Source organism: Pseudomonas sp. GW821-FHT02A11 (genome assembly GCF_059421985.1).
Window position 1 is genome coordinate 315,123 of record NZ_JBWKWB010000002.1, and the last position, 115,343, is coordinate 430,465.

The following is a 115,343-nucleotide window of genomic DNA, read 5'->3' on the forward strand; positions in this document are numbered from 1 at the left end:
CCTGCAGCTCGGCGGGGAATCGCTCCAGATAGTCACGGATGGCGGGCAATTCCTCCTTGAGCGAGCTGAAATTCAGTTCGCCAAAGCGGGTATAGGTTTCAAAGAGTGGATGCGGCGTCGTCGGCGCGGACATGGCAGGCTGGGAAATTCATGGAAATGGGCGGCGATGATCCTACGGGGAGCGGTATTGTGCAATATCCGGGTCTGACAGTTATCGGATATTACAAATGTCTCTTCCTGTCGCCCGAGGGCTCTGGATCAGGCCTCTTGGCCATATCGGCCCTTGGCGTCTACAGGCTTTGCTCGGTCGATCATCAGAAACCTTTCATACATTTCCTGACATCATCGTCAATCAAATTTCCCGGTTTTATGCAGTCTTTTAAAGTCTTTTCGTCCTGAATAGCGTCGAAATCGGCTCTTTTACGACTCTGGCACTGCTTGTTCATTGCCTCGCCAAAGGCTGACGGGTCGCCTTTGAAGGACTCACACAGTGACGCGTTGGCGAGCTTCTGCGCCTGGATGATCATGGGTTGCGTTACAGGATTTGCAGCCAACGCGTTGGCGCTTGCGCAGGACAACAGGAACAGAATGGCCAGCGTGGGTTTCATTGTTCGTCCTTGATCGTGGTGTGGGAGCTTTTGACTACACGGAGCGGAATTTTACAAGGTTTCATTTTGATAAGCGCGGGAGAAACGAGAAGCCTGGTTGAGAAAAGGACGGGAGTCTGACTGGGCTAGGTGCCGGGGGACGTTGAGCGCTGAAGGTGAAGCAAGCAGCAATTTCCGGTTTCCGTGCTTTGAAAGCAGCACCCCTGTCGTTTTTACCTAAAAAAAATAAATGGTAACATCATGATTTATTGACGAAAAGCACACCAAGTCACTCAGGCACTGACGAACATCGAGCAAATTTATTTTTTATAACTGAACATAGGTCCTTTTATTTTTTTATGATGATCGTAGCTCGGACACCTCGGTTAGGAGATGCGCATAATCCAACCTGAGCTTATTATTCTCATTATTAATACGATCAAACTCTTCTCGATGGCCTAACATTTCCCCATGGTGATACTGCCAAAAGCGCTCAAGACGCTGATCGCTGCTTTCTGTGAGGTCGTTCAATCGATCGTTGAGTACGGCTATACGTTGGCTAGCATCTGCCGCTTCACGTTCGCGGCGCGTCTCCAGATAGTCAACCTGTTTCTGTAGTCCAGATATTCTGAGGTTAGCTGCGTCAGTCAGTGCATTTTTTTCTAATTCGTGCTCCTCTGAGATCTGCTTGAGTTTTGCACATTGTGCGGATAACGCATCGTTCGCTTTCTTCAATCCAGCTATTTGCTCAGCCGTTTTCGCGTCGGAAACATCGCGCTGTAGTGCATTCTGCTCCATCATTCTGGCCTTTTCTTCTAATTCCGAATGGGCCCGCCGAATGTCCACGTCCTTTTGCTGCGCGCTACGACGCACGAACTCTACTGCATGATCCCAGGCCTCCAGGAGCATCGTGCGGTAGGCGAGGGAGATGTCCGTTCCAATCAACTGCCGGTTCAGGGTTGGACCGTTCTTCTCCCAGTACCTACCGATCTGCCTGTGCGCGAGCGTGTCTTCAACGATGAGATTATGTCTATCCCTAACGTTCTCGATGACACCCTTCACTGTGAGATCGTCCCCACGAGCAAGGATTTCTTCAATTGCCTGATTGATCAATAGCTTGAGTCGTTCACGGGGACCTAATATGTCCATTTGCGAACCCTCTTCGGCGTAGGTTGCATTCCTGATTTAGCCGCTATGTGCGACTGCTTGCCGCCAGCGAAGGTTCATCTAACGCTCACATGAACCAGCCAGCTACCAAAATTTAGGATAGGCGAGCTACACTGATATTGGAAGGTTTCATGTTAGGAGAGGTGTCGTGAGATCCATTGACGCTGATCAGCCGGTACTATACGACGGTAGAGTCTGTGTTTATTGTGCATCGGTTCATGAAAATCAAGTGCAAATTTATGACTCCACTAACGCTATTTATTTAGTGGTAAAGGTTTCAGAGTTGCGTCCAGTTTTGACGAAGCAACCTGAAACCTCGAAAATAATGGAGGTCGCTCGTAGTCTCGAAGAGTTAGATGAAGAGGCTGTGGAGGCGGAGCGTAGATTTAAAACTATAGACTCTTTGCTCTCGCTAGAATGCAGCAAAAAGGAATCGATCCAAGCGATTTCAGAAGTAATGGGCATAAGCGTCTCTTATGCCTACAAACTGGTTGCCAACCATAGCGCCGAGGTGGGTCCGACTGCGTTCATCCGTGAAGTGCGAGGTCGAAAACGCGGTACTAAGATGGTGGATGCCAGACTTGAGTCCATCATCGCTGCCTCAATTGAGGAAAAGTGGAAACGTCCTTCGGCGAGCGTGATAAAAGTTTATAATGCTGTAAAAGAAAAATGTCATGCTGCGGGACTAAAGCCGCCAGCACGTAATACTGTAGCGAAACGAATCTTTAGTGGGAATCCTGCCGAGATTGAACGACTGAGACGAGGAAAGAAGGCATCTGATGATCGTCATAAAGGGCGGCCAACAAAAATAAAGGTCACCGAGCCTCTCCAGCTTTGGCAGATGGATCACACTGTAATAAATGTAATAATAGTCGACGAACATAAAAGAGCTCCGCTGTGTAGGCCTTGGGTTACATTAATTATTGATGTGTGCACTCGCGTAGTTATGGGATACTACCTTTCTATTCATGCGCCAAATAGCTTAAGTGTTGCCATGGCTATTTCGCACGCTGTGAATCCCAAGGATACCTGGCTGAATAAGCTGGAGTTAAGTGATGTGTCTTACCCGTATTATGGCAAGCCAGCTACAATTGGCCTGGATAACGCCAAAGAATTTAGATCTTTAAGTATAAGAGCGGCAGCGGTTCGTAATAATATAAAGTTGCGGTGGCGACCAGTTCGTACTCCTCACTATGGCGGGCATATAGAAAGGCTCAATGGTACTTTGGAAATGGGGCATGTCCGATATCTTCCTGGTGCTACTCTTTCGAATGTCGTGATGCGAGGGGATTATAATAGCGAATCCGAATCTACGATGACCTTTCCAGAGTTTGAAGAGTGGTTCGCCAGATCTATTAACATATACCATCTTACGAATCACAGGATTCTCGGCGTCAGCCCGCATGAGAAATGGATTAGTATGTTTAAGGATTCTTCAGGTCGGCTGCATCATCCCCCATTGATCGAGAACCCCGAAGAGTTTTTTCTCGACTTCTTGCCGCAGCAGTCACGTGTAATTAGCTCTGGTGGAGTGCAACTGCACAAAATCTTTTACTGGAGCAATAGCTTTAAAATGATGGTTAATGATGGTAAAAAATACGAGGTTAAGTACAATCCATTATCTCTCCGAAAAATATGGTTGAGAGATGAATATGGACGGTATATTGAGGCTCCATATTCGGACCTCTCGAAGCCAGACGTAACCCTGGAAGAGTTGCGCATTGTCAAAGCTTCGCCTGATTATAAAATAGGCACCAATGAAGATGAAATTTTCCGCATGGTCGCTGCCAATAGAGAGTTGGTTAGTAAGTCGGTTTCACAAACGAAACGAATGCGAAAGGCTCAGGAGTCTTTAAGATTGGCACGAAAAAACTTTACGGAGGAATCGGAAGACTATAATGACACTAGTAATGACAAAAGCTCTATTGATTACTCTGTGCCGGTTGTGAGAATTGAGCCCGAAGAGTAAATTTATAGGATTGCTCTAATGTACGATCACATTGTGGAATACCGACGTCCGTTAATGATTCTATCTGATCATGAGCGGAGGAGTGCTGCCATACAGGATGTGTGGGTTCCGAGTGAGCGCTGGAGTTTAGTCAAAAATGTAGCTCAGACCATTTTGGCAATGCCGCTGAAAACGCAGACTCTTAATTTACTCGTCTACGGTATTGGAGGCGTAGGAAAAACCTCGATGTTCGAACGCCTTATCCATCTGTTCGGTCAGCAGCCTGGGTCGTCCATACCTTGTATAGCCAGCATGACCCTCAAATCGGAAACAGGGCATAAGGCTTTCAGGCAGCAGGTGTTTGAGACCTTGACAGCAGGGATGTCGTTCAGTCCTGGTAATGATACCGATGCAGTAATGATTCGGGCTGCACGCGCGCAGAATATTCGTGCAATAGCCATAGATGAAATTAATAATATTACGCTTGCACCGAAAGCGGATGTACAGAAAAATTTGGCGCTTTTGAAAGGCCTTGGTGCCAAAGCAAGTAACATTTCCGTGTGGGGTTTCGGCGACGATAGGGCATTTCATGCACTTTCGTCCGATAAAACTTTAGCTCGACGTTTTGAAAAAATATTACTGCAGCCGTGGACCGAGACTGAAGGGTTTCGATCGTGGGTTTCAGGGATAGAAGCAACGTTACCGTTGAAAAAACCATCATCATTGACCAGTAAGAATGAAATCAAGTTCTTGCTCAAGCATACCGAAGGAATTACAGATTTCATCGTTAAGTTGATCAATAATGCTGCTATCTGGGCAATTGTTGAGGGTGTCGAGAAAGTGAATCTTGATATGCTTAAGCTCGCACATGCCGAAATGCCACCAGCGTCGCCATTGTGAAAAGATTACTGCCTGGAGAGTCTATCTCATCGTGGATCTTGCGTGTGAGGGCTAGTTACCCTGAAGAGATTAACAATCTTAAAGGGTTAGATATTTTGCTGAAAGAACGTTTTGATGAAATAAAGATCAACCAAAGCAGTGAATGTGAGTTCGATGCGAAAGTGCTTAGGTCTCATGTACAAGTCCCCGATCAGTCTGCCGAAGGATTAGCTAAAGATTTTTGGTTGATCAAACCTGTTTATAAGCGTTTGACGTTTTGCCCTATGTGTGTGCAGGAGGATTTGCGCGACTACCTAACATGCTATTGGAGGAGCACTTGGGAGCACGGCTGGTGTGTGATTTGTGATCTGCACCATGTGCGCTTAGTCGAGCTGCCGGATATTATGTATGGTTTTAACACAATTTCGCGCAGATTCGGAGATGCATTTGCATTTAGTGTGACTGCGCCACTAGAGGCGTATTGTGATTCCTATTCATTGTCGCCTAGCTCAGTGGTTCTTTTAGATAAAGGAAGGTTCACTTTAGATCGGCCCAATCATGCGGCACGGGTTCGCCAAGCTCTGTGTGGCTTAGCCTATATTCTGCAAACTTTTATTTCAGATGTTCTTGTAAGGGAAGGTGTTGAAGACGATCGACTAGTGTTAATACACGATTTTCTTAGGCTTGCAATGCGCCCAGTTTCTGCGCGCTGTATGGTAGAACCGCTTGCGTTTACAATCAATCGTACAATGGGGTTTAAACGCTATGGCTCTGCTAGATCGTTATTACCTTCGACTGAGAAAATGCTTTTTCAAACAGACAGTTATTACACCATCTGGATTAGAATAATCGCTATGGCGATAGTCGCCTATGCTATCCAGCTTCAGGGTTCTCAATCGTGGTGGAATTACCTTACTGCTTCGTGTAGACATTGTGGCCTTTCGATACCTTTAACACCTGAGCAGGTGCGTGAAAACCTCATCACTGGAAGCTATTGGGATACCCGCAATTGGTTTGCTCGGCGGCACGGTGAATTTAATGATTGGACGCGGGTATTCACACCACACAGGACCTAGGGCAGAACGTCTTGAGTGAAGTTTGGATATGCGCAGTCCCACGATCAGCTATTTACAGCGATTATATAAGGAACGATTTGTTGCAGAGGATGGTAATAGCTCGGGCTGTACGTGTATCTTGCGATCTCCAAAGGTGAAGGTAATGTCCAACCATTCATGGTAGCGCTCCCAGGAACGCCACCATGGAAAGTTTCTTAGCTTGCCACGCAATACAAGCATCTGGCATGGTCTTTGCGCCGGGTCTGCAGTTCGTAGACTTTGCTCTCCGTTCGAACAGCAATCCGTCCATACTCCCCATCGTTTTCTACTTCGCTATCGATGGAGAGCGCTTGTTCCATTCGCCACAGTGCTGACCCGTTCCACATCGGTGGTTCCATCATCATCACAGCTGTGATCATCATAGACGCCGCTGCGTCATCGAGCATGTGGACTAACTGGTCGGCATCAGAAATTAACAGCGTCCGTGTAAAGCTGAATTCGCTCTCCAAGGCGCGAAGAGTCAGCAAGAACCATGGGCTCTCTAGGTCTCGTTCCACCACAGCCCAGCGCTTGATCTTCAGGTCAAAGGGAAGGGATGGGATGAGCTCAGCGGCAGGTTGCGTGAAAAACATGATGGCGCCTCAATCAAATGAACACTATAGATTGTAGCGCTAAAGTGTTCACGAGGGCTTCATCGTTCGCTTTGCGAGCGAAAAAAATGGAGATCAAGCAAGCGTTCGGCCGAGCGCTCCGCCATAGACGTAAAGCATCCGCACTCACTCAGGAGGATTTTTCCGACATCAGCAGTAGGACATACCTCAGCACTCTTGAGAGGGGGGTTAAGTGTCCGACCCTCGAGAAGATCGTCGAACTGGCTTCTGTAATTGGCATCCATCCTTTAACGCTGGTGACCGAGGCCTTTTTGATCAGTGATCCGTCTCATAGCATGGAGACCCTTGTCGCATTGGTTCAGTCACAAGCCCGCCCCAATGCGGAAGATTAGGCGCAGCAGATTTCGGTTACTCAGCGTGCAGGCGCGATCGGATATGGTCGGGGTCTTCAGTCTCTTAGTTTGAAATCTCTAATCTTTAGCGATCCGACCAGGCTGGACAGTAAATGAGGGCAGCGTAACCTCGTTTGCGGCTTTGGGAGGTGAGGGCAGATCGCCACTAACTTGCCCTATGCCTTTGCGGCCTATGCATTGTTTAGTCTGTAAGCTGCAAATCCCATGGCGTTCGCTGAGCTTATCAATCAATGTCTGAATCGGGTTGTGACGTGGAGTCAAGCAGCATTGTTGCCCGGCTCTCGAGCAACGCACCGGCTTGAAAGTACCCCATTATTGTTCCAATGCTACGATGCTCAGTCATCGCCATGACTTCGCCGAGAGGTACGCCTTGCCGCCCGGCCTCGGTAACAAATCCTGAACGCAGGCTGTGCGCGGCCCAGTCGCCCTCTAGCTCTGCAAGCTTGGCGCGGCGCTGAACGATCCGGGCAATTTGATCACCTGAAAGAGCTTTATCGCTGACCTTGCCGCCTTTGATTAACCGTCTAAACAACGGTCCCGAGGCGGCAGGAGCCACTTGAAGCCAAGCTGATAGCGCACTTGCAGCCGGTCCTCGTAATGGTTTCTCGCGTCGTACGCCGCCGGTGTCAGTTTTGGTCGCTCCAAGCGAATAGACCCAGGTATCACCATCCAATTGCCGTACATCATTTACAGTCAGACGAACTAGCTCGGAGCGACGGCGACCTCCGCCGCTCCAAGCTAGGAGAAGGATGGCACGATCACGTATGCCCCGCACGCCGTCGGTGCAGGTGGCCAATAGCGCTTGCAGCGGCTCGAGCACTACCGCGGTCTTCTTGCGCACCTGCACGCCCTGACGACTTTGTGCCTTGCGCGCCTCACGTAGCAAGGTCCTAACGGCGACGGATTCACTGGGGCTAGGCCACTGATTGATCTGGTGCCATTTGCTCAGCACCGCCAGCCGGTGACTGACCGTGCTGAAGGCCAGCGCACCTGGTTTGCTTTTTACTTTGGCAGCGACCAATGCCGCATCAATCGAAGCCGGGAGGAGGTGGGACCACTCCCCATTGTCCAGTGGCCGCGCCAAGTGATCGAGAATGAACTGTACCGCCACGGTGTCGGGCAAGGGGCTGTCACCCAGAGCCCTGCCGTAGCGCAGTTGCAGCCAGGCTGACCAGTAGGCGAGGGCGCTGCGGTAGCTGCGTACGGTGTTGGCGGCCGTGCCTGCGGCGATAAAGGCTTGGGCAGCTTCTTGAGCGTTATCCGCGAGCCGATTCAGCTCCAGCGGGGTATCAACCGCCGTTTTCATTTCAATCGTCTTATTCATTACGTTCAACGTAGTAAAATATTAGTTATTCGAAGAATAAAGTCGGATAAACTTCATTTATCAGACCTAATATAGCCGGAGGTGGTACATGGCGGTAGGAGTTCCTGAAGCGGAGGTTTTTGCCGCTGCGGATGCGGTGTTGGCACGCGGCGAGCGGCCGACGGTGGAACGTGTCCGGCTTGAACTGGGCCGCGGGAGTCCTGCCCGTGTTGGTAGCCTCTTGGATCAATGGTGGGACCGCTTGGCTCAACGTCTGAGAAGTGAAACTCGTCTCCCAGCCTTGCCACCTGAGGTGTCACAGGCGTTTGTCGCGATCTGGCATCAGGCTGTGTGCCTTGCAGGAGATGTGGCACGACAGTCTCTAGACGACCAGCGTCAGATCCTTTTGGACGAGAGGGCGGAAATGTTGGCGATTGAGGATGCGGCGCGGCAGGAGGCGGCTCAGTATCGTCAGCAGGCCGCGACCGCGATCGCGCAACAGCAGGTCGCCGAACGTCGGTTGGCTGATATGGAACGCCTTCTTGAGCAAGGCCTCCGTCAAATCGAAGACCTCACACACCAACGGGACGGATTGAAGCAGGACCGAGATGCGGGCCGTGAGCGGATACAGTCGCTTGAACGGCAGCTGCTGTCGGACCGGTATGACGCAGACCAAGCTCGTAAAGCCCAGGAAACCTATGTGAGAGGCGTGGAAGAACGTGCCCACCGGGAAGTCGATCGTGCCCGCGAGGAGACCAAGGCGACTGGTGTACAGTTGAAGGAAGCAGGGAAGCAGTCGGCCCAGCTGCAGAAACGGCTCGACACCATGCTGCAGACCCTGGACCTCCTCAAGCGCGAGTTGGCGGCCGAGAAGGCTTTTGCAGCTCAAAGTGCTAGGAAAGTGGCTGAGTGGGAGGCCAAGTTCGCCGCCCATTCCACTCTGCTTGAAGACGCGCAGCATGCGGCAACGACTCAGCAAGCGAGGGCAGAAACCTTGGAGCAGATGATTATTCATTTGCGCTCACAGGAGCAGCCGACCCGCAGGAAACGTGTCACCAAACCAGCGGCGTCGGAAGGCACCTAGCTCCCAGTGCCAGATGTTTTCTGATCAGTGTTGTGGTCTGAATCGCCCCGGGTTTCCTAGACACTATCCAAGCTCAGGAAATAACGTTTCTCATACTCTACTGGAGACAGCTGCATAGCACTGCTGTGCCGGCGTTTAGGGTTATAGAACATTTCGATGTAATCGAAAATATCACTTCGGGCGTCTTCACGCGTTGTGTAGATCTTTCGTCGGATTCGCTCCCGCTTCAAAAGCTGGAAAAAGCTCTCGGCTACGGCATTGTCGTGGCAGTTTCCTCGCCGACTCATGCTGCTGATTACATTGTGGGCCTTCAAGAAGCTTTGCCAGTCTGAACTACTGAACTGACTGCCTTGGTCTGAGTGGATCATTACTTGCTGCTGTGGTTTGCGTCGCCACACAGCCATCAACATCGCATCGATAGCCAGGTCGCTGCACATCCTTGGCTTCATTGACCAACCAATTACTTGGCGTGAGAACAGATCCAGCACTACTGCCAGATAGAGCCATCCTTCATAGGTGCGGATGTAAGTGATATCTGTCACCCAGACCTTGTTCGGCTCATTGACCTTGAACTGCCGCGCGAGGTGGTTGGGCGAGGCTACTGTTGGTTTTCCACCGTAAAACCCTGGACGCCGCCGATAGCCCGTTTGCGAACGCAGCCCCTCCGCCTGCATCAAGCGCCCGACCCGATTTCGACCGCATTCCTCTCCCAGCTCACGCAGGTCATCGTGGATTTTGCGGTAGCCGTATACACCTCCGCTTTCCAGCCAAGCGCGTTTGATCAAACCAAGCAGACGTTGATCTTCTTTTGCTCGGGCAGATTGAGGCTCGGCCAGCCAGGCGTAGTAGCCGCTGGGGTGCACCTTGAGGGTTTGGCAAAGGCGCCGCACCGGATAATCAGTCGAGTGCTTCTTGATGAAGGCGTACTTCAGCCGCACTCCTTGGCAAAGTACGCGGCGGCCTTTTTTAAGATGTCTCGCTCTTCAGTCACGCGCTTGAGTTCAGCGCGTAGCTTGCGAAGTTCAGCGTGCTGATCGTCATCTTGCTGACGCTGCTCTTGGGGCTTGCTGTAGACCTTGATCCAGGCGTAGAGGCTGTGCACAGACATGCCCAGGCGCTGGGCGACATCGGCCACAGGTTTGCCTTTTTCGGTCACTTGCTTGACCGCTTCGATCTTGAATTCTTCGGGGTAACGCTGACGACTCATGGCACCTCCTATTTGGGCCTCATTATGAGGCTTGGAGGTGTCTAGGAAACCAGGGGCGATTCAGCGCTTGCAGTGAAATTTCACAGATCACGCTCACTGGGTTGCGACTGGAAGCCGTCGATCTACCTGCCGACGGCTGTAGAACTTTGAAACGTGGCTTATATCCCAACGCTACTCGCAGAGCGGTGAGTGTTCTCACATTATCAGATAAGCTGCCTGCCTTTCTCACTGCAGGATTTTGGACATGCCGACCGGAGCTGTTGACGAGCGTAATTTCCGTAAGATTTTGCGACGCAATGTCGCCGCACCCGTGGTACTTGGTCTTTTTGGCATTTTGCTGTTCGTTTCTTTGATTGCTTACCTTCTCGATCAGATTGACTGGGTTGAGCACACGGATCGTGTAATCAACAATGCCCATGAGACACAGAAACTCGCCGTGGACATGGAGAGTGGTGTTCGAGGGTATCTGCTTAGCGGTGACGACCGTTACCTCGACACCTATGAGGTTGCCCGAGTTCGTGTTCCTGGGAATATCAAGGCGCTTCAGGCTCTGGTGTCGGATAACGTTACGCAGGTTGATCGGCTGCAGCGCATTGGTGCTCTGCATGCGGCTTGGGCAGATCGGGCGCAGCGGATCATTGATCTAAGACGCAGCAATGGCGATGTCGAAAGTATCTTGCGAATGGGGAAAGGTAAGCAGCTGGGTGATGAGATGCGTTCTGAGTTCAGCGACCTGATCGCTATGGAGCAGGGGCTGAGGATCCAGCGGACTGAATCAGTGCATCGCACCACGGTCGTTACAATCAGCACGTTCATTCTATTCACTTTGGCCGCAAACCTTATTCTTGCCTATCTCGGTCGTAGAGAGCTGACACGACTCTCCACCTCGTATACGTCTATCGTGGATGCCCAAAATCGAAGTAAAGCCATACTGGCGCATGACGCTTGGCTCAAAGAGGGACAGAGCCAGCTTGCGCAGCGCGTGCTAGGCGAGCTATCTGTCGATTCTGTTGGAAAAAATGTTCTTGAATTCTTTGCCGAATACCTAGGAGCCGTGGTCGCTGCAGTTTATGTCCGGCAGCCGTATGGCGATTTTGTTCGCGTGGCGAACTTTGGGTTTTCGCGTGAGCATGCCTTGATGGGCCAAGTATTCGAGCTAGGGGAGAGCTTGGTCGGAAAAGCTGCTGAGCAAAACCAGGTCGTCGCGCTGAGTGACCTTCCACCGGATTACCTAAAAGTGAACTCCGGCCTAGGCGATGGCCAGCCCACGAGCATACTGATCGCGCCGGTAGCCAACGATGATGGAATCAACGGCGTCATCGAGCTGGGTTTCCTGAGATCTTTAGAACCTAAAGACGCGGAGCTGCTGAAGCTGGTGACGCATGATGTTGGGGTAGCATTGGAGTCTGCCCGGTACCGACAGCGGATTCAGGAAATCCTTGAGGAGACGCAGCAGCTGAACGAAGAGCTTCAGGTGCAACAGGAAGAATTGCGTACTTCTAATGAAGAACTGGAACAGCAGTCCCATGTGCTCCGGGAATCCCAAGCCAGCCTGGAGGTTCAGCAAGTTGAACTGGAGCAGACAAACGAGCAATTAAGCCACCAAGGGCAGGAGCTGGCCCGTCAACGCGACAGCCTAGATAGGAAGAACGAGGAGCTCCAGCTGGCTCAGTCGGAGCTTGAAGTGCGAGCCCAGGAGCTGCAGCGTGCGAGCAGATACAAATCCGAGTTCCTTGCAAACATGTCTCACGAGTTGCGCACACCGCTTAATAGTTCGCTGATCCTGTCCAAGCTGCTGGCCGACAACGCTGGTGACAATCTCACGGCAGAACAAATCAAATTTGCTGAGTCGATCTACTCGGCAGGTAACGACCTGTTGCATCTGATCAACGACATCCTTGACATCGCGAAGGTCGAAGCGGGCCGATTTGATTTGTTTCCCAGCGAAATTAGCACCCCTCGCTTGGTCGAAGGGCTGAACGCTACATTTCAACCGCTCGCGGCCCAGAAAGCGCTCCAGTTGTCTGTAGAGGTGCAGGAAGGTGTGCCCTCTTACATATATACGGATCAGCAGCGCCTTGAGCAGATACTGAAAAACTTGTTGGCCAATGCAATCAAGTTTACCGAACGTGGCCGTGTGGAAATGACGGTTTCGTCCCAACCAGGCGGTGGGGTCGTATTCGCTATTTCCGATACAGGTATTGGGATTGCAGCTGAGCAGATTGAGCACATTTTCGAGGCGTTCCACCAGGGTGATGGTTCGATAAACCGGCGTTTTGGGGGCACCGGACTGGGCTTATCCATTTCCCGTCAGTTAGCGGAGCTGCTAGGTGGAAGGATCAGCGTGACCAGCGTTTTGGGCAAGGGGAGCGTTTTCACCTTGACGATTCCGGAGCGGTTCGACGGCGGACTTCTCCCGGCCATAGCCGAGCCTGCTGTTCCGCCAGCGCTTTCATTGCCGCCGGTACCGGTATTGTCATTGCCGGTCGATACAAGTGCTGCGCTTGATTCCATTCCTACCTTTGCAGACGATCGCCGACAGGCGCCATTCAACCAGCGTGTGATCTTGGTTGTAGAAGACGATGTGCGGTTTGCCCAGGTTCTATTTGATCTTGCGCATGAGCAAGGGTATCAATGTCTCGTGGCCCATCGTGCAGACGAAGGTGTCGAACTTGCGTCGAGATTCATCCCAGATGCTGTCCTGCTGGATATGCGTTTGCCTGATCATTCCGGGCTTACGGTGTTGCAGCGTCTCAAGGAAAACTCCGACACCCGGCATATTCCAGTGCACGTGATATCTGTTGAAGAGCGGCAGGAAACTGCCCTGCAGCTTGGGGCCGTGGGTTATGCAATCAAGCCGACAACGTTGGCCGAACTTCAGGATATTTTCGCGAGCTTGGAGTCGAGATTCGCGCAAAAGGTCAAGCGTGTGCTTCTGGTTGAAGATGATGCTCGGCAACGCGAGAGCGTGGTGAGATTGATCGGTGATGACGATACTGAAATCAGTGCGGTGGAGTCGGGGGAAGATGCGCTTGTTCTTCTGCGCAATGAAGCTTTTGACTGCGTGATCATCGACCTTGCCCTGCCGGACATGACGGGCAACGAGCTGCTCAAGCGCATGGCCGCAGAGCAATTGCCGTCCTCGCCGCCGGTGATTGTTTACACCGGACGTTCTTTGACTCGAGAGGAGGAAGCAGAACTGCTCCGCTACTCCCATACCATCATCATCAAAGGGGCACGCTCTCCCGAACGATTACTGGATGAAGTGACCTTGTTCCTGCACAAGGTGGAAAAAAAACTTTCCAGCGAACGGCAGACGATGCTGATGGCCGCACGCAACCGCGAAAGGGCGTTCGAAGGCCGAACAATATTGGTGGTGGACGATGATGTTCGAAACATCTTCGCATTGACCAGCGCGCTCGAGCATAAAGGGGCCGTGATTGTGGTCGCTCGCAACGGCATTGAAGCACTTGAGCGTCTTGAGAGTACAGAACATGTCGATCTGGTACTGATGGATATCATGATGCCGGAGATGGATGGCTACGAAGCTACCCGACGGATTCGGCAAAACCCGGCTCGGCGAAAACTGCCGATCATCGCTGTCACCGCCAAGGCGATGAAAGACGACCAAGACCGCTGTTTGGCGGCCGGCGCCAATGATTACCTCGCGAAACCTATTGAGCTTGAGCGATTATTTTCACTGATCCGAGTGTGGATGCCCAAAATCTAAGAGACGTAAGTGTGCCGCAGGCAGCTTCAACATCCATTGAGCTGCCCGACTCTTTCCATAGCTACCTCTGGCTAGGCCCAGATAAGAGGACCGGCTAGCTCCATTGTACCGGTCAATATAAGCGGTCTAGATTCAGCATGACTGTGAGGAAATGCCAAGATGATAACGACCTCATGAAATCCCGTTCAGTGGTACCGATGAGATTGACACCCCTGGCACTTAGCTACGCTCTGATTGCTTTCATTGGCCTGGTCTGCCTGTCACTGATTGCTGCCACAGGCTGGCAGGTGCACAAATCCAGGGGCGAGCGTAGCGTCGCGGCTAGTACTGCGGTTTCCAACATTGTCCGTGCCGCTGAGCAGCAAGCTCAAGATACGGTGAGCCAGGTAGACAACACGTTACGAGACCTTGTCGAACGGGCTGAGCATGATGGTACTGGCGGCCAGCAACGACAAAGGTTGATCCGGCTGATGGCTCAGGCGGTGTTGCACACCCAGGGAATCCAAGGTCTGTTCATCTACGATGCGCAAGGGAACTGGGTCGCCAACTCGTTTGGCGAAGATGGTAGAAGCAGAAACAACAGTGATCGGGCCTATTTCGTTTATCACCAAAATACCGTTGCAGAGAAAATCCACATAGGCTCAATTGTTGTAAGCAGAAGCACCGGCGATTTAGTCATCCCTATAAGCCGGCGTATCAATGGAGCAGACGGTAGCTTTGCCGGCGTGGCACTTGCTACCGTGCCCGTTGCCTATTTCCAGAGTTTTTTTGAAAGCATGGAAGTGGATGACAAAGGCGTCATATTTCTTGCGTTAGACAATGGAGATCTGCTGGCCCGCCGACCTACGCTAGCTACGTTAATGACTACTAATATCTCCAAGGGAGACATTTTCAGCCGATATTTGCCACACGCTAATAGCGGCACAGCGGTCCTCACATCGGTGGTAGACGGCATTGAGCGTATTTATGCCTACCGTCGATTGGCTGAATTTCCCTTGGTGGCGGCGGCTGGTATTTCTTGCCAGAGCGTATTTGCCCCCTGGTGGGCGTATGTAATCCAGTCTTTTGGCGTGATCGGCTTGTTGATCGTCATTTTAGGATCGTTGGGAAGTCTGTTGTACCGGCAAGTGAAGCAACTGATCGCTGCAGAGGAGAGGCTCAGAGCTGCCAGCCACGAGCTCGAAGTCATGTCCTTAACAGATGGCTTAACGCAGCTGGCGAATCGAAGGTGCTTCGATATGGCCGTCAAGAAAGAATGGTCACGCTCCGCGCGCAGCCAATCCGCTTTAGCGATCGTTTTGATGGACATAGACTGGTTCAAGCAATTCAACGACCACTACGGTCATCTGGACGGCGATGAGTGCTTGAGAGAAGTGGCACGCCTCATCAGTTTCAATGTGAACAGAGCCGGCGATCTTGCGGCGCGATTTGGCGGTGAGGAATTTGTAGTGCTGTTGCCCGGAACCGACCTTGCGGGTGGGCTTAGCATTGCTGATAAGGTCAGGGCAAGTATTAACGACACATGCCTGGTGCACGCGGCGAGCCCGATGGGACACGTCACAATAAGTGCGGGGGTTGTTGCGATACAACCGGACGCTCAAGGTACTGTCGAGGCCGCTTTGGCTGAGGCAGACCGACTTCTTTACAGTGCCAAAGCGAAAGGACGTAACTGTATACAAGGGCGATTTATTTCCAGCGAGCATGCCCAAGGCCTGTACCAAAGCTCAAAGGATAAAACCCCGACAAATTAAGAAAATGGGTATCGGATATCTTGAGCGCAGGCTGACGGCATCCTTGAACGACCCCTGATTGCGGATCTGATGGACATACCGAGCTGGTCGGTCTCATAGCCCCGATTTCTCCTGGCGATGCTGCCAGCAAGCTGCGTAAGCCCTCGCCGGCTGAGGGACTGGAGTAGAAATTTGAGGCTTTGACGCTATTAACGCGCATGTCGAAATATAGCAGTGGGATGTTCGAGTGCAGCAATGAGTTCGGTGTAAAGGGGGCCAGGTCTCTGACGGCAGGCCCATTTCCCATGCACGTGCCGCTCGACGGTGAATACGCCTGGTGCGGGGTAGGGGAACGCTAGTGGATGCATGGATCGAATCCACTCCACCCCACTCTCACTGATCTCCAGAATGTAAGCGGTCCCAAGGATGTGAATACCCTTTCCTAAAGCGGATCGGCTTATTTGCATCGGTGGGATTGGTTTCCAGAGTGCTGCGGACGCTTTCGTTAGCTCTGCGCAGCCACGCGCGGCCGACGTCGCAACTAATTCAGCCAGGTATGCCTAGCGCTCCTTTGATCAGTGAAGCGAACGTTTCGATGACATCCTTCGCGTCATGTTTGCCCCGCAGCAGAGCTGCACTGAGGGCTTCGCCTGCTCCGACTAGTCCGATGCAGCGACGCTCCAGTTCTTGGGTTGTCAGTGAAACTATAGGCTGGAGCACCGCTACGAACATCTGCACGCAGTTATCCAGCAGCGTCTGATACACGTCTGCCTTGTCCTCGCTGCCAGCCAGTGCTGCGCCCAGCGCGTGGAACTCGTCGGTATTGTCTGCAGCACAACATATATAGGCGTCTGCCAGCATGAGGACAGTGTTCTCAGGGCTGTGCCGCGAACTGGCCATTAATTGGCGAAAAGCTTCAACCCGCTCGGTGTCGATCCATTGGTAAAGCTCGATCAGCAACGTCGAGCGCGTGCCGAAGTGGTCATACACCACTGGTTTTGATACCCCTGCACGTAGAGCCAAATGACCTAGGGTCAAACGGTCTGCATTTTCATCGCGGACGATTGCGCGAGCTGTCTCTAGCAACTGTCGCCGCCGGTCGGCTTTAGACAGGCGTCTGCCTGATGACGAAACAGTGGTTTGTTGAGTGTTTTCTTGCACAGGATGAGTCCGAAATTATCATACCTACCAATGGTAGGTTGTGGGTGAGCTTTTATGATAGCTTACCTACTAACAGTAGGTTTTATCCTGAATAGCAAAGGAGTACACATCATGTTTGTCGATCCTGTTCTGCTTCTCGGTGGCTCCGGCGCCATTGGTCATCAGACGGCGCGTGCATTGCGCACACTCTATCCGGATGTTCCTTTATTGATAGGGGGACGCAATCTGGCGAGAGCACAAGAGGCTGCACAGCGGATTGGCAATGCCAAAGGAGTGCTGATCGACCCCGCAGCAGATGACCTTGGCCTTGGAGAGCATAGAGTTAGCGCCGTCGTGTTTTTTTATAAGGACCACACACTTGCCGGTCTTCGCTACGCCCAGAGCCATAAGCTACCTTACCTAAGCATTTCCTCGGGCGTATTCGAAATCGCACCAGAGATCGCCACCTTCATGCACCTCCCGAACGCCTCGCCCATGGTACTGGGCTATGAATGGCTAGTCGGTGCAACTACCGTGTCAACTCTGTACCTCGCCAAGGCCTTCAGCCGCGTGCAGGCCATTCGCATTCATGCGTTGGTCGACGAGCAAGACACTGGCGGCCCGACAGTTGCCGCCGATTTTGAACACCTGAACCGTATGTTGCCTGCCGCTATGACGCGACGGAGCGGGGCCTACATGTGGCGTGAAGGCGAGGGAGCCAAGGCCGTTTTCAACGCGGTGGACGGTACGCTAATCAACGCCACCGGTTTTTCTTCTATTGACGTTGCGGGGCTTGCGACCGCGACAGGAGCGCCAGACGTCGAGTTCAATTTAGGCACCGGCGTCAGCTCGAGCCGCCGCCAGGGCGGACCGATGTCGACCGAGATCATTCTCGAACTCGAAGGCGAAAGCCATCAAAGCGAGTCATTGTGCACACGTCACGCGGTGATCCATCCAGCCGGTGCGGCTGCCTTGACGGGGCTGAGTGTCGCGTTGCTGCTCGAGCGGCTGCTTGGCCTGGATGGGCAGGCGCCGACGACGGCAGGTCTTTACTTCCCTTACCAGTTGGTCAATTTCAGCCGTTTCGTCCAATGCTTGGAGCGGGAAGGGGGTGAGTTGCGCGAGCTATCAGTAAGATAACGCGATAAGTCCAGGGCATCATCGACCAATCACCGGGTCGGTGATGCTAGCTGAAATGAGAGCAGGGCGGGCCCACAGACTCACCATGTCATCCAGTTTACGATGCCTAGTTGGCTTGTATCAGAACGTATCCTTCACGTCGCTAACAAACTCCGCATACAAAATCCGGGCATCCCGACACGATTGGGATACACCACAGCGTTGAAATGAATGCGCCGCTTTTGCGGGTTTATTCACCACCTCTCACTGTGCAATGACCGGAGAAATCTAGTGTCTCATTTCAATATCCAAAAACCTCATGGCATCTTCGGCGCAGTGCTTGCTGTTGCCGCATCGCTTTCCGCTGTCGCAGGCGCGGCATGGGCTCAGGAGGCACCGGCTGCAAAGAGCTGGCAGACCGGGCTGCATCGCACGGACCTCTTGAAGCGCGATCTCGGCGTGTCCGACCGGGAAGTGATTCAGGTTCGCGTGGACTTCGACCCCGGTGTAGCAGCCCCAAAGCATTCTCACCCAGGAGTGGAGGTGGCCTACGTCATCAGTGGCACCTTCCAGTATCAGATCGAAGGGCAGCCGACCGTGACACTCAACGCAGGTGACTCCTTGTATATTCCAGAAGGCAAGGCACATATTGCTACAAACATCGGTACTACGACCGGTTCGGAGCTGGCGACTTACATTGTCAAGAAGGATGAACCGCTGGTTAAATTGCAAAAATAGATTAATGGCTGGCCGTCAATCTTTATACGACCAATCACGCATGTAAAAGTCAAAAGAGGTGTGGGTCCCAATACGGTTCGCATCTGACAGGGTGAAGTCGCTCGTTTTCCCAGCTATGGATTTTTGATCCTCTGCATACGCGTTTGATGGTGGCACGTCCCTAGTCCGCGCATCCATGATGCAACGATGGTCTGGTATGAGCCTCCGGAATTAGGCGGAGCTCCTCTGGGTCTTCGGTCTGCCGGCCTCTAACTATGCAACTGGGAAGAGGTAAGGGATGAAACGACTCCATCTTGGATAATCTAGCGACCCACTCGCTGTAATAGTCGCAAACACATATGCAGCTAACAGCAGAAGGCCAACAGCGTTGGCCTTCTATGCAAGTCGCATGATTTAGCAGGTGGTTCATCGCGAGTGACGAGCGATCATTAACGTCACTCAGGCTTGCACCCCATCCGTGAAAAAATCTCCTCCTTCGATGTGATAGACCTGCGGTTCCTCCGAAAAAAACTCCTCGAGATTGAGCATGAATAAGCGATGGTCTTCGCTCGCCTCGAAGCCTGGCGTGTGATCCTCATACGAAGCCCAGCGCACGATCAGATTGAAGCGCTCAGGGTTTTCAATCCCTGGTGAGAGCAAATGTCCGCCATAACCCTTGGCGCGAGTGAGCAAAGGTGCGACGTTGGCAAAAGCCTGTTTAAAAGCTTCAGTACGATCTTTGTGAATGGGGAGCAGGGCGATTTCGTAAACCATGGTCTTTCCTCGAAAAAGTTGGAACAGCTGCTGCAAAGACGGTTATGGGATCAGCGATGGCTCGACTGCGATCACGATTTTGCCGCGCAGGCCATTTTTGGGTGTCTCCAGCCGTGCATGGGCGAGCCCGAGGTCAGCGAGCGAGTAGACGGCGCCGATGTGCGGGCGTAGTTGGCCGCGGTCAATCAATGCGCTCAGCTCATCCAGTTTTCCGCGGTTCTGCCGAGTGAAGACAAAGTGATAAGTGGCGTTTTTGCCCCAGGCTTGAATCAGGTTTTGTGGCTTTGCAATATCGACAATCGACACTACGCGGCCTAGCTGAGCGAGCACGTCCGGGCTACGCGTCAGGGTGTCGCCGCCGATGGTGTCGAACACCACATCCACCCCATGGCCATCGGTTTCACGCATGATGGCTTCGACGTAGTCCTCTTTTTCGAAGTCGATGAGTACGTCGGCTCCCATGTCTTGCGCAAACTCAAAGTCGGTATCACGCACGGTGGTAAACACCCGAGCACCTAGGGCTTTGGCTACCTGGATCGCCACATGACCGACGCCACCTGCGCCGCCGTGGATCAGAACGCTTTCTCCCGATTTCAGGCCTGCACGTGCCGTCAGCACCTCCCACACCGTTCCGCCAACCAAGGTCAGACTAGCGGCCTCCAGGTGACTCAATGACGCTGGTTTCTTTCCGACAATGCTTTCGTCCGCAACGTGATATTCGGCGTAGCTGCCTGGACCGTTGAAGATTTGCGGGGTGTACCAGACCTCGTCCCCAGGAGCGAAATTCTCGACACCTGATCCGACTTCCTCGACAACCCCTGACACGTCATGGCCGGTGATGGCTGGCAGTGGCACATAGTCGACGTAGTCACCGCGCCGAACCTGGTAATCCAATGGGTTGATGGAGGTGGCATGAACCCGCACCAGTATTTGTCCCGCGCCAGGAATCGGCTTGGTCACTTCAGTCAGTTCAAACGAATCCGGGCCACCAAACGCATTAAGTACCATCGCTTTCATAACGGCTCCAATATCTATAAATTGGGATATCGAGGTATTTCGATATCGTTGAATAAAAAATTACAGCTCTTTCTGCACTACTTCAGCCAAGGCTTTGATAGCGGCTTCATTGCGCTTGTAATAGGTCCACTGTCCAATGCGCCTGACTTCAACCAATCCAACTCGCTGCAGAGTTGCAAGGTAGCCAGATACCGTAGACTGCGACAAACCGACGCCTTCCTGGATGCTGCTGACGCAAACGCCCACTGTAAGAACGTCACCCTCATCTTGCGGAGGAAAACTGTTAACAGGATCCTTCAGGCCTTTCAAAATCTGAAGGCGCGTGGGATTGGAGAGGGCTTTGAACACTTCGATCATTTCCATAACGTCAGGATATCTATATTTAGCGATATGTCAATGCGAGAAGGAATTTTAACCTCGCGATTCGCCATTTTTTTCAGCAAGCTTTCGACCCAATGGTGTGCGTTCAAAGCCGTCGGAAGCTAACGTCTGGCCTGATTGGGTAGATTCATGGCCCTGGTGCGCGGACCGATTCTTCCCTTTCAGGCGATTTTCCTGCAGGCGGTCACTGCCGCCTTCGGCCAAAGCTTGACCTTGCAAAATACGATCGAAATCGTCAGTTGCAACAGCCTGTTTGAACACAGAATGATGAGCCACCACCGACGAAGCAGTTTGGTAGGGAGCTTGCGAAGCAGCAGCGCTACCTGCCAGAAGGGATATCGACAAGCCAAACAGCAATTGAATTATCATGGTTTCTTCTCGTATCGTTTATATTAGATATCGCTATATCTCGATATAACAGAATGGATCCTGGAGCGCTACATCTCCTTGCACCAGACGATCATCGCCTGATTGTGCTCGGAATACCCCAGCGACTATGCGTCAGGCTTGAGCAAGTTCAGCATCAATACTGACAGCTAAGAGGGACCGGATGGCTTGGCCATCTCGGCAATCCCATGACTCGATAATATCTAGAATTAGCGATATGTAAATATGAGCTTCACTTTTTTTTTCGACGAAAGCTTGGTCTCGCACATCACGCTATGCAGCTGATGCAGTGGCGCGAGACTCATGATGGTGGCTATGCCGAAGCAGTAGGACGGTGTAATCGAGACCAAGTGCAAGGATTGAAAGGACATTGGATTGGGCAGATCGCAGTAGAGGCTGATGACTTGTTCCGTCTGAGGGTCGCTGCAGTCATTTCGATAGGGATGATGAGGTGTGAAAGATTTGAATGAAAATTCAGATGTGGCGGCAAGATCGGAGAGAAGCAGAGCACCTTGGTATGAGAATCGGATGCAGGCGGTCTGGCATCCGATTTCAACGAACCCTGCCTTGGCTGGAATACTCACGTGAGCAGTTTTACGTCAATGCAGCGAGGCTTTTGTTCTGCGTGTTAGCCGATGGAAAATCACTCGATCGGTAAAAATGATGAGTTTAATTTCTTAGTTTGGACGTGATGCGAGCAATGGCCTCTCCGCTGCAGTAAGGGTTAATACTGCGCAATTTTTTGGTGTTCACGCTAGAACCTTGTTTTCAGCCAGCCCGCAGGTGTCTGTCTGGATCGACCAGAGAGATCCAGCTAGTCGATCTCCCGGAACGGTGTCGTAGGCCGCCGATGTCACGAACAGGATGCTCAAATCCGACCCGCCGAAAGTACAGGTGGTCGGATTGGCGGTGGGGAGTTCGATGAAGCGGTCCAGTTGACCGTCTGGTGCAATACGCGCGATGCCGTGGCCGCCATACCGGCAGTTCCACAGGTAGCCGTCGCGGTCAATTGCTGAACCGTCGGGTAGACCGCGCTCGTAACCGGCAAAAAAAGGCGTACTGGTTCCGGTGATATCGCCTCTGGCAGCATCATAGTCATACGCGCGAATTTCGTTTTTCAGGGTATCGGCGAAATAGAAGAGGCTGCCGTCTGGGCTCCAGCACAATGTGTTGGAAATCTCGATATCGCGCAATCTGGCGTTCGCCCTACCCGAGGCGTCGACGCGATACAGCACTCCGGGTGAACCGCCGCCAAGCATGCTGGCGCCTTGGGCATCAACGTTGTTGAACATCGACCCTACCCAGAAATTGCCCTGCGGATCGGCGCGGCCATCGTTGAGACGTGCCGCCGGTGACTCCGGTAATACAAAGCCATGCTCAGCGCGCTCATCGGATGCGGGCCACCACCAGATAAGGCGGGAAGCGAGAGATACCAGCATGCGGCTGTCGTCGTGCGTCAGCGCCAATGCCGTGACGGGTTCCGAAAAGGTCCAGGTCTTAAGTGCCAGCGCGGGGTAGTCTAGCCGATGGATCAAGAATCGATTGATGTCCACCCAATAAATGGCGTTTTCAGTGGCGGACCAGACGGCCCCTTCGCCACAGCGATCACCGACTACCGCGATGCACTTAGGGATTGAGTGTTTCATATCGCATTCCTTGCCCTGACAGGGATGAGGGGTGAGTGGGTCAAGCATTCAGGCGCAGCAAAAAGTACGGTACAACCACCTTGCGTCATGAGGTCATGCGCTGTCGTACCGTGTGGTCTTTCCCGGATTGAGCACCACCGGCAGTTGAATGGTCTGCAGTGCGAAGGTACCGGACTCGAGACGTTCAAGAATGGCCAGAGCTGCACTGCGGCCTATCGCATTGGCGTTGGAGGTTACCGTGGTGAGCAGCGGTGTGACGTAGTTGCGAAAGGAAAAATCGTTGTAGCCGGTGACCTGAGTCTGGCTGGGGACAGAGATGCCCATTTCATCCAGGGCACGCAGCACAGCGACGGCGATCTGGTCGTTGGCGCCAATGATGGCGTGGGGCAGGGGAGCCCCGCTCAGGTATTGGGTGACGACAGCCATGGTGCCGAAGAGGTCCTGCTCGTCACACAGCACCTTGGTGAGCGAACAGCGGTCTGTCAGCGCCGAATGGATACCTTTTTCACGACGTTCGATGGCCGGCCAGTCGCGGGACGGGGCCACGAACAGAAATTCACTGGCACCACCATCGATCAGGTGCTGAGTCAGACGTCGGCCGCCTTCGAAGTCGTTCTGGAACACTGAGCAGATGTCGTCCAGGGAGGCATCGAGGGATTCCTGGATCACAATGACGGGCAGGTTGCTGTCACTCAGCATCGAATAGACCTGCTCGCGCATATTCTTGGGGCCCGAAGCAATGACCACGAAGGCATCGACGCCGATCGGCCGTTTGAGCAGTTTTTCCAGGTCACCCAAGGTTCGGCACCCGGTCACGGTTAGTCCGTACCCGGGGTCGACCAGCGTGGTGCTCAAGCCGGTGGCGACCTGAGTGGTGAAGGGGTCGGCGAGGAAGTTGGGGTCGGGGTCGACAATGACCAGGCCGATGGCGAACTCGCGGTTGTATTTGAGGCTGATGCCGCGTCGTTGTGGCTGGTATTTCAACTGCTTGATGGCAGCCTCGATACGTTCCATGGCTTGCGGACCGACTTCGCCTTTTCGCCCGTTGACCACGTACGAAACGGCAGCGGCAGAGACCCCGGCCAGCTTGGCGACGTCGCGCAAAGAGGGCCGTTTCGAGGAAATCATCGTTCGTGTGTTCGTCATATTTGCCCCCTTGACGCTGCAAATTCTTAGGCGTAAAAATGAGGCCATCAGCGGCCTGCTGTTTTTTTTTCGTAGAGAAACTTATACGTTAAAGGAAATCAGCTCGCAACCGTCGGCAAAGGCCGGTAACGGCCACTCACAGTGCAGTGAGCCGGCGAATCGCTTGGATGAACCCCTGTTCCAGATCGTTATAGCGCTGATGCGTGCGGCGATATAAACGTGATTTAACTTAATCGTTAAAGTTGAGTAGTGATGAAAAAAAACTCCAACATCTCGAGCCACATGACGAAGAAGCTCCGGTCTCAGGAATGGTTCGACAATCCTGCTAACCCCGGCATGACCGCGATTTACCTAGAGCGCTACCTAAATTTCGGGCTGACGCGTTCGGAGCTGCAGTCGGGTAAACCCATCATCGGAATCGCGCAAACGGGGTCGGACCTATCGCCCTGCAATCGTCACCACATTGAACTGGCGAAGCGGGTGCGCGACGGCATCATCGCGGCCGGGGGCATTCCATTGGAGTTTCCGGTGCACCCGATTCAGGAAACCGGCAAGCGCCCTGGCGCGGCACTGGATCGTAACCTCGCGTACCTAGGGCTTGTCGAGTTGCTCTATGGTTATCCGTTGGACGGCGTGGTGCTGACCATCGGCTGCGACAAAACCACCCCAGCGATGCTGATGGGCGCAGCGACGGTAGACATTCCGGCCATCGCCCTGTCGGTCGGCCCGATGCTCAACGGTTGGCACCGCGGCGATCGTACCGGCTCCGGCACTATCGTATGGAAATCCCGGGAGCGGCTGTCGGCGGGTGAAATCGACTACGAGCAATTCATGCAGGCGGTGGAGTCGTCGGCAACCTCGCCGGGCGTCTGTAACACCATGGGCACGGCTACTACCATGAACTCGCTGGCCGAAGTGCTAGGCATGGAACTGCCGGGCGGGGCGGCCATACCGGCGGCCTACAGAGAACGTGGGCAAAACGCCTTTGAAACCGGCAAGCGTATTGTCGAAATGGTGCGCGAAGACCTGAAGCCGTCGCAGATCATGACCCGTCAGGCGTTCGAAAACGCCATCGTGGTCAACTCGGCCATCGGCGGCTCGACCAACGCGCCGATCCACTTGAACGCCATCGCCCGCCATGTCGGTGTCGAACTAAGCAATGACGATTGGCAACGTATCGGCTATGAGGTGCCGTTGCTGGTCAACCTGCAGCCGGTGGGCGAATACCTGGGCGAGGATTATTTCCGTGCCGGTGGCGTCCCGGCGGTCGTCGCCGAACTACTCAAGGCGGGCGCTCTGCCTTACCCCGATGCGCTGACGGTCAACGGCCGGAGCATCGGTGAGAACTGCGCCTCGGTCGAGAACTTCCTGCCGGACGTTATCCGCTCAATGGAAAACCCGATAAAGGCAAAATCCGGTTTCATCAACCTGCGCGGTAATCTGTTCGATAGCGCGATCATGAAAACCAGCGGGATTTCACGCGAGTTCCAAGATCGCTACCTGTCGAACCCCCATGACCCGAATGCGTTTGAAGGTATCGCTCAGGTGTTTGATGGTCCAGAGGACTATCACGCCCGTATCGACGACCCGGCGCTGGATCTGGGAGAGTCGACGATTCTGATCATGCGAGGCACCGGGCCTATCGGCTACCCGGGCGCCGCTGAGGTGGTGAACATGCAGCCGCCAGCTTATCTGTTGAAGCGCGGCATCCACACCTTGCCGTGCCTGGGTGATGGTCGCCAGTCGGGAACCTCCGGCTCGCCGTCAATCCTCAACGCGTCGCCCGAAGCGGCCGTTGGTGGCGCGCTGGCGCTGGTGAAGTCGGGCGACCTGATCCGGATCGACCTGAACACCGGTACTGCGGACGTGTTGCTCAGTGATGAACAACTGCAACTTCGCGCCGCTGAACTGGCTGCGGTAGGAGGCTATGTCTATCCGCAGAGCCAAACGCCGTGGCAGGAGATCCAGCGAGCTATGGTGGCTCAGCTGGACGAAGGGATGGTGTTGATCCCGGCGCTCAAGTACCAGCAGATTGCACGCACCAAAGGTATTCCACGCAACAACCATTGAGGTGAGCGAGTCGCCATACACCAAGAAAAAGAAACATCAGTATCAGATGATGAAGTTCAGTACCCGGTTAGAACAATAACAACACACACCCGAGCGGGCCTCCACAGCCCGGTCGTTAACGTTGATGGCTGCCATTGCTACATGTCTTGTCTGCGAGCTTCGCAGCCCAGCGAACGTACGAGGTATAACAATGAAAGACTTCAAGGATTCTCTGACGATTTCCCGACGCAATTTGCTCAAGGCAGGCGCTACGGTTGGGGCGGTGGCTCTATTGGGTGACATGGCTCCCCTTGCGTATGCTGCGGGTGAGCAGATCACCATCTTCACATGGGAGACCTATCACGACGATGACTGGATTCAGCAATGGACCTCGTGGCGGCGCAGGGGCGGAGGTGATGAAGGGGGCGCCCAGCGGAAAGCGGACGTGCAGACGCGGACGCGCGGATGACCGGGAGGTCATGGGCGGCCCGCTTTACCTCGCGTATCGCGAGGGGGGAGGTGTCAGGCGAGGGGGATCAGGCCGAAATATCGACCATCTGTGCTTCAGTGATGCGTTTGATCGCTTGAGGGGACTGATTGAAGGCCCGCAGGAAGGAGCGTCTCATGCGCTCGCGGTCACCGAATCCGCAGTCGCGGGCAATGATGTCGAGGGAGTATCGGCCTTCTTCCATCATGATCCGCGCCGCTTCGACGCGCATATGTTCAATGGCCTTGGCAGGAGACTGTCCGGTTTCATCGCGGAAAATCCGGCTGAATTGCCGAGGGCTCAGGTGAGCGACTCCGGCCAGTTCCTCGACCGACAATTCAGAGGCAAGGTTTTCCTTCGCATAGACCAGCGTGGTCTGGATGCGGTCGGTTTTGGGATCGAGCTCCAGTAGGGTCGAAAACTGTGACTGGCCCCCGGAGCGACGGTGGTGAACGACCATTTTCTTGGCCACGTTGCGAGCCAGTGTGGTGCCTAGATCCTTTTCCAGAATGGCCAGCGCGAGGTCTATGCCGGCGGTCATGCCTGCCGATGTCCATACGGCACCATCGATGACGAAAATCCGGTCTTCTTCCAGGTGAACGTCCGGAAAACTTGAGCGGAATTCGCGGGCGTGGGCCCAGTGGGTGGTGGCGCGACGTCCGTCCAGCAGGCCCGCCTGAGCGACGACGAACGCGCCGGTGCAGACCGCCGTAATGCGTTTGGTGGTGGTAACCGACGAGCGCAGGAAGTCCAGCAGTCCTGCGGAGACGTTGTCAGTTTGATTGTTGCCAATGACGATCAGCGTGTCGTAATGGGCGTCCTTGAACGACGTCGTTTCCATCCCGAACCCGAGGGAAGACCGAACGATGCCGCCGTGTTCGGACACCACTGCAAGGTCGTACGACGGGCCGTTCATGTCGTTCGCTGTTTCGAATACCGCCGATACAGCAAGCCCCAGCACCTGAAAGCCAGGGTAAATCACCAGTCCGACACGAATCATCGTTTGCGCTCCCGTCAGACACGTGACGTGTCGTAAAAGGTTGTATGGTCTAATTTCGGGTCATGTTCTCACAGTTTTTCATGCCGTGCTATCGGTGGCGCGATGCGATCAACGTGAATATCCAATGTTCCGGACTACGACTCAAAAGGATGGATATCTGTCATTGAAGACGCAATTTAGGCTCCTTATCATCGATCCAGCTTGAGCACTGCGCCGGTCTACGAGAGATGAAGAGATGCATGATTCCGTACATAGGGGCACCGCGCTGATTGCTGACGCTTCAGTGGGCATCGGTGCGCGTTATGCCTGTCGGCTCGCGGAGCGGGGCTACGACATCATTTTAGTCGCCCGTCACCGCGCACCACTGTACGAAATGGCTTCACAGCTGACGACCCGAACGGGCCGCAGCTTTGAGGTGGTCGAAGCAGACCTGGGGACGTCGGATGGGCTGGCTACGGTTGAAACAGTGTTGCGGACGGACTCCAGCATCACCCTGCTGGTCAACAACGTCAGCATCGATTACTCGACGCTAGCCCCAGTGATCGACTCGATCGCGCTGGAGCGCCTTATTGGCCTGAACATCACGGCAGTCGCCCGTCTCACTTGTGCGCTGGTTCCAAAGTTGGTGGCACGCCGGGGCGGCACGATCATTCAAGTCACGGACAACGTGAGTGATTCGCCGTTTTTACTGGGCAGTGTCTATGAGGGCATCAGGGCGTTTGTGCTGGCGTATTCACAGTCACTCAGGAAAGGACTGGTGGGCCAGGGCGTCAGGATTCAAACCGTGATGCCTGCCTCTGCCAGCGCGGGCACTGACATTGAGTCGACTCCTTATTCCGGGATCAGTACCTGTAACTGTTCCAAGGCCGATGCTTTTGTGAAAGCGGCATTGGCCGGACTGGATCGAAATGAATTCATGACCACGCCGGGAATGGAGGATTCGGATTGGGTCATTTCAATGGGTGCCGATGGGTTATACCGGTTTCTTCGCCGTTCAAGTTACCCCTGATAAGACGTTGTTACGTTAGTTGCATCGGCAACCGGTGCAGTGCAGTTCACAGTTAATCAAAAGAACTTCCCCTTTTAACTGCAAGGAGACGATCCGTCGTCCCTGTTAATCAGAGTGTGCGTATATGAACATTGGAGTGCCGGCTGAAATACGGCCGAATGAAATGCGGGTAGCCGCCACCCCCGATACGGTGAAGAAACTCGTCAATCTGGGGCATTCGCTGCGGGTCGAAAGTGGCGCGGGCGCTGCGGCGCACTTTCCAGACAGTGCCTATGCCGCAGCGGGGGCGACCCTCGTTGAGGCCGATGCCGCGTTCGGCGCGCAAACAGTATTGAAAGTGCATTCGCCAGAAGACGATGAACTGCGCCTGATGAAACCCGGCACTGTCGTCATCGGCATGCTCGACCCCTTCAACGCCTCCAACATGCGCGCGCTGGCTGACGCCGGGTTGACTGTCTTCTCGCTGGAAGCCGCGCCTCATACGACGCGGGCCCAAAGTATGGATGTGCTTTCCTCGCAGGCCAATATCGCCGGTTACAAGGCGACGCTGGTAGCCATGAGCATGTATCAGCGTTTCGTGCCGATGTTGATGACGGCCGTCGGGACCGTCAAGGCTGCCAGAATCCTCATATTGGGCGCTGGAGTGGCAGGTTTGCAGGCGATTGCCACCGCCAAACGCTTGGAGGCCGTGGTCGAAGCTTCGGACGTCCGGCCTGCGGCGAAAGAACAGATTGAGTCGCTGGGCGCCAAGTTTCTAGACGTGCCTTACGAAACGGACGAGGAGAGAGAAGCGGCTGTGGGTGTCGGCGGTTATGCACGGCCCATGCCGGGCTCCTGGCTGGAGCGTCAATCGGCACTGGTGCATCAGCGCGCCATTCAGGCCGACATCATCATCTCTACGGCGCTGATTCCAGGTCGCACCGCACCGACGTTGATTCATGAGCACACCGTTGAAAAGATGAAGCCGGGTTCGATCATTGTCGATTTGGCCGCGGGGCGAGGGGCGCAGTACCAGGGCCGCGCTGGTGGCAACTGCCCACTGACGGAAGCCGACAAAGTGGTCGTTCGCCATGGCGTCCGCCTGGTAGGGCACACCAACTTTGCGTCCATGTTGGCAACAGACGCTTCCGAATTGTATGCCCGCAACCTCCTTAACTTCCTGGCATTGATTACAGACCCGGATGCCACTGTTTCTATTGATCCGGCTGACCCTATCGTCGCGGCGACGCTGTTTGCCCGTGATGGTCAGGTGTTGCGGACCCTTTAATCACTTAACGAGTAATGCATTATGGAAATCGTCAATCACGGCATCATTAATCTGATCATTTTTTTACTCGCCATTTATGTGGGCTACCACGTTGTCTGGAATGTCACCCCGGCATTTCATACCCCGCTAATGGCGGTTACAAATGCCATTTCCGCCATTGTCATTGTTGGAGCGATGTTGGCTGTTGGTCTTACTTCGACCAGGTTTGGACAGTTGTTTGGGGCGCTCGGGGTTCTGCTCGCGTCTATCAACGTCTTCGGCGGCTTTCTGGTTACCCGCCGGATGTTGGAAATGTTCAAGAAAAAAGCCCCCGCACTTCAGATCCCTCGTGAAAAGGCGCCACGGTCATGAGTCCGAATATTGTTACTTTGCTCTATCTCATTGCCTCGGTGTGTTTCATTCAAGCGTTGAAAGGCCTGTCCAATCCTAAAACAGCGCTCATCGGCAACGCATTCGGCATGGCCGGGATGACCATAGCTGTGCTCACCACGCTGGCCATGATTCGCTTTCAGGCCATGACAGAGGGGAGCGGTGATATCCAGGTGGGCTTGGGCCGGTCGGTGTTGTCTCTGGTTGTGGGCGGCGGTATCGGTGCGGTGCTGTCCGCTCGGGTGGAAATGACCAAAATGCCTGAGCTGGTGGCGGGCATGCATTCGCTGATCGGTCTGGCGGCGGTGTGTATCGCTTATGCCGTGGTGTCCGAACCGAGCGTATTCGGATCGAGCGAAGCGGGCGTCGGCATTCCTCGGGGCAACCGGGTCGAGTTGTTCCTCGGCGCGTTTGTCGGGGCCGTCACCTTCACCGGCTCGATCATCGCGTTCGGCAAGCTCTCCGGTCGCTACAACTTCCGGCTGTTCAAAGGCGCTCCGGTTCGCTTCCCGTTTCAGCACACCTTCAACCTGATCGTGGCGTTGATCGCACTGGCTTTGGGCCTCACGTTTGTCGTAACCCAGGCCTGGCTGCCGTTCGTGCTGATGACGTTCGCGGCCCTGGCGTTGGGCCTGCTCATCATCATCCCTATTGGCGGCGCTGACATGCCCGTCGTGGTGTCGATGCTCAACTCTTATTCGGGTTGGGCGGCAGCGGGCATCGGCTTCTCGTTGAACAACCCGATGCTGATCATCGCCGGTTCGCTGGTGGGGTCTTCAGGAGCGATCTTGTCCTACATTATGTGCAAGGCCATGAATCGCTCGTTCCTGAACGTGCTGCTGGGCGGCTTCGGTAACACGGCCGGTGGCGGTGCTGCCGATGTCGAGCAGGCCGAGCGTCCCGTGAAATCGGGCTCGGCAGAAGACGCCGCGTTCATGTTGAGCAATGCCCAGAGTGTGGTGATCGTGCCGGGTTACGGCCTCGCAGTGGCGCGTGCTCAGCACTCGCTTAAAGAGTTGACCGCGTTGCTGACGGCCAAGGGAGTGGACGTTCGCTATGCCATTCACCCGGTGGCAGGACGCATGCCCGGCCACATGAACGTGCTGCTGGCCGAGGCCGAAGTGCCCTACGAGCAGGTGCACTAGATGGAAGAAATCAACATGGAGTTCGGACAGACCGACGTCGTGCTCGTGCTGGGGGCCAACGACGTGGTGAACCCGGCAGCCAAGAATGACCCGAGTTCGCCGATCTCCGGCATGCCGATTCTGGAGGCGTACAAAGCGCGCACCATCATCGTCAACAAGCGTTCGATGGCGGCCGGGTATGCCGGTCTGGATAACGATCTGTTCTATCTGGACAAAACCCTGATGGTGTTCGGCGATGGGAAGAAAGTGATCGAAGACATGACCAAGGCTGTGGACTGAAACGACAACCCCGGAGCATTCAGATGACTCTGTTAAGACACATCCTGTTGACCCCGATCGCGACGTTGACCATCTGCGAAGCAGTCCAGGCGGCGCTGCCTGTTCAGCACATCGATTTCGACAAAATCAGCTTCACCACAACGCAGCTCGCACCAAATGTATACGCGCTGACCGGTTCGCCGGGAATGGACCCGTCTCATCCCGATGCTGCAGGTGGCCGAGTAGGCGTGCTGGTCGGTCCTCAGGGCGTGCTAATGGTCGATGCGTCCTACGCCCAGCTCTCCAATAAGCTGCTCGCCACGATCAAGGCGATCAGCCCAGAGCCAGTTCGGTACCTGGTCAACACGCACTTGCACCGGGATCACACCGGCGGCCGCGGCAACATTGTCAAGGCGGGCGCGTTGCTTTTCGCGCGTGAAGAAGAACGCAACGAGTTGTCCGAACAGTTCGCATCCGCGACGGATGGGGCGTCGCAGGAAAGTCTCGCGAGATTGCCTACCGTGACGTACGGCGCAGGCGCTCCAGTCAAGATACGCATGAACGGAGAAGTTATCGACCTGATTATTGTGCGACCCGCCCACACGGGGGGCGACACAATCGTTCGGTTCGAGAATGCCAACGTCATTATGACGGGCGACTTCTTCCGCAACTACGGGTACCCCTACATCGACGTCGAGAATGGCGGGACCGTGGAAGGCATGCTTGAAGCGCTGGATCAGACCGCCGAGCTGGCGGGGCCGGACACGCTTCTGGTGCCGGGCCATGGCACTGTCTATCACCGCTCCGACATTGTTGCCTACCGCGAAATGATCGTGGCGGTGGAAGAGCGCATCAGGCGTCTGATCGCAGCCGGAAACAGTCGCGCAGACGTAATCGCTGCCAAAGTGACGGCCCCTTACAACAGCAAGATCCCTGGTGGTCTTGACCACCAGCCGGATGGCACCGGGACCAGTGCAGACCGCTTTGTGGCGCAAGTGTTCGACCAGTTGCAGCGAGGCCGCTGAGGCATTCCACCCGCCACTGAAGGGTTACAAGCAGAAGAGGGCGCATTCATTCGCGCCCTCTTTTTTTGTGCGTGCGGCCCATGTGGCGCGCGCTTTTTCAGCCGCCAAAACACCTCTTTTCGGTCAATAGTGACGTTGTCCTAAAACGTTGGATATCTGACATTTAAGCTTTTCAGGGTAAGCCGTACTCTTTCTCTACCGACTCTTTCGGCCCAACAAACTTCTGGAGAACCACCATGAGCACTTCATCTAAAGGCACCGCACTGATCACTGGCGCTTCCGCAGGTATCGGCGCCATTTACGCTGATCGTCTGATCAAGCGCGGCTATGACCTGATTCTGGTTGCACGCAACGAAAAACTTCTGAAAGAAGTGGCAGCCAAAATCGCAGTACCGGGTCGCACCATCACTACCCTGGCAGCCGATCTGGCCAACAAGGATTCGCTCAAGCAGGTCGAGAAAGTCCTGCGTGAAGACGCCAGCATCACGCTTCTGGTCAACAACGCCGGTGTCGGTTCCGTCGCTTCGATTCTGAAAGACAACGCTGACGAAATGGACGCGATGATCGCCTTGAACATCACTGCGCTCACCCGCCTGACCTATGCAGTGGCACCGGCTTTCGTCGCTCGCGGCACAGGCACCATCGTTAACATTTCCTCGGTGGTCGGCATCGCCGTCGAAATGCTCAACGGCGTCTACAGCGCTTCGAAATCCTACGTACTGAGCTTCGGTCACACACTGCAACGTGACCTGGCCGACAAAGGCGTTCGCATCCAGAGCGTATTGCCAGGCGCTACCGCCACTGATTTCTGGGACGTTGCCGGTTACGCGCCGCAGAAGGAAGGTGCCAACACCATGCGTGCCTCCGACCTGGTTGACGCCGCGCTGGCCGGTCTGGATCAAGGCGAGTTGGTCACCATTCCCGGCCTGCAAGATGCTGATGCTCAGGATTGGACTCAGTGGGAAGAAGGTCGCCGCGCGATCTCGAAAAAATTCAGCAACGCAAAACCTGGGGCTCGTTACGGCGTTTAGTCCCACCGCCTCTTCGTTCGCGAAACCGGGGGGGGAGGCCACCCAGTTGGCCCACCCTTCGGCACCGAGCCATCCTTGGCTCCTTCGGGAGCAGATCGACAGTCAGTCCTCTCAAGGCGCCGACCTTTTCGGCGCCGAGGATTCGTTCACTCAAAAATCGGAGTTTGCAATGGCTTATCAAACGATCAACCCGACCACCAACCACCTGGTCAAAACCTGGCCGAACCACACCGATGCGCAGGTCGAAGACGCCCTGGCGTCCGCGCACCGTCTGTACAAATCGCAATGGTCAAAAGGCTCCATCCAGCCCCGCCTGGCGGTGCTGCGCAAGCTGGCCGACCTGATCGATGCGCGCAATGAAGAGCTGGCCCGAATCATCACCCTGGAGATGGGCAAGCTGATCGGCGAAAGCCGTGGCGAGCTGCAGGTCGTGGCACAGATCGCACGGTTCTATGCCGACAACGCAGAGCGCTTCCTGGCCCCGGTGAGCATCCAGACCAACCAAGGCGATGCGTGGATCGAACATCACCCTATCGGCGTCCTGGTTGCCGTCGAACCCTGGAACTTCCCGTTCTATCAACTGATGCGTGTACTGGCCCCTAACATGGCCGCAGGCAACCCGATCGTTGCCAAGCACGCGAGTATAGTTCCGCATTGCGCCAGTGTCTTCGAAGCACTGGTGACTGAAGCGGGCGCACCGAAAGGCGCCTGGACCAACCTGTTTGTCACGGCTGACCAGATCGGCACGCTGATCGCCGACCCTCGGGTTCAGGGCGCGGCCATGACCGGTTCGGAAGGCGCAGGGAGTGTGATTGCCGCCCAAGCGGGCAAATACCTGAAGAAGTCCACCCTCGAAATGGGAGGCAACGACGTGTTCGTGGTGCTGGAAGACAGCGACTTGGACAAGGCGGTCGAGGTCGGTACGTTCTCGCGTATGCACGTTGCCGGTCAGGAGTGCATCGGTGCCAAGCGCTTCGTCGTCCGCGAAGAAGTGGCTGACGCGTTCCTGAGTAAACTCACCGCTGCCTTCAAGGCCGTGAAGATCGGAGACCCGCTGGACGAAACCACCACCCTCGGCCCACTGTCGTCGGCTGGCGCCCGTGATGGTCTGATCAAACAGGTCAAGGCCGCTGTCAGCAACGGCGCAACCCTGCAATACGGTGCCGGTGTGGTGGATCTGCCAGGTCACTTCTTCGAGCCTGCGATCCTGACAAATGTCACCCGCGACAACCCAGCGTATTTTGAAGAGTTCTTCGGTCCAGTCGCTCAGGTCTACGTCGTCAAGACCGACGACGAGATCGTCGAATTGGCCAACGACTCCAACTACGGCCTGTCGGGCGTGGTCTTCTCGAAGAACATCGAACGCGCCAAGTCGCTGGCTTCGCGCATCGAGACCGGCGCCGTTTGGATCAACACCTTCTCAAGCACTGCACCTGAGTTGCCTTTTGGTGGTGTTAAACGCTCCGGTTATGGCCGCGAACTTTCCGAGTTGGGCATCAAAGAGTTCGTCAACCAGAAACTGGTGCTTGTCGCCAAAGCTTGATTCTCTTGAGTACTCCCGCGGCGTGTGGATCTACGCCCCGCTGGATGATTACCTTACGCAGGCACTCCCTGATCAAGGGTGCTGGCGTCATCTTTTTCATCGCATCAAACCGGAGAACGGACATGACCGCTATCGCAGTGTTGGGATTGGGAGCCATGGGATCACGCATGGCCGCGAATCTGCTCAAGGCAGGACACGCCGTTACGGTCTGGAACCGCAGCCCTGACGCCGCCGACGCACTCGTCGCCACAGGGGCCACTTTGGCGGCGACGCCACGGGAAGCTGCGCAGGGCGCTTCGATCGTTCTGAGCATGGTTCGCGACGACATCGCATCGAACAGCGTCTGGCTCGATCCGCAATATGGCGCGTTCGGTGGCATGTTGTCTGACAGCCTTGCCATCGAGTGCTCGACGCTCTCGCCGCGCTGGATCAAAGCCTTGGGCGAAGCCGCGAACGAAGCCGGCATCCGCCTCATCGATGCGCCGGTCTCCGGTTCGCGTCCGCAGGCAGAGGCCGCGCAGTTGGTGTTCTTGGTCGGCGGGGATGAGGCAGATGTGGCGTTTGCCCGAGACGTGCTCAGCAACATGGGATCGTCGATTCAGCACGTCGGCCCGTTGGGGGCAGGTACGCTGGTCAAGTTGACGACCAACGCCATGCTCGGCGTTCAGGTGACGGCGTTGGCCGAGCTGTTCGGCATTCTGGCCAAGAGTGGCGTGAACCTTAAGGTTGCGTTTGATGCCGTGGGGGCCACGGCGGTTTCCAGCGTCGCCGCTCAGCGCAGTGTGGGCTTGATGCTCGTGGGCACATTCGAGCCGCAGTTTCCGGTGGCGCTAATCGAGAAAGACTTACGTTATCTGGTGAACGCGGCGGGGAGTCCGGCCGCTGCGCCGACTATCGACGCTGCCCGTAAAGTCTTCGGCACCGGCATCGATCAGGGCTTTGGCGAGCAAAACATGACCAGTGTGGTTCAGGTGTTCGCAGCCGACTTTCCCTTCGGGCAGTAAAGCGATTGACATCCGGTTAAGCGCCATATGTTTCGACCGTACAAGACGGCCGCTGTCAGCCCGCTTGCTTGTCGAGATTGGTCTCATCGCGTGGGTAGGTACGCGTTGATTGAAGGTTTGGGTTCGACATGAAACGCCGGGGCCAACCGGCATTTCTGCGTACGGTCTGCGGGGGCTGTCCGAGGGTACGCAAGAACGCCCGGCGCATGCGTTCACGGTCGGCAAAACCCGTTTCGTACGCGATGGTCTCAACGGTATGCCGACCCTGTTCCAGCATTTGCCGGGCCGCCTCCACCCGTAAGCGCTCCACGGCCTTCGCGGGTGTCCGACCCGTTTCTTCGCGAAAGGCGCGACTGAACTGACGCGAACTCAAGTTCGCCGCATCGGCCAGCTCATCCAGCGACAACGGGTTTTTCAGGTGGGATCGGGCGTAAGTGAGTGCGTTCTGGATGCGATCCGACTTGGGGGCCAGATCCAGCAGCGCCGAGTGTTGTGATTGCCCGCCAGCGCGGCGGTGGTAGAGCACGAACTGACGCGCCACCGATTGAGCCACGTCGAGACCGTGGTCGTCTTCAACCATGGCCAGTGCCAGATCGATGCCTGCGCTCATCCCGGCGGACGTCCACATCTGGCCGTCCTGAACGAAGATCCGGTCAGCCTCGACGTGAATGTCCGGATAGCGGCGCCCCAGCTCGCAAGCAACCATCCAGTGCGTGGTCGCTCGCCGGTTCGCCAGCAGCCCTGCCTGAGCAAGAATGAAGGCGCCTGTGCAAATGGAAGCGATTCGTCGCGAGGTTCGCATGGCGCCGCGCAGGTAGTCGACCAGCGCCTCGGATGCCTCAGGACTCGCGGCCCCGCCACACACGATGACGCTGTCGAACGGGTCGTCTCCCAAGGGGGTGCTCAGCACCGAGACGGCCGCCGTTCCCTGGACCGCGCCGCCTGTTTCCGAGCGGATCGAGACCTCATAATGCTGTGCGCCAAGCACCCGGTCCGCGACTTCGAATACCGAACTGGCGGACAGGCAGACGAGCTGGAAATCCGGATAGATGATGAAGCCGACCTTGTGCATGGCGAATGCTCGATGGCGATAAAGGTGGCAATTATGACATTTAAGCCATGAGACGCAATGTCTATCATGGGCTCCCGAATGAAGCTCACGCCTTGGAGAACACCCATGTTACGTCTTACCAGCAAGATCGCTGTTGTCACCGGCGCCAGCTCAGGCATCGGCCTCTCTGTTGCTCAAACGTTTCTCGCGCAGGGCGCGGCTCGCGTCTACCTCACCGGACGCCGCAAAGCCGAGCTGGATCGCGCCGTCGCGTCGCTGAACGCCCGCTTCCCGGACGCCGGGCAAGGCCCTCGTGCAGTGGGTGTACAGGGGGATGTCAGCCAGCCCGCGGACGTAGAGCGTCTGTACAGCCTGATCAGAGCCGAGTCCGGGCGCGTTGATGTCGTGTTCGCCAACGCCGGTTACGCGGAGCCCGCCCCGCTGGGCAGCCTGACCGAAACGCACGTCGATGGATTGCTCAATACCAACGTCAAAGGCGTTATCTGGTCGGTGCAGGGCGCCTTGCCGCTGATGGGCGAGGGCAGCTCGATCATCCTCAGCGCCTCGATTGTCGCCAGTAAAGGCTTCGGCGACTGGGGCCTCTACAGCGCCAGCAAGGCCGCTGTCCGTTCATTCGCCCGCACTTGGGCGTCCGACTTGAAAGGCAAGAATATTCGCGTCAACGCCGTGAGCCCTGGAGTGATCGACACCCCGGCCTGGAGCGAGTCGGATCTGCCAAAAGAGCAAGTGCATGGCTTCTTCCAATTCGCCGCATCGGTCACCCCGTTGAATCGAACTGGCCGCGATGAAGAAGTGGCAAAAGTCGTCGCCTTTCTGGCCTCCGACGACAGCAGTTTCGTGAACGGCAGCGAAGTGTTTGTGGATGGCGGCATGGCGCAGGTCTGAGCCTGTCGATCGGGTTTGATTCACAAGTCTGCCAGTAAAAAAAACCGGGAATCAATTCCGTGGCTTTTCGTTTATCGCGACCTTCAACTAGGCAGAGGCTACAGTGTCACGTCGTTTGAATGCTCTAATTTCGGCGGCCTACCGTTGATTAAACCGAGAAACCGGCTATCGCGGCCGATCAGGATGACCACTAGACGCGGGTCAATCCCTATAGCGGATGCCGGAGAGTAGTTGTGTGCAGAGGCGGGGCGTCCGCTTCTGGCCGATTTCTGCCTCCTCAAGGGCGCAATGCAACGCTTCATCTGCTTAATCGTGATGGCAGTTAAATGGCCACGCAGGGTAGGGTCCGTGGCTGTATTGAGGAGGCCGGAAGACTACCGCGACGGGATCAGAGATCCCTGATGAAGCGCTCTAACTGCCCGCGTTCCCATATCCTGAGCAGATGAACCGGGTTGGTTCCAAATCGGTGCCATGTCTCAAGCGAGCCCACTCGTTTGTCTGGGGATACGGACTGCTCGCAGCACTCCAACTCCAAACCATCAATTTGAAAGGTAATCTCCCAGGCATCGACCAACACAGTCATCACGCGTGGACTGAGGCTATTGCGAGGCTGTTCACTCGCTCGATGCATCGTCCGCTCCCCAAGAGCGACATCCTTGAGGATCTGATAGACCTCGCGAGCATTAAGGTCTGTCTTGGTTACGTCCAATGGGCCGCTCCTTTGGGCAAAAATGAATCGAGAATCACAGGATCTCATGGGTAGTGCCAGACGGGTTCATTTGCTGCTGAACCGCGGGAGCCCTGGGAGGGATCCTGGGTAGGCGAGGGCGAGGCTCAAACGCAAACTGCGACGTCTCGCAAAACGGCGGCTTCTCAACTTTAATAACGCGGCGAACCGTCTGTTTTACTGATAAACAAATTCCCAATCATCGATTACTCATGGACTATAGGCGCCATTTGGCGGTCTCTTCATGAGGCCAGCGCTCGCAGCAGTAGGAGCCCGTGAATGAACATCAAGATTGAGGCGCTGATCGCCCGTAAAATCGGCTTCGCCTCTCACCAGAATGCCGTACCACTTGTACGTGAGTTGAGCATCTGGAATCAGGAAGAGACAAATCTTGAAAACCTGGTCCTGACCCTAAGCACTGATCCCGACTTCGTTGAGAGTCGAACCTGGCATATCGATCGGCTTAACTCCGGTGATCGCCTCAGCATCACTGAACGCGACATCAAGCTCAACGCAGGGTACCTGTCCGGGCTGAGCGAAAGCCTGACCGGTGATGTCGTGTTGCGCCTGTCCCAGGGCGAAAACCTGATTACTGAGCAGCGCTTCCCCACAGAACTGCTATCACGTACGGAGTGGGGCGGTTTGAGCGCAATGCCGGAATTGCTGGCCGCTTTCTGTATGCCTAATGACCCAGCAGTAGACCGTGTGCTCAAGGCTGCTTCGCAAGTGTTGCGCCGGGCAGGCAAAAAAGACCGCATTGACGGCTATGAAAGCAAATCGCGCACCCGTACTTGGGAGTTAGCCTCTGCCATCTGGTCAGGGGTGTGCAGCTTTCAATTGAGCTATGCATTACCTCCGGCCAGCTTCGAGCAACAGGGCCAGAAGATCAGGCCCCCGAGTGTTGTGCTGGAAAACGGTGTCGCGACCTGTCTCGACACCGCCTTGCTGTTCGCAGCGGCATTGGAACAGGCTGGGTTAAACGCGTTGCTTCTGATGACAAAAGGGCACGCATTTGCTGGCGTCTGGTTGCAGCCTCAAGAGTTCTCGCAGCTGCTGACCGACGAAGCCTCGGCAGTGCGCAAACGCCTTGATCTGAAAGAAATGGTGGTTTTCGAAACTACCTTGGCCACACAAGCCCATCCGCCAAGCTTCAGCCAAGCTGTGGCAGTAGCCGAACGGCAGCTCGATGATGAGCAGTTCATCATGGCGATCGACTTGCATCGTGCTCGCATGCAGAAGATTCGCCCGATGGCGCTGGTGTCGGCGGTAGAGGTTATGGACACGAGCGGCAATGCGTTACCCGCTGCTGAGGGATTGGAAGATGCTCCGCCGCTCCCAGGGTTCGATGTCGAGATCAACGAAAGCGGCGACGGTCCAGCCGGCAAGCTCACGCTTTGGCAACGCAAGCTCCTCGACCTGACGACTCGGAACCGCCTGCTACACCTGCCGGACAGCGCCAAAGGCGTCCGCTTGCTCTGCCCAGATCCAGCCGCCCTTGAGGACCTTCTCTCCAGTGGCGGACGCATCCGCGTAGTACCTGTGCCCGACCTGAAAAGCAGCGGCCGCGATATTGCGCTGTATGAGCAGCAGAACAATGAAAGCCTTGTCGATGAAGTCGCTCGTCAGGCGCTTGGCCGCGGCGAGGTCCTCGCGAGCCTGGAAAAGGTCAAACTTGAGGCAACGCTGATCGAGCTGTTCCGCAAAGCGCGAAGCGACTTGGAGGAGGGTGGTGCAAACACGCTCTTCCTGGCCATCGGTTTCCTCAAGTGGAAGAAAAGCCCAGACGACCCGAAGACGTATTCAGCGCCGCTGATTTTGCTGCCGGTGAAGCTTGAGCGCAAAAGTGCTTTGTCGGGCGTGACACTGAGCCTGCTTGATGAGGAGCCACGCTTCAACCTGACCCTGCTCGAACTGCTTCGTCATGATTTCGAGTTAGTGATTCCAGGTCTCGATGGTGAGCTACCGAGTGATGAAAGTGGTATCGACGTCACAGGCATCTGGAACATGGTGCGGCGAGCGGTACGCGACGTGCCTGGTTTCGAGGTCAGCACCGAACTGGTCCTTGGCACATTCTCATTCGCAAAATACCTGATGTGGAAAGACCTCAACACCAACGCGGCGCAGTTGCTGCAAAGCCCTCTGGTCAAGCATCTGCTGGAGCCTGATCAGGAAGGTGAGGGCTTTGCCAGTTCAGAAGATTTCCCTCGGCCGGAGCGTCTCGATTCCACAGTGACGCCTGCTCAGCTGTTTGCCCCGTTGCCTTCCGACTCTTCCCAGCTTGCTGCGGTAGTGGCGTCCGGTGGCACGCGCAGCTTCGTCATGGACGGCCCTCCCGGTACCGGTAAATCACAGACCATCGCCAACATGATTGCCCACAACCTCGCCCTCGGCCGCCGCGTGCTATTTGTGGCAGAGAAGCGAGCGGCTCTGGACGTGGTGTATCGTCGCTTGGCAAAGAAGGGGCTGGGCGAGTTCTGCCTGGAACTGCATTCGAGCAAGGCTTCGAAGGTTGAAGTGCTCAAACAGCTGGATCGTGCGTGGGATGTGAGTGACGCGTTGAGTGCTGAGGAATGGGAGCATGAAGCTGCTCGGCTGCAAACCCTTCGTTCGCGACTCAACCAGTTGGTCGACGTCCTGCACAGACGTAGGGATAACGGCCTTTCTCTGCACCAAGCGATTGGCCGGGTAATTCGCGACCATAATCCACAGACGCCGAAACTGGTCTGGGCCCCGACCACTCAGCACGATGCAGCCGAATACGGCAATCTGCTGGACCTCGCGCGGCGACTCGGCCTGAACGGCGTTGCCGCACGTGACCTTTCAGGCAAGTTTGGTGCTCTGTCTCAGACCCAATGGTCGAACGCTTGGCAGTCACAGATGGCAAGCACATCGCGTGAATTGCCGCAGGCCCTGGACGCTCTGAATGCGGCTAGCGAAAGATTGTTAGGCCTGACGCACCTGGCATTGCCAATAGCCGAAGTCCTTCAGATCCAACGGCTCAACGAGTTGGTGACTCTGATCACTCAATCCCATGGCGTGAACCTATCATTCGCGTTCGCACCGGATGCTGTCACGCGTATCGACGCGGCTCGCCGTGCATGTCAGTTGATTGAAAGTTACAGGGAGCTTGAGGAAAGCCTCTCGCTCAATTACGCCGACGAAGCCTGCCGCCGCATTCCTTTCAAGGCGATGCACAGCGACTGGCGAGAAGCAGAAGGCAAGTTCTGGTTCCTGGCCTCTTTCGCTAAGAAAAAGGTGGCCAAGAAGCTTGCCTCCCTTGGCGGGGCAGCAGGGATTCCGGATACGCTCAGCGACCTCGCTATTTTCGAGCGCCTGCATACACAGCTGTCGGAGCTGGACACATTGTCGGGAGACATGCAGTCGATCCCGGGTTGGCAAGGCCTGTCCAGCGACACTGCTCGCACATTGCGCGCCGTCACCCTGGCTGAGAGTCTGCGAGGCCTGTTGAGTGCTTTAGCGGAATCACCCGACCATCTGGTTTCATTGCGCGGCGCAGTCGCGCGTCTGGTAATCGACGCGAATGAGATGTTGGCGCCAGGCGGACAAATCGGTACCGCGCTCTCGGCATTGCAGCAGGCCCTGGCTCGCTACGACGATGCAGCTCGGCTCTTTGCAGGATTGGCCGGAACGAATCCAGACGCGCACCTTGGCGTGGCCGCATTACGGGCTACCTCCTTGTCCATCCAGCAACAGGAAGAACAGCTCAAGGCATGGTGCGATTGGTGCCGAGTGCGGGAGCAGGCGAGGGAAGCCGGACTGGCGACGCTGGTTCAAGCATTGGAAGCAGGAAGTCTGTTGCCAGCGGCGACTGAGGAAACCTTTGTAACAGCCTATGCACACTGGTTTGCGACGCAGGGCATCGACGGCGAGCCGCTTCTGAGAAACTTCGTCGCTGCCGAACACATGAGCGACATAAGCGCTTTCATTCGCTTGGACGACGAACTGGCGAAACTGACCGTCCGCTACATCCGGGCGAAGCTGTGTGGCGTGATCCCTTCCAAGAACGACATTCCGAAGAGCAGTGGCTGGGCCATTCTTAAACACGAGTTGCAAAAGTCTCGCAGGCACAAACCTGTCCGCCAGTTGGCGATTGAAATGGGCAATGCACTTAATCGCCTAGCTCCGTGCATGCTCATGAGCCCGTTGTCTATTGCGCAGTTCCTGCCCGCTGACCAGCCTCCGTTTGATCTGGTCATCTTCGACGAGGCTTCGCAGATCGCCCCATGGGATGCGATCGGTTCGATTGCTCGGGGCAAGCAGGTGGTTATCGCCGGTGACCCCCGTCAGATGCCGCCTACCAACTTCTTCAGCCGTGGCCCGAACGCTGGCGACGATGATACCGCAGAAGACATGGAGAGCATCCTGGACGAGTGCCTGGGGGCAGGGGTACCGAGCCACAGCCTCAGCTGGCACTACCGCAGTCGCCATGAAAGCCTGATTGCGTTCTCCAACCATCGTTACTACGACAGTAACCTGATTACCTTCCCTGCGGCAGAGACCCGTGCCAGTGCAGTTGAGTGGCGCAGAGTTGAAGGCGTCTACGCGAAAGGGAAAGGGCGGTACAACCAGGCTGAAGCAGAAGCCATCGTCAGCGAGACCGTTAAGCGTCTCACTGATCCAGCATTTGTCGCGGCGGGTCATTCCATCGGGATCATCACGCTCAACTCCGATCAGCAAAAGCTGATCAATGATCTGCTGGATACGGCGCGCAAGCAGTACCCGCAAATCGAGCCGTTCTTCCAGGACACGCAGACTGAACCCGTAGTGGTCAAAAATCTGGAAACCGTCCAGGGCGATGAGCGTGATCTGATCATGCTCGGGATTGGGTATGGGCCGACCGAGCCTGGTGCGCAGGTCATGTCGATGAACTTTGGCCCGCTTAACAAGGACGGCGGATGGCGCAGGCTGAACGTTGCTATTACCCGGTCGCGCCGCGAAATGCTGGTGTTCTCGTCCTTCGATCCGTCGATGATCGACCTGAACCGGACTAACGCTCGCGCCGTCCGGGATTTGAAGCACTTCATTGAGTTTGCTCAGCGCGGCCCGAGAGCGCTGGCCGAAGCGGTCCACGGATCTGTAGGTGGGTACGACTCGCCGTTTGAAGAAGCAGTTGCCCAAGGCTTGCGGCGTCTCGGTTGGCAGGTAGTCCCGCAGATCGGCGTGTCGCGCTTCCGCATCGATCTAGGGATTGTTCATCCTGATCGTCCTGGTGATTACCTGGCAGGCGTTGAATGCGATGGCGCGACTTACCACAGCGCTGCCACCGCACGGGATCGTGACAAAGTCAGGGGAGCGATCCTGAAGGGCTTGGGATGGAACCTGGTGCGTTTGTGGTCCACAGAATGGTGGGTGGACAAGGAGGGCGCTCTCCAGAAGCTGCACACTGCTCTCAACGACCTTTTGGCTCAATCGCGATTGGCGGTCGATCCAGTTCAGGCGGATGAGCCGATGGCTCCGACGGTTGTTATCGACTTCTCCGTGGAGTCCGAAACCGATGAGGTCATGGAAGCTTTGATTGAATCCCCGGTCGCCCTCAGTGAGGAGCAGGCATTGGAGCTTGCGGAGACTCGGATCGCTTGCTCCTATGACGGTCAAACCACCGCTGGGCGGCAAGGTTAATATCGAGTGGCTGATCTTTCGTCTCTCGCTCCGTTGATCCAGGCCGAGCAGTTTCACGTACCTGAGTACACCCCGGTGCTCCGCCAGATCATCGAGGAAGTCCTCCGCCAGGAAGCGCCAATCCTCGGTGCGCTCCTGGTCCAGCGTGTGGCGCGTGCACACGGCTTCCAACGTTCCGGTCGCCTCATTAGAGACCGAGTACTGGAGTTGGCAGATCAGTACCATCACGTTCAGCAGGCGGGCTTTGAAGAGGTATTCGTCTGGCACGCCGAAGGCGACGTGATGAAGTGGTCGACTTACCGTGTTCCGGTGTCGGCCAATGATGCGCGTTCGATTGAGGAGATCGCGGCAGAGGAGGTGCGCATTGCGGCAAGCATCATTGATGCGGCTGACCCTGCATTGGAGGTCGCGCGGTTGCTCGGCGTTAAACGGCTTACAGGTGCTGCGCGTCAGCGAATAGAGCGGATTCTGAATGCGTAAAAAAGTCTCTTGTGCAACACCGTTTAGCAGGGGCTCGAGAGCACTATGCCTGAATAATCAGCGATCAATCATTTTGAGGCCGCAGGCATTACTCTATGAACTGTTCGGCATCGCTGAGGCGAGATTCAAGCAACCGCGTCTTGGCCTCCAGCAACGACCAGAGAAGCAGGCGCTCGACGTGCGTGCGGTAAGAATTAAGCGTGGCTCCGTTGCCTGCGCAAGACTTCAGGAAGCCGCGCTTAAGCAAGTATCCATCACGCGGACCGTCTGAGTTCCACATTTAGCTGACGCTCACAGCGTGGCAGGCGCGGACATTGAAATTCGCTTGAGCAGGCGTTGAAATGTGTCGATATGATGATTTGGAAGATGAACATGCAATATCCGGGTCTAGCAATTATCGGATATTGCATATGGAGATAGGCCCTCTATCGTGGTGCCGTTGGCTTATCCACGGCGCTATAGCTACCGTTCTGGATGAACCGTAGGTTAACGCTGCCTCACACTCGGCTGCTTCAATTGTGGATTTGCTGACTCATCTCAATTAACGACCTCTGCCAAGAGGGGAGAATAATCTCCGAACGGCTTGGCAATCAGTTGGCGCCGGCAGTATTTGATGGCGCGGAGCGGCCCGAATTGCTATACGTACTCAAGCTGCACGTCAGGATGGTGTGAAACGTATGAAAACAACCTTTATTCAAGAGTTCATAAAGGCCGCCAAGGAAGCTCCTCGCATTTACTTCGCCCCAATAATGGGGGCATTCAAGGAGATCAGAGCAGAGCTGAAACGTCTAGATAGGCGGTGATGGCACGGAAGGCTCGGCCACAGGTCTTTTGGGCGCGCCAGCCTGCATTCAGGGGGCTCAACCGATCGCTCGCGACCAAGGTTTTTTGGAAAAGGTAGAGAGGTCTCACCCTACGTTGATGTTCCAGCCATCGGCGGGGTTCCTACGCCAGTTCTCGCCGCTGGAAGGCAACTGGTTTCGCGCTCTCTATGCGAATCCTATCTCAGCAGCAGCCCGTGTCAATAGCAGCCACTAAACTCTCAGCCTTAGTGCTGATAGTCCCGTCGACAGCGCCCCAAAAGTCTCGTATTGCAATGCGAGGGTCAGGCGTGAATCCCGCCGTAAGTAGTTACTCGAGCAGCTTAAGGCTTTCGGCACCGTCCTGGCTGATGCATGTCATGGACTGCACGCTGTCGTGGCAAGAAGTAAATCGCCAACCACGAGAACGAAACCTAGAAGCAACGGCTGATCTGCGAACCAGCAAATGCAGACACATTTTTTGTGTTTCGGTGATACGTTTGATGTCAGATGTCGTGGCCAGCCGTGTTGGAAGTAATTCGTCGACAATGCTGCGAAGCAACGGTGTCGATGAATTAGTTCTCAAAGAGTTGTCCGTTCAGCAAAAAAGAATAGGGACATTGCTCACGTGCCTAAGCAGCTGATTTCATGAGTCTATTCTTTTTTACTGATTTTTATTTTTTTCAAATGAAACCGACAACCCCAACGACCCGGATAAAGATACAGATAACTACGTATAATGTATATTATGTTAAATACATTGTCAGAAACGCAACAGCGTTTTTTGTCTGTGACTCCTGTCAAAAAAAGATCTGATTCACGCTAAAATATAATCCTTTTCTTTTCATGCGGTTACGTATTTTTGGCCGCATCAAAGATGCGGGATTCACGTTTCGTTATAGCTCAAAAAAAAGTTACTGAATCCGGTAGAAGAGGCGGCTATGTGGGATCTGGCGAAGGAGCTGGGCAAAAAAATCAGGTTAGCTCGTAAGCTCAGAGGCATTTCTCAAGAGAACCTTGCACTGATGTGCCGGGTTGATCGTAGCTACATGGGCCGTATTGAACGAGGCGAGGCGAATCTAGCCCTTGAAAAGCTTTATCAGGTTGCTGAGAGCCTGGATTGTGAACCATCCGCACTGCTGCCCCCTCCTTCCCCAAGGCCGAAATAGCCATTCAGCATTAAGTGGCGCATTATTTGCCCCCGCCCCCGACTGGGGATGGTAGCAATCCGATAGTTGCTAGACCCAGATATTACACAACCCCGCTCCCCGCAGGATCATAGCCGCCCAGCATCCTGACCTCGCTGCAGAACGAATGGCCGATTGACACTAAATACGAGCACACGCTGTTACTGAGGAAGTACTGAGCTTTATCGGCAGGCTTTGGATCAAGGCAGGCGGTCCCGGTCCGCGCATGCCGAGTACAGGGACGTTGTCAGCACGCTGTCAGCGGCGCAGATGGCCCGTGGGCAACGCCGTGGTGTATTTGACCTGGCTCAACGCAAAACTGGATCGGATGCTCGCGACACTCGGTATCTGAGTCAGGCATTCAAGTAATAACGTCTGATACTTCAACAGATCCTCAATCACGACCCGCAGCATGAAGTCAGCCTCTCCACTCATGAGATAGCACTCCATGACTTCCGGACGTTGCTCAATGGCATGGGTGAAGACTTCCAGTGACTCCTTGTCCTGTTGTTTAAGGGTCACGTGCACGAAGACGTTCACCGCCAACCCAAGCTTCAATGGGTCAACCAGCGCAACCGCCCCTCTTAACACACCCTGTTGCTTCAGATCGGAAACTCGCCGCCAACATGGGGAGGTGGAGATGCCTACGAGTTCGGCCAGGTCGGCGTTGCTCAATTCAGCATTTGCCTGCAGCGCATCCAGGATCGCCAGGCTGGCACTATCCAACACAGGTCGCGACATAGGTAGTTCTCTCCGGAATACTTAAGAAAGGCGGAAATATTATCTGATATTCATCAGAGATCGGGTGAAAACAGGAGAACATTTGGGCGTTGAGATCCGCAAACTATTCACATCTTCAGCATTCATTTCCACATCAGGAGCATGCAATGGTGCGCGGTATAAACGATCCTGTTCCAACTCCCACACACCTAATGCTGCCCTCGCGAGCAACGACGATCATCTGGCTGTGCGTGATGGTGCTCCTGTGGGGCATCAGTTGGCCAATCACCAAACTGGCGTTAAACACGATCTCCCCAATTTGGCTTGCGACATTTCGATTTGGTAGTGCAGCCATTTGCTTGTTCGTGTTCGTTGCCATGCGGGGAAAATTGTGTTTTCCGCCTAAAGCCGACTGGCCGATCGTCATCAGCATCGGCCTCTTGCAGATGACCATGTTCACGGGTCTGGGAATGGTGGCTATGACGCACGTAGACACCAGCCGCGCTACCCTTTTGGCGTACACCACACCGCTTTGGGGCGTGATCTCGGCTTGGGTGCTGCAGCGAAAGAGACCGACGAGACTGCAGCTTGTTGCGCTCTCGCTCGGCATGTTGGGGGTAGCTGTCATATGCTCACCCATGGAGATGGACTGGTCAGCGCCAGGTGCCGTGATGGGAGCATGCTTTCTGATGGCCGCCGCAATCTGCTGGTCAGTCGTCATTCTTCACATCAAGCAGCACAGATGGCAGGCCGCTCCGCTGGAACTCGCACCTTGGCAAATGGCATTGGCTACTGTGCCCTTGGCTGTTGCTGCCTACACCGTTGAGGGTGCCCCCAGCGGCATTGACGTAAACAGTCGTTTACTTGAACTGCTGCTCTTCATCGGACCGATTGCCACTTCCGCATGCTTCGTCATCTCTTCCGAACACGGACGCCGGCTCAGCACATTTGCAATGTCCAACTTCACCTTGGGCGTCCCGGTGATAGGCATTACTGCCTCAGTAATTTTCCTGGGTGAACGACTGACACTGTGGTTCGCCATAGGACTCATGCTCGTCCTTGCGGGGATGTTGATGACGATCCTGGCGGCCTCTTGGAAGAGTAGGCCTTCGCTGGACGCGTTGACGACAGCCTCGTAGCCCGAGTCGTGACGGTACCGTTTTTCGGGACCGTCAGTTTGGCTTGATTTTGGAGACCCCAGGGGCGCCTGGGGACACGATTTTTGCCAAAAGCTCCTCTAGCCGCACCACCTCGTCTGCAGAGAGACTCGCGGTGAATTCGTTCATGGCAGCTATCTCCATTGCCATCAGCTTTGAGCGTAAAGCCTCCCCTGCGTGCGTCAACGCCAGGCGAGCCTCACGTCTGTCTTGACCACCACGGTTACGGACGATCAAACCTTTGAATTCGAGACGATCCAGCATGCGCGTCATCGCTGCACTATGAATGGATAACCGTCGGCACAGTGCGGCCGCCGTGTCGTCCCCGTTAGAGATAATCTTCAACACTTTGAGTTGCGCAGCGGTAATGCCCAGAGGTAGCAGGTGCCGATCCAGTAGCCGATCTTTCAGAGCTGCATTGAGCCCAAGCAAACTGGCGAAGTGTATTGCCTGAGAAATGGAAGCAAAATCGGTAACCATGGATTCCCTCTTGTGGCGCGAACTGATCGGCTTGTATTCGGTTTGCACCTATCCGCCAAATGGTTTCCTAGATGCCCTGCCTAGGGCACCAATATCTTTTGAATCGCCGGGCCAACGATCCTGACCAGTTCTTCCGGTTCGGCAGCAATCAGGGTGGGCACGCCGATGACCTGCCGACTGACGACCAGCCCAACGAGCAACGATGACGCTAGGCCAGCCCGAAGAGCAGCATCACAGCCAGGGCTTTGCGAAGTTCCGGTCATTAACCTCGACTGAATGAATCCGCGTAACTGGTCGCGGGCCTGATCATTGACGAATGCGCCGCGAAGCGTTGCCATCAAAGGCTCAGACTCCTCAGGCTTGCCCTCCCACGCCATGAGAAAGGCGCGGACGACCCTCTCGCCCAAGTGCTCGTCAGGGCCTTCGTACAGCGCATCAAATCGCTCCAACGCCGATGCCGGGATAGCCATTACAGCGGCGAACAGTTCGTCCTTGGAGCGGAAGAACTGCATCACCTGGGCGACGTCAACTCCGGCGTCAGCGGCAACGAGGCGGATGGTGGTGCCGGCAAAACCGTCGCTGGCAAAGCGTGCCCGAGCAGCGTCAAGCACCACCTGCCTCGTGCTGTTGGGCCCCGGCCGCCGGCCACGGCGCGCTGTGGGAGTGGGTTCTTTCGTCATGATCGCATCCGAATTATTTTGATACCGCCATTATATCAACGGCTGTTGAATTATTTCGTTGATCGCCGTACCTTACGGGAATCGCTCCAAGAATCAAGAACAATAAGGAATCAGCATGAGTGACTGCCAGATGATTTTCGCCTTGTCTTCCCGACCCTTGGCCCCCAGAGCCATGCGTTTCGTCCGCTTTGCGCTACTCAATCAAATCCCTGATGTAGGCCTTGCCCATGACTAAGTCCCCTGCATTTACGCTGAGTCCTGTTCTCACGGGTGTCTTCGCAGGTCCCATCGCAGGCCTGAAATACCAGACCCCCACATTGTCCGGTGTCACGACGCAGGATGGCGAATTTCACTATCGAGCCGATGAGGCCATCACTTTCCTGGTGGGCGGGATCGTCCTGGGCGCAACGCGGGCGGCGCCACGCTTGAATCTGGCGCAGCTCGCCAATCGTGTGGATGGCAAGATCGACAAGTTGCTGGACCCGTCGGTCACCAATTTGGCGAGGTTCGTTCATACGCTGGATCAGGAAGGAAGCATCGAATCAGGTGTGAGGATCGCGCCGGTCGTGCATGAGCTGATCGGCTCTGCGCCGATCAATTTCAGCCCGCCGGTTATGCCCATGGGCCAAGGTGGTGCCGGCGGTTTTGCCAATGATCCGACGCTGACGCAGATACTCGAAACGCTCAACGCCACGCCGGGTGTTTTCACGGCCAGGACGCCAAGAACGCTTTGCGACGCGGCCACCAGCCGCAATGAATTGCGGCGCAATATCCGCGGCATCATCAAAACGACAGATGTACGAATCCCGTTGCGCGATGGATCTTACGTCTGCGCCGACGTGTTCCGGCCCGCAACGCCGGGGCAGTATCCGATCGTGATGAGCAAGGGCTTCTACGGCAAGAGCTTCTACCATGACTGCATTTGCAACGACGCCGACGTCATTCGCAAAGAGGAAATGGAAGACCGCTACTTCTCCGGGAATCCGGACGGTGCCCAGTACGAAAACCACGAAACCGTTGACACTTCGGTATGGGTGCCAGAGGGCTACGTGTGCATTCGGGTCGATGCGCGAGGCGTATGCAAAAGCCCGGGCCTGCAGGCCCCCTTCAGTGTTCAGGAGGCCGAAGACTACTATGACGCCATCGAATGGGCTGGCACTCAGCCTTGGTCGAACGGGAATGTAGGGCTGTGGGGTATGTCATACCTGGCCATGGCCCAACACAGCGTGGCCAGCCTGCAACCACCGCACCTCAAGGCCATGATCGCTCAAGGCACCGATGCCGACATTTACAACGAAGCCTTGTACGGCGGCGGCATCTTCGGCGCTGGATTCTGGAATTGGTGGTGGAAGATCTGGTCAGGCAACAACCACTGCGGTGAGCGTCCCGAGACAGACTGGATGAAGCGCGTGCTCGCCACGCCCTTCAACGACATCAATGCATACGGGCCACGCGGCAGTATTTTCATGCGCCCTGACATGAGCAAGGCCACTGCCCCGGTATGGATCGTGGGGCCTCAGGTGGGCGCTATCATTCACCAACTGGGCAGCAGCGAAACGTTCATCCGCTCCACCGCTGCCAAGGCGCGCAAGTTCGACTTCACCGATGCCTGGTTCCCTGGCTCCTACAGCAACAAGTCGATCGCCGAACACATGCGCTATTTCGACTATTGGCTCAAGGGCCACGACAACGGCGTGATGGACGAAGCGCCCGTGCGCGTTGAGGTGCGTACCGGGAATGGCGCGCACTTCGTTCTCCACGAAAACGAATGGCCTATTGCTCGGACGCAGTACCGCCGCTGGTATCTGGACGCCCAGACCTCAGACTGGCAGAAAGATGATCGGCGCCCTCACCTGCTGCGCATCGTCGAAAGCCAGCCGTTGACGGCCGGACGCGCCGAATACAGCGCTGATGTCGATCTCGGCACGCCAACCCTTGCCCCTGCGGGCTCCAATGACGGAACACCACGCTGGTCAACAGGCGTCTCATTCGTCAGCGAGCCGATGCAAGAAGATTTGCTGCTAGCCGGGTACATGAAGGTGGGTTTGTGGGTGGAATCGAGCAGCGAGGACATGGACGTGTTTGTGTCGCTTCGCGTTCTGGATGAGCAAGGCCGTGAGATTCGCTATGAGTCTGTGGTCCTGCCTGTCGACCCGGTCCACATCCACCCTGTCGGCCATGGCTTGTTGAAGGTGTCCCGTCGCAAGCTCGATGAGCAGCGCACTACCGAGTACTGGCCGGTGCACACTCACCTGGAAAAGGATAACGCGCCACTGCAGCGCGGTGAAATCGTGCCGGTAGAAATCGGGCTCAACCCCAGCACCGCGATGATTCGCAAAGGTCACCGCCTGCTGGTGGATATCCAGCCCTACGCCCCCGCAGGCGTACCGGTTCGCGCGTATGACAAGCGTTATCACGTCGATGCCGTGAACAGAATCTACACGGGACCGGAACACCCGAGCTACCTGCAGTTGCCGATCGTCCCGTAGTCGAGCCTCATCAGCAGAGCCAGTTCGGCCTTGCTGCAAGCATCACCTGGGGGGTGCCTACCGACGCAGCAGGTGGGTACCCTCACCTTTGAGGGCTTTCACCAGCCCTCCTTTTTTACCTGCCTCCCTGTCCGCTATCCGAACGGCGACCCGACTGGAACGCTGCCAGAAGCTGAAGATGCTCTTCGGTTATCTGCTGCATGGCGCTGATGGCCGCGAGCATCAATGGCGAGGGCGCCGACCGCGCTGACTGCACCAACAGCAGCTGCTGCATCACACCGGCCCCTGACAGTGGGTTGAGTCTGAAGTCACGCTCTGCGGGATCTGCGCTGAAGTCGTGAACGAACAACAAACCTGGAAGAATGGCCATCCAATCGCCCTGGCGTATCAGGTCCAGCGTGGCGAGCACTGCATCGAGCTGGTAATGAGGATGCGCCCCTGGGTGCGCATCCAGATGCGCGTCAGTCCACTGCGCGTTGTCACCACTGCTGGGCACCAATAGCTTAAGACCGGCCAGTCTCTGGACCTCAATGACTTCGCCATGTTCGAAATCGCAAGAATGGGTCAGTGCCGAAACCAGAAATGCAGGCGTGACAGCAAATGCTGCTGTCGCCAGATCCGCAGGCAACTCTGAAATCGAGGGAATGATGGCGAAGTCGAGTTCACCGGCACGCACCATGTCGATCAGCATGTTGCAGGGCGCGTCGATGACCGCCACTGAGGCGTTAGGGTTCTGCGCCATAAGGCGAAGATAAGCTGGGGCCAACTGATAACTCGCCAGGGTAGGCGTCACGCCGAATCGCACTTCGCCGGACAGCCCCTTCTCAAAGGTCGCCATGGCGCTCACCGCCTTTTCATTGGCAGCCAGCACCTCCCGACAGCGCAGATAAAACGACGTCCCCGCTGCAGTGGGTTCGACACCTTTCTGCCGATCGAACAGCTGCACACCCAGGGACTCTTCGATCTGTTTGACATGCTGAGAGATGCCCGACTGAGTGGCGAATTCACGTGTGGCCGCGGCTGTGAACGACCGTGTCTCGTACACGGCCACGAACATTTGCATCTCCCGCAGACCGGGCAGCGAATCATTCATGGGACAAGTTGCTCGTTGAACGCCTTAAGGCTGTCGATACTCGATATTTCCTTACTGTGGGCGATACGAATGGGGATTGCATTGATGTTCTCTGTGGTCCTTCTGAGCAATTCGAGAAAGTTTTGCGCAATTGCCGACAAAGGCTTGCGCGATGCCTCCACCAGCAACAGATCGTCCCAGAGAATAGGGTCTGCCAACGGGTTGAGGGTGAAGCGTCGACGCCGCAAGTCATCGGCGATGAAGAGCCCCGAAATGATGGCCGACCAATGACTGGAGCGCACCAGATCCATGGCGCCCAACATGGATTCAAACCAGTTGAGTCGCTGTGCCACCTGTACCTTGTGATCGATCAGATACTGCTCCAGCAGCGGTCGGCGTCCGATCGGCAACACCAGGTGCAGGTTCTGCAGATCGCGCAGCCGGACGGGCTCGCAATGGGGCAGCCCGGAGTCAGGTGCGGAAACCAGAAATGCCGGGGTTCTCGTGAACAACGATGTGCGCAGCCCCCGGGCGCCGGACTCATAAGACATACGCTGCGTGATGGCGAAATCCAGCATCCCTCGGCGCACTGCGGTGGCCATGACGCTGCCGGCGCCCTCGGTCAGGTGAACGGCAACATCGGGATAAAGCGCTTCAAACGCACGCAGCGCCCGGCTGAATACCGAGCGGGTCATGGTTGGGATCATGCCAATTCGCAGCGTGCCGCTTGAAGCATCAGCGCGGGGACCGATCGCGTTGCAAGCGTTCTCATGCCTGCGCAACAGCTCAACGCACTGGCGATAATAGGCATGGCCGGCAGGGGTAGGCGTGATCGCCCGATCCCTGGCGAAAAGCAGCACACCCAGTTGCGTCTCCAGCTGGCGCACATGCGCGGAGACGCCGGACTGCCCCAGCCCTTCCCGGCTGGCTGCAATGGTGAAGGAGCCTTCCTCGTACACCGCAACGAACATGCGGATGTGCATCAGCTTGGGGAGCATCATGCTCTGGACCGTCTCTTATTATTTTTTCCGATGGAATTATCGGATAGCAGACTGTCCGTACTCTATCTACATCGGCGATGGCTTGCCAGTGCCGGCCAGGGCGTGCTGCGCGCATGACCGTCAGCCAGCATACGTCTGTTCCAGACGCTGACCTGACCGTTTGCCCTTCTCCCAAGGACCCTGATCACGGCTATACGGCGCGGCGGTCAACAGACCTTCATCATCCCACCGTCGACGGCCAGTAACTGCCCTGTCATGAACTTCGCATCATCGCTGGTGAGGAACAGAATCGGCCCGACGATATCGCAGGGCACGGCCATTCTCTTGAATACCTGCTGACTCACGACGCTGTCACGCACAACGTCGGGCACGTGGCGTGTGCCTGGCGTTGCGGTGAGCGCCGGGGCGACGGCGTTAACCGTAATGAAATCTTTGCCCAGGTCATTGGCAAGCCCGCGCGTAAAGCCGATTACGCCCATTTTGCTTGCCATGTAATGGCTGACGCCGGTGGCGTTGGTCACGATCGACGTTGAGGAGAGATTCACAATCCGTCCCCATTTATTCTCGCGCATCATCGGCACGAAGACTTTCGCGCTTAAAAACATGCTGTCCAGATTGATTTCAAACGTGCGTCGCCAGGTGCTGAAATCAAGATCGTCGATGTGAATATTGGGGTAGATCCCGGCGTTGTTCACCAGAATATCGCAGCGCCCATAAGTGGCCCTGACCGCCTCCCCTGCAGCCGTCCAGCCCTCTTCCGTGCTGACGTCACATTCTACGGTGATGGCCTTTCCACCGGCCTGCTCAACGAGCTGAAGTGTTTGCGAAAGGTCCGCGACATCCAGCAGCGCCAGCGCGGCACCGCGCTGGGCGAACTGGATCGCCAATTCCTGACCAATGCCTTTTGCGGACCCCGAAACCACGGCCACCCGATTTTCATGTGTACGCACTGCTCTCACCTCTCGCATTGAAGACGTGTTCTCCCGGTTGATGCCCAGCAATGTCTGGCATACGCCGAAGGGGACGCACGCTCGAACGACGACGGGCTACCGTCGACGCTTGAGCGAGCCCGTGCCGGGGTTACGATCAGCCACCGAAACGGGGCTCAGGCAACCCTTGAACCCCAAGACCATGAATGGCGAAAAGACTGCCGCGCATCTGGTTGTCACCGGGATAGCGAGGCAACGGCGGCTTGCCCATCGACGTGACAAACAGTGTGTCCATGTTCGGCCCGCCGAAATTCACGCTCGTGACCTTCTTGACCGGCATTTCAATGACACGGTCCAGGCAACCGTCTGGCGCAAAACGGCAGAGTTTTCCGGCGTAGACTTGCGCGTTCCAGAGAAACCCTTCGGCGTCGACAGTCGATCCGTCGGTCACGGTTGTCGGTGTGAAACCTGCTTTGGTGAACGTGCGACGGTTGGCGATCCCCCCGGATTCGAGGTCGTAGTCATAGGCCCAGATCTCGCCGGAGAAGGTGTCCGAGAAATAAAAGGTCGACCCGTCCGGGCTCCAGCAGGGGCCGTTGGAGATCGCAAATCCTGCGTCCAGGGTGTGCACGGACAAGTCCGGATCGAGGCGAAACAGGCTGCCGTCCGCAAACCCCTCGCGGGTATCCATGCTGCCAACGATGAAGCGCCCGCGGGCATCCACCTTGCCATCGTTCAACCGGTTGTGGGGCTTGTCGGCTTCGGGATGTGCGATCAGTTGCGTTTCACCCGTGTCGAAGTCGAGGAAATGAAAACCCGAACCCAATGCCACCACCGCCCCGCCATCACGGCGCAGCGCCAGCGACCCGATGGTGTCAGGCATCTCCCATGTACGAACCTCTCGGCCGTCAGCGGTGCAGCGAAACACGCGGCCGCCGACGACATCGATCCAGTACAGGCGCTGTTCCTGCACATCCCATAGAGGCCCCTCGCCTATGGTCGTCTTTACATCGACCAGAACATCGATCTGCATGTTATCTCCCGGATTCTTTTGACTCGATGTGAGCGGTCCGACGCCCAACCGCGAGCGTTGAGCCGACGGCGATCACGCCTTTGGCGGCTCGGCGATGGTGATGAACACGCCGTAGGGGTCTTTGAAGCTGAACCAGGTCATGGTCAGGTTGCCACCGGGCTTACGGATGATGATGTCTTTGGGTTCACATACGATCTCCACGCCCCCGTAGATACGAATTTTCTCGAACGCCTCTTTGGCGCTCTCAACCAACAGCGCCAAGCGGGTAATACCTACTTGATTCATCAAGTCATAAGGGCCATCGCCGACAATCGTCGGAGGGTTGGTGTACTCGATCAGGTTGATTTCGGTGGCCTGCTTGGGATCTGCGCCCGCCGTCAGGATGTGGTGCGCGTAGATGCTGATTTCATCTTCTGCAAAACCCAGCAGCGGGCCATCGGCTTCATCGGTTCTGGTCTCGAACGTGGAAACGAAGCCCAACACGTCACGGTAGAATTTCAGGGCCTGATCGACGTCCGGCACGGTGATGCATACATGGAGAAGCTTTTTGACTAATGCGCTCATGGCTATTGACCGTCCTATTTAAACGTTCCAGGTGTTGGTGAGGTTGTAGCGTGTGGCCCATTGGACGTCGTAGACCTGATCGCCCCATGTGTTGGTTTTGTCGTCGCCAGCCTCTGTGCGCGCGTCGCTGTTCATCCAGCCGTCGAACCTGGCCTGGTCCTCGAACTCGTAGATCGTCAGGTAGGTCGCACAAGGCTGAGTCTCGGCTCCCACGTGATAGCTCTCTTCTGCCAGCTTGAAACGGGTGACTTTTTTGACGAAGTCGCCTTTGAGCAACATCGGCACATGCACATCGTCGTACCAGGTGTTGAACTTGCTTTCGATGTCTGCATGGCAGTTGATGCCCACGATCCAAATCACTGTTTTATCGCTCATTGTTTATCGTCCAATGCTGATCTGCGCTCTTTGAAAAGAACGCGGACAATGGAAATCCAGGCAACAGGAACCCGTGGCCACTCCCGTCCGAAAACCGGAAGTGGACCCGTAGTTGCTCTTTGCTTATGACTTTTTGGAGATGGCTTCGAAGTAGCGGATGTTGCCTTTCTCACGGTGGCTACGCAGGGTGTGCGTCGTCATCACCGGATGCTGTTCGTACGCCGGCTCAGGCACGTTCGGATTGCCTGTCCAGGAAATCAGCCGGCAAACGCGATCCTTGATGCGCCAGCCCTTTTTCGTGCGCACCAGCACGTCGTCATACCAGCCACGGCCCACCCAATCAGGGCCGCCCACTGCCGAGTCGCGGGACAGCAGCCAGTCGCCATAGGTCAACGCGTAGGCCGTATCGCCGTCCACGTGAACGCAAGAACCGGTCATCGTGTGCATGTGGTTGGTGAGGGTTTCGTGGAAGTCCTTGAAAGCGAACTTCAGGGCACCGACCGATTTCCACACCGCCCCGGCGGGCCCGAAGTCTGCGTGCGCATCTTCGGTAAACACTTCGTCCAGCAAATCCCATGCGTGGGCGTCGAGCGCTACGCCATAGAGGTTAATGACGTCGATGATCTCGGATTTATCTTGTGTGACGCTCATTTATATCTCCCCCGGTTTCTGAGAATTCTAAAAACCGTAGTCGTTTGTTGTTGTTTGAGTCGCTTACTGTTTGCAGTATTCGATGACTTCCAGGACGTTGTTGTACGGGTCAGTGAACGTCAGGATCTTGAATTTCCCGCCTGTTGGCGCGATCACGACCTGTGGCTCGCACAGGAAAGTAATGTCCTCGCGTGCTTTGAGCTTCTCATAGACGGCATCGGTGCTGTCTACCCCGAACGCCATGCGGTTGATGCCGGCGTGGTTGAGTGGCGCAGGCGGGTTGGTGTTGACGACGGTTTTGGGTTCAACGAACTCGATCAGGTCGATGACGGTGGCGTTTTCCTTTTCCTTGCCCACCAGATGATCGGCATGAATTTCGATTATCTGGCCAGGAAAACCGAGGATTTCACCCGGTGCCCGTTCGCCCCTCAGTTTGCCGATGGACTCCAGACCGAGTACATCACAGTAAAACGCCAACGCCTCTTCGATATCGGCGACGGTAATGCAGACGTGGAACAAGCGGTTGATATAACGATCCATGGTATTGCCTCTGTTTTCAGGGTTGTTGATACGTTGATTGATTCAGGGTGAACGGATTACGGCATGCATCGCTCGTACAGCATTTTTGCGGATTGATCCGTTGTCGTGGGCGCTGAGGGTGCAGGCGGAGTTACACAATCGGTGACCTCAATCAGTGAGTCTTCACGTGCCTTGGGCAACAGAAAACGCGCCAGCGCCGGTATCAATACCAAGGCACCGAGCATGTTCCACAGGAACATGAACGCCAGGAGCAGGCCCATGTCGGCCTGGAACTTGATGCTGGAGAAATGCCAGGTCGCCACGGCGGCTGCCAGGGTTACACCCGTCAGCAACACCACTCGACCGGTGAACTGCAGCGCGGTGGCGTACGCCTGTTTCAACGTGGCGCCTGCTCGCAGGCGGGCCAGCGTCACGCTCAGCACATACAGCGCGTAATCCACGCCGATGCCGACGCCAAGCGCGATCACGGGAAGCGTCGCGACTTTCACGCCCATGCCCAACACCACCATCAGAGCTTCGGCCAGGACTGAAGTCAGCATCAGCGGCAGCATGGCCACCAGCACCGCACGCCAGGAGCGGAAGGTGACGAAACACAGCAACGCCACCGCGCCGTAGACCATGAACAGCATCTGGTACCACGCCTTGTGAACCACGATGTTGGTGGTGGCATCGATCCCTGCCGAGCCAGCCGCCAGCAGGAAGGTTGCATCCTTGTCGTTGTTTGCCTGCGCGAACCGTTCCACCAGGTCCACGACCTGCTGCAGCGTTTCGGCACGGTGATCGCGCAGATAGGCATACACCGTCAGCAGGTTGCATTCTTCGTTGTAAAGCTCACGGGGCGCACGAGCAGTAATGGTGTTGAGCATGCTCTGGTTGCCCGGCAGGTCGTACCAAAGAGGGCTGCCTTCGTTCATGCCCACCATCAGGCGTCGTTGCAGGCGTGCGATCGACTGAGTGGATTCCACGCCAGGCAGGTCCATCAGCGCCCATTCGAGCTGATCGACACGACGCAGAACGCCATACTGACTGCAGCCTCCATCGGGGGTCTTGACCATCACCGCAAAGAGGTCGTTGCTGGCACCGTAGTTTTTGGTCAGGTAGTTCACGTCACGGTTGTAGCGCGAATCGGCTTGCAGCTCCGGAGCACCAGGATCGAGGTCACCCACTTTCAGTTGAGTGCCGACAACCACACCCAACACCGCCAGAACCACTGCTGTCGCGATCGCCAGTGTGGCGCGTCGACCCTCGGTAAAGCGCACTAGCCAGACGAAGAACGCGCTGCTCTCCCCGGCGACAGAAGCGCATTCACGAAGCACTGCCCTGGCCGCAGCCTTACGGCTGACTCCGACAAAACTGAGCAAAACCGGCAGCAGAATCAGATTGGAGATGACCAGCACCAGCACGCCGAGGCTCGCGGCGATGGCCAATTCGCGAATCACCGGGATATCGATCATCAGCAGCACCGCAAAGCCTACGGCGTCAGCGAGCAACGCGGTCAGACCGGCCAGGAACAGGCGCCTGAAAGTGAAGCGCGCCGCGACATAACGATGCGTGCCGCGGCCGATGTCCTGCAGAATGCCGTTCATCTTCTGCGCGCCATGGCTGATGCCGATGGCGAAGATAAGGAATGGCACCAGCATGGAGTAAGGGTTGAGCGAATACCCCAACAGCGGCAGCAGGCCCAGTTGCCACAGCACGCCAGTGACCGAGGTCATGACCACCAGGGCAGTGCTGATGACATCTCGGTTGTACAAAAACACCATCCCGGCGCAGATGATCAACGCGATGAAGAAAAAGCCGATCACTTCCTGCATGCCGTCCATGAGGTCGCCGGACAGCTTGGCAAAGCCGGTGATGTGAATGGCCACTTCGTCATTGCTGTACTTGGCGCGCAGTTGTTCCAGCTGTAGAGACAATGCTGCGTAGTCCAGCGGTTTGCCGGCGGCGTCATGCTCAAGCAACGGCACCTGGATCACGGTAGAACCGCCATTGGCGGCGACCAGTTGGCCGATTTCGCCAGAGCGCTGCACATTCATGCGCAGCTCTTCGAGTTTGGCAGGCGAGCCGTCGAACTGTGGCGGGATGACCTGACCGCCGTCCAGGCCGTCCTCGGTCACGGCGGTCCAGCGCACGTTCGGCGTCCACAGGGACTTCATGAAGGCTCGGTCGACACCAGGCAGCATGAACGCTGCATCGTTTATCTGGCGCAATGTCTCCAGATAGCTCGCGGTGTAGATGTTGCCCTTGCTCGCCTCCACTGCGATGCGCACCGAGTTACCCAGCCCAGTGAGCTCTTTTTTGTTTTCCAGATAGTGGGTGATGTACGGGTGCCCAGTGGGAATCGTCTTTTCAAAACTGGCATTGAGCTTCAGGCTCATGGCGCTGAAGCCAAGCAAGATCGTAATCAGCGCGCACAGCAACAGCACCAGGATGCGGTGATTGAAAACAGCGCGTTCGAGGGACGAGCCTGAGCGCGGATCAAAGTCTTCCAGCTGGCAGGTCGTCGTCGAGGGTGGTGTCACAGTGGTCATATCATTGAACTCGTTAGAGGGCGCGAGTGATCATGAAAAAGCGGGGCGTCAGCCAAGCCGGGCGACACCGCCCAGGCTTGTGGCAACCAGCCCGCCGTCAGCGGCATCGATCAGTGAGGTCAGCGGCACGCGCCTTTGCAGCGGCTGTTCGGCAAAGTGCACACCCGCATCGCGACTGGCGAAAACTTGCCCGCCTTGCGCCAGCAGCATCACCCGGCCGTCACGCAGTTCAACGCACGAGAGGATCGTCAACGGTGCAGGTAAATCGATGGCGGTCACCGCTGTAGCGCCTGGATCGATACGGCAAGCGGCACCCAACAGCCCGGCGAATACGAAACCACCTGATTGCGTAGCAGTGGCGGCGAACAAGGTGCGCTCGGACGGCGCGGCCAATGCTTCGAAGCTGACGCCGTCATCGCGGCTGCTCATCAGTACGCCCTGCTCGCCCGCCACGACCCAGTTCTTGTCCTGATGGGCAATCGCGTACAGGTGCAAGCTCATGGGGTTGGGCAAACGGTCACGGCACGGCGTCCAGGTCTTGCCGCCATCCTCGGTGCTGGCCGCTAGCCCAAACGCGCCCACCACCATGCCGCGTCGCGCGTCGGCGAAGCAGATCGATAGCAAAGGCTTGTCCGGGCCATCGTCCACCAGACGCTGGGCCTCTATAATGCGACGTTCGCGATCGGCAGCCCCCTCTGGCAAACCGAGCGCCTGAGCCAGGCTTGCCTTGGCCAGCGCTAAGCCGTCGGTCTGCACGGCCCAAGTCTCGCCGCCATCGGAGGTGTGCAGCACAACCCCGTTGTGACCGGCGATCCAGCCTTCGCGGGCATTGGCGAAGCTTGCCGAGGTCAGGGTTACGCTCACCGGCACGCGGGCCTGGCGCCATTGGTGGCCGCCATCGTCAGATAGCACGACCAAACCACGCTCCCCCATCGCCACCAGCCGATCACCTGCTTGAACCACTCGCGTCAACATCGCATGCGCTGCTCGCGTGGTCATGGTGGCCGGCTCGTTCAACGGCCCGGGCATCGCGGCAGAGACGACCGCAACGGTGGTGGATGCCAGTGTCGGTGCCAGCAACACCTGCAGCCCCACCCCCAACCCCAGCAACACCAGCGCGCGACGGGATCCGTCGACACCTTCATTCTTATTGTTATTCATACGGTTATCTCATCCGTTTCGTTGTTCAAGCCGGACAATGCTCTAACGCACACCTTCACCCGAGAGCGATTCAGGTGTGAAAATGCGGGCCGGCATGGAAGCTTTGAGGTCGACCTGTTTGTCGCGAGGGAAATAGGCGGAAGCGAAGTACCCGCCGCCGATCAAGTCGTACGACATGTAGCCTGCGACAATGGTGCCTGGCGCTCCCGGGAACACAGTCGGCAGGTTGTAAGTAACCTTCCACAGTTGCCCCTGAGCATCCCAACGCTCGCCTGCAACAGCAATCCAGGTGTCTTCATCCAGATACACACGCAGGCGCGGGACCACATGACGCTGTCCTTGCTTGAGCGTGCCCTCCACGACCCACACTCGATGCTGCTCGAAGCGAACGAAATCAGGGTTCACGGTCTGCGGGTTCATGAGTTGCTCGATGGAGGCCGCCTGGTGGTAGCTGTTGGTGTTGTACGGCACGTACATCTCGGTCTTGCCTACCAGTTTCCAGTCGTAACGGCCGATGGACGAGGAGTACACCTCAACCTCGTCGAAGTTGAGGATGCCGCCAGCCACGGGGCTTGGGACGTCGCAGCAGGTTAGCGGCAGGCGACGAACCCGACGCTGGCCCGTCAGGTAAACCCACGTCTTGGATTCGACGTCATTGATGTTGACCTGCTGCAGCAGAATCTCACCGGCTCGGATGGGTGGCCCAGACGTGTCGACCCGGCGCACGACGATGTTCGAACCTGCGGCCTGCCATTTTTCCAGGTTGCTGTTCGGGTCGTAGTACGGGAACGAGCTCTTGGCCACGTTCTGCGACACAGGGATCACCTTGCCTTCCGGCGTCACACGGGCCAGGCTCGGGGTGGTCTGGTAACCGGGGCTGGTCCACCGAAGCAAGTGGTTCCAGATCGCCTCTTCGCCCGTCTTCGGGATCGGAAACGGCGCACCGCCGTAAGCACCCTTAGGAAACGGACCGAGCTGACCACTGGGGTCCATCGTTGCCCGGGTAGCGTTGGCGAAGGTGTTGTCGTAGACCCACTGCGGAGCGCCGGCGGTGCGTCGGGTTTGAAAGACCTGAACCTTGAATGAGGGGAAGCGCTTGAGTAGCCCCATCGTGCCTTCAGTCAGCTTGTCTTTGTATTGATCTGCGTTCTGGCCGGTGATGGTAAGCAGAGGCTTGTCTTTGGAAAATAGATCCGGAATCGCCGCTGCAGTGGCCGAGGCGTCAAACGGATAACCGCCGTCCCACGCGGGAATGGAACCGTCCTTGTTGGCGGCACGCTCTGCGCCCATTGGTGTCAGCGTGGTCTTGAGTCTGGCTGCCTCATCGGCAGCTACAGCGGCGTGTGCGGCCGGTGCTACCACTGCGGCGCAGGCCAGGGCCAGAAGGGTCAGGCGAGAAAAAATAGTCATGAGGTTTCCCTTAAAAGGTACGACGCAAGGACACGGAGATGAAATCACGGTCCTTCAGGGTCTGTTCGAAGGTGTACGTGCCGTTGACGGAGGGATCGGTGGAGGCGTACGTAGCGGTGTTTTCCGCGCCGTAGTAGTGGGTGTACGCCAGCGAAAAATCCCATACGGTCAGGTAGTTGCCTGCCAGGGTGAAGGTCATGTCCCCGCCGTTGTCAGGCCCCATGATCACCACGGGCGACTTGCCATGGTTGTAACCCATGGTCACCGACGGCGTCAGATCCAGGCCATCCAGAACGTTGCGCTGCGGCATCGCGTAAGCGAAACGCAGGGCTTCGGCGCGTCGATCAAGGCCCGGGTCCATGGCATTGCAATTGCTGGTGCAACTGGTCAGCTGGTTGTAGGCCAGCTCCATGCTGAGCGACGGTTCGTCAGAGGTGAAGTTACGCGGCATCGTCCAGATCATGGAGAAGTTGGCATGGGCCGAGTTGCCGATGGCATAGAACGCGTGATGGTTGTTGTCTGCCTGGGCGTTACCCACCTCCTGCGGCAGGCTCGTCAAGGGCGTATCACGCCGCACAGACAATTCGCCGGCGTAGTTGATGGTGTCCACCGTGGTCGTGGCGCTGATGCCAAATGCCTTGATGTCCTCCGGGTATACCCACTGGTACACACCAAACCCGGCGCCGACGACTGGAGTACGGGCTGCTCGCGAGTAAAGCACCGGCGTTTTGGCGTTGTATCGGATCGCATAGACACCGAATTCCCAATCACCCAGTGCCGTGCGCAAGCCAAGCCCGTACTGGCCTTTGTCGCTGGCCTTGATGTCTTCGCCACGCGACAAACCAATGCCGGGCACCCCGGGCGCAAAGCGGATGCGCTCGCCACCATCGGCGATGAAGTCGTTGACCGAGAAGTAGCTCCCGGCGGCTGGCAGGCGGGTCGCCTCCCAATCGTATTGGTAGTAACCCATCACCGTCAGCGCGGGCGAAAACTGAATCTGGCCCGAGAACTGCCCCACCGGCATGATGATCTCTTTGGTGGTCGAGCCGGGAACGGAGGATGCCTTGACCGCATCCACGGGGGATTGGGTACCGGCAATGGCGTTGGCGCCGTAAAACAGGCTTTCGCCCCATAGCACCGTGTGTCGCCCCAGGCGCCCACTGACCCGGGCAGTGCCGACGTCAGTTGCCCCAAAGACGAATGCGTCCAGCAGTTCGGCTTTTCTGCCGTGCAGTTCGCGGGTGTCATCGGTGAATTCGTCGCTGCGCACAGACAACGAGTTGTTGGTGGCCGGAGAGTCGTTTTTGTTTTTCTGGTTGTAGACGTCGTCGTACCAGGCGGCGCCGCTCAGCCGGAAGCCGAAGTCATCGCGGTAAACTACGTCCATTTCGGACAGCAGGTCGAGTCGATTGGAGATGAGCCTGCCGCGTTTGAAGTTTCGGTCACCGTCGTCAGCGTTCAGCGCTGAAGGTCCTGCGCCGCTACCGGCGGTGGCGGGCACGTTCTGGGTGAGCGTGTCATCGGGATTTTTGACACGCACGCCAGCAGAGTATTTGAAGGTGTTGTCCCACCGTACCTTGAAGTCGGAATCACCGACATCGATGGGGGCGGCCAGCGAATAACCAGCAGCCAATAAACTGGTGGCGACAACGACCGATCGAAGACTTTGGCGGCATACAACGTCTTGCGATACTGCAAATCTTATTTTTATTATTTGCATTATTGCTACCTGAATAGATTGTGTGGTGCATGAATTCCGGTTGCTGTTTTGCTCGGTTAAATCAACCGTGGCAGGCCACAGTGGCCCACGAGAAGACCTCCCCTGATAGGTGCATAACCGGTTTTATTCATGCAAGAGTGCATCGTTGTGCAGGCAACCCAGGGTCTGGTTGAAGGCGTGTTGTTCTTGTCCTTAACCCGACTGCATCTGTGTTGGTTCGAGTATATGCAGCGCCTTTTCGGCATGAACAATGATTAAACCCGCTGCACCGCAGTTAGATATTTGATGGCCAAAGCAGGACGCTGTTTGTCCGGTGGAACACGCAAAGTGATTCCTCATGCGCCCGTCAAGCTGACGTACATGCACGGTCAATTACGAGGAAAAGAAAAGTCTATGGATGTAACGGAGCGTTCATTGAATGTGGGGAGCTCGGCCTGAGCTAAGGTGCGTCGTCATCTTGTCGAACAGCAATTTGACCCTCGTCAGCTCCAGCCGCGCGGCCGGCACCATGATCTTCACCCAGCGCTCCACCAGTGCGAACTCTTCGAGCACCGGGACAAGTTCCCCCGCCTCCAGGGCGTCGGCAACGATTGGCAGGGCCAGTTGGACGATGCCGTGGCCATTGCGTGCGGCGGCACACAAGTAGCCTTCATCATTGGTGATGAGCACGGGACGCACGTCGACCTCCACACGACCTTCTGCGGAGTTGAAACCCCAGATGGAGCCAGCGATAGAGAATGCCAGGCAAGGGTGATGAATCAGGCCGCGTGGATGCAACAACGGCTCACATTGTGCGAGGTAGTCCGGAGCGGCGCACAGGCGCCTGGGGAAAGGTCTGATAATCTGTTCGACCACCTCGGAATACGCCATCTGGTCCATGCCGACCGAAATGTCAAACCCCTCCTCTACCGGATTGCCGCCTCGGTCCGACGCAACGATATCTAGGTGAACAAGCGGGTTTTCGGTGCGAAACCGCAGGAACAGATCACCCAGGCCTTGCCGGATGAGAACCGCAGGGGCTTTGATCCGGATGGGGCCTTCAATACTGCCAGGGCTCAGTATCGCGCCGCTGGCCATGTCGCTGTAGGAACGGAGCAGTTGCCGCGCATGGGTCAGGTAACTCTGGCCCGTGTCGGTCAACGTCAAGCGCCGGGTTGAACGATCAAAAAAAGTGGTCTTGAAATCCCACTCCAGCTCGTCAACCCGCTTCATGATGACCGAGGGCGAGGTGTGCAAGGCGCGCGCGGCGGCTGAGAAGTTACCGGTGTCGGCGGTGACGACAAAAGCTTTCAGCTTCAGCAGCATGTCCATGGTGCAGCGCTCATCTCAATGGGTGAGTTCAGACTCGACAGCGCGACGAATAGCGTCCCTGGCCCAGAGTCGGTCGTGGTGCGCCTGACAACCAGGCCCTAGCGAGCCGATCCCGTTGAGCACAGACCAGTGCTCGAGGTAAAACAGCGCGAAGTCTGCAATGCTCATTCTCTCGAACAACCAGTCTTTGCCGTTGATCTGCCGTTCTGCCCGGTCAAGCCCGGCCTGAAATATCTTCAAACCCTGCCCCTTCACTGCGGCATGCTCAGATTCGCTCGGCGCGAACTTCTCAGGCCGACGAACCCGAGTGTAGCCCTGCATATGAACGGTCGAGACTAAATGCTCGAGCATTTCCATCACCCGGATCTCGCCTTCGATATCGGTCGGGATCAGTTCGCGTTCCGGGTTGGTGCGCGCAAGGTACAGGGCTATCACCGGGAACTCAGTTAGCAGCGAGCCATCTTCGCGAATCAGCGCAGGGACTTTACCCTTGGGATTGATCTGCAGGTAGGCCTCGAACTCTGGCGTGTTTGGCCGCGCCGCCTTCTCGATCTCAAACGGCTTGCCGATCTCAGCAAGCAATGCGTGGATGCCGATCTGGCAGGCACCGGGCAGAAAATACAGTTTCATGAAAGCTCCTGAATTGTCTTGATAGGCGTTGTTATTATCAGATGATGAAGGTTTCCAGCACGCCGATACCGTCCACGCCCGCCTCAATCCGGTCGCCGGGCTTGAGGTACCACGCCTGGGGATCGGGTTTGTGGTGGAGCGCAACGCCTTCGGGGGTGCCGGTGCTGATTAGATCACCCGGGACAAGACCGAAGCGGGACCAAAACTCGACCATTTGCGCGAAGCTGAATATCAGGTCACGGCAATCCGAGTACTGGCGCAACTCGCCATTCACCTTCAGCCACAGCACCAGGCCGGCCGGGTCTGGCACCTCGTCTGCGGTGAGAATGTACGGCCCCAGAGGGCCGAAGCCCGGGAAGTTTTTGCCCAGCATGATCATGCCGTTCTGCATTTCGCGAAGCTGCCATTCACGCGCGGACAGGTCATTGAAAATGGTGTAGCCAAAGATGGCGCTGGCCGGGTCGATATCGCTGTACGCATCGATGGTCTTGCCCAGCACCAGCGCGACCTCTACCTCATAGTCGAAACTGCGCACATCATCGGGTCTTCTCACCTGACTCTTGTGCGGGACCAGCGTGCGGCCCAGCTTGATGAAGCCTGTTGGGAAGTTGCTGTGCAGCTTGCTGGTGGTATTGGCCTTGGTCGACTCCAGCAAATGCCGGCCAAAGTTGCGTCCAGCACAGATCATGGATTTCTCCGGCACAGGCGTCAGCCACTTCACCGTGTCCGGATCATCCAGCCAGAGCGGGTCGTGGCGGCGTGCTCCCCATGCCAGCAACTCGCGGGTCGCGTCCATCGCCGGCTCGCCCCCCTCGATGAGCGCCATGACAGTGGCGGGTGTTCGGGTTTCACCGCGCGCCGCCGCCAGCCTAGCCACATCAACCAGCCTTTCGAGCCCGGATACTGAGGCAGCGACACCCAGCCGCTCCTGCCCGCTTGCAGATTGATAACGGGCGATTTTCATGCGGCCAGCCGCGCCAGCAGATGCTTGAGCAGATGCACTTCGCTGGGGTCCAGGTCACCTTGCACGTCGGCCTCGCTGGACTTGCGGATCGCGATCAGCTCCAGCACCGAAAGACGGCCTTCGGGCGTCAATCGAACAGCGACCTGCCCATCCCCGGAGTCGACCTCGTGAAGCAATCCACGCACGATGAGATTCTGCACGATGGCGGCCGATACCCCTTGCCCTCGCACCTTCTCACTGCGCGCGACGATCTCGGGCATGCACAGCCCGTCTTCCCGACCGATGATGCTCAGCACGGCGTATTCCTCTGCTGTCCATTGGCGGGACTCAAGCTTCTCGATGACGGTTTGCCGGGTCTGGAAGTAGGCATTCGACACTTGATACAGCAGATCATCGGCTGACAGGTTGCTGAGCTCGCCTGCCGGTACCGCTGCCTGAGAGCCCTGTTTGGGCAGCAACATCCCATAGCGCCCGCCATGGAAGACCAAAGGCTTCTGCGCCGAATGGTTGAAGTCGACAATCTCGCCGACGAAGATGACGTGATCCCCACCCTCGTACTGAAAAGCCAGCTTGCACGTGAACCGCGCCATGCAATCGCGCAGCATGGGAATGCTGCCTGGCCCACGATCAACCACGATGCCCTCGAACCGGTCGATACCTTTGCTGGCAAAGCGTGCTGAAAGCGCCTCCTGATCGGCAGACAGGATATGCACGGCGAAGTATCCGCTGTTGCGAAATGCATCCATGTTCAAGGAAGTCCGCGCCAGGCTCCAGAGCACCATTGGCGGGTCCAGGGAGACCGATGAAAAGCTGTTCGCGGTCAAACCGATATCCACGCCGCCGGGCCCGGAGGTGGTGACAATCGTCACGCCTGTGGCGAACGAACCAAAAGCGTCGCGCAAGGCTCGGCCATCAAACGCCGGGCCAGTCTTGACCACATCTGTCGGGGTTGAAGTCTGTGGGGTCATCGTCAATACCTCTTGTGTTGTTATCGATATCGCCGTGTTGTGCCGGGTCAACGAAGTCGCTGTGATGCAGGACTACTGCCCGGTCTTGGCTGCTCTGACCCGTGCTTTCTCGGCCAGATACGTTTCAAGCGTCGACAGCGGTCCACGTTCGTGATCCAGCTGTTTTGTGGCAATGCCGCCAAACGGTGTGGTTTCGTTGAACCAGGCCTCCTGTGGCGGCAGCCCCCAGCGCAGTGACAGCCCTGGCTTGCGCACATCCCAGGCAACAGGCTCGACCTCGATATCAATCAGCAGGTAGTGATCACAGAACAGCTCCACCCGGTGGCCATCCGGATCACGCAGATAAACGAACATCACGCCAGCCGGGCCGTGACGACCCGGCCCTCGCTCCACTACATCTCCCATACCCAAGTTCCCAGCGATATCGCACGCCCGGATGATGCTATGGGTGTCAGAAACGGTGTAGGCAAAATGGTGCAAACGCGGGCCGGGGTTTTCCAGGAAAACAATGTCTTGTGTGCCGGGTTTGCGGAACAGGAAGGTCGCGATCAGCTTGTCATCAAGCGCCATGTATTCTGAAATGCGAAAACCCATTTCTGCGTAGAAATCGGTTTGTTCCTGCACATTGGGCGCCTGGATCTGGTAGTGGTCGAAGCGCATCGCCGCGCCGCCCTTGAAGTCCTGAAACTGCGTGTACAGCCGGGGCGTGGTCGGCATGGTGGCGCAGAGTTGAACCGGCGTGCCTGCCGGGTCATTGACCAGCAGCGTTCGGCCCTGATGGGGCACTTCGATCCAACGTGCGGGCAACCCTTTGGCGGTGTAGAAGTGTTGCGCCTTATCCAGTTCTTCTTCGGTGTAAACGCGAAAACCGATCGCTTCCGCTTGCGGCTCGCCGTCGTGACGCTTGATCACCAGACTGTGGTGGCAGACTTCTTCAAGGCCCCGAAAATACAGGGTGTCATTGTCACGCTCGGTCAGCACCAGGCCGATGACCTGCTCATAGAAATCGCGGCTGGCTTCCAGATCGCGCGAGGTGATGATGGCGTGGCTGGAGCGGGTGATATTGAATGGTGGGTAGTAGACCGGTTTTGGCAGTGGCATGGAGAGTCTCCTGATGTCTGTTCAGAGCCGAATGAAATCCGCTTCGTTGCTCAACTCAAGGGGGCCAGTCAACCGACCGGTCATGTTGTACCAACCAATATTGAACAGCAGCGCCAGGCTCTGTTTGGGGCCCAGTTCGCGGTGAACGGCCTCCCAGACATCGGCGCTTACCTGCGCGGGTGCCCGGGTGGCATCCCGGGCGAGGCGAAGCACCGCCCTCTCTAGGTCGGAGAACAATGGGCTCTTTTCAAAATCCCAAAGTGCCAGCAGTTGCTCCTTCAAAACGCCCTCTTTGAGGGCGCGATTCCAATGGGGATCGTGTTCGTAATTCGTGCCCATGGTCTGGCACGACATCACGATGGCCATTTCCCGCAGCTTCGGGTCGATGCCGCAGCCTTGGCGAACGGCGTCAGCCATGGGAATGAACGCTTCCAGGATCTCGGGGCAAATCGCGAGGGTGCGAAAGATTTGAGCGTTGGGGGCGTGGCCACGTTTGGCGCGAAGCAACTCAAATGCTTGAGGGGCTTCATCAGGGGTGGGCAGGTGAATACGAGGCATACACAGCTCCGCAATTTCTTGTTTTGGTGTTGGATTACCGGTGCCGGGGCCTGGCTAACAGCCAGGCCCCGGCATTGCTTGATTACTGGCCGTTGATCCTCTGATCCCATTCGCTGTTGCGATCGAGAAACGCCCACACTTTGTCTTGTGCCTCGCGAGCTCCTGGATACCGCTCCCCGCGCATTTGCGCATTGCGCCATGGATCGCCCGAGAAGAATTTCTCGTACAGGTTCTGGCGCCCGGCAAAGGACGAGCACGAGGCATCCCACGCCAGACGCAGCAGTTGCATCTTGCGTTCGGCCGGAATGTCGGCTCCGGCGCAATAACGCTCGATGGCCGGACCGTTTTCGCTGTAGAGGTCCTCAACCGTGGGCGCCACCACCACGTTGCCAGCGCCGAGCAACTGCAGAATTTCCAGTGCTCGGGCGTGCATGGTCGGGTATTGGGCACGTATCACGTTGAGCGGTTGCTCATACGGTACGACGGTGTCACCCGGGCCTTTGATGCAATCTATTTCCGCGACGCGAATCAGCGCCCGCAGGGTCTCGACGTACGCCACCAGCTCGGAAAGCTGGACCATTACATTCGGGAAGCGGCTGTGGTTCACTTCCGTCAGGTTGTAGGCAATGCCCAGGAGAAACTCCATTTTCGCCAGCGAGCGCGTGGCAGACTGATGCGAGCCGTGCGGGCCTGAAGGCGACTTCATCGCCGACTCCACCGCCTTGATGCTGCGGTACATGAAGACGCGTTCCCACGGAATGAACGCTTCGTCAAACCACAGCACTGCATCCATCTCGTCCATGCGCCCGGTGAGCGGGTCGTTGGCAAAGCGGCCGTTGGTAGGGAATCCGGGGCGGCAGATCATCTTCATGCCGGGGGTGTCGATGGGGGCGGCAAAACCGACCGCGTACGCTTCAGCGTCTGCCACCAGCGGGAATTTCGCCGCCGCTGGCATGATCAGCACTTCGTTGGCCAGCGGGCCAAGTGTGGCCACCGAGCGCGCGCCGGACACGTAGATACCGGCATCGGATTCACGCACTACGCGCATCACCATATCGCCTGGCTGTTCGAACATCTGCAGACGCTTGTCGATATCCGGCGACACCAGCGAGTGAGTCAGTGCGAGGTCGTTTTCGCGAATGAACTCGTGGTAATTCAGGATGTTCTGGCCGAACTGTCCGCCGCCCGCTGCAAACAACTCATGCGCTGAAGCATGGGCGCTGACCATGACGTTCAGAAAGTCAGGTGTGCGCCCCATCATGCCGCCTACCGCATCCATCCAGGTCTTCATCATTTCCCGACGCAGACGCAGGTCTTCGGCGGAGCGCGGCAGCATGAACGAGCGTCCGACACGCGCACCCGAGGTGGGCGATACGAACGTCATCTTGTCCTGCAGGGAGGGCTCGCACTGGAGGTCATAAAGGTCGGCGATGGACTGGACCGCGCCGCGAAAACGGCGATCGACCGTCACATCCTTGATGCGTTCGCCATCGATCCACACGGAGCGTCCGTCCCGAAGCGAGGCGATGTAATCGGCTCCGTTGCGCGCGCCTTTCGGGGCTCCACTCATGGCCGTCGATTTTTTATTGGTGTTGTATTCCACGGGTAATGCTCCTGCTTGTGAAACGTTTGGCCTGAACGGCATGACCGCTCTCTCGATCAGCGACTGTATCCAGCCTCGATAATATTCAGGCGCATGGGGTTTCAGAATCGGTGATTTGGATGAGCACCTTTTCCAGAATCGAAAAGAGCCCCCTGCTCTCGTCAGCCGCTACGGCGACGAGCAGGAGGAAGATCCGTGCAACTGCCATGAGCCACTTCGGCCGCCATTCCCACGGTCTCGCCCAAGGTCGGATGGGGATGAATGGTTTTGCCGATATCCACAGCGTCGGCCCCCATCTCGATCGCCAGGCACACTTCACTGATCAGGTCGCCCGCACCTGGTCCGACAATGCCGCCACCGACAACTCGACGAGTGTCGGTGTCGAATAACAGCTTGGTGAATCCTTCGTCTCGACCATTGGCAATCGCACGACCGGAAGCTGCCCACGGAAAAACGCCGACCTCGAGGCTGATGCCTTTTTCCTGTGCTTCTTGTTGAGTCAGACCGGCCCAGGCGACTTCAGGGTTGGTGTAGGCCACCCCCGGAATCTGTACGGCATCAAACGTGCTACGCGCCAGTTCAGAGTTGTTGGAGGCCTCGCCAGCAGCCACTTCGGCGGCAACGTGCCCCTCGTGCACGGCTTTGTGGGCGAGCATGGGCTGTCCGACGATGTCGCCGATGGCGAAGATGTGCGGCACGTTGGTGCGCATTTGTTTGTCGACGGGAATGAATCCACGCTCATTCACACCGACCCCGGCGTTATGAGCATCGATCTGGTCGCCATTGGGTCTACGGCCCACGGCCACCAGCACAAAGTCATAGCACTGAGGCTCGGAAGGCGCCTGCTGCCCTTCAAAGGTCACCCAAATGCCCTGCTCGGTGGCTTCGGCTTTCACCGTTCGGGTCTTCAACATCACGTTGTCGAAACGCTGCCGATTCTTCTTTTCCCACACCTTGACCAGATCACGATCAGGCCCTTGCATAAGGCCGTCGAGCATCTCCACCACATCGATGCGCGAGCCAAGCGCGGAATAGACTGTCGCCATTTCCAGCCCGATTATTCCGCCACCTACTACCAGCATGCGTTTGGGCACCGCGCTGAGTTCCAGTGCGCCTGTGGAGTCGACAATGCGAGGGTCGCGGGGCATGAACGGCAACTTGACCGCCTGGCTGCCTGCCGCGATGACGCAGCGATTGAAACGAACGACTTTCGTCTCTCGTGTCGGCGTCCGACCGGGCCCGGTGCACAGTGAAACTTCCATATGGTGAGCATCGAGAAATCGGCCTACGCCGCGCACCACATCGACCTTGCGCGCCTTGGCCATACCTGCCAGCCCGCCGGTCAATTTTCGGACCACTGACTCTTTGTGGGCTCGCAGTTTGTCCACATCGATCTGAGCGCTTGCGAAGTCGATACCCAGTGGCGCCAGGTGCGGCACCTCCTCCATCACCGAAGCGATATGCAGCAAGGCTTTGGAGGGAATACAGCCAACGTTCAGACACACGCCGCCAAGGGATTCGTAACGTTCGACCAGAAGCGTTTTTTGGCCTAGGTCCGCTGCGCGAAAGGCAGCCGAGTAGCCACCGGGGCCGCCGCCGAGCACCAGCACCTCGCATTCCAGATCCGCAGGCTTGCCCGCTTGATTTAGCAGACTCATGGGCTCTCTCCTCACAGTGTGATCCGACGGAAATCAGCCAACAGAGCCGCCAGGTGCTGGAGGAATCGTGCTGCAGCGGCGCCATCCACCACGCGGTGATCCCATGAAAGCGCCATTGGCAGAATCAGGCGTGGCGTAAAGCCGTTGCCATCCCAGACCGGGCTCATCTGCGCGCGCGTCACGCCCAGGATTGCTACTTCGGGCGCGTTGATAATGGGGGTAAAACCGGTACCGCCAATACCGCCCAGGCTTGAAACAGTGAACGTCCCGCCGGACATCTCGGCAGGTCCCAACTTTCCGTCCCTGGCCCTTGTTGCCAACTCGGCACATTCAGTGGCTATCTGGCCTATACCTTTTTGATCAGCATCGCGAATGACCGGCACCACCAGCCCGTTGGGGGTATCGGCGGCAAAGCCGATATGGAAATACTGCTTGAGGATCAGAATCGGTTCGCCGTCTTCGTTGCCCAGCGAACTGTTGAACTGCGGGAAGGCTTTGAGCGTGGCGACCGCAGCCTTGATCAGAAACGCGAGCAAGGTGTACTTGATCGCCTCCTTGCCGCCTTCCTTGTTCAGTTGAACGCGAAAGGCTTCAAGCTCAGTAATGTCCGCTTGTTCGTTGTTGGTAACGTGGGGAATCATCACCCAATTGCGTGAAAGGTTGGCGCCGGAAATCTTCTTGATCCGCGACAGGGCGACCTTTTCGACGGCACCGAACCGGGTGAAATCAATGTCCGGCCAAGGCAGCAGATTGAGGCCACCTGAGTGATCGGAGCGCGACGTCGGGCTATCAAGACGAAGCAGCGCGTCTTTGACGAAACGCTCGACATCCTCGCGAAGGAGTCGCCCGTTCTTGCCGGTGGCCGTGACCCTTGCAATGTCCACACCCAGTGTGCGAGCGTAACCACGCACAGATGGGCTGGCGTGGGGTTTGACACCGGACGCCTGCACAGCGGTTGCCGGAGTGGCTGCCTGTACTGCAGGGGCTACGGGGGCTACTGGAATCGGTGCGACATTATCTGGCAGCTCTGCTTGTTCAGGAACAATCACGTCACCCTGAACGGCCGGTGTTTCAGTCGCTGCCATCTGCAGCGTGATGATTGCGCTGCCCCTCGAGACGCGATCGCCCACCTTGACGATCACCGACGCTACGGTGCCCGCTGCAGAGCTCGGCACATCCATTGATGCCTTGTCCGACTCAAGTGTCAACAATGGGTCATCGAACGCCACTGTATCGCCGGGTTTAACGAGCACATCGATGACCGGAAGGTCTTTGAAGTCCCCGATGTCAGGGACATGAATCTCTCTGATTTCACTCATGACTTACCATCACTAGAAAGAGATCCGTTCCACCTTCATGAAACGGATGAGGTGCTCATTGAATGTCTGCAAGGCGATAAGCCCTCAGCGCTTCCACGGCGCCGTGCGGTCAGCGTCCAGGTCGTACCGCGTGATGGCCTCGGCCAGCACGTGACGCGGTAATGTGCCGTCGCGGACCAGACCGTCCAGGGCTGCCAGGACAATCTGATGACGATCGATTTCAAAGAAGTTGCGCAACGCAGCGCGGGTATCGCTTCGGCCAAAACCGTCGGTGCCAAGCACAATGAAGCGTGCGTCGACGTAACTGGCGATGAGTTGTGGCCAGGCACGCACGTAATCCGAAGCGGCAATGACGGGGGCGTCCCCGGCCAGAGAGGCGCAAAGATGGCTGACGTGTTCAGGTTCGCCAGGATTTAGTCGGTTGTGCCGCTCGACGTCCCGGGCTTCGCGCGCCAGTTCGCTGAAACTGGTGACGCTCCATACCTCGCTCGAGATGTGCCAGTCAGTGGCAAGTAACTCGGATGCGGCGATCACCTCGCGCAGAATGGTCCCGGAGCCCAACAATCGGACCGAGCCCACCGGCGCCTCCGCTTCGCCCACGGCATAGCGATACATGCCGCGAATGACCTGATCTTCGACCCCGGATGGCAACGAAGGCTGGGCGTAGTTTTCGTTCATGACGGTGACGTAATAGAACTCATCGACATCGCGTTCCATCATTTGGCGCATGCCGTGATCCACGATCACTGCGAGCTCTCCCGCAAAAGCCGGGTCGTAGGCTCGACAGTTGGGCACCGTGGCAGCCACGACATGGCTGCTGCCATCCTGGTGCTGCAAGCCTTCACCCCCCAGGGTGGTTCGTCCTGCTGTGGCGCCCAGCAAAAAGCCCCTTGCTCGCTGGTCAGCCGCAGCCCAGATCAAATCCCCAACCCGCTGAAAACCAAACATCGAGTAGTAGATGTAGAACGGCAGCATCGGCTTGCCATGAACACTGTATGAGGTCGCTGCGGCCACCCAGGAAGAAATCGCTCCCGCTTCTGTAATGCCTTCTTCCAGAAGTTGCCCGTCGCGGGCTTCCCGGTAATACAGCATCGAGCCCGCGTCTTCTGGCTCGTACAGTTGCCCGTGTGGTGAATAGATACCGATCTGGCGGAACAGGTTAGCCATGCCGAAGGTGCGCGCTTCGTCCGCGACAATCGGCACGATCCGCGGCCCCAGTTCTTTATCTTTCAGCAGGCCACCCAGCATTCGCACCACTGCCATTGTGGTGGACATTTCCTTGCCGTCGGCCTCAAATGCAAAACGTGCGTAATCACTCATGGCAGGGATTGCGATGTGCTCGTCGCCTTTGCGCCGCGCGGGCATGTAACCACCCAGCGCTGTCCTGCGCTCGCGCATATAACGCATCTCCTGGCTGTCATCAGCCGGGCGGTAAAAACGCAGTTGCGCGACGTCTTCATCAGAGAGCGGCAGCGCGAAGCGATCGCGAAAGGCTTTGAGTGCATCGATGTCCAGTTTTTTTGCCTGATGCGAGGTCATCCGCGACTCACCGGCACCGCCCATGCCGTAACCTTTTTTGGTTTTCGCCAGAATCACGGTTGGCTGGCCCTTGTGCGCCTTGGCCGCGGCAAATGCGGCGTAGAGCTTGCGAAAATCGTGACCGCCACGCTTCAGGGCGTCGATCTCGGCATCAGACATGTGTGAAACCAGCGCCTGAATCTCCGGGTCTTGCTGGAAGAAATGCAGCAGGTTGTAAGCGCCGTCTTTGGACCCAAGAGTTTGGTACTGCCCGTCTACGGTCTGAGCGAAACGTTGCAGCAGGGCATTGCTGGTGTCCCGTGCGAACAAGGGGTCCCAGTCCGAGCCCCAAATGACCTTGACCACATTCCACCCGGCGCCGGTGAACAGCGCCTCAAGTTCCTGAATCACCTGGCCATTGCCGCGCACCGGGCCATCCAGGCGTTGCAAGTTGCAATTGACGATGAAGGTCAGGTTATCGAGCTTTTCTCGCGCTGCCAGGGTAAGCCCTGCTATGGATTCGGGCTCATCCATCTCGCCATCACCAAACACGCCCCATACATGACGATCGGCGGTATCGGACAGTTGGCGATGTTCGAGGTAGCGCATATAACGCGCCTGATAAACCGCACTGATCGGACCGATGCCCATGGAGCCCGTCGGGAACTGCCAGAAGTCAGGCATTAACCAAGGGTGCGGATAGGAACTCAGACCGTTGCCGCCCACTTCTTGCCGATAATTGGCCAGTTGCTCTTCGGACAGCCTTCCCTCCAGAAATGCTCGTGCATAAACGCCTGGCGCCGAATGCGGTTGGTAAAACACCAGATCCCCACCGTGCTGTTCATCGGCTGCGCGAAAGAAGTGGTTAAAACCCATCTCGAAGATTTCGGCGGCCGATGCGTAGCTTGCGATATGCCCACCCAGGTCCCCGTACGCCTGGTTCGCGCGCACCACCATGGCCAGTGCATTCCAACGAATAATTGAAGTGAGCCGTTCCTCGACGGCAAGGTCCCCTGGGTAGGGCCCCTGCCTTTCAATCGGAATTGTGTTCCGGTAGGCCGAGTACGGGTGCACATGCGAGGTGATGCCAAGTGCTCTTGCGTGTTGCTCTAACTGTTTCAGCAGAAACTGGCCCCGCGCGGAACCTCCCTCGCGAACGACGGCTTCCAGCGACTCTAGCCATTCCTGCGTTTCATCTTGATCGATATCCAATGGCGCAATGGACTTCGCGATCAATGTTTCATTAAGCGAACTCATGCTGGCTCCCCTCTTATTGTTATCGGGTTAGCGATAAATCGATTGAATATGACGCCGCACCCAGTTTTAAAACTTGCAAACTTCATTCTGAACAAGTGAAGTGCTCCGACACAAAAACGGTTCTGCGGCCATTGATAAGCGCAAAGGCATCACGCATGGATGTTATGCAACGCACTTTGGATTACTTACCCAGTCACCGAAATATCATGGCGGGATAACCACACGCGCTAACTTGCTGTGCGAAAGTCGCCAACCGCTGCAGTCAGCGCGCTCCCCACCCGGTCCAGCCCGAGAGCCGATGTCTCCAGCAAACCACTGGTAGCCGTGCTTTGCTCTGCGACGGTTTGGACTCGCTCCATGCTTTCTCCCACTTGCTCAGCCATCGCGCTCTGCTGTTCTGTCGCCGCGGCGCTTTGCTGAGTCATTTGCTCAACCGTCGACATTGCTGCGGCGATTTCATGCAGGGAATGGGAAGCCTGGGCGGCAAGCAGCACGCTTTCACTGGTCAATGTCTGACTGCCGCGCAGGCGAACTGCTGCCTGCTCCGCTACGGCCTGCAACTGCTGAATGATTGCGGCGATATCGTCAGTGGAGGCTTGTGTGCGCCGAGCAAGGTTGCGTACCTCGTCTGCGACCACAGCGAAGCCCCGACCGTTTTCCCCAGCTCGCGCTGCTTCGATGGCAGCGTTCAGTGCCAACAGATTCGTCTGGTTAGCCAACGCGCTGATCACATCGAGCACTTGTCCAATGGATGCACTCTCGCTGAGTAACAGGCCCATTGCCTCGGAACACCCGCCCATTTCCCGTGCCATATGGTCAATCTTGGCGGTGGCCTGGAGCACCAGTTGCTCACCTTTGCGCGCCTGATCGTTGGCCTGTTCGACTACGCTGCGGGTTCGACTGGTATTGCGCGCGACGTCTTGCGCTGTCGCCGCCATCTGTTGCATGGCGGTGGCGGCCGATTCGGTTTCCTGACGTTGCGAGTCAACACCCAGGCGAGTCTGCTCCGTCACCCGCCCCAGACTGCTGGCGGCTGCGTTCAGCTCCCCTACTCCAAAGCCAATCCGGCCAATGAGTCCTCGGAGACTGTCGAGCATGATTCCCACGCTGCCAAGCAATTGGCCGAGTTCATCGCGTCGCCCCGCAGCATCGACCTGTGCGCTCAGATCACCCGACGCCACACGCCTGGTCAGCTCCACAGCTTGACGCAAGGGTTGCAGTATCGAGTGACGAATCGCCACGCTGGCGCCGATACCGAGGCTAAGAGCCAATATCACTATCCCCTCAAGCCACCGGGACACGTTCTGGCTCATCGACTCCGTTGCTCGCAGTTGCGCGTTGCGTGCTGCACCGAGCAACGCGCTCACTTTATCCGCCGCGCTGTCCATCGCAGCCTGGCTGTCAGTCGTTTGCACACGGCTGGTGGCGTAACCGTTGAAGGCCGTGCGGTACTCATCCAGTGCCACCCGGGCTTGAGTCAGCGACTCACGCTCCGCCCCCTCGAGCCGCAGCTCAAGGTTTTCCATGTACGAGCGCAGTTCGATGACCCGCGCCTCCCAGGCGTCATGAACCTCCTGATTACCTTGCACGGTGAAGTAGAGTTCGCTGTCACGCAGATTGGCCAGCTTGTCTCGCAACGTTGAAGCCTGCTCCAGCTGCAGCATGCGTACCGAGTCGGCGGGCTGCGCTCGGGCGGTCAGGATGTTGAGGGATTCGAGCTGGTCGAGCATGACAACCGTAAACCGCTCGCCCACCACCTGTGCCAGTTGTTGCATCTGCAAGCGTGCCTGTCGAGCATCGCGTTGAGCTTGGGCGTACTGTTCAAACTGAACGAGATACATCCTGGCACCGTCGGTGGAGCGGTCGTCATCACTGGGTTTCTGAGCGTTTGACAATGACAAGACAAGCTCGCTGACAAGCGCTTTCACCTTGTTTGCCTCATCCTCAGCCAACTCCAGGCCAAACGCCTTGACCGCCACTTGCGCCTGGAGCATCAGCGACTCGACCTGCGCCACCTCATTCACGCTTTGGGTACCAGCGTCCTGCGCATTGAAGGCATAGAACGCTGTCGCAGCCACTGCCATGGTCGACAGCAAAACCAGTCCAAAGCCCAATGAAAGCTTGCGGCCAACGGACAGGTTGCCGAGCACGCGGGTCATCACCCCACTAACCCTTGGCAAATAGAGGAAGGTATCGCGCAGATCGTCAAGCAGTCGTGTAGGCAGCGTTGGAGGCTGGACATAGGCAGTCTTCTTGTTGTTTTTTGAAGTGCGACAGCTGCGTCGCTGGACGTCTAAAGCCTATCTCGTCTGCGTGCGGCGCGACCAATGGCCAATACCGCTGAGCGCTAGCTGAAATCCTGATAGCTGGACCTTACATGAGCCGTCGCCTTGCACAAACGGCTCTTGGGGCCGAGCGGCCTGACGCAACCCACATCACACGCAGGAAGCGGCTAATCCTTTTTGAAAGGCTGCGTACTCTCTGCGGACGAACGCCTCGAAACCCGTCGCAGACCGACCCAGGAGAAAGCACAGCACGTTGGAGTTGCCCACGAAATCGTGGTTGCTGTAATGGGTAGCGATCGCCATATTCATGCGCAGCATGTGCTGGAATGCATCAGGACCGAGATCGCCAAAACGCTGGCGGACGAATGCCTCGACATCGAAGCGGTCGACTTCGATTTTCCGGCCGGTGATCTTGGACGCCACTGCGGCGATGTCGTATGCAGTGAAGCGGTCGGGCCCGACCAATTCATAGGTTGCAGCCGCATGACAGTTGCGATCACTGAGCACCTGAACCGCCACGTCAGTGACATCTTCCAGATCCACCATCGACTGTCGCCTTTCCAGCGACCAGGCCAAGCGGAACACGCCTTCTTCAAACACGGCCTTCAGTCGCGAAGGCAGCATGTAATTGGCAGGCTGTAAAATCGTGTATTCCAGGCCCGAGCACAGCAGATGCTCTTCGATATCGCGCTTGGTCTCATGCTGGATCAGGTCGCTGGCGATCGAATGAAGCACTGAGCTGAACACGAAATGGCCCACGCCTTGGGCTTTGGCAGCGTCAATCATGGCGAAGCCCATGGCGCGTTCGTCTCGATGCAGCGTCGGCCCGATGTGGTAGACGCTGCTCACGCCTTTCATGGCTTGAGCGATGAAGGCCGGATCCGCGAGATCACCGACCAGAACCTCCTGTACGCCGAGCGCTCGCAGTTGCACCGCCGATGTTTGCGATCGTACGCAGCCCCTTACACGAGCGCCTGTTGCGAGTAATTTGGGCAGCAGTCGCTTGCCCTGGTTGCCGTTAGCCGAGGTAATAAGGATCAACGGATTCATCTCCGGAATGAACGTGCTGCGTCTACCGGGACCGCGCGCTGTGGTCTCGGGGCGGGGATGTGCGCCTGCTCGTTTTGAGCGCGGCGCACGCTCATCTCAACTGACTTTGAGGGGGAGCTGCAGATAGGAAGCGCGTTCGCCGCCGGTGTGAATCACATGCTCGCCACTGTTGGCACCGGTGTACTCAGCGATGCCCGGCATCATGGTGCCCATCAGGTTTCTTGAGCTAATGACAAAGCGCAACTGTTCGCCTGGATAAAACACGATGCCGAGTGGCAGCAGGTCAATCTCGACGTCGACAACTTCTCCGGCCGCAAGCTTCTCCCAACGGTCGAAGCTGTGGGCTGGCACATCCTGGGTTGAAAGGCTCTGGTCCAGATGCCGTGCCGACACACGCAGGCGCCCGTCGGAGCCCTTGTAGCGAAGAATGGTCGCGCCATGATCGGTCAGATCATGAACTCTGGCGCTGTGGTTAGGCGTGGTGAATTGCTGCAAAGGCGTGCCAAAGGCATCGAGCTTTTGCACGAGAACGAACAGGTCCATGTCGTCAGCGCCCTTGGCCTCGACCCATAGGTGCGCCTTGGGGTATCCGATCAGTTCGGTCTTTTTGTCGAAGCGGGTGATGAAAGAGACCGCATTGGGATTGTTCGCCACGCTATAAGCGGCAGGAACATCGCCACTCGGAGGCTGCGTCGTCAGCATTCGGGACTGGCCATCGAGGTAGAATCTGGTCGACACCACGCCTTGCGGTGGAAACTGATCTGCCGGAACGTTGACCTGATCGCCACCTTTGAAGTCATGCACCGCGTACCGAACACGCGGGGTTTGCTCCCAGTCGTTGGCCTCGCCTTTGAGATAGCGATCAAAGAAGCGCCGCAGGTCCTCGACGTTCGCTTCGTCGTAGTAATCCGGCCACTCCTGGGTGTTATGGATGCGCAGCCATTTGTCCTGCGAGGCAATCCGCCGCCAGGCGCGGAACGTACCGGCAGTGTGCAGCGTGTTAGAGTAACTGGCGACGATATAAGCCGGCACGTTGATTCGCGAGAAGTCCGGGATCTTGTTTTCCCACAACGGGTTCATCAGCGGATAGCGTTCGGCCTCGCCGAGAATGTCTTCCTTTTTGTTTTTGCCGAAGAAACTGCCGTTCTGCAGCAGCCCGGCAAATGCTAAGTCAGGCATACCGCCGCGCAGGACCAGGTCGCGGTAAACATCGCTCACGCCTTCCCACGGGTTAATGGCCTTCAGGGCCTCGGGCTGTTCGGCGGCGGCAAACCACTGCGAAACGGCCAGGTAGGAGGTGCCACTCATGCCAACATTGCCACTGCACCATGGCTGCTCGGCCAGCCAATTGATGAGGTCGTGTGAGTCGCGGCCATCCTGGCGATCCCAGAGCACACTGTCGCCTTCGGAATCGACGCAGCCACGAATGTCCGGGTTGCAGATGGCATAGCCGTGAGCACACCAGTAGGCCGGGTCCGGGGCCTCGAACTTGGCCAGCCCGGAAACAATATTGTTATTCAGACCAACCAGTCCAAATACCCCCATGACGCTGACAGAGGTGCCCTGCCCCTTGCCGTACGGACTCCAGGCCACAATGACCGGCACCTTTTCACTGCCGACCGGGCGAAACACATCGACGTAGATCGTCACACCGTCACGCAACTGCACGGCCACGTCTTTCTCAAATACGATGTCGACGGGAATCGGGCGGAATTGAGGCGCGATCTGAAAACCCTTCTCCAGAATTCGAGTGCCCGGTTCAAATGCAGTCAATAGACCTGTTCTGGCGGGCGGCAATGGCTGGGACGGCACGTACAGCTTTTGGTTATCACTCATGCTGAGGTCTCTTGTTTGCCCCGGTTAACACCGGGCTGACGTGAATGTGTTGTCGATCAGGCATCAGAAGAACAACGTGAAACTGGCTTGCAGATTGAGTGCGTCCTTTACATCAGGACTGAACGCCGGGTGTTCGACATAGCTCACCCCTGCGCGCACATAAGTACCGGCGGCGACACGCATGTTGTAGGCGAGCGTGGTGGATTTCGAATCGTCGGCGTTCGAGACATGGAAGGCATCGAGCCGTTTATTGGCGTCGTCGCTGTAGCTGGTGTAGCCGTACTCCAGCATCAACATGTCAAAGGGACGCGAATCGAGCGGGCCTTTGGCGAACACGCGGAAACCGTAATAGAGGTCAAACAGATTGCGATCTTCAGGGGCAGTCATCCAGGTGAACCCGGCATACAGGCCGCGCGAGGCAATCGCACTGTCGAACTGATAGAACTGGTAGTCGCCCAGCGCGTAGCCCGCGTAGTTGTCATGGCTGCGTTCACTACTCAGGAACTGGGTATAGTCGGACGTGTTGTAGATATAACCTGCGCGCAACCAGGCGTAGGGAGAACCCGGGGTCGCTGCGCGTTTGTACCCGAGCTCGTCGATATACAGGGCCCCAGCGTGCTTGACGTTGAGATCAAGCTCACCCAGATGGCGATCGATTTCCGGCCTCATACCATCGGGGCTGATACTACGCTGCACACCAAACTTGTTATAGAAGTTGCCAAGGTTCAGCGTCACGTTTGCCGCCGGGCTTGAAACAGGCGCATGGCTCAACCCCACCTGAAAGGGGATGACTGCCTGTAACCCCTGGGTCCCGCCCACCAGCGTGCCACCTGTGAATGGCCCGATGAATTCAAGATCGTTGGGCAGCACGCCAATCTTGAATTCGACGGTTTTATCCCATAGGCTCTGGTAGTAAGCGATACGGGTAAAACTGAACTTCGAGGAAGGGTTCACTTCATCCCAGCTGGAGTAGTAACTGCCCACCCCAAAGATGAATTGCCCGTTTTCAATGCCGACATGCCCCAGATCGTAGGTGAAGCCCGCGAGCAAATTCGACGAATACGTAGGTCGCTCGCCGCTGTAGGCCTGAGGCTTATGCCGATCATGATCCAGGTAGTTGTTGGCAAACGTGGTCATATTGAGGATGTTGAAACCGATCCCGTGCTCAGCCAGGTCACTGCGTATGCCATCCACGTCGCCAAGAATGCTTTCCGAGGGCGGCGGCAATTCGGTCAATTGGCCGTGCTCAACCAGTGAATCGATTTTTGCGAACTGCTTCTTGCGCTCGATGATGTGGCCGAGCAACTGGCTGTCGGGCAGCATTCTTTTTGCAGCCTTGGGATCGACTGCCGGTGAAGGCTGTTTGAGTTCTGGTGCCACCTGCCCGGCTGAGTTCTGGTCAACGGTCGTGGTCTCTGCATGTGCGGTCACAGCGTGCGCTGCCAAGACTGCAAGGGACACCGCCAGTGTGTTTCGCACAAATCCAGGTGCACACCTACGGAGTCGGTTCTTCCCGTTTGGATAGGGCCGCATACTGCTTCCTTTTATTCTTGTTTTCAGATCCAACTGGCGCGTCAAAGGCAGCCAAACGCAGGCGCGAGAAAGTCGCACTCCTTCATCGAGCAAAGGCCTCTGCGCAATGAACTGTGCGGGTGGTGCTAGGTCAGGTTAGTCGGCTCCAGTGTTGGCGAACGTTTCGAGGAAGTGTCCGGAAAGCACAGCAAGCCAAATGCGACCAGTGGAAGTAATGGAAACAGCGTCAATCCCAGGCTGTACGAGCCACTTTTATCGAACACCACCCCCAATACGATCGGTCCTACGATTGCCCCCAGCAGAGTGACCGAGAACGCACTGCCAAAAATCCTCGCGTATGCCAACCGACCGAAACGACGTGCAATGAGATAACCCAGAATGTCGATTTCTGCGCCTTGGGTCGCCCCGATCAGAAAACTGGCCACCAACGCCCAGTTCAACCCGTCGGCCAACATCAGAAAACCGATCAGTTGACACGTCAGGAAAATACCGGCAACCGTGCGGGTGTGGAGATGATCCAGCAACGCCCCGCCGAGCAGTCGCCCCACCAGTGAGCCGGCAGAGCCAGCCGCGACGATGGCGGCAATCCGGGCGGGTGATGCTCCCCAATCCGACAGCATTGCAGGCAAGTGAAAACTGGCGCCGACAGCACCGAAAAGCACTAGGACAAAGGCCATTGAGTACAGCCAGAACGCCCGCGTTGCGATGGCGCTCTTGAGGGTAAAACCGTCCTGGCCAAGCGGGGTTGTATCGCCACGACGTTCAGCCTCCGGAATGGGCCCCTTGTTATCGCGCACGAACACCGCGAGATTGACCAGGCCGATGACCAGAGCAATCCCCCCACCGATAAGGAACGCTTCCCGCCAGCCGTGCAGCGCGATGTTCTGCGAAACCAGATAGGAAAACCCGCCTGTACCGACCGCAAGGCCCGACGAAGTAATGGCAAACGCAAGCCCAAGGTGTTTGTCGAACCAGCGTTGGGTCAAAAACAGGAAAGCCGGATAACTCGCCAGGTTCCCCAATGCGACGCTCAGACCGGTGATCGCAAGAAAGGCGCCGAACGAATGTGTCAGGGACAGGCACATATAGCTGCCACAGCCCAATACGGTGCCCACCAGCGCCACCCGACGTGCCCCAAAACGGTCGACCAGGTAGCCCGCAATCGGCATCACCAAGGCGTTACAGATGGCGGCAGTCGAAAGGATGACGGAGAACTCAGTCCGCGACCAACCAAACTCGCCCGCCACCGACTTCATGAACAGGCCTAGCGGAATCAGCAGAATGGCGGGCGGAGCGATACTCATCCCAAGAAAGCATCCAACGAGAACTGACCAGCGTTTCATGTCTGAGTCCTTATTATTGTTGTGACAATCAAATGGGCTTCTGGCCACGCGGCCTCGGCTTTATGTCAGCCTACGTCGGCTCGAAAATTATATCAACACATGTTGAGATAATTCACGATGCGCGATCACTCCCGCAGCAAGTGACGCTTCCTGAACTCGCTTTACAGGGGGTTAGAGTGATATTCGGCGCGTATTCCACGCATCTCGGAGAGATGCCTCGGCACTGCTGAATGCAGGGCATCCGGCCAATGGGGAGCACTGTCAGGACGAGGAGCCGGCGGCTTGGGATTTCCGGATTGCCGGCGTTGGGTGCGATGAATAAAGCGACAGGCGCCGCGTCCGGGTGCGACAGCTCTGAAGAAATGGAGGCTTCTAATGTTATCCCGTTTTTTGCAGCGAACTCAGGATGGTCCGCAGTTCCTGGGCGAATGTCGATGGGTCCGAAACGAACGAAATGTGGTGTCCTGAAACCTCAACGTATTCGCATCCCAACAGCTTGGACATTTCGCGTGCAGTTCTGACATAGAAGCCTGCCCGCTTTTTTTTCCGGCGCACATGACGATTGGCACACCATCAGTGCGCAGCTTGGTGATATCAGGGGTGTAGTCATTCAGGTTGTTGAATTCATGCTTGAAGAAATGATCGGAGTTGCCACCCTGGTCAGGAGGTGCCGGCAGGTTGGGATCTACTCCCTAAAACGAGCTGACGAACACCGCCATGGCTGGACCTGCACCTTTCTCCAGAAATGTCGAATAAACGTCGTCGAAGAAGGCGCGCTGCTCCTGGGCATCGGGGAGAATATTGGTTAAAGGAGGGTCGTGCGCAACAAGCGCGCTGACCATCTGCGGGAAAGACTCGGTCAACTTGATCGCAATGTTGGCCCCACCGCTATTACCAAAGACGAGCGCTTTACCACCTTGGGCCTCGATTAACGCAGCGGCGTCCCTGGCATGCTGCTCCAGCGTAATATCGGCGTCAGGTTCACCCGTGCTGCGAAAGCTGGCGCGGCGGTCGTAGCGCAGAACGGTGTAGTCACTGGATAGGATTTTTGAAAGCGCCGCATAGCGTGAGCTGTCTCCATTCCCGCCGACGATCAGCACCAGCAAGGGGCCTCGCCCTTCGAGGCAGCAGGCGATCTCGGCGCCTTCGTTATGTAGCCACAGGTCGTCAGTCATCGATCTGCTCCATGGGTCGGATTAAATGTGCAACGCCCAGCGCTTAACCGCGAATCGCAACGATGTATGACCAAACACAACATAATAGACACTATCGTCATTACGACAGTGTTGGAAAATGTGAGAACGTCATTACCCCGAGAAACAAGCGCGGCATTCGGGCTGCCCCTGAATGCCTAGATCACCGCCCTTCTGGCGACCTGCAGAAACGCGCGCACCGCACCGTTGGTTTCGTCCACACGGCTGATCAGCAACAAGTCCGCCCGCGGTTGCACATCATCAAGCGTGCGGTAAATCAGCCCCGGAATAGCCACCTGCATGAGCGGGGTCGGCACCAGCGCCACACCCAGGCCAGAGGCGACGAACGCCATCACGCTCAAAGTGCTGTCGGTACGCAGCACTTTGGGTTCACGCCCTAATGCCACGCGCAGTCCGGCGAGCATGTGTTCATCCGCGCCATGGGCGGCATAAACGATCAACGACTCGCTCCCCAGCATTGGCACGTTTAAAGGGTGTCGATCCGCCAATGGATGGTCTTCGGGCATCGCCACCACCAACGGCCAGGTGCCGATGGTTTCGAACATCAACGAGCTATCCATCTGCTGCCCGCCATGGCTGGGCGCATAGCCCAGGTCCAGCTGGCCTTTCTGGATGGCGTCGACCTGCAGGTGCGGCGCGAACTCCTTGAGGATGACCTCGGCGTCGGGATGAGCGGCACGGAACGCACGGACGTCTGCCATCAAGCGGCCGCTGAATACTGCGTTGCCGGCAAAGCCTATGCGCAAGCTGCCCATGTCGCCGCGCAGGGACCGCTGTACCACGCGCTGGGCGTGGGCCGCCTGATCCAGGGTGCGCTGGGCCTCGGCACGCAGGAGTTCGCCGGCCCCGGTCAGTTCCACTCGACGGCTGGTGCGCACGAACAACGCCCCGCCCAGCTCCTCCTCCAGCGCCTTAATTTGCATGCTCAGCGCCGATTGAACGATATGCAGACGCTCGGCGGCACGGCCGAAATGCCCCTCCTCAGCCACGGCCAGGAAGTAGCGCAGGTGACGTAAATCCATGGCAGTCCAGCCTTCAGTTTTCATGATCGATCGTTCATATCAATCTATTTGAAGTTGCCTGTCCAGAGGCGGAAGCTGATCCCGACACTTCATCCGCCACCAAGGACACCCGATGCAAACTTACCTGGAAGACCGTCTCCAGATCACCGACCTGATCACAGGCTGGATTCACCGCGATCTGGGCCAATGGGAGCAACTGGCCGACCTGGCTCACCCCGACGGCACGATCGAAATCACCTGGTTCGAAGGCCCCTTCGCCGAGTTCGTCGATGGCTCCAAGCGCATGGGCCAGTCGGATCTGCGCACCAAGCACCTGATCGGCACTCCGGTTGTGCGCTTCAACGGCAACAAAGCCATTGTCGAAACCAACGCTGTGATTGTCGGCGAGAACGTCAAGCTGGGCCTTGGCTGCAGCGTGCATAACCGCTTCTATGACCTTGCCGAGAAACGCAACGGTGTGTGGAAGCTGGTGCGGCGCCAAAGCATTTACGACATGGGCAGTTTCACCTTCCCACAGGGGCTGGTGGACATCGACCGCGAGACGGTCGCGCGCTACCCCCGTGAATACGCCCCCCTGGCCTACGTGCTGGATAAAAGTGGCTTTCCGTTGAGCCGTGTGTTCGCGACCAAGGGCAGCGAGCTGGAGCAACAGATGCGCGCCGACGCCGATGCCTGGCTGATGGGCTGACACCGAGAGGCCACTAACTTACAGGAGTACGTCAAGCCGCCTGACGCCTTGCATCACAACCCGAACATGCAACTACCGAAAATAATTACAACAGAGGTATTCGCTCGTGAACCATCCACTCGATATCTGCGCAGTGGTTGAAAGAAGCCGCCTGGGCTCGTTTCAGCTGCTGGTACTGATTCAATGTTTTCTCTGCATGGTCGTCGACGGTTTCGACATTCAGGCCATGGCCTATGCGGCGCCGGCCCTGATCGCCGACTGGGGCATTGCCAAGGCGAGCCTGGGCCCGGTGTTCAGCATCAGCATGCTGGGCATGCTCATCGGCTCGCTGGCGCTGGGCTCGGTCGCCGACAAAGTAGGCCGTCGACCGGTGCTCGTGGTCGCGGCGCTGGCCATGGCACTACTCATGTTCTTCACCGCACGGACTTCCAGCGTCGAGCAGCTTCTGGCGTTGCGCTTCTTCACCGGCATCGCCATGGGCGCCATCGTGCCCAACATCGCAACCTTGGTGACTGAATATGCCCCTCGCCACAATCGCGTGATGCTGCTGACCCTGGTGTCCTCAGGAATGGTGGTCGGCGGGCTGGTTGGCGGCGCCATCGCAGCGGCCGCCATTCCCCATTTCGGTTGGCAATCGGTGTTCTACCTCGGTGCCATCGCCCCCTTGGCCATCGGCCTGTTCATGCTGGTTGCGCTGCCGGAATCCTTGCAGTGGTGCGTGCTGCGCGGCCGTCATTTACCGCGCGTGAGGACAATCCTCAAGCGCATTGAGCCAGGCCTTGAAATCAGCGACCAGACGCTGCTGGTCATCCAAGAGCCCGCAGAAAAGGCCTTTCCATCAGCCACCTGTTCAGCGAAGGCAGGGCCGTCGGCACAGCGCTGCTGTGGCTCATCAACTTCATGAACATGCTCTGTGTCTATCTGCTGGCCTCGTGGATCCCAGTGTTGATGAGCGGTGCCGGGCATACACCGTCGCAGGCCGTGCTGGCCGGCACCGCGATGTGGTTGGGCGGTCTGGCAGGTGGCTGGCTGCTGGGCTGGTGCGTGGATCGGCGAGGTTTTGGTGCCGTGCTGGCGCCCACCTTCATCGTCTCGGCTGTCGCGATCGTGCTGTTCAGCCTCTGCTACACGGCCATCAACCTGGCCTACCTGACCGTCGCCATCGCCGGGTTCGGCATCCTCGGCGGCCAAGCCGCACTCAATGCCATGACCGCCACCTATTACCCCACCGCCCTGCGCGCAACCGGCACAGGCTGGACACTGGGCATCGGGCGGCTGGGCGGCATCTGCGGGCCATTCATTGGCGCCACGCTGCTGCATTTCCAGTGGTCGACCAGTGACCTGCTGGTGGCCGCCGCGATCCCGGCTGGCATCGCGGCCCTGGGGATCATCGGCTTCTGGCGCATCAAGCCCGCGATACCTCTACCCATCGCTCACTGAACCGCCCCTTGCCAGCGGATGGCACCCCATAACAACAAGAGACATTTTCATGAAGAACATCGACGTCAAAGCGTTTGGTGCGGTTCTGCTCGCCCTGACAACAGGCCAATGCCTGGCTGGGGCGCCCGCAGATGTGGGAGAAGGCACGGTATTTCGCAGCGTGTTCGGTGATGCCCTGGAGCGCGATTACGGCATCACGGTTTCCGGGCTGCTGGATGCCGGTTTCTCGCGTAACAACAACTCGTCGCAGAAGGACCGCAACTCCGGGCAGACCAATACCCCGGTCGCAGGCCTGGCCGATGAGAATTTCGAGCTGGCGACCCTGCACCTGTTCATCGACAAGGCGCTGAAAACCAATTTCATCCCGCGCCTGACGCCCTTGCCTGGTCCCGCGCCGACCGAGGCCTCGTTCGGTTTTACTCTGGAAGCGGCCTACGGTCGCAATGCCCAGCAGGCACGCACTTACGGTTGGGACATGCACCTGGGCATCAACTCCCCTGGCGACGATGACCCCGACAAGGCCCGCCGCGACAAACAGAACTTCCTCGCCATTCCCAACTTCGCAGGCACGGCCTACCTGCCCTGGGCCGGAGGCCTCACGGTCATGGCGGGTGTGTTCGGCTCAGGTCTGGGCTATGAAATTCCGCCCAACATTCGCCTCGCCCGCAACCCATTCGCCAGCCGCTCCTACGCATTCATGACTGAATCCGGCGCGGTGTCGGGCGTCACGTTTGGCAAGCGGCTGATCAGCAATGACAGCATGTTGTTGGGCGCCGAACTGGGCATCATTCAAGGGCAAGGCAACCTGCGCGACAACAACGACAGCAAAGGCGTGACCGGGGCCTTGCGCTGGCGCACGCCGGACATGAACACCTGGATCGACTACGAATTTCTGGTCGGGGACTCGCAGAACGACAACCGCAGTGACATCCAGACGCCCAGGGGCCGCGTGATCGCCAACGACGGCCAGTTCAAGCAGCAGCACTCGCTCAATGGCTGGCATCGCATAGATGACAAATGGTCGATTGGCGGCGAAATGCTTTATGGGCATCAGGATGGCGACGGCAAAGCCACCACCGTGGACATCGTCACCGGCCCAGGCTTCGACGACGCCCATTGGTGGGGGGCCAACGTGGTGCTGACCTACAAGCAGCGCAAGGACTTGTCGCTCTCGGTACGCGCGGAGCATTTCGATGATCCGGACGGCTACATCCTGTTCCCCTCCTCCACAGCGCGCGGCGCGTTCAACGCGGTAACGGCGGGCGTGCGCTACGACGTCAACAAGTACCTGACGTTGCGCCCGGAGCTGCGCTACGACTGGTTTGACGGCCAGGACAGCGCCCGCCCGTTCGGTGCCGGCGACGCACGCAATCAACTGACGGGGACGGTTGAAGCACTGGTGTATTTCTGAGCCAGAGCGCGGCTCGATCCAGCAATGGCCACTGGATCATCGCCCTTCGCACATCTCACGAGCACTGGAGACGGGCGATGAGCGATGACCCAGTGATTGACTCAGAAGTAATAGAGCGCCTCCACCAGCGCAGTCATTTGCGTGCGATCACGACCGTTGCCGTAAGGGCTGTCGTGATCATGGCCCTGGAACCAGTCATAACGCAGCTCCGGACGCAACGACAGGTGCTTGTTCACCTCATAACGAACGCCGGTGGTCACGGCATTGAAGTCGCCACGGCCCGTCGTTGTCGGGAACAGGATGAAGCCGTCAGGATCGCTGAAGTGCTCGCCACGCAGCGACCACGAAAGGTCTTTGCGCATCTGGTAGGTCAGCACCGCATTGGCACCCCACCAATGGGCGCCGTCAAAACCGGGCCCGGTGAGGATGTCCACGGTCGACGCCTTGCCATCACCTGCCTGATGACCATAAACAAGCTCCGCCCCCATCGACCAGCGTGCGTCGAACTGATGCCAACCATTCAAGGAATGCTGCTGCTTGAGTTGCCCCGACGACGCCACGATCCGCGACGGCGGCCCCTGCACATCGCTGAAACTGTCGTTTTGCTCATTGCCGACGATGAACTCGTAATCGATCCAGGCGTTCATGTCCGGCGAGCGCCAGCGCAGAGCCCCTGTGAGCGACTTGTCGTGGTTGTTGTCGCGCAGGTTGTTCCAGCCTTGAATCACGCCCAACTCCACACCCAGAATCCCTGCGCTGCCGTTGTACACGCGGCTGCTGGCCAACACGCCGGCGCCGGTACTGGGCTCGCTGACGAAGGCGTAGGTTTTGCTGGCGAAAGGATTGCGGGCAAACCGCACGTTAGGCGGGATTTCATAGCCCATGGCGAGACCGAACACCCCCGCCATGAAACTGATGCCGGGGCCATAAGGCAGGTAGAGCGTGGCCGCGCCGTTGGGGACAGCCAGGAAATAGTCCTTGTCATGTTGCGCGCGCGGGTTGTCCTGCTCATTCATGTGCAGCGTCTGGTCCCAGCCGTAGGTGCGCGCGAACTGGGCATTGCGACCGTAGTTGAGTTCCAGGGTGAAACCGAACGAGGCCTCTTCAGGTTTTGGGCCTGGCAATGGCGTAATGCGTGGAATGAACGTGCCCTTGAGTTGCCGGTCGACAAACAGGTGGAGACTACCGAGCTCAAGCCCCTCATCCGACATGCCCGTGAGGGGCAAATTGCTCAGGCCATGTTGGCGTTCATCAGAGGTCGAGCGGTTGTTTCTCGCGTAGCCGATGTCCAGAAGATTGGAAACGGTGATGCCGTAATCGCGTTCCAGTCCTTCACCAAAAACACTGCGAAACAAGGTTCCTTCGCCGGGCTTGTCATCTTCGTCCGCATAGCAGTTCACGATCGCGAGGGCGGCCAAAACCGCGCCAAGTGCTTTCACTTTGACGTTCTTCATGTTCTGTCTCTTGTTCTTATTGTCAGAAACCCACCTGTGCCGGTGGGTTGGGAAACGCGTGTTACCGATCGGTGGCCTGGAAGCTCACCTGCCGCCAGGCGCCATTGCGGCAAAACCAGACTTGGGTGGTGATGACATCCATTTGCCGGCGCTCGCCCGTGCTGCGGAACTCGATCTGCTGCAGCAATCGCCCCGTGGCCACGGCAACGTCGCCTTGAACCTGAACATCCAGGCTCTTGCGCTCAGCGCTGAGGAACTTGATCGCTGTCTCGACCAGACTCAGATATTTATGCTTGTCATCCACCTGCCCCGTTGCGTGGATGTGCACCAGTTGCTCATCCACCAGGTCGCGCAGTGCAGCAATATCGTTGTTCACCAACGCACGGCAGCGCGCGGCTTCGAGTTCGATGATGGTGTTCACGATGGCGTGCTCAGTCATAAAATCGTCTCAGGAATGAAATGTGAAGAGGCCGCCGCTTAACTTGGAGCGGCCTCTGTATCAGGCATCAGGGTTCGGCGCGCACCGGGTTTCCCAGGCTGCCGAGGCCATCGATTTCGACGCGCACCCGGTCACCTTCACGCAACCAGCGCGGCGGTTTGAACGCCGCGCCGATACCGCCAGGCGTGCCGGTAAAAATCACGTCGCCCGGCTCAAGAGTCATGACCTTGGACAGGTGCTCGATCTGCTGGTAGCAGTTGAAAATCAGCTGATCGGTGTTGGAATCCTGGCGTTTCTCGTCGTTGACGAAGCAGCGAATACCCAGCGCGTGCGGATCAGTAATCTCGTCCGCGGTGACGATCCACGGCCCGAATGGCGCATGGGTGTCGAACGATTTGCCCAGCACGAACTGCGAGGTCCGTAGTTGCCAGTCGCGTACGCTAACGTCGTTGCCGACGCAGTAACCAAAGATCGCCTCCCGCGCGGTATCCGGGGATAGATGGCGCCCACGCTTGCCGACGATGAACACCATTTCGGCTTCGTAATCGAGGGCCTGGGACACCTTGGGTAAGTCGATCGGCGCGTAAGGGCCGTTTGCTGCGGTGCTCATCATCGCGAACCACAGCTGATCGGCCGGCATGTCCATGTCGGACTCTTCCACATGATCGGCGTAGTTGAGCCCGATACCGAGGATCTTGCCGGGGCGCGGCACGGGGGCCAATAACGTGACCTCGCTGATCGGCATGCCCGAAACATCGCTGGCTGCCAGCTCCGCCAGCGGTTTTTGCCAGAAGTCCCACTCGGCGATGAGATCGATCATGGTGGCTGGCGCATCCGCGAAATGATCGCGGATCGCGACCACCTGCCCGGCGATGACCAGGCCAACGGCGGGAGCGCTCGCGCCGCTTTTGAATGTGCAGAGTTTCATGCTGTTTACCTGTATTGAGGGCCGAGGGATTTGCCAGTCGCGCACGTGCCGAGCACGCACAGTTCGGCATCGCTGGCGCCGGCATGCCATTGGGCGAGCATCGCGTCGGCGTCGAACTCCACGCCGATCGGGTTCTGTTTGAAAATGTCGGATTTGAAGACTGCAGCCGCGTCGGCTGGGTCGGTGAAGTTGTCGACCTGCAACTCGATGTCGTTGCCTTCCGGGTCGCGGTAGTACAGCGACGTCGTCGGCCCGTGGTTGATCGTCCACGACGGCAGGATGTCGAGACCTTTGAGGCGCTCGTAGGTGGCGAGGATCTGCGAGAGGGTCTGGTAGCTGTAGGCGACGTGGTGCACGCCGACCCTGTTCTCGGGCTTTTTCTCCAACTGCGGCATGTTGAAAAACGCCAGGCGGTGGTGTTCTTCGTCGAAGCTGATGAACGCCAGTACCTCGTCCTCGAAAACCAGGCGGGCCTGGAACACCTTGCGGTACCAGTCGACCATGGCTTGGCGATCAGCGCATTGATAGACCAGGTGCGCCATCTTGAACGGCACGATGGGTTGGGTCGACGCTTCGGGCTGGGTGGATTGCAGAGCGGTCATGTTCGTTCTCCATTGTTATTGTTCGGCGAGTCAGATCGACACACGGCGGAAGTCCGCCAACAGCGACACCAGATACGCGAGAAAACGGCCCGCCTCGGCGCCGTCCACGGCCCGGTGATCCCACGACAGCGAGAGCGGCAATTGCAGGCGCGGCTGAAACGCCGAGCCATCCCAAGACGGTTCGATGGCGGCCTTGCCGACACCCAGAATCGCCACTTCGGGCGCGTTGATGATCGGGGTGAAATGCCCGCCACCAATGCCGCCCAATGACGAAACCGTGAAGCAGCCACCACGCATCTGTTCGGCACTCAGCTTGCCGCTGCGCGCCAGTTGCGACAGCTCGCGCATTTCAGCAGCGATGGCCGCGATGCCCTTGCGATCAGCGTCGCGAATCACCGGGACCACCAGCCCATTGGGCGTGTCAGCGGCAAAACCGATGTGCAAGTACTGCTTGTGCACGATCTCCTCGCCCTGCAGGCTGACGTTGAACTGCGCAAAGCGCTGCAGCGCCGCGACACTGGCCTTGATCAGGAAAGCCAGCAGGGTGATTTTCGCCTCGCCCTCACCGGCTTCGTGATTGAGCTGCACGCGCAGCGCTTCAAGATCGGTAATGTCGGCCTGGCTGTGGTTGGTGACGTGAGGAATGCTGACCCAATTGCGATGCAGGTTCGCCGCAGACATGCGCTTGATGCGAGACATCGCGCGACGCTCGGTCGGGCCGAATTTGCTGAAGTCGATCTCAGGCCACGGCAGTACCTCAAGCCCGCGGCCCTTGCCCACCGCCGCGGCTGCCTGTTCGCGCTGCGCCTTGACGAAGGCCTTTACATCCTCGCGCTGGATTCGCCCACGGGGGTCGCTGGACGTGACCTGGCTGAGGTCGACACCGAGTTCGCGCGCCAGTTTGCGCACGGCTGGGCCGGCCAGCGCCGTGGACGCAGGTGTGGGTGTCGCGACGTGATTGGCTGGAGCAACTGTAGGCTCAGCAATGACCTGCGCTCGGGAAACCGCAGTGGCCTGGACCGGGGCCGTGGCCACCGTGACTGAAGCGCCCGCGACCTCAGCCGCAGGAGCAGAGACCGCTGCGGTATCACGGGCGGCCTGGGCGTACTCCACATGGGCGATCAGGCTGCCTTTGGAAACCAGATCGCCGGGCTTGATCAGCACCTCGCGAATCGTGCATTCGACGGTGCTGGGAACATCCATTACCGCTTTGTCAGACTCCAGCGTGATCAGCGATTGCTCGATGGCCACGCTGTCGCCCGCCTTGATGAATATCTCGATGACCGGCAGATCCTGGAAGTCGCCGATGTCGGGCACCTTGAGTGGTTGCATGGTTCAGTCTCCTGGGTCTCGGATCAGCGATTCCATGGGGCGTCGAGGGCGACGTCGATGGCGTAACGTTCGCGGGCTTGCGCAGCCTTTTGCGGGTCGATGGCAGCCAGTGCCGCCACGGCAATGTGCTGGCGGTCCATTTCGAAGAAGCGGCGTAATGCAGAACGGGTGTCGCTGCGGCCGAAACCATCGGTGCCGAGCGCGGTGTAAGGGGCACTGAGGTAAGGTGCGATCAGGTCGGCGTAGCTGCGCACGTAATCGGTGGCGGCGACGATCGGGCAATCGCCGCTCAGGCACTGCTGCACATAGCTCGGCGTCGGGCTGGCATCGCCGAACAACGCCGTGCGCTGCACCTCGCGTGCATCGCGGGCCAGCTCCGAGAAGCTGGTCACGCTCCAGATTTCACTGGCCACGCCCCAGTCCTCGGCCAGCAGCTCGGCGGCGGCGATGACTTCACGAAGAATCGAGCCGGACCCCAGCAGGCGTACAGCAGGGGGAACGCCCTCCTCACCTCGGCTGCCGAACTTGCGCATGCCCTTGATCACGGCCTCGTGATCCGCAGCGTCCAGCGGCGCCTGAACGTAGTTTTCATTAGTCACGGTCAGGTAATAGAACTCGTCGTGCTGCGCTTCGAGCATCCGCCGACTGCCATGATCGATGATCACCGCCACTTCGCTGGCGAATGCCGGGTCGTAGGCGCGGCAGTTGGGAACCGTGGAGGCGATCAACTGGCTGGTGCCGTCCTGGTGTTGCAGACCTTCTCCTGCCAGAGTCGTGCGTCCGGCCGTGGCGCCGATCAAAAAACCTCGGGCGCGTTGGTCAGCGGCGGCCCAGATCAGGTCGCCGACACGCTGGAAACCGAACATCGAGTAATAGATGTAGAACGGCAGCATGGCGACGCCGTTGACACTGTAAGACGTGGCCGCCGCGACCCAGGATGAAATGGCCCCGGCCTCGGTGATGCCCTCTTCCAGCAGTTGGCCGTCGCGGGACTCCTTGTAATAGAGCATCGCGCCCGCGTCTTCCGGCTCGTACAGCTGGCCCACGGGTGAATAAATCCCGATCTGCCGAAACAGGTTGGCCATGCCGAAAGTCCGGGCTTCGTCCGCCACAATCGGCACGATGCGCGGCCCCAGTTCCTTATCCTTGAGCAGGTTGGTGAACAGCCGCACCACAGCCGTGGTCGTCGACGTTTCGCGATCATCGGGCGCCAGCGCGAACGATGCGTAGCTGTCCAGCGCAGGCACGGCCAGTGAGTCGGCGCGGGTCTGACGGCGCGGCAGATAACCGCCCAATGCCGCGCGGCGCTCATGCAGGTAGCGCATCTCGGCACTGTCGGCCGCCGGTTTGTAGAACTGCATGTCCGCAAGCGCGGCGTCATCCAGCGGGATCGCGAAACGATCACGGAAGGTCTTCAATGCGTCGACATCCAGCTTCTTCTGCAAGTGCGTGGTGTTGCGCGACTCACCCGCCAGGCCCATGCCATAACCCTTTTTGGTCTTGGCCAGGATCACAGTGGGCTGGCCGTTGTGCTGCCGGGCGGCGGCAAAGGCGGCGTAGAGTTTGCGCAAATCATGGCCACCGCGACGCAGGCCGTCGATCTCCTGAGGCGTCATGTGCGAGACCAGCGCCTGCAGCTCGGGGTCCTGATCGAAGAAGTGTTCCAGGTTATAGGCGCCATCGTTGGCACCCAGCGTCTGGTACTGACCGTCGACGGTGTAGGCAAAGCGACGCAACAGCACATGGTTGTGATCGCGGGCGAACAAGGCGTCCCAATCCGAACCCCAGACCACTTTGATCACGTTCCAGCCGGCGCCACTGAACAGCGCTTCCAGCTCCTGGATAATCTGCCCGTTACCGCGTACTGGACCGTCAAGACGCTGCAAATTGCAGTTGACGATGAAGGTCAGGTTGTCGAGGTTCTCCCGCGCCGCCAGCGACAGCGCCGCGATGGACTCAGGCTCATCCATTTCGCCATCGCCGAACACGCCCCACACGTGACGGTTTGAAGTGTCGGAGATGCCCCGGTGTTCCAGATAACGCAGAAAGCGTGCCTGGTAGATCGCGCTGATCGGGCCAATGCCCATGGAACCGGTCGGGAATTGCCAGAAGTCCGGCATAAGCCACGGATGCGGGTAGGAGCACAGACCGCCGCCATCGACTTCCTGCCGATAACGCGCCAGCTGCGCCTCGTCCAGATGCCCTTCAAGGTAAGCACGGGCATAGACCCCAGGGGCCGAATGTGGCTGGAAATACACCAAGTCGCCCTTGGACTGCTCGTTGTCCGCGCGGAAAAAATGGTTGAAGCCCACCTCGAAGATTTCTGCGGCTGACGCGTAGCTGGAGATGTGTCCACCCAGCTCGCCATAAGCCTTGTTGGCCCGGGCGACCATCGCCAGGGCGTTCCAGCGGATGATCGATGTCAGCCGCTCTTCCATGGCCAGATCACCCGGGAATGCAGGCTGTTTCTCCAGCGCAATGGTGTTCTGGTACTGCGAATAAGGGTGCACGTTGCGGCGCACGCCCAGATGGCTGGCGTGTTCTTCAAGGCGACGCAGCAGGTACTCGACCCGTAGGTGACCGTCATGGCGGACAACGGCTTCCAGCGCTTCAAGCCAGTCCTGGGTTTCCTGTTTGTCGATATCGCTGTCGGCTTTGGCCGACGTATCGTGGGACGTAGGGTGGAGAGTGGCGGTCATGGCAAAACACTCGGTTTACATTTGTCAGGCATGAGTGAACTCGGACACGCCTTTGGCGGGCGTGTCTGCGCGTATCACTCGTGGGTGCGTTTGGCTGTGTTTCCGGCGACGGCGGCTACCAGCCGTCGATGCAGCCGCTCCATTCAATCCCCGGGGATCGGGCATGCATCTGGTGGTAACGGCCGCTGAAGAACAGCAACGGCTTGCGCTGGGCGCCAATGCGCACGTGCTCGATCTCCCCGATGTACAGCAGGTGGTCGCCTGCCGGATGCACATCGACGGTGCGGGCAACCAGCTGCACCAGGCTGCCATCCAGCAGCGGCGTGTCTTCGTGGTACATGAACGGCAGGTCGGCGCCCTGCTCCGGGCGTCCGCCGAAATGGCCGCTGAGCCAGCGCTGGCTCTCGGCCAGAAAGTTGACCCCGTAGCGCACGCCTTCGCCCACGAATTGGTTGAAGCTGGAAGCGTTACGGATCGAGACCAGAATCAGTGGCGGGTCCAGCGAGACCGACATGAATGCGTTGGCCGTCATGCCGGCTGGCTGGCCGTCGGCGGAAAAAGTCACCACCGTCACACCCGTGGCGAACTGGCCCATCACTGAGCGCAGGAGTTTGGCGTCCATTGGACAATCCTCGTTAAGTGATCGCAGTTACACCAGCGGCGTGACGGTGTTTTCAACGCCCAGCAGCGCCTTGCCGTACAGCTCGTTGCCCACTGCAGGCAGCGCCACGGCATGGCGCGCGGCTGTGTTGGAGTCGCGCCACCAGCGCTGCATGGGGCTGGTTTCCGAGAAGCTGCCAGCGCCATGGGCCGACAGCAGGATGTTGATGGCGTCGGTGATCTGAGTGTTGTTGAACCCGACATCCGCGCGAATGCGGGCGCGTGTCAGTGCATCGAGCTTGACGCCGTTACGCGCCGCTTCGTCCATCTCGTCGGCCGCGCGGAAGGCACGCAGGTGAGCCGTGTCGATCTTCAACGCGGCTTCGGCGATCTGGGTCTGGAACACCACCGAATCGGTCTGTTTTTCAAAGGACGTATAAGCGATTGCACGACGAGGCGCGTTGTCGATGACGTACTTCAATGCGGCACGCCCAAGCCCTAGCTGCGGGCCATTGAGAATCAGAGCCGCGAACGGCACGAACAGCCCGCGATAGGCCGCCTCATCCTTGTATTCGGTGGCGTACTCGCCCTCGATGGCGCCGGCCATGTTCAGCAGACGATGATCGGGCACGAAGACTTCGTTGGCGACCACACAATTGCTGCCTGAAGCACGCATACCGGCGGTGAACCAGGTGTCTTCAATGGTGTATTCGGACTTCGGCATCAGCGCCAGATATTGCCCGATCAGCGCGCCATTGGTGTCACGCTCTTCAGCGCCCACCACCGCCCAATCAGCGTGCAGGCTGCCCGAAGACGAATACCATTTGCCACTGACCACCAGCCCCCCTTCGACCCGGCGGGTATTGGGGGATGCGTTGAATACGCCCGCCACGCGGGCGTCCGGATTGGCGCCGAACACCTCGTTTTGCGCCTGCTCGGAAAACAGCCCGGTGAACCAGGCGCAAACGTTGGTCAACGCAACCACCCACGCCGTGCCCCCGCAGGCTTCAGCCAACGCCGCCGAGACTTCCAGATGCGCACGCAGCGAGCCTTCATGGCCGCCAAAACGCTTGGGCACCATCAAGCGGAACAGGCCGGCTTCACGAATGGCTTTGATATTCTCATCGCAGGTCCGACGATTCTTTTCATTGGCGACCGTGTTTTTGCTCAACAATGGTTGCAGTGCGCGGGCTCGTTCGATCAGCTCCGCCACGGAGGGCTGGGGCACGAACTCGGCGAAAGCGCTGACGTTCTTCACATGCAGATCTGTGCTCATACCTACCTCGATTTTCATAATGAACTAAATTGTCATTTAAAAATTCCGGGTACGCGATGACGCCAGCGCGCCATGAGGGCAATGCTGGAATCGTTGCGCAATCCAGAGAATCAGGGTCCGTCAGGGCCGGCTGGCACCACGGACGCAGGTCATGTCGGGAGGAGAATCAGCGGCGATGCAGCTTGAATACGCGGGCATGCCAGTTCGAGCGAGCGCTCGGGGATGTGGCGAAAGGTCGTGACGCGGGGATGCGGGGGCTGAACATGGTTTCGTCTCCTATTTATTTTTATGACGATATTGTCATTCCGACAATTGAGTTCAATGTAGGACAAGCTCATGAGAGGTGCAAGCAGTATTTAGACAAATTTGTCATTGTTAAAAAAACTCGCTAAATTGTCAGCCTGACACCGTGTCAATGACAGAGATTTCAGTGTGACCCAGACCGACCCCGCCTCCCGCTACACCGACCACCGCTCCAAAGTGGCCCTGAAAAAGCGCCAGGTCATGCGCGGCAAATTGCTAGATGCCGCCATGCGGGTTTTCGCAGCCGCCGGCGTATCGGCCCCCATCATCGACGATGTCATCCGAGAGGCCGAGGTCTCCAGGGGCACCTTCTACAACTACTTCAATTCGCTGGATGAGGTGCTGGTCGCGATCGGCCAGGAGCTCAACAACCAGATGACCACGGACATCCTGCCGGTCTATGACGTCTTGACCGATCCGCGCCATCGAGTGGCGGTGGCCTTCAGGCTGTTTCTGGTTCGTGCGCGGCTGGACCCGCAGTGGGCGGGTTTCGTCACCCGCGTAGATGCCTGGCAACACACTTCGCTGGTCTCCGAATACATGTCCAGGGACCTTGAAAGCGGCAAGGCGCAAGGCGATTTCGTCTTCGACAGAATCGACGCGGCCACCGACTTTCTCATGGGTGCTTCGGCCCACGGTATCCAGACGCTGCGCCAGGGCATCGAGCTGCCTGAGCGCTACATCGACACCTGTGTGCGCATGACCCTGTGCAGCCTGGGGTGCGTCGGCGCCAGGTGCGAAGAAGCCGTCAACTTTTCCATCACCTATCTGCAAGCCTGGGCGGCCGGTGAAGTGACCGAGACACTGCCCCTGTGGGCAATGAACCCGAAAAAAAAGAGCCCATGAGAACGGATTTCATGGGCCCAAGGGAGGAAACATCAGCAGGGGATTGATGGGGGATAAAGATGCTTAGAGCGTGGTGTCCGCGTTCTCCCCGCCGCCTAGCGCCTTGTAAAGCGTCACCAGGTTGTTGATCCGGGCCAGTTTGGTGTTGACCAGACTTTGCTGCGCGCTGAACAGGCTGCGCTGGGCGTCGAGGGCGTTGAGGTAGGTGTCTACCCCTTCGCGATAGCGGCTGTCTGCCAACAGGTAATTGCGCCGGTTGGCCTGCTCCAGGCGGGTTTCAGCGACCACCTGGGTGGTCAGTGAATCCCGTGCATCCAGGCCATCGGAGACTTCGCGGAATGCGACCTGAATGGCCTTCTGGTAGTTGGCCACTTCAATGGACGATTGCACCCTGGCGACATCGAGATTGGCCTGATTGCGCCCGGCGTTGAAGATCGGGATGTTGATCGACGGCACGAAGCTCCACGTGCCCTGCCCGCCCGAGAACAATTGGCCCAGGTCCGCGCTGGCGGCCCCAGCAGAGGCGGTCAGCGTGATGCTCGGAAAGAACGCTGCCCGCGCCGCACCAATGTTGGCGTTGGCGGCCTTGAGCTGATGCTCGGCCTCAAGGATATCGGGGCGATACATCAGCAAGTCCGAGGGCAAGCCCACCGGCAGCTGCTCGTCGACGGCCGGCGCATCGAGGCCGGTCGCCGCGAACATTGGCGGTGCCAACGGTTTGCCCACCAGCAGTACCAACGCGTTCTTGTCCTGCGCCACCTGCCGCTCGTATTGCGCCTGCGCCGCTTCGGCAGTGTGCACCGTGCTCTCGGCCTGGCTCAGGTCCAGCTCGGTCGCCACTTGCTGGTCGTAGCTGCTTTTCACCAGCGCGTAGCTGTCGTGCTGGCTGGCCAGGGTCTGCCGGGCAATGGCCAGCAATTGTTGATCCGCCTGCAGCTGGAAGTGGGCGCTGGCGACCTCGGCAATCAACGCCACCTTGACGCTGCGCTGGGCCTGGACCGTCGCGAAGTAGCTTTCCAGCGCCTGTTGATTGAGGCTGCGAACGCGACCGAAAAAATCCAGTTCATACGCAGTGAAACCCACGCCTGCGCTGTACTGATGGGTGACCTGATTATCGCCCGTGGTGCTCAGATCACTGGGCACGCGCTGGCTGGCGCCCGAACCCGAGGCGTTGATCGAAGGCAGCAGGTCAGCCCGGGAAATCCGGTACTGCGCCTGGGCCTTCTCGATGTTCAGGGCCGCGACACGCAGGTCGCGGTTGTTCAGCAGCGACTGGCTGATGAGTTCGCGCAGCACATCGTTCCGGAAAAACTGCTGCCAGGCCACACGCGGGGCATTGGCTTGCGCGGCGGCCGGCATCACCCAGGTCTGCTCGACCGGCGCCTCGGGACGTTGGTAGTCGGGGATCAGCGAACAGCCGCTGACCCCCATCAGCGCCACCACCACGGCGGCGCGCAATTGAATAGCGCTCATCGCTGCTCTCCGGACAGTTGTGCATGGGACTTGCCAAGGCTCGGGTTTTTCTTGCCGAACAGGTTGCAGATCACGACGAAGAACATCGGTACGAAGAACACTGCCAGGAAGGTCGCCGTGACCATGCCGCCGATCACGCCGGTGCCGATGGAGTGCTGACTGCCGGAGCCGGCGCCGTTGGAAATCGCCAATGGCAACACGCCGAGCATGAACGCCAGCGACGTCATGACGATCGGTCGCAGACGCAGGCGCGCCGCTTCGACTGCTGCTTCCAGCAACGGCTTGCCCTGCTCTTCATGCAATGCCTTGGCGAACTCGACGATGAGGATCGCGTTCTTCGCCGACAGCCCCACCGTGGTCAGCAGGCCGACCTGGAAGAACACGTCATTGGACAGCCCGCGCAGCAACGTCGCGACCACCGCACCGATCACACCCAAGGGCACCACCATGATCACCGAGACCGGCACCGACCAGCTCTCATACAAGGCTGCCAGGCACAGGAACACGATCAGAATGGAAATCGCGTACAGGGCCGGGGCTTGCGAACCGGACATGCGCTCTTCATAGGAAATCCCGGTAAAACGAATCCCTACCCCGTCAGGCAGCTGGCTGGCAATGCGGTCCACAGCGGCCATGGCGTCGCCGGAGCTGTAACCGGGCGCCGGCTCACCCATGATTTCCACCCCAGGCACGCCGTTGTAGCGCTCAAGCTTGGGCGAGCCGAATGTCCAGTGGCCGGAGGCAAATGCCGAGAACTTGACCATCTCGCCACGGGCGTTGCGCACGTACCATTTATCGAAGTCTTCGGGGGCGATCCGGCCACTCACCTCGCCTTGCACGTACACCTTTTTCACCCGCCCGCGGTCGATGAAGTCGTTGACGTAGGACGAACCCCACGCCGTGCTCATGGTGTTGTTGATGTCGCTGATGCTGACCTGCAGCGCGCGGGCCTTTTCCTTGTCGATGGTGATCTGGTACTGCGGCTCGTCATTCAGGCCGTTGGGGCGCACACGGGTCAGGGTCGAGTCCTGAGCCGCCAGCTGCAGAAACTGGTCGCGGGCCTGCATCAGCTTCTCGTGGCCCATGCCGACGTTGTCCTGCAGGTACAGGTCGAAACCGCTGGCGTTGCCCATTTCCAGAATCGCCGGGGGGACGATGGCGATCGCCGTGCCGTCCTTGATCTGGTTGGCGTGGGCCTGAATCCGCTGGGACAGGGCAAAGACCGACGTCTCGGCCTCGCCGCTACGCTCCTCCCAGGGTTTGAGGCCGATGAACAACATCCCCGAGTTCTGCCCGCGTCCGGCGAAGTTGAAGCCGTTGACGGTGTACGCCGACTCGACGATCCCCTCCTCCTGCTTGAGCACGTAATCACGCACATTATCGAGCACGACCTGAGTGCGCTGGGCCGAGGTGTTGGGCGGCATCTGCACCTGAACGATCATCGTGCCCTGGTCTTCATCGGGCAGAAAAGCCGTGGGGATCCTGGGAAACAGCAAGGCCATTGCCGCGACGATTGCCAGATACAACAGCAGGAACAGCCCCTTGCGCCGGGCAATGGTCGCCACCCCCACTTTGTATTGGTCGGCGCCGCGATCGAAGGTGCGGTTGAACCAGCCGAAGAAGCCCTTCTTCTCGTGATGATCGTGGCTGATCGGTTTGAGCAGCGTTGCACAGAGCGCCGGGGTGAAGATCAGCGCCACCAGCACCGACAGCGCCATGGCCGAGACGATGGTCACGGAAAACTGGCGATAGATGATCCCCGTGGCGCCACCGAAGAACGCCATGGGCACGAACACCGCCGACAGCACCATCGCGATGCCGACCAGCGCGCCCTGGATCTGGCCCATGGATTTGCGCGTGGCCTCCTTGGGCGAAGAGCCGTCCTCGACCATGACCCGCTCGACGTTTTCCACCACGACGATGGCGTCGTCCACCAACAGGCCGATAGCCAACACCATGCCGAACATGGTCAGGGTGTTGATGGTGAAGCCGAACGCCGCCAGGATGCCGAACGTACCGAGCAGCACCACCGGCACCGCCAGGGTCGGGATCAGCGTGGCGCGGATGTTCTGCATGAACAGGTACATGACCAGGAACACCAGCAGGATGCCTTCGAACAGGGTCTTGACCACTTCATGAATCGAGGCGCCCACCACCGGCGAGGTGTCGTAGGGGAACACCACTTTCAGGCCTTTGGGAAAATACGGTTCAAGCTCGGCCACGGTCTGGCGCACCGCCTTGACCGTGTCCAGCAGGTTGGCGCCGGTGGCCAGACGCAGGGCAATCGCCGCCGCAGGCTTGCCGTTGTAGGTGCCTGAGATCGAGAAGTTCTCTGCGCCCAGGCCCACGCTGGCCACGTCCTTGACGCGCACTTGCGAGCCATCGGGATTGACCTTGACCAGAATCTCGTTGAACTCCTCGGCGGTCTTCATCCGCGAGCTGCCCAGTACCGTGGCGTTGAGCTGCACCTGTTTGCGGGTCGGCAAGCCGCCTAGCGAACCGGACGAGACCTGCACGTTTTCCGACTGCACGGCATTGATCACGTCCTGCGGGGTCAGTTGATAGCTTTCCAGCTTCGCCGGATCGACCCAGATGCGCATGGCGTACTGAGCGCCCAGCAGCAGGAAGTCGCCGACACCGTGAGTCCGGGTGATCGGGTCTTTCATGTTGGAGGCGATGTAGTTGCCGATGTCGAAGTCGTCCATCGAGCCGTCTTCGGAATACAGGCCCACGATCAGCATGAAGTTGATCTGGTACTTGGCCACACGCAGGCCTTGTTTCTGCACCTCTTCGGGCAGCAAGGGCGTGGCCAGTTGCAGCTTGTTCTGCACCTGTACCTGGGCGATGTCGGGGTTGGTGCCCTGGTCGAAGGTCACCGTGATGTTGGTGCTGCCGTCGCTGTTGCTCTCCGACGACATGTAGCGCAGGCCGTCGAGGTTGTTGAGCTGTTGCTCGATCACCTGAACCACGGTGTCCTGCACGGTTTGCGCCGATGCACCGGGATAGGTGACGGTGATGTTGACCGCCGGCGCGGCGATGTTCGGGTACTGGTTGATCGGCAGCTTGAGAATCGAAAGCCCGCCGGCCAGCATGATCACGATCGCGATCACCCAGGCGAAGATCGGCCTGTTGATGAAAAAATTAGCCATGAAGAGTTACCTGAAAAGCGTGGAACGCCGCAGCGTCATTGCGAAAAGCGCGTGACCTTCAAGGCGTGGCGCTGGCCATCGCCGGAACGGGTGCGACATTGCGCGCCGCCACTGCCAGCACCTCAGTGCCCGGCTTGACCCGTTGCACCCCTTCGGTGATGACCTGATCGCCCGCCGCAAGGCCCGACTCCACCAGCCACTGATTACCGATGCTGCGCATGACCTTGATCTCGCGCAGCTCGACCTTGTTACCGGCACCGACTACAAACGCGGTGGCCTGGCCCTTGAGGTCACGGGTCACGCCCTGTTGCGGCACCAGAATCGCCTGCTCGCGTACGCCTTCGGCCAATTTTGCGTGGACGAACATGCCCGGCAGCAGGATGTTTTCAGGGTTGGCGAACGCGGCACGCAGGGTCACCGCACCGGTGCCCGGATCGACGGTCACTTCGGTGAATTTCAGCGTGCCCGGTTGCGTATAGGCTGTGCCGTCTTCAAGGGTCAGTTGCACGTTCACTTGGTCGGGCCCGGCCATGCTCAGCTGCCCGGACGCCACTTCGCGGCGCAGCCGCAGCAGGTCGGTGGAGGCCTGGGTGACGTCGACGTAGATCGGGTCCAGTTGATTGATCGAGGCCAGCGCATCGGTCTGATTGGTGCTCACCAGCGCGCCTTCGGTGACGCTCGAACGGCTGATACGGCCGTCGATGGGGGCCAGTACTTTGGTGTATTCGAGGTTGATCTGGGCCATTTTCAGATCGGCCCTGGCCTGGCGGAAGTTGGCGTCGGCGTCATCGAACTGCTGACGGCTGATCGCGCGGCTTTCCACCAGTCGCTTGTAGCGCTCGGCCAGGTTACGCGTGGTGTCCAGGTTGGCCTTGGCCTTGTCGTACGCCGCCTGATAGCTGGACGGGTCAATCTGATACAGCTGCTGGCCCTTCTTCACCACCGCGCCTTCGTTGAACAGGCGCTTGTGAATGATACCGCTGACCTGCGGGCGCACTTCGGCCACGCGGAACGCCGAGGTGCGTCCTGGCAGATCGCTGCTCAGCAACACGTTTTGCGCCTTGAGGGTGACGACGCCCACCTCAGGCGTCTTGGGGGCAGCGACCTGCGCAGGCTCCTTGCAGCCGGCCAATAACAGCACCGCCATCGGCAGCACCCGGCAGGCACGCCGGGAAGGTTTGATTTTCATTTGAGGCTCCTTTGAAACACAGCCATCCGGTCGCCATGGGCTGACGCTAATGCAGCGGCGAACTGGAATGGAAAAGATTAAATAACCACAATGCGATGCGATGTATCATAATGCGGTTATCGCGAATGACGCAACCGAGTTGATGGCTGATTGATTCGTGGAGTCTGTAAACTCCGCGTTTAGTCCAGATCACGCAGCGCGAGCGCACGCGGACAGCCCAATCGAGGAAGGCAATGAGTAATCCGAAAGACAACGACAACGAAGACGCGCGCTCAGGCGGCATTCAGGTGATCGCCCGCGCCAGCGCCGTGATGCGCGCGCTGGGCAGCCATCCGCAAGGCTTGAGCCTGGCCGCTATCGCCCAAGAGGTGGGCCTGGCCCGCTCCACCGTGCAGCGCATCGTCGCGGCGCTGGAAACCGAGCAACTGGTCGAGGCCCTGCGCCCCGGCAATGGGTTTCGCCTAGGCCCGGCGCTGGCTCAGCTGATTCACCAGACCCACACCGACATCATTTCCATCGCGCGCAAATCCCTGGAAGCGCTGTGCGAGCAGCTGCAGGAGAGCGTCACGCTGTCGTGCATCAGCGGCAAACAGAACATCGTCATCGACCGGGTGATCGCCGAGCGCGAACTGCGTGTGGTGTTTCCGATGGGGCATTCACTGCCGATGTACGCCACGGCGGATGGCAAGGCGCTGCTCTCTACCCTGAGCGACGCCCAGGTGCGTGAATGGCTGGGCGACAGGCTGGACCCGCTGACCGAATCGACCCACGACATCGAATCGCTGCTGCCGGAACTGCAACAGATTCGCGCCAGCGGCTTTGCCATCGATCATCAGGAGCACACCGTGGGCATCAGCGCCTGCGCGATCCTGATACCGACGTTCATGGGGCCGCATGCAGTAGCGGTGGTGGCGCCGACGTCACGGTTCCAGACGCGCTCGTCCGAGTTCAGGCAGGCGCTGGAAGACTGCAAGGCGGCCATCCTCAAGCTTGCGGGCAGTCATTGATTCACGCCTGGAAACAGCACGACGGAGAACCGGCCATGGCCAGAAAAACTCGTGAAGAAACGGACAAGACCCACGCCTTGTTGCTGGACGCCGCCGAACAGTTATTCAGTGAACAGGGCTATGCCACCACATCGTTTCAGCAGATTGCCGAGCGCGCCGGCATGACCCGAGGCGCGATCTACTGGCACTTTCGCGACAAGGACCAACTGCTCGAAGCCGTGCTGCACAGGGCGCAGTTGTCGTGGGATCGCCTGCCCGGCCAATTCGCCGCGTTGCAGCACACTCTCTCGCCCCGGAAGCTGGGTGAGTTGATCGGCCATGCGCTGCAAGAGACCGTCAATGACCCGCGCCAGCATCGGGCCACCCTGATCATGCTGCATCGCACGGAACTGGTGACCGCCAACCATCAGGTCTACAGCCGCCTGACGACCATTCTCGACCGCATCAAACGCTGCCTGATCGCCGCCCTGAGCGCCCGCTACCGCCAACCGGACGGCAGCCCCCATCGCAATATTCCGGCGGCGGCCTCAGCGGTCAAAACCCTGCTCACCGGAACAGTCTATGAATGGCTGCTGAACCAGGCCGAAGTCGACCTGGCGCAGATTCCGCAGACCGTCGAGCGGCTGATTTCAAGCTTCTTCGAGCACGACGCGCTGACGACCTGACACGGTTTCCTTGAGTGCCAGCGCCACCACCAGGCCCAGCGCCACGCCACTCAACGCCAAGTATAGGGTGTTCTCGATGCCGTGGTGCTGGGCGATGAAACCGGCAATGGCAGGTGCGACACCGCCGCCGAAGATCTCGCCGATACCGACCACCAGGCCTGTCGCCGTCGAGGTCAGCGCTGCTGGAACCGATTCACTGGTCAGCGGCCCGACCGTCATGCAGATCATGCTGAAGTTGAAGAACGTCGTCAGAAACAGCAGCACGAACAGCTTCACGGGCTCGGCCCCCGTGTGAATCATCAGCCACAGCGACACGCCGGTGGCCAGGAACGAGATGATGACCACCGTCTTGCGGCCGATGCGATCAGACAACGCGGGCATAATCAGCTGCCCGAGAAACCCGCCCAGACCAATGGCAGACATCACGAAGCCCATCTGTTGCACCGACAGTTTCAGATAGTCGGTCAGGTAGTTGGGCATCATCACGCTGACCACGAACAGGCTGGTCAGCATGCAGAACATGCCGATGATATTCAGCGGCACATTGCGATAACGCAGCGCCGCCAGCCAGTTGCCCGAGGCTTTGTCGGCTGACTCGACGCGGTGCGGCGCGCGGGTTTCTTTGAGGTGACGATAGAGAAACCAGGCCAGCACGAAGCCCGGCAGCGACACGATCAGAAACACCCAGCGCCACGACGGCAGAACCAGCAGCAATTGCGTGGCGATGATCGGCGCGACACCCAGCCCCAGGATCGGGAAGAACGCCTGCTGGATGCCAATGTTCATGCCGACCCGCCCCGGATGCGAGGCTTCGGCGGTGGCGGCAATCGCGGTGGGCGTGAACGCCCCTTCACTGACGCCCATCACCGCGCGAATCAACAACAGCATGCCCACGCCGCCAGCCAGTCCAGACACACCCGCCAGCAACGAAAACAGCAGCACCGCCGGGATCAGCACCCGGCGTCTACCGATGCGGTCGGACAAACGCCCCATGAAGATCGAGGAAATCCCCCAGGCAATCGCCAGCACGGCCGAGATATTGCCCAGGTCCTGATAGTCCAGTCCCAGGTCCGGCATCATGACCGGGAACAGTGGCAGGATGATGAAGCGGTCCAGCCCTACCAGCCCGAAGCCGATAGCAAGCATCGCCACGGCCTTCCATTCGTAACGAGCATCCCATTTCTTGTCATTGTGATTCATGGCAAAGCTCCAGCAGACAGACGTGTTGAGTCAGCACCCAGGGTTCGGGGCGCGGTGTGTGCAGCGATTCAGGGGTTACGCGAGATCAGAAGTAGATCAGCGCTTCGACCATGCCGGTCAGTTGCGTCTGGTCGCGACCATTGCCGAACGGCCGCTGGCTGTCGCGACCGTCGAACCAGTCGTAACGGATTTCCGGGCGCAGCGAGACATTGCGCGTGACGTCATAGCGCAGCCCCGCCGTGAGTGCATTGAAGTCGCCCCGCGCAGTGGTGGTCGGGAACAAGATGAAGCCATCCGGGTCGCTGAAATGCTCGCCCCGCACCGAGAACGCCAGGTCCGGCCGGTATTGATAGGTGACCACCGCGTTGGCACCCCACCAGTGCGCGCCGTCGAAGCGGGGACCAGTGACGATGTCGACGGTACTGGCCTTGCCATCGCCGTCCTGTCGGCCGTATACCACTTCAGCGCCCATCGACCAGTGCTCGTCGAACTGATGCCAGCCGTTGATCGAGTGCTGCTGCTTGAACTGGTTGTCCTGCGAGATCAGCCGCGAGATGGGCGCCTGCACATCGTCCAGATGGTCGTTCTGCTCGTTGCCGGCGATGAACTCGTAGTCGAGCCAGGTCTGCATGTCCGGCGAGCGCCAGCGCAGCGCACCGATGGCCGACTTGCCACTGTTGTTGTCCCGGATATTGTCCCAGCCCTGCACCACCCCAAGTTCTACACCCAGCAAACCGTGCTCGTTATTCATCACCCGGCTGCCCAGCATGACCCCGGCCACGGTGCCAGGCTCGGTGACGAACGCGTAAGTCTTGCTGGCAAAGGCGTTGCGCGAGGCACGAATGTTTGGCGGGATTTCGTAGCCGATTGCAGGGCCGAACACACCGGCCATGACGTTCAGCCCGGTGCCGACGGGCAGATAGGCCAAGCCTGCGATATTGGGAATGGCGAGGAACTTCTGTTTGTCGCGACCGGCCTTGTCGGTGTCGTTGTCGCCGGGCTGGTTGACGTTCCAGTGCATGTCCCAGCCATAGGTGCGCGCGTACTGGGCATTGCGCCCGTAGTTGCTCTCGAAGGTAAAGCCGAATGAGGCTTGCTCAGGCGTGGGACCAGGGGTCGGGGTGATCCGCGGCACCATGGTCGACTTCAGCGGCTTGTCGATGAAGATGTGAAAACCGCCGAATTCTGCGCCTTCGTCGGACATGCCGGTGAGCGGCAGGTTGCTTTGGCCGTCCTCGCGCTCGTCATGGGTGGAGCGGTTGTTGCGCACGTACGCCAGATCCAGCAGACCTGACACGGTAATCCCGTAGTCGCGTTCCAGACTGGGGCCGAACAGCGCGCGAAACAACGACCCCTCTCCGGGTTCGGGTGTGTCTTGAGCGTGTGCATTGACCGTTGCGAAGGCGGCCAAAACCGCACCAAGTGCTTTTACCTTGATGTTGTGCATTGTCTGACTCTTGTTTTTGTTATCAGAAGGATGAGCAAGCAACGCCCCGACAGCTCCATGCCGGGGCGGGTTACAGGGTCAGCTGACGGCGGCCATGAGCGTGCCTCCGTTGGACCGGCCGGCCGTGTGCGGACGCAGTTGCGCCAGCAGTTCGTCGAGCAACGCTGGCAGTCGGTTGATCTCGCCGACGCCACCAAACAGGTAGAAATCCGGGCGCACGACCAACGCGGTGAGCCCTGCCTCTTGCATGAAGCGGTGATACTTGCCCGAAACGTCATGGTAGACGCCGGCCTGCGGGCTCGCGCTCTGGCTCAGGCGAATCACCCGCAGGCCAATTTGCTCAAGCCCTGCGCGTTGCTGCGCGTCGATGTGCTGCAGCGGGTCTTCGTCACCAATCGCCAGCAGGTGGAAACCACGCCCGAACAGGTCGTCGTAGCGCGCGGTGAGGCCCTCGTGCTGCAGGCTGCCGTGCACGCCCAACGTGCCCGCCACGCCCACGGGGTTGCCCTGCTGATCCTTATGCACCAGACCGTCCTGCAATCCGGGGAACGGTGGCAACGGCGGCACATCGCCGTTGAGAAACGCCGCGTCGCGCTCAGCCGCCTGTTGCAGATCGGACACGCAAACCACCTTGCCCATGGCCACCGACGCGTCGATCACTGCGCGAATCTGCGGCTTGCGCTCTGGCGTGTAGCTGTCCAGCAGGCTGTCGTCGCAGACGCCCTTGAGGATCAGGTCCAGGCGCCACGACAGGTTCCAGGCATCGCGAATGCCCGAGCACATGCCCTGCCCCATGAACGGCGGCATCAGGTGCGCGGCATCCCCTGCCAGCAACACCCGGCCGCTGCGCCAGTTCTCGGCGATGCGAGAGCGGAACTGGTACACCGCGTGACGCACCAGCGTCGCGGTCTCGGGGGTGACCCACGGCGACAGCAATTCCCAGACCTTGTCGGTGTTTTGCAGGTCTTCGAGGCTCTCGTGAGGCAGGCGCATGAACTCCCAGCGGCGATAGCCAGGGCCGCCCGGCACCATGGTGGTTGGCCGCGCCGGGTTGCACCACTGGCCGATGTCCGGAACATCCAGTTCGACGCCAGGATTGGGTTGCAGATCAACCACCAGCCAGTCTTCTTCAAAGCCCAGGTCATGCCAGGCGATACCCAGGTCGCGGCGCACGAAGCTGTTGGCGCCATCGGCACCAATCACGTAACGCGCACGCACCTCGCGGGTTTCTTCGCCCATTGAGGTGTCGGCAGCCCCCGAACGCACAGCGCGGCGCATCGTCAGCTTGCAGCCTCCGGGCTTCTGCTCAAGGCCGATGGCCTCCCAGCCCTGATGCACTTCTACCGACGGAATGGCCTTGGCCTGGGAATCGAGCAAGGCCTCCAGCGCAGGCTGGTTGAACAGGTAACCAAAGGGGCCGTCGCTGATCGATTCGGCTGACCAGTCGATTTCCACCAGCACCTTCCAGTCGGCGTTGAACCACTGGTAGCAAGCCGAAGGCTGGGAGATGTGCTCAAGGGCCGGGCCAAGCCCCATCATGGTGAAGACGCGGCGGATCTCGTGGTCGTGAAACACCGCCCGGGGCAGCGGATACAACGACTGCCAGCGGTCATACACTGCGACGCTGTAGCCCATTTTTCCCAGCAATATGGCCAGGGTCTGCCCCACGGGGCCGTAGCCGACGATCGCCACATCAAAGGTTGTTGTCGTGCTCATGATCGATGTCCAGAAGTCTTGTTTTTGAAAACACCGGGCCAGCCGCTCCCCTTGAGCGCGCGAGCGCGCCTCATGAAGGGTAAAAAAGGGCTTGAAGGGCTACTCGACGAGCAGCGCGGCCTCGGCTTCGGTATTGAGAATGAAGTACTCGGGCACGTCGGGGCCCCACAGGTACAGCGAGTTCTCCGGCTGGAAATCACCGCTGGGCCAGCTTACGCCCTCGTTGATGTAATCCATCTCGGCGGAGTACTCGCAGAACGATCCCCAGGGGTCGCGCACGTAGTGAAAGTAGTTGGAGCCCAGGCTGTGACGCCCTGTACCCCAGCCGTCCTTGTACCCGGCAGCGGCCATCTGGAAGGCACCGGCCCCGACCTGATCGATATTCGCCACTTCCCAGGCCGCGTGGTGCCAGCCCTTGGCCGAGCTTTTAACAAAGGCCACCAGATGATGATCGCAGCCGTGGGGCGCATGCATGAAGGCGATGATGTCCTGGGATTTGTCGGACAGCCGCAAGCCCAGCGCCTGCTCATAGAATGCGATCGACGCAGTGACATCTGGGCTGAACAGCAGCACGTGGGACAAGCGCGAGGGGGTGATGCGCGGGACCTGATCACGGGTGCCGACGCCGCGGATCTGCTCGCCGCCCATCTCGCCGGTCACGCTGGCGCGGGTCACCTCGGCCTTGTGATCGGGCATGGTTTTGCTGCCGGCCTTGATCTGCAGCAAATTGCCGTGAGGGTCGCGAAACCAGAAGCCCTGACCATCGCCGTCCTCGAA

93 protein-coding genes and 4 pseudogenes (2 of these 97 cut by a window edge) are annotated in these 115,343 nt (G+C 58.0%); 32 read left to right on the forward strand and 65 right to left on the reverse strand.

The genetic code is table 11. The features are described from left to right. From AC07V9_RS03865 to AC07V9_RS03875, 3 genes are all read right to left on the reverse strand, one after another. Positions 1 to 133: the 5' portion of a tyrosine-type recombinase/integrase gene (locus AC07V9_RS03865; RefSeq protein WP_495014372.1), read on the reverse strand. Its footprint begins 1,172 nt before the window's first position; 133 of the gene's 1,305 nt are visible here — the first part of the coding sequence; its start codon is at positions 131 to 133; its stop codon lies beyond the left edge, outside the window. A gap of 181 nt (positions 134 to 314) precedes the next feature. After that, entirely contained in the window at positions 315 to 608 is a 294-nt protein-coding gene (locus AC07V9_RS03870) for a hypothetical protein (protein WP_495014373.1), read from the reverse strand. A gap of 336 nt (positions 609 to 944) precedes the next feature. Beyond that, positions 945 to 1,736: a hypothetical protein gene (locus tag AC07V9_RS03875; RefSeq protein WP_495014374.1), complete on the reverse strand. Its 792-nt coding sequence runs from the start codon at positions 1,734 to 1,736 to the stop codon at positions 945 to 947. A 166-nt stretch (positions 1,737 to 1,902) separates the two neighbouring features. Between AC07V9_RS03875 and AC07V9_RS03880 the strand changes: the two genes are divergently transcribed. From AC07V9_RS03880 to AC07V9_RS03890, 3 genes are read left to right on the forward strand one after another with little or no spacing between them, the layout of a single operon-like run. Then, positions 1,903 to 3,723, forward strand: coding sequence for a transposase (locus tag AC07V9_RS03880; RefSeq protein WP_495014375.1), 1,821 nt, complete (start codon positions 1,903 to 1,905; stop codon positions 3,721 to 3,723). Between the two features lie 18 nt (positions 3,724 to 3,741). Next, a complete protein-coding gene (locus tag AC07V9_RS03885) occupies positions 3,742 to 4,602 on the forward strand; it encodes a TniB family NTP-binding protein (RefSeq protein ID WP_495014376.1) in 861 nt (286 codons plus the stop codon). Beyond that, complete coding sequence (locus tag AC07V9_RS03890) at positions 4,599 to 5,657, forward strand: TniQ family protein (protein ID WP_495014377.1); 1,059 nt, start codon at positions 4,599 to 4,601, stop codon at positions 5,655 to 5,657. The genes AC07V9_RS03885 and AC07V9_RS03890 overlap by 4 nt, the downstream gene beginning before the upstream one ends. Positions 5,658 to 5,851: 194 nt before the next feature. Here the strand turns inward: AC07V9_RS03890 and AC07V9_RS03895 are convergent, their stop codons facing one another. Next, positions 5,852 to 6,268 (reverse strand): hypothetical protein, encoded by a 417-nt coding sequence (locus AC07V9_RS03895; RefSeq protein WP_495014378.1) that lies wholly within the window; start codon positions 6,266 to 6,268, stop codon positions 5,852 to 5,854. Positions 6,269 to 6,354: 86 nt separating this feature from the next. On the opposite strand from AC07V9_RS03895, the gene AC07V9_RS03900 reads away from it, so the two are divergent. Beyond that, entirely contained in the window at positions 6,355 to 6,639 is a 285-nt protein-coding gene (locus AC07V9_RS03900; RefSeq protein ID WP_495014379.1) for a helix-turn-helix domain-containing protein, read from the forward strand. Positions 6,640 to 6,883: 244 nt separating this feature from the next. Here the strand turns inward: AC07V9_RS03900 and AC07V9_RS03905 are convergent, their stop codons facing one another. After that, positions 6,884 to 7,993, reverse strand: a complete 1,110-nt coding sequence (locus AC07V9_RS03905) for a site-specific integrase (RefSeq protein WP_495014380.1) — start codon at positions 7,991 to 7,993, stop codon at positions 6,884 to 6,886. 79 nt (positions 7,994 to 8,072) lie between these two features. Here AC07V9_RS03905 and AC07V9_RS03910 point away from each other — a divergent pair, with 79 nt between their 5' ends. After that, positions 8,073 to 9,047, forward strand: a complete 975-nt coding sequence (locus AC07V9_RS03910) for a DNA-binding protein (protein ID WP_495014381.1) — start codon at positions 8,073 to 8,075, stop codon at positions 9,045 to 9,047. A 56-nt stretch (positions 9,048 to 9,103) separates the two neighbouring features. Here AC07V9_RS03910 and AC07V9_RS03915 read toward each other — a convergent pair. Beyond that, a protein-coding gene (locus AC07V9_RS03915; RefSeq protein ID WP_495014382.1) for an IS3 family transposase occupies positions 9,104 to 10,254 on the reverse strand; the annotation gives its coding sequence in 2 pieces (ribosomal slippage) (positions 9,104 to 10,020 and positions 10,020 to 10,254; 1,152 coding nt in all). Positions 10,255 to 10,498: 244 nt separating this feature from the next. On the opposite strand from AC07V9_RS03915, the gene AC07V9_RS03920 reads away from it, so the two are divergent. Both AC07V9_RS03920 and AC07V9_RS03925 read left to right on the forward strand, forming a co-directional pair. Beyond that, complete coding sequence (locus tag AC07V9_RS03920) at positions 10,499 to 13,984, forward strand: response regulator (RefSeq protein ID WP_495014383.1); 3,486 nt, start codon at positions 10,499 to 10,501, stop codon at positions 13,982 to 13,984. A 173-nt stretch (positions 13,985 to 14,157) separates the two neighbouring features. Next, positions 14,158 to 15,735 (forward strand): sensor domain-containing diguanylate cyclase, encoded by a 1,578-nt coding sequence (locus AC07V9_RS03925; RefSeq protein WP_495014384.1) that lies wholly within the window; start codon positions 14,158 to 14,160, stop codon positions 15,733 to 15,735. Positions 15,736 to 16,260: 525 nt separating this feature from the next. On the opposite strand, the gene AC07V9_RS03930 is transcribed toward AC07V9_RS03925, so the two are convergent. After that, positions 16,261 to 16,875 (reverse strand): TetR/AcrR family transcriptional regulator, encoded by a 615-nt coding sequence (locus AC07V9_RS03930; protein ID WP_495014385.1) that lies wholly within the window; start codon positions 16,873 to 16,875, stop codon positions 16,261 to 16,263. A gap of 111 nt (positions 16,876 to 16,986) precedes the next feature. On the opposite strand from AC07V9_RS03930, the gene AC07V9_RS03935 reads away from it, so the two are divergent. Next, positions 16,987 to 17,994: an NAD(P)-dependent oxidoreductase gene (locus tag AC07V9_RS03935; RefSeq protein ID WP_495014386.1), complete on the forward strand. Its 1,008-nt coding sequence runs from the start codon at positions 16,987 to 16,989 to the stop codon at positions 17,992 to 17,994. Positions 17,995 to 18,264: 270 nt separating this feature from the next. Then, positions 18,265 to 18,711, forward strand: coding sequence for a cupin domain-containing protein (locus tag AC07V9_RS03940; RefSeq protein WP_495014387.1), 447 nt, complete (start codon positions 18,265 to 18,267; stop codon positions 18,709 to 18,711). A 438-nt stretch (positions 18,712 to 19,149) separates the two neighbouring features. On the opposite strand, the gene AC07V9_RS03945 is transcribed toward AC07V9_RS03940, so the two are convergent. From AC07V9_RS03945 to AC07V9_RS03970, 6 genes are all read right to left on the reverse strand, one after another. After that, positions 19,150 to 19,464: an antibiotic biosynthesis monooxygenase family protein gene (locus tag AC07V9_RS03945; protein WP_495014388.1), complete on the reverse strand. Its 315-nt coding sequence runs from the start codon at positions 19,462 to 19,464 to the stop codon at positions 19,150 to 19,152. A 42-nt stretch (positions 19,465 to 19,506) separates the two neighbouring features. Further along, a complete protein-coding gene (locus tag AC07V9_RS03950) occupies positions 19,507 to 20,481 on the reverse strand; it encodes a zinc-dependent alcohol dehydrogenase family protein (RefSeq protein ID WP_495014389.1) in 975 nt (324 codons plus the stop codon). A gap of 60 nt (positions 20,482 to 20,541) precedes the next feature. Further along, positions 20,542 to 20,844 (reverse strand): ArsR/SmtB family transcription factor, encoded by a 303-nt coding sequence (locus tag AC07V9_RS03955; protein WP_495014390.1) that lies wholly within the window; start codon positions 20,842 to 20,844, stop codon positions 20,542 to 20,544. A 48-nt stretch (positions 20,845 to 20,892) separates the two neighbouring features. Then, positions 20,893 to 21,231: a hypothetical protein gene (locus tag AC07V9_RS03960; RefSeq protein WP_495014391.1), complete on the reverse strand. Its 339-nt coding sequence runs from the start codon at positions 21,229 to 21,231 to the stop codon at positions 20,893 to 20,895. 767 nt (positions 21,232 to 21,998) lie between these two features. Continuing rightward, the gene (locus AC07V9_RS03965; protein WP_495014392.1) at positions 21,999 to 22,895 is read right to left on the reverse strand and encodes an SMP-30/gluconolactonase/LRE family protein; all 897 of its coding nucleotides are present in this window, start codon (positions 22,893 to 22,895) and stop codon (positions 21,999 to 22,001) included. 93 nt (positions 22,896 to 22,988) lie between these two features. After that, on the reverse strand, positions 22,989 to 24,041 hold the full coding sequence (locus AC07V9_RS03970; RefSeq protein WP_495014393.1) for a LacI family DNA-binding transcriptional regulator: 1,053 nt from the start codon (positions 24,039 to 24,041) through the stop codon (positions 22,989 to 22,991). Between the two features lie 270 nt (positions 24,042 to 24,311). On the opposite strand from AC07V9_RS03970, the gene AC07V9_RS03975 reads away from it, so the two are divergent. Both AC07V9_RS03975 and AC07V9_RS03980 read left to right on the forward strand, forming a co-directional pair. Beyond that, positions 24,312 to 26,111, forward strand: coding sequence for an IlvD/Edd family dehydratase (locus AC07V9_RS03975; RefSeq protein ID WP_495014576.1), 1,800 nt, complete (start codon positions 24,312 to 24,314; stop codon positions 26,109 to 26,111). Between the two features lie 190 nt (positions 26,112 to 26,301). Then, positions 26,302 to 26,559: a twin-arginine translocation signal domain-containing protein gene (locus tag AC07V9_RS03980; protein WP_495014394.1), complete on the forward strand. Its 258-nt coding sequence runs from the start codon at positions 26,302 to 26,304 to the stop codon at positions 26,557 to 26,559. Positions 26,560 to 26,626: 67 nt separating this feature from the next. Here the strand turns inward: AC07V9_RS03980 and AC07V9_RS03985 are convergent, their stop codons facing one another. After that, positions 26,627 to 27,577 (reverse strand): GlxA family transcriptional regulator, encoded by a 951-nt coding sequence (locus AC07V9_RS03985; protein ID WP_495014395.1) that lies wholly within the window; start codon positions 27,575 to 27,577, stop codon positions 26,627 to 26,629. A 235-nt stretch (positions 27,578 to 27,812) separates the two neighbouring features. Here AC07V9_RS03985 and AC07V9_RS03990 point away from each other — a divergent pair, with 235 nt between their 5' ends. From AC07V9_RS03990 to AC07V9_RS04025, 8 genes and pseudogenes are all read left to right on the forward strand, one after another. Continuing rightward, positions 27,813 to 28,586: an SDR family NAD(P)-dependent oxidoreductase gene (locus tag AC07V9_RS03990; RefSeq protein WP_495014396.1), complete on the forward strand. Its 774-nt coding sequence runs from the start codon at positions 27,813 to 27,815 to the stop codon at positions 28,584 to 28,586. A gap of 124 nt (positions 28,587 to 28,710) precedes the next feature. After that, the gene (locus AC07V9_RS03995; protein ID WP_495014397.1) at positions 28,711 to 29,853 is read left to right on the forward strand and encodes an NAD(P) transhydrogenase subunit alpha; all 1,143 of its coding nucleotides are present in this window, start codon (positions 28,711 to 28,713) and stop codon (positions 29,851 to 29,853) included. Between the two features lie 21 nt (positions 29,854 to 29,874). Then, positions 29,875 to 30,204: an NAD(P) transhydrogenase subunit alpha part 2 gene (locus tag AC07V9_RS04000; RefSeq protein WP_495014398.1), complete on the forward strand. Its 330-nt coding sequence runs from the start codon at positions 29,875 to 29,877 to the stop codon at positions 30,202 to 30,204. Continuing rightward, a pseudogene (locus tag AC07V9_RS04005) lies at positions 30,201 to 31,646 on the forward strand (NAD(P)(+) transhydrogenase (Re/Si-specific) subunit beta). Before AC07V9_RS04000 ends, AC07V9_RS04005 begins: the two are co-directional and overlap by 4 nt. 23 nt (positions 31,647 to 31,669) lie before the next feature. Continuing rightward, on the forward strand, positions 31,670 to 32,650 hold the full coding sequence (locus tag AC07V9_RS04010; protein ID WP_495014399.1) for an MBL fold metallo-hydrolase: 981 nt from the start codon (positions 31,670 to 31,672) through the stop codon (positions 32,648 to 32,650). Between the two features lie 236 nt (positions 32,651 to 32,886). Beyond that, positions 32,887 to 33,681: an SDR family NAD(P)-dependent oxidoreductase gene (locus tag AC07V9_RS04015; protein ID WP_495014400.1), complete on the forward strand. Its 795-nt coding sequence runs from the start codon at positions 32,887 to 32,889 to the stop codon at positions 33,679 to 33,681. A gap of 169 nt (positions 33,682 to 33,850) precedes the next feature. Next, positions 33,851 to 35,224, forward strand: coding sequence for an NAD-dependent succinate-semialdehyde dehydrogenase (locus AC07V9_RS04020; RefSeq protein WP_495014401.1), 1,374 nt, complete (start codon positions 33,851 to 33,853; stop codon positions 35,222 to 35,224). A 122-nt stretch (positions 35,225 to 35,346) separates the two neighbouring features. Beyond that, on the forward strand, positions 35,347 to 36,228 hold the full coding sequence (locus tag AC07V9_RS04025; protein ID WP_495014402.1) for an NAD(P)-dependent oxidoreductase: 882 nt from the start codon (positions 35,347 to 35,349) through the stop codon (positions 36,226 to 36,228). A gap of 148 nt (positions 36,229 to 36,376) precedes the next feature. Here the strand turns inward: AC07V9_RS04025 and AC07V9_RS04030 are convergent. Next, positions 36,377 to 37,300 (reverse strand): annotated as a pseudogene (locus AC07V9_RS04030) (GlxA family transcriptional regulator); the annotation flags it as partial. 105 nt (positions 37,301 to 37,405) lie between these two features. Between AC07V9_RS04030 and AC07V9_RS04035 the strand changes: the two are divergent. After that, positions 37,406 to 38,185: an SDR family NAD(P)-dependent oxidoreductase gene (locus tag AC07V9_RS04035; protein ID WP_495014403.1), complete on the forward strand. Its 780-nt coding sequence runs from the start codon at positions 37,406 to 37,408 to the stop codon at positions 38,183 to 38,185. A gap of 388 nt (positions 38,186 to 38,573) precedes the next feature. Here AC07V9_RS04035 and AC07V9_RS04040 read toward each other — a convergent pair whose 3' ends face one another. Continuing rightward, on the reverse strand, positions 38,574 to 38,894 hold the full coding sequence (locus AC07V9_RS04040) for a DUF7693 family protein (protein WP_495014404.1): 321 nt from the start codon (positions 38,892 to 38,894) through the stop codon (positions 38,574 to 38,576). Positions 38,895 to 39,191: 297 nt separating this feature from the next. Here AC07V9_RS04040 and proA point away from each other — a divergent pair, with 297 nt between their 5' ends. Together proA and AC07V9_RS04050 are read left to right on the forward strand one after the other, a co-directional pair. Next, complete coding sequence (gene proA, locus AC07V9_RS04045; protein WP_495014405.1) at positions 39,192 to 44,552, forward strand: anti-phage protein ProA; 5,361 nt, start codon at positions 39,192 to 39,194, stop codon at positions 44,550 to 44,552. 6 nt (positions 44,553 to 44,558) lie between these two features. Next, positions 44,559 to 45,032, forward strand: a complete 474-nt coding sequence (locus AC07V9_RS04050) for a DUF3320 domain-containing protein (RefSeq protein WP_495014406.1) — start codon at positions 44,559 to 44,561, stop codon at positions 45,030 to 45,032. Positions 45,033 to 45,123: 91 nt separating this feature from the next. Here the strand turns inward: AC07V9_RS04050 and AC07V9_RS04055 are convergent. Then, positions 45,124 to 45,312, reverse strand: a pseudogene (locus AC07V9_RS04055) (site-specific integrase); the annotation flags it as partial. A 1,461-nt stretch (positions 45,313 to 46,773) separates the two neighbouring features. On the opposite strand from AC07V9_RS04055, the gene AC07V9_RS04060 reads away from it, so the two are divergent. Then, entirely contained in the window at positions 46,774 to 47,001 is a 228-nt protein-coding gene (locus tag AC07V9_RS04060; RefSeq protein WP_495014407.1) for a helix-turn-helix domain-containing protein, read from the forward strand. A 276-nt stretch (positions 47,002 to 47,277) separates the two neighbouring features. Here AC07V9_RS04060 and AC07V9_RS04065 read toward each other — a convergent pair whose 3' ends face one another. Continuing rightward, on the reverse strand, positions 47,278 to 47,760 hold the full coding sequence (locus AC07V9_RS04065) for an Lrp/AsnC family transcriptional regulator (RefSeq protein ID WP_495014408.1): 483 nt from the start codon (positions 47,758 to 47,760) through the stop codon (positions 47,278 to 47,280). A 146-nt stretch (positions 47,761 to 47,906) separates the two neighbouring features. Here AC07V9_RS04065 and AC07V9_RS04070 point away from each other — a divergent pair, with 146 nt between their 5' ends. Continuing rightward, on the forward strand, positions 47,907 to 48,878 hold the full coding sequence (locus AC07V9_RS04070) for a DMT family transporter (protein WP_495014409.1): 972 nt from the start codon (positions 47,907 to 47,909) through the stop codon (positions 48,876 to 48,878). 33 nt (positions 48,879 to 48,911) lie between these two features. Here AC07V9_RS04070 and AC07V9_RS04075 read toward each other — a convergent pair whose 3' ends face one another. Further along, positions 48,912 to 49,376: a MarR family winged helix-turn-helix transcriptional regulator gene (locus AC07V9_RS04075; protein WP_495014410.1), complete on the reverse strand. Its 465-nt coding sequence runs from the start codon at positions 49,374 to 49,376 to the stop codon at positions 48,912 to 48,914. Positions 49,377 to 49,456: 80 nt separating this feature from the next. After that, positions 49,457 to 49,987 (reverse strand): TetR/AcrR family transcriptional regulator, encoded by a 531-nt coding sequence (locus AC07V9_RS04080; protein WP_495014411.1) that lies wholly within the window; start codon positions 49,985 to 49,987, stop codon positions 49,457 to 49,459. A 296-nt stretch (positions 49,988 to 50,283) separates the two neighbouring features. Between AC07V9_RS04080 and AC07V9_RS04085 the strand changes: the two genes are divergently transcribed. Then, entirely contained in the window at positions 50,284 to 52,545 is a 2,262-nt protein-coding gene (locus AC07V9_RS04085; protein WP_495014412.1) for a CocE/NonD family hydrolase, read from the forward strand. 115 nt (positions 52,546 to 52,660) lie between these two features. Here the strand turns inward: AC07V9_RS04085 and AC07V9_RS04090 are convergent, their stop codons facing one another. From AC07V9_RS04090 to AC07V9_RS04235, 30 genes and pseudogenes are all read right to left on the reverse strand, one after another. Beyond that, complete coding sequence (locus tag AC07V9_RS04090) at positions 52,661 to 53,638, reverse strand: LysR family transcriptional regulator (RefSeq protein WP_495014413.1); 978 nt, start codon at positions 53,636 to 53,638, stop codon at positions 52,661 to 52,663. Beyond that, positions 53,635 to 54,618, reverse strand: a complete 984-nt coding sequence (locus AC07V9_RS04095; RefSeq protein ID WP_495014414.1) for a LysR family transcriptional regulator — start codon at positions 54,616 to 54,618, stop codon at positions 53,635 to 53,637. Before AC07V9_RS04095 ends, AC07V9_RS04090 begins: the two co-directional genes overlap by 4 nt. A 206-nt stretch (positions 54,619 to 54,824) precedes the next feature. Beyond that, on the reverse strand, positions 54,825 to 55,568 hold the full coding sequence (locus AC07V9_RS04100; protein ID WP_495014415.1) for an SDR family NAD(P)-dependent oxidoreductase: 744 nt from the start codon (positions 55,566 to 55,568) through the stop codon (positions 54,825 to 54,827). A gap of 136 nt (positions 55,569 to 55,704) precedes the next feature. Beyond that, the gene (locus tag AC07V9_RS04105; RefSeq protein WP_495014416.1) at positions 55,705 to 56,580 is read right to left on the reverse strand and encodes an SMP-30/gluconolactonase/LRE family protein; all 876 of its coding nucleotides are present in this window, start codon (positions 56,578 to 56,580) and stop codon (positions 55,705 to 55,707) included. Positions 56,581 to 56,652: 72 nt separating this feature from the next. Then, positions 56,653 to 57,144 carry a VOC family protein gene (locus tag AC07V9_RS04110; protein WP_495014417.1) on the reverse strand — a complete coding sequence of 164 codons (492 nt, stop codon included), beginning with the start codon at positions 57,142 to 57,144 and terminating at the stop codon, positions 56,653 to 56,655. A gap of 18 nt (positions 57,145 to 57,162) precedes the next feature. Beyond that, positions 57,163 to 57,519: a DUF4286 family protein gene (locus tag AC07V9_RS04115; RefSeq protein WP_495014418.1), complete on the reverse strand. Its 357-nt coding sequence runs from the start codon at positions 57,517 to 57,519 to the stop codon at positions 57,163 to 57,165. A 123-nt stretch (positions 57,520 to 57,642) separates the two neighbouring features. After that, a complete protein-coding gene (locus AC07V9_RS04120; RefSeq protein ID WP_495014419.1) occupies positions 57,643 to 58,170 on the reverse strand; it encodes a nuclear transport factor 2 family protein in 528 nt (175 codons plus the stop codon). Between the two features lie 63 nt (positions 58,171 to 58,233). After that, positions 58,234 to 58,710, reverse strand: a complete 477-nt coding sequence (locus tag AC07V9_RS04125) for a VOC family protein (protein WP_495014420.1) — start codon at positions 58,708 to 58,710, stop codon at positions 58,234 to 58,236. Between the two features lie 56 nt (positions 58,711 to 58,766). Beyond that, complete coding sequence (locus AC07V9_RS04130) at positions 58,767 to 61,241, reverse strand: efflux RND transporter permease subunit (protein WP_495014421.1); 2,475 nt, start codon at positions 61,239 to 61,241, stop codon at positions 58,767 to 58,769. Between the two features lie 48 nt (positions 61,242 to 61,289). Next, positions 61,290 to 62,402 (reverse strand): WD40/YVTN/BNR-like repeat-containing protein, encoded by a 1,113-nt coding sequence (locus AC07V9_RS04135; protein WP_495014422.1) that lies wholly within the window; start codon positions 62,400 to 62,402, stop codon positions 61,290 to 61,292. Between the two features lie 42 nt (positions 62,403 to 62,444). After that, positions 62,445 to 63,812, reverse strand: coding sequence for a DUF1329 domain-containing protein (locus AC07V9_RS04140; protein WP_495014423.1), 1,368 nt, complete (start codon positions 63,810 to 63,812; stop codon positions 62,445 to 62,447). 10 nt (positions 63,813 to 63,822) lie between these two features. Next, a complete protein-coding gene (locus AC07V9_RS04145) occupies positions 63,823 to 65,532 on the reverse strand; it encodes a DUF1302 domain-containing protein (RefSeq protein ID WP_495014424.1) in 1,710 nt (569 codons plus the stop codon). A 411-nt stretch (positions 65,533 to 65,943) separates the two neighbouring features. Next, positions 65,944 to 66,843, reverse strand: coding sequence for a LysR family transcriptional regulator (locus AC07V9_RS04150; protein WP_495014425.1), 900 nt, complete (start codon positions 66,841 to 66,843; stop codon positions 65,944 to 65,946). Positions 66,844 to 66,858: 15 nt separating this feature from the next. Next, a complete protein-coding gene (locus AC07V9_RS04155) occupies positions 66,859 to 67,473 on the reverse strand; it encodes a glutathione S-transferase family protein (RefSeq protein ID WP_495014426.1) in 615 nt (204 codons plus the stop codon). 37 nt (positions 67,474 to 67,510) lie between these two features. After that, positions 67,511 to 68,437 (reverse strand): fumarylacetoacetate hydrolase family protein, encoded by a 927-nt coding sequence (locus tag AC07V9_RS04160; RefSeq protein WP_495014427.1) that lies wholly within the window; start codon positions 68,435 to 68,437, stop codon positions 67,511 to 67,513. Next, the gene (locus AC07V9_RS04165; RefSeq protein ID WP_495014428.1) at positions 68,434 to 69,405 is read right to left on the reverse strand and encodes a flavin reductase; all 972 of its coding nucleotides are present in this window, start codon (positions 69,403 to 69,405) and stop codon (positions 68,434 to 68,436) included. The genes AC07V9_RS04160 and AC07V9_RS04165 overlap by 4 nt, the downstream gene beginning before the upstream one ends. Positions 69,406 to 69,477: 72 nt before the next feature. After that, complete coding sequence (locus AC07V9_RS04170) at positions 69,478 to 70,506, reverse strand: VOC family protein (RefSeq protein ID WP_495014429.1); 1,029 nt, start codon at positions 70,504 to 70,506, stop codon at positions 69,478 to 69,480. A gap of 21 nt (positions 70,507 to 70,527) precedes the next feature. Further along, a complete protein-coding gene (locus tag AC07V9_RS04175; protein ID WP_495014430.1) occupies positions 70,528 to 71,064 on the reverse strand; it encodes a carboxymuconolactone decarboxylase family protein in 537 nt (178 codons plus the stop codon). Positions 71,065 to 71,146: 82 nt separating this feature from the next. Next, positions 71,147 to 72,667 carry a 4-hydroxyphenylacetate 3-hydroxylase family protein gene (locus AC07V9_RS04180; protein ID WP_495014431.1) on the reverse strand — a complete coding sequence of 507 codons (1,521 nt, stop codon included), beginning with the start codon at positions 72,665 to 72,667 and terminating at the stop codon, positions 71,147 to 71,149. Positions 72,668 to 72,828: 161 nt separating this feature from the next. After that, positions 72,829 to 74,325 (reverse strand): dihydrolipoyl dehydrogenase, encoded by a 1,497-nt coding sequence (lpdA, locus tag AC07V9_RS04185; protein WP_495014432.1) that lies wholly within the window; start codon positions 74,323 to 74,325, stop codon positions 72,829 to 72,831. An 11-nt stretch (positions 74,326 to 74,336) separates the two neighbouring features. Then, a complete protein-coding gene (gene aceF / locus AC07V9_RS04190) occupies positions 74,337 to 75,644 on the reverse strand; it encodes a dihydrolipoyllysine-residue acetyltransferase (protein WP_495014433.1) in 1,308 nt (435 codons plus the stop codon). 84 nt (positions 75,645 to 75,728) lie between these two features. Beyond that, positions 75,729 to 78,419 (reverse strand): alpha-ketoglutarate dehydrogenase, encoded by a 2,691-nt coding sequence (gene mdeB, locus AC07V9_RS04195; RefSeq protein WP_495014434.1) that lies wholly within the window; start codon positions 78,417 to 78,419, stop codon positions 75,729 to 75,731. Between the two features lie 227 nt (positions 78,420 to 78,646). Then, complete coding sequence (locus tag AC07V9_RS04200; protein WP_495014577.1) at positions 78,647 to 79,516, reverse strand: methyl-accepting chemotaxis protein; 870 nt, start codon at positions 79,514 to 79,516, stop codon at positions 78,647 to 78,649. Then, positions 79,511 to 80,578: pseudogene (locus tag AC07V9_RS04205) on the reverse strand (HAMP domain-containing protein); the annotation flags it as partial. The pseudogene AC07V9_RS04205 and the gene AC07V9_RS04200, both read right to left, overlap by 6 nt. Positions 80,579 to 80,854: 276 nt before the next feature. Then, on the reverse strand, positions 80,855 to 81,754 hold the full coding sequence (locus AC07V9_RS04210; protein WP_495014435.1) for an SDR family oxidoreductase: 900 nt from the start codon (positions 81,752 to 81,754) through the stop codon (positions 80,855 to 80,857). 96 nt (positions 81,755 to 81,850) lie between these two features. Continuing rightward, entirely contained in the window at positions 81,851 to 83,590 is a 1,740-nt protein-coding gene (locus AC07V9_RS04215) for a CocE/NonD family hydrolase (protein WP_495014436.1), read from the reverse strand. 63 nt (positions 83,591 to 83,653) lie between these two features. Beyond that, positions 83,654 to 85,123, reverse strand: coding sequence for a carbohydrate porin (locus AC07V9_RS04220; RefSeq protein ID WP_495014437.1), 1,470 nt, complete (start codon positions 85,121 to 85,123; stop codon positions 83,654 to 83,656). Between the two features lie 125 nt (positions 85,124 to 85,248). After that, positions 85,249 to 86,514, reverse strand: coding sequence for an MFS transporter (locus AC07V9_RS04225; protein ID WP_495014438.1), 1,266 nt, complete (start codon positions 86,512 to 86,514; stop codon positions 85,249 to 85,251). Between the two features lie 644 nt (positions 86,515 to 87,158). Continuing rightward, positions 87,159 to 87,641: an alpha/beta fold hydrolase gene (locus tag AC07V9_RS04230; RefSeq protein ID WP_495014439.1), complete on the reverse strand. Its 483-nt coding sequence runs from the start codon at positions 87,639 to 87,641 to the stop codon at positions 87,159 to 87,161. Between the two features lie 176 nt (positions 87,642 to 87,817). After that, entirely contained in the window at positions 87,818 to 88,726 is a 909-nt protein-coding gene (locus AC07V9_RS04235; RefSeq protein ID WP_495014440.1) for a LysR substrate-binding domain-containing protein, read from the reverse strand. A gap of 88 nt (positions 88,727 to 88,814) precedes the next feature. Here AC07V9_RS04235 and AC07V9_RS04240 point away from each other — a divergent pair, with 88 nt between their 5' ends. From AC07V9_RS04240 to AC07V9_RS04255, 4 genes are all read left to right on the forward strand, one after another. Further along, entirely contained in the window at positions 88,815 to 89,390 is a 576-nt protein-coding gene (locus AC07V9_RS04240) for a nuclear transport factor 2 family protein (protein WP_495014441.1), read from the forward strand. A 106-nt stretch (positions 89,391 to 89,496) separates the two neighbouring features. Continuing rightward, entirely contained in the window at positions 89,497 to 90,294 is a 798-nt protein-coding gene (locus AC07V9_RS04245) for an MFS transporter (RefSeq protein WP_495014442.1), read from the forward strand. Further along, the gene (locus AC07V9_RS04250) at positions 90,291 to 90,830 is read left to right on the forward strand and encodes an MFS transporter (RefSeq protein ID WP_495014443.1); all 540 of its coding nucleotides are present in this window, start codon (positions 90,291 to 90,293) and stop codon (positions 90,828 to 90,830) included. Before AC07V9_RS04245 ends, AC07V9_RS04250 begins: the two co-directional genes overlap by 4 nt. A gap of 49 nt (positions 90,831 to 90,879) precedes the next feature. Further along, positions 90,880 to 92,241, forward strand: a complete 1,362-nt coding sequence (locus tag AC07V9_RS04255) for an outer membrane beta-barrel protein (protein ID WP_495014444.1) — start codon at positions 90,880 to 90,882, stop codon at positions 92,239 to 92,241. A 101-nt stretch (positions 92,242 to 92,342) separates the two neighbouring features. On the opposite strand, the gene AC07V9_RS04260 is transcribed toward AC07V9_RS04255, so the two are convergent. From AC07V9_RS04260 to AC07V9_RS04295, 8 genes are all read right to left on the reverse strand, one after another. Next, a complete protein-coding gene (locus tag AC07V9_RS04260) occupies positions 92,343 to 93,695 on the reverse strand; it encodes an outer membrane beta-barrel protein (RefSeq protein ID WP_495014445.1) in 1,353 nt (450 codons plus the stop codon). 61 nt (positions 93,696 to 93,756) lie between these two features. Next, a complete protein-coding gene (locus AC07V9_RS04265) occupies positions 93,757 to 94,134 on the reverse strand; it encodes a nuclear transport factor 2 family protein (RefSeq protein ID WP_495014446.1) in 378 nt (125 codons plus the stop codon). Positions 94,135 to 94,201: 67 nt separating this feature from the next. Further along, complete coding sequence (locus AC07V9_RS04270; protein WP_495014447.1) at positions 94,202 to 95,062, reverse strand: fumarylacetoacetate hydrolase family protein; 861 nt, start codon at positions 95,060 to 95,062, stop codon at positions 94,202 to 94,204. Positions 95,063 to 95,067: 5 nt separating this feature from the next. Then, entirely contained in the window at positions 95,068 to 95,664 is a 597-nt protein-coding gene (locus AC07V9_RS04275; RefSeq protein WP_495014448.1) for a VOC family protein, read from the reverse strand. A 30-nt stretch (positions 95,665 to 95,694) separates the two neighbouring features. Beyond that, a complete protein-coding gene (locus AC07V9_RS04280) occupies positions 95,695 to 96,996 on the reverse strand; it encodes a 2-oxo acid dehydrogenase subunit E2 (protein WP_495014449.1) in 1,302 nt (433 codons plus the stop codon). 23 nt (positions 96,997 to 97,019) lie between these two features. Then, the gene (gene mdeB / locus AC07V9_RS04285) at positions 97,020 to 99,695 is read right to left on the reverse strand and encodes an alpha-ketoglutarate dehydrogenase (protein WP_495014450.1); all 2,676 of its coding nucleotides are present in this window, start codon (positions 99,693 to 99,695) and stop codon (positions 97,020 to 97,022) included. A 115-nt stretch (positions 99,696 to 99,810) separates the two neighbouring features. Then, positions 99,811 to 100,317 (reverse strand): flavin reductase family protein, encoded by a 507-nt coding sequence (locus AC07V9_RS04290; protein ID WP_495014451.1) that lies wholly within the window; start codon positions 100,315 to 100,317, stop codon positions 99,811 to 99,813. 27 nt (positions 100,318 to 100,344) lie between these two features. Beyond that, positions 100,345 to 101,571 carry an acyl-CoA dehydrogenase family protein gene (locus AC07V9_RS04295; protein WP_495014452.1) on the reverse strand — a complete coding sequence of 409 codons (1,227 nt, stop codon included), beginning with the start codon at positions 101,569 to 101,571 and terminating at the stop codon, positions 100,345 to 100,347. Positions 101,572 to 102,003: 432 nt separating this feature from the next. Between AC07V9_RS04295 and AC07V9_RS04300 the strand changes: the two genes are divergently transcribed. Continuing rightward, positions 102,004 to 102,720, forward strand: a complete 717-nt coding sequence (locus AC07V9_RS04300) for a TetR/AcrR family transcriptional regulator (RefSeq protein WP_495014453.1) — start codon at positions 102,004 to 102,006, stop codon at positions 102,718 to 102,720. A gap of 63 nt (positions 102,721 to 102,783) precedes the next feature. Here the strand turns inward: AC07V9_RS04300 and AC07V9_RS04305 are convergent, their stop codons facing one another. The 3 genes from AC07V9_RS04305 to AC07V9_RS04315 are packed head-to-tail and all read right to left on the reverse strand — an operon-like array spanning position 102,784 to position 108,531. Further along, positions 102,784 to 104,193, reverse strand: a complete 1,410-nt coding sequence (locus AC07V9_RS04305; protein WP_495014454.1) for an efflux transporter outer membrane subunit — start codon at positions 104,191 to 104,193, stop codon at positions 102,784 to 102,786. Then, the gene (locus tag AC07V9_RS04310) at positions 104,190 to 107,342 is read right to left on the reverse strand and encodes an efflux RND transporter permease subunit (protein WP_495014455.1); all 3,153 of its coding nucleotides are present in this window, start codon (positions 107,340 to 107,342) and stop codon (positions 104,190 to 104,192) included. Before AC07V9_RS04310 ends, AC07V9_RS04305 begins: the two co-directional genes overlap by 4 nt. Before the next feature lie 58 nt (positions 107,343 to 107,400). Then, the gene (locus AC07V9_RS04315; protein ID WP_495014456.1) at positions 107,401 to 108,531 is read right to left on the reverse strand and encodes an efflux RND transporter periplasmic adaptor subunit; all 1,131 of its coding nucleotides are present in this window, start codon (positions 108,529 to 108,531) and stop codon (positions 107,401 to 107,403) included. Positions 108,532 to 108,764: 233 nt separating this feature from the next. On the opposite strand from AC07V9_RS04315, the gene AC07V9_RS04320 reads away from it, so the two are divergent. Together AC07V9_RS04320 and AC07V9_RS04325 are read left to right on the forward strand one after the other, a co-directional pair. After that, entirely contained in the window at positions 108,765 to 109,538 is a 774-nt protein-coding gene (locus AC07V9_RS04320; protein WP_495014457.1) for an IclR family transcriptional regulator, read from the forward strand. A gap of 35 nt (positions 109,539 to 109,573) precedes the next feature. Continuing rightward, positions 109,574 to 110,203 carry a TetR family transcriptional regulator gene (locus AC07V9_RS04325; protein ID WP_495014458.1) on the forward strand — a complete coding sequence of 210 codons (630 nt, stop codon included), beginning with the start codon at positions 109,574 to 109,576 and terminating at the stop codon, positions 110,201 to 110,203. On the opposite strand, the gene AC07V9_RS04330 is transcribed toward AC07V9_RS04325, so the two are convergent. The 4 genes from AC07V9_RS04330 to AC07V9_RS04345 form a co-directional block, all read right to left on the reverse strand. Beyond that, positions 110,168 to 111,403 carry an MFS transporter gene (locus AC07V9_RS04330; protein ID WP_495014459.1) on the reverse strand — a complete coding sequence of 412 codons (1,236 nt, stop codon included), beginning with the start codon at positions 111,401 to 111,403 and terminating at the stop codon, positions 110,168 to 110,170. The two genes, AC07V9_RS04325 and AC07V9_RS04330, sit on opposite strands and share 36 nt — an antisense overlap. Before the next feature lie 85 nt (positions 111,404 to 111,488). Further along, complete coding sequence (locus AC07V9_RS04335) at positions 111,489 to 112,850, reverse strand: outer membrane beta-barrel protein (RefSeq protein ID WP_495014460.1); 1,362 nt, start codon at positions 112,848 to 112,850, stop codon at positions 111,489 to 111,491. 78 nt (positions 112,851 to 112,928) lie between these two features. After that, positions 112,929 to 114,566, reverse strand: coding sequence for a bifunctional 3-(3-hydroxy-phenyl)propionate/3-hydroxycinnamic acid hydroxylase MhpA (gene mhpA, locus AC07V9_RS04340; RefSeq protein WP_495014461.1), 1,638 nt, complete (start codon positions 114,564 to 114,566; stop codon positions 112,929 to 112,931). 99 nt (positions 114,567 to 114,665) lie between these two features. Further along, a protein-coding gene (locus AC07V9_RS04345) for a VOC family protein (protein ID WP_495014462.1) crosses the window boundary here: on the reverse strand, positions 114,666 to 115,343 show its 3' portion. Its footprint extends 264 nt past the window's final position; the window shows 678 of its 942 coding nt (coding positions 265-942); its start codon lies beyond the right edge, outside the window; its stop codon occupies positions 114,666 to 114,668.

Coding starts and splice junctions, on each gene's coding strand:
- AC07V9_RS03875 (WP_495014374.1), bottom strand. CDS start 1,736: ATGGACATATTAGGTCCCCGTGAACGACTCAAGCTATTGATCAATCAG.
- AC07V9_RS04155 (WP_495014426.1), bottom strand. CDS start 67,473: ATGAAACTGTATTTTCTGCCCGGTGCCTGCCAGATCGGCATCCACGCA.
- AC07V9_RS04335 (WP_495014460.1), bottom strand. CDS start 112,850: ATGCACAACATCAAGGTAAAAGCACTTGGTGCGGTTTTGGCCGCCTTC.
- AC07V9_RS03885 (WP_495014376.1), top strand. CDS start 3,742: ATGTACGATCACATTGTGGAATACCGACGTCCGTTAATGATTCTATCT.
- AC07V9_RS03960 (WP_495014391.1), bottom strand. CDS start 21,231: ATGATAATTCAATTGCTGTTTGGCTTGTCGATATCCCTTCTGGCAGGT.
- AC07V9_RS04060 (WP_495014407.1), top strand. CDS start 46,774: ATGTGGGATCTGGCGAAGGAGCTGGGCAAAAAAATCAGGTTAGCTCGT.
- AC07V9_RS04020 (WP_495014401.1), top strand. CDS start 33,851: ATGGCTTATCAAACGATCAACCCGACCACCAACCACCTGGTCAAAACC.
- AC07V9_RS04000 (WP_495014398.1), top strand. CDS start 29,875: ATGGAAATCGTCAATCACGGCATCATTAATCTGATCATTTTTTTACTC.
- AC07V9_RS04235 (WP_495014440.1), bottom strand. CDS start 88,726: ATGAAAACTGAAGGCTGGACTGCCATGGATTTACGTCACCTGCGCTAC.
- AC07V9_RS03950 (WP_495014389.1), bottom strand. CDS start 20,481: ATGAAAGCGATGGTACTTAATGCGTTTGGTGGCCCGGATTCGTTTGAA.
- AC07V9_RS04220 (WP_495014437.1), bottom strand. CDS start 85,123: ATGCGGCCCTATCCAAACGGGAAGAACCGACTCCGTAGGTGTGCACCT.
- AC07V9_RS04210 (WP_495014435.1), bottom strand. CDS start 81,754: ATGAATCCGTTGATCCTTATTACCTCGGCTAACGGCAACCAGGGCAAG.
- AC07V9_RS03895 (WP_495014378.1), bottom strand. CDS start 6,268: ATGTTTTTCACGCAACCTGCCGCTGAGCTCATCCCATCCCTTCCCTTT.
- AC07V9_RS04295 (WP_495014452.1), bottom strand. CDS start 101,571: ATGAGCACAGATCTGCATGTGAAGAACGTCAGCGCTTTCGCCGAGTTC.
- AC07V9_RS04320 (WP_495014457.1), top strand. CDS start 108,765: ATGAGTAATCCGAAAGACAACGACAACGAAGACGCGCGCTCAGGCGGC.
- AC07V9_RS03925 (WP_495014384.1), top strand. CDS start 14,158: ATGAAATCCCGTTCAGTGGTACCGATGAGATTGACACCCCTGGCACTT.
- AC07V9_RS04170 (WP_495014429.1), bottom strand. CDS start 70,506: ATGCCACTGCCAAAACCGGTCTACTACCCACCATTCAATATCACCCGC.
- AC07V9_RS04110 (WP_495014417.1), bottom strand. CDS start 57,144: ATGAGCGCATTAGTCAAAAAGCTTCTCCATGTATGCATCACCGTGCCG.
- AC07V9_RS04085 (WP_495014412.1), top strand. CDS start 50,284: ATGACTAAGTCCCCTGCATTTACGCTGAGTCCTGTTCTCACGGGTGTC.
- AC07V9_RS04200 (WP_495014577.1), bottom strand. CDS start 79,516: ATGCTCGACAGTCTCCGAGGACTCATTGGCCGGATTGGCTTTGGAGTA.
- AC07V9_RS03995 (WP_495014397.1), top strand. CDS start 28,711: ATGAACATTGGAGTGCCGGCTGAAATACGGCCGAATGAAATGCGGGTA.
- AC07V9_RS03910 (WP_495014381.1), top strand. CDS start 8,073: ATGGCGGTAGGAGTTCCTGAAGCGGAGGTTTTTGCCGCTGCGGATGCG.
- AC07V9_RS04215 (WP_495014436.1), bottom strand. CDS start 83,590: ATGAGTGATAACCAAAAGCTGTACGTGCCGTCCCAGCCATTGCCGCCC.
- AC07V9_RS03945 (WP_495014388.1), bottom strand. CDS start 19,464: ATGGTTTACGAAATCGCCCTGCTCCCCATTCACAAAGATCGTACTGAA.
- AC07V9_RS04035 (WP_495014403.1), top strand. CDS start 37,406: ATGTTACGTCTTACCAGCAAGATCGCTGTTGTCACCGGCGCCAGCTCA.
- AC07V9_RS04105 (WP_495014416.1), bottom strand. CDS start 56,580: ATGCAGATCGATGTTCTGGTCGATGTAAAGACGACCATAGGCGAGGGG.
- aceF (WP_495014433.1), bottom strand. CDS start 75,644: ATGAGTGAAATCAGAGAGATTCATGTCCCTGACATCGGGGACTTCAAA.
- lpdA (WP_495014432.1), bottom strand. CDS start 74,325: ATGAGTCTGCTAAATCAAGCGGGCAAGCCTGCGGATCTGGAATGCGAG.
- AC07V9_RS04075 (WP_495014410.1), bottom strand. CDS start 49,376: ATGGTTACCGATTTTGCTTCCATTTCTCAGGCAATACACTTCGCCAGT.
- AC07V9_RS04145 (WP_495014424.1), bottom strand. CDS start 65,532: ATGCAAATAATAAAAATAAGATTTGCAGTATCGCAAGACGTTGTATGC.
- mhpA (WP_495014461.1), bottom strand. CDS start 114,566: ATGAGCACGACAACAACCTTTGATGTGGCGATCGTCGGCTACGGCCCC.
- AC07V9_RS04250 (WP_495014443.1), top strand. CDS start 90,291: ATGAACATGCTCTGTGTCTATCTGCTGGCCTCGTGGATCCCAGTGTTG.
- AC07V9_RS04095 (WP_495014414.1), bottom strand. CDS start 54,618: ATGATGCTCCCCAAGCTGATGCACATCCGCATGTTCGTTGCGGTGTAC.
- AC07V9_RS04070 (WP_495014409.1), top strand. CDS start 47,907: ATGGTGCGCGGTATAAACGATCCTGTTCCAACTCCCACACACCTAATG.
- AC07V9_RS03955 (WP_495014390.1), bottom strand. CDS start 20,844: ATGGAAATGATCGAAGTGTTCAAAGCCCTCTCCAATCCCACGCGCCTT.
- AC07V9_RS04270 (WP_495014447.1), bottom strand. CDS start 95,062: ATGAAACTCTGCACATTCAAAAGCGGCGCGAGCGCTCCCGCCGTTGGC.
- AC07V9_RS04315 (WP_495014456.1), bottom strand. CDS start 108,531: ATGAAAATCAAACCTTCCCGGCGTGCCTGCCGGGTGCTGCCGATGGCG.
- AC07V9_RS04280 (WP_495014449.1), bottom strand. CDS start 96,996: ATGCAACCACTCAAGGTGCCCGACATCGGCGACTTCCAGGATCTGCCG.
- AC07V9_RS04240 (WP_495014441.1), top strand. CDS start 88,815: ATGCAAACTTACCTGGAAGACCGTCTCCAGATCACCGACCTGATCACA.
- proA (WP_495014405.1), top strand. CDS start 39,192: ATGAACATCAAGATTGAGGCGCTGATCGCCCGTAAAATCGGCTTCGCC.
- AC07V9_RS04230 (WP_495014439.1), bottom strand. CDS start 87,641: ATGACTGACGACCTGTGGCTACATAACGAAGGCGCCGAGATCGCCTGC.
- AC07V9_RS04140 (WP_495014423.1), bottom strand. CDS start 63,812: ATGACTATTTTTTCTCGCCTGACCCTTCTGGCCCTGGCCTGCGCCGCA.
- AC07V9_RS03985 (WP_495014395.1), bottom strand. CDS start 27,577: ATGATTCGTGTCGGACTGGTGATTTACCCTGGCTTTCAGGTGCTGGGG.
- AC07V9_RS04325 (WP_495014458.1), top strand. CDS start 109,574: ATGGCCAGAAAAACTCGTGAAGAAACGGACAAGACCCACGCCTTGTTG.
- AC07V9_RS04125 (WP_495014420.1), bottom strand. CDS start 58,710: ATGGATCGTTATATCAACCGCTTGTTCCACGTCTGCATTACCGTCGCC.
- AC07V9_RS04015 (WP_495014400.1), top strand. CDS start 32,887: ATGAGCACTTCATCTAAAGGCACCGCACTGATCACTGGCGCTTCCGCA.
- AC07V9_RS03920 (WP_495014383.1), top strand. CDS start 10,499: ATGCCGACCGGAGCTGTTGACGAGCGTAATTTCCGTAAGATTTTGCGA.
- AC07V9_RS04025 (WP_495014402.1), top strand. CDS start 35,347: ATGACCGCTATCGCAGTGTTGGGATTGGGAGCCATGGGATCACGCATG.
- AC07V9_RS04090 (WP_495014413.1), bottom strand. CDS start 53,638: ATGAATGATTCGCTGCCCGGTCTGCGGGAGATGCAAATGTTCGTGGCC.
- AC07V9_RS04265 (WP_495014446.1), bottom strand. CDS start 94,134: ATGACTGAGCACGCCATCGTGAACACCATCATCGAACTCGAAGCCGCG.
- AC07V9_RS04275 (WP_495014448.1), bottom strand. CDS start 95,664: ATGACCGCTCTGCAATCCACCCAGCCCGAAGCGTCGACCCAACCCATC.
- AC07V9_RS03935 (WP_495014386.1), top strand. CDS start 16,987: ATGTTTGTCGATCCTGTTCTGCTTCTCGGTGGCTCCGGCGCCATTGGT.
- mdeB (WP_495014434.1), bottom strand. CDS start 78,419: ATGAGTTCGCTTAATGAAACATTGATCGCGAAGTCCATTGCGCCATTG.
- AC07V9_RS04175 (WP_495014430.1), bottom strand. CDS start 71,064: ATGCCTCGTATTCACCTGCCCACCCCTGATGAAGCCCCTCAAGCATTT.
- AC07V9_RS04330 (WP_495014459.1), bottom strand. CDS start 111,403: ATGAATCACAATGACAAGAAATGGGATGCTCGTTACGAATGGAAGGCC.
- AC07V9_RS04305 (WP_495014454.1), bottom strand. CDS start 104,193: ATGAGCGCTATTCAATTGCGCGCCGCCGTGGTGGTGGCGCTGATGGGG.
- AC07V9_RS03965 (WP_495014392.1), bottom strand. CDS start 22,895: ATGAAACACTCAATCCCTAAGTGCATCGCGGTAGTCGGTGATCGCTGT.
- AC07V9_RS04290 (WP_495014451.1), bottom strand. CDS start 100,317: ATGGACGCCAAACTCCTGCGCTCAGTGATGGGCCAGTTCGCCACGGGT.
- AC07V9_RS03980 (WP_495014394.1), top strand. CDS start 26,302: ATGAAAGACTTCAAGGATTCTCTGACGATTTCCCGACGCAATTTGCTC.
- AC07V9_RS03870 (WP_495014373.1), bottom strand. CDS start 608: ATGAAACCCACGCTGGCCATTCTGTTCCTGTTGTCCTGCGCAAGCGCC.
- AC07V9_RS04010 (WP_495014399.1), top strand. CDS start 31,670: ATGACTCTGTTAAGACACATCCTGTTGACCCCGATCGCGACGTTGACC.
- AC07V9_RS03990 (WP_495014396.1), top strand. CDS start 27,813: ATGCATGATTCCGTACATAGGGGCACCGCGCTGATTGCTGACGCTTCA.
- AC07V9_RS04310 (WP_495014455.1), bottom strand. CDS start 107,342: ATGGCTAATTTTTTCATCAACAGGCCGATCTTCGCCTGGGTGATCGCG.
- AC07V9_RS04160 (WP_495014427.1), bottom strand. CDS start 68,437: ATGAAAATCGCCCGTTATCAATCTGCAAGCGGGCAGGAGCGGCTGGGT.
- AC07V9_RS04260 (WP_495014445.1), bottom strand. CDS start 93,695: ATGAAGAACGTCAAAGTGAAAGCACTTGGCGCGGTTTTGGCCGCCCTC.
- mdeB (WP_495014450.1), bottom strand. CDS start 99,695: ATGACCGCCACTCTCCACCCTACGTCCCACGATACGTCGGCCAAAGCC.
- AC07V9_RS04130 (WP_495014421.1), bottom strand. CDS start 61,241: ATGACCACTGTGACACCACCCTCGACGACGACCTGCCAGCTGGAAGAC.
- AC07V9_RS04255 (WP_495014444.1), top strand. CDS start 90,880: ATGAAGAACATCGACGTCAAAGCGTTTGGTGCGGTTCTGCTCGCCCTG.
- AC07V9_RS04150 (WP_495014425.1), bottom strand. CDS start 66,843: ATGGACATGCTGCTGAAGCTGAAAGCTTTTGTCGTCACCGCCGACACC.
- AC07V9_RS04165 (WP_495014428.1), bottom strand. CDS start 69,405: ATGACCCCACAGACTTCAACCCCGACAGATGTGGTCAAGACTGGCCCG.
- AC07V9_RS04115 (WP_495014418.1), bottom strand. CDS start 57,519: ATGAGCGATAAAACAGTGATTTGGATCGTGGGCATCAACTGCCATGCA.
- AC07V9_RS03970 (WP_495014393.1), bottom strand. CDS start 24,041: ATGACGAACACACGAACGATGATTTCCTCGAAACGGCCCTCTTTGCGC.
- AC07V9_RS04065 (WP_495014408.1), bottom strand. CDS start 47,760: ATGTCGCGACCTGTGTTGGATAGTGCCAGCCTGGCGATCCTGGATGCG.
- AC07V9_RS04135 (WP_495014422.1), bottom strand. CDS start 62,402: ATGAATAACAATAAGAATGAAGGTGTCGACGGATCCCGTCGCGCGCTG.
- AC07V9_RS03900 (WP_495014379.1), top strand. CDS start 6,355: ATGGAGATCAAGCAAGCGTTCGGCCGAGCGCTCCGCCATAGACGTAAA.
- AC07V9_RS04120 (WP_495014419.1), bottom strand. CDS start 58,170: ATGAGCGTCACACAAGATAAATCCGAGATCATCGACGTCATTAACCTC.